The 93,897-nt window shown below is 64.3% G+C and carries 89 protein-coding genes and 1 pseudogene; 37 read left to right on the top strand and 53 right to left on the bottom strand.

Translation table 11 applies throughout. The features are described from left to right. Window positions 1-207: 207 nt before the first annotated feature. The 6 genes from JQ566_RS30645 to JQ566_RS30620 form a co-directional block, all read right to left on the bottom strand. On the bottom strand, window positions 208-1,434 hold the full coding sequence (locus JQ566_RS30645) for a Zn-dependent hydrolase (RefSeq protein WP_212379319.1): 1,227 nt from the start codon (window positions 1,432-1,434) through the stop codon (window positions 208-210). Next, the gene (locus JQ566_RS30640) at window positions 1,427-2,212 is read right to left on the bottom strand and encodes an ABC transporter ATP-binding protein (protein WP_212379317.1); all 786 of its coding nucleotides are present in this window, start codon (window positions 2,210-2,212) and stop codon (window positions 1,427-1,429) included. The genes JQ566_RS30645 and JQ566_RS30640 overlap by 8 nt, the downstream gene beginning before the upstream one ends. Further along, window positions 2,209-2,982: an ABC transporter permease gene (locus JQ566_RS30635; RefSeq protein ID WP_212379315.1), complete on the bottom strand. Its 774-nt coding sequence runs from the start codon at window positions 2,980-2,982 to the stop codon at window positions 2,209-2,211. Before JQ566_RS30635 ends, JQ566_RS30640 begins: the two co-directional genes overlap by 4 nt. Before the next feature lie 60 nt (window positions 2,983-3,042). Then, on the bottom strand, window positions 3,043-3,987 hold the full coding sequence (locus tag JQ566_RS30630; RefSeq protein ID WP_212379313.1) for an ABC transporter substrate-binding protein: 945 nt from the start codon (window positions 3,985-3,987) through the stop codon (window positions 3,043-3,045). Window positions 3,988-4,093: 106 nt separating this feature from the next. Next, window positions 4,094-4,822 carry a histidine utilization repressor gene (gene hutC, locus JQ566_RS30625; RefSeq protein ID WP_212379311.1) on the bottom strand — a complete coding sequence of 243 codons (729 nt, stop codon included), beginning with the start codon at window positions 4,820-4,822 and terminating at the stop codon, window positions 4,094-4,096. Continuing rightward, the gene (locus JQ566_RS30620) at window positions 4,819-6,177 is read right to left on the bottom strand and encodes a formimidoylglutamate deiminase (RefSeq protein WP_212379309.1); all 1,359 of its coding nucleotides are present in this window, start codon (window positions 6,175-6,177) and stop codon (window positions 4,819-4,821) included. The genes hutC and JQ566_RS30620 overlap by 4 nt, the downstream gene beginning before the upstream one ends. Window positions 6,178-6,262: 85 nt before the next feature. Between JQ566_RS30620 and hutI the strand changes: the two genes are divergently transcribed. Genes hutI through hutU form a run of 3 tightly spaced genes read left to right on the top strand, consistent with a single transcriptional unit; the run spans window position 6,263 to window position 10,717 of the window. Further along, entirely contained in the window at window positions 6,263-7,477 is a 1,215-nt protein-coding gene (gene hutI / locus JQ566_RS30615) for an imidazolonepropionase (RefSeq protein ID WP_212379307.1), read from the top strand. Then, window positions 7,477-9,033: a histidine ammonia-lyase gene (hutH, locus tag JQ566_RS30610; RefSeq protein WP_249139901.1), complete on the top strand. Its 1,557-nt coding sequence runs from the start codon at window positions 7,477-7,479 to the stop codon at window positions 9,031-9,033. The genes hutI and hutH overlap by 1 nt, the downstream gene beginning before the upstream one ends. A 13-nt stretch (window positions 9,034-9,046) precedes the next feature. After that, complete coding sequence (hutU, locus tag JQ566_RS30605) at window positions 9,047-10,717, top strand: urocanate hydratase (protein ID WP_212379303.1); 1,671 nt, start codon at window positions 9,047-9,049, stop codon at window positions 10,715-10,717. A 7-nt stretch (window positions 10,718-10,724) separates the two neighbouring features. Here the strand turns inward: hutU and JQ566_RS30600 are convergent, their stop codons facing one another. The 3 genes from JQ566_RS30600 to JQ566_RS30590 all read right to left on the bottom strand — a co-directional run bounded on the left by JQ566_RS30600 (window position 10,725) and on the right by JQ566_RS30590 (window position 14,620). Then, window positions 10,725-12,734, bottom strand: a complete 2,010-nt coding sequence (locus JQ566_RS30600) for a putative bifunctional diguanylate cyclase/phosphodiesterase (protein ID WP_212379301.1) — start codon at window positions 12,732-12,734, stop codon at window positions 10,725-10,727. Between the two features lie 404 nt (window positions 12,735-13,138). Continuing rightward, window positions 13,139-13,411, bottom strand: coding sequence for a TonB-dependent receptor plug domain-containing protein (locus JQ566_RS30595; protein WP_212379299.1), 273 nt, complete (start codon window positions 13,409-13,411; stop codon window positions 13,139-13,141). Window positions 13,412-13,474: 63 nt separating this feature from the next. Beyond that, a complete protein-coding gene (locus JQ566_RS30590; protein ID WP_212379298.1) occupies window positions 13,475-14,620 on the bottom strand; it encodes a hypothetical protein in 1,146 nt (381 codons plus the stop codon). A 226-nt stretch (window positions 14,621-14,846) separates the two neighbouring features. On the opposite strand from JQ566_RS30590, the gene JQ566_RS30585 reads away from it, so the two are divergent. Further along, on the top strand, window positions 14,847-15,656 hold the full coding sequence (locus JQ566_RS30585) for an ABC transporter substrate-binding protein (RefSeq protein ID WP_212379296.1): 810 nt from the start codon (window positions 14,847-14,849) through the stop codon (window positions 15,654-15,656). On the opposite strand, the gene JQ566_RS30580 is transcribed toward JQ566_RS30585, so the two are convergent. Beyond that, the gene (locus tag JQ566_RS30580) at window positions 15,630-16,328 is read right to left on the bottom strand and encodes an ABC transporter permease (protein WP_212379335.1); all 699 of its coding nucleotides are present in this window, start codon (window positions 16,326-16,328) and stop codon (window positions 15,630-15,632) included. The two genes, JQ566_RS30585 and JQ566_RS30580, sit on opposite strands and share 27 nt — an antisense overlap. A 479-nt stretch (window positions 16,329-16,807) precedes the next feature. Between JQ566_RS30580 and JQ566_RS30575 the strand changes: the two genes are divergently transcribed. The 4 genes from JQ566_RS30575 to JQ566_RS30560 all read left to right on the top strand — a co-directional run bounded on the left by JQ566_RS30575 (window position 16,808) and on the right by JQ566_RS30560 (window position 20,998). Continuing rightward, window positions 16,808-17,659 (top strand): 3-hydroxybutyryl-CoA dehydrogenase, encoded by an 852-nt coding sequence (locus tag JQ566_RS30575; RefSeq protein WP_212379294.1) that lies wholly within the window; start codon window positions 16,808-16,810, stop codon window positions 17,657-17,659. 137 nt (window positions 17,660-17,796) lie between these two features. After that, window positions 17,797-18,261 (top strand): group III truncated hemoglobin, encoded by a 465-nt coding sequence (locus tag JQ566_RS30570; protein ID WP_212379292.1) that lies wholly within the window; start codon window positions 17,797-17,799, stop codon window positions 18,259-18,261. Between the two features lie 239 nt (window positions 18,262-18,500). After that, window positions 18,501-19,154, top strand: a complete 654-nt coding sequence (locus JQ566_RS30565; RefSeq protein ID WP_212379290.1) for a QcrA and Rieske domain-containing protein — start codon at window positions 18,501-18,503, stop codon at window positions 19,152-19,154. A 116-nt stretch (window positions 19,155-19,270) separates the two neighbouring features. Beyond that, window positions 19,271-20,998, top strand: coding sequence for a methanol/ethanol family PQQ-dependent dehydrogenase (locus JQ566_RS30560; RefSeq protein WP_212379288.1), 1,728 nt, complete (start codon window positions 19,271-19,273; stop codon window positions 20,996-20,998). Window positions 20,999-21,315: 317 nt separating this feature from the next. On the opposite strand, the gene JQ566_RS30555 is transcribed toward JQ566_RS30560, so the two are convergent. The 6 genes from JQ566_RS30555 to xoxF5 form a co-directional block, all read right to left on the bottom strand. Next, window positions 21,316-23,628: a xanthine dehydrogenase family protein molybdopterin-binding subunit gene (locus JQ566_RS30555; RefSeq protein ID WP_212379286.1), complete on the bottom strand. Its 2,313-nt coding sequence runs from the start codon at window positions 23,626-23,628 to the stop codon at window positions 21,316-21,318. A gap of 1 nt (window position 23,629) precedes the next feature. After that, window positions 23,630-24,082, bottom strand: a complete 453-nt coding sequence (locus tag JQ566_RS30550; protein WP_028177985.1) for a (2Fe-2S)-binding protein — start codon at window positions 24,080-24,082, stop codon at window positions 23,630-23,632. Between the two features lie 659 nt (window positions 24,083-24,741). Continuing rightward, on the bottom strand, window positions 24,742-25,305 hold the full coding sequence (gene gfa / locus JQ566_RS30545; RefSeq protein WP_212379284.1) for an S-(hydroxymethyl)glutathione synthase: 564 nt from the start codon (window positions 25,303-25,305) through the stop codon (window positions 24,742-24,744). A gap of 32 nt (window positions 25,306-25,337) precedes the next feature. Further along, complete coding sequence (locus JQ566_RS30540) at window positions 25,338-26,447, bottom strand: S-(hydroxymethyl)glutathione dehydrogenase/class III alcohol dehydrogenase (protein WP_212379282.1); 1,110 nt, start codon at window positions 26,445-26,447, stop codon at window positions 25,338-25,340. Window positions 26,448-26,508: 61 nt separating this feature from the next. After that, the gene (locus JQ566_RS30535; RefSeq protein WP_212379333.1) at window positions 26,509-27,000 is read right to left on the bottom strand and encodes a c-type cytochrome, methanol metabolism-related; all 492 of its coding nucleotides are present in this window, start codon (window positions 26,998-27,000) and stop codon (window positions 26,509-26,511) included. Between the two features lie 110 nt (window positions 27,001-27,110). Continuing rightward, entirely contained in the window at window positions 27,111-28,916 is a 1,806-nt protein-coding gene (xoxF5, locus tag JQ566_RS30530; protein WP_212379280.1) for a lanthanide-dependent methanol dehydrogenase XoxF5, read from the bottom strand. Window positions 28,917-29,430: 514 nt separating this feature from the next. Here xoxF5 and JQ566_RS30525 point away from each other — a divergent pair. Next, window positions 29,431-30,399, top strand: a complete 969-nt coding sequence (locus JQ566_RS30525; protein WP_212379279.1) for a helix-turn-helix domain-containing protein — start codon at window positions 29,431-29,433, stop codon at window positions 30,397-30,399. 62 nt (window positions 30,400-30,461) lie between these two features. On the opposite strand, the gene JQ566_RS30520 is transcribed toward JQ566_RS30525, so the two are convergent. From JQ566_RS30520 to JQ566_RS30505, 4 genes are all read right to left on the bottom strand, one after another. After that, window positions 30,462-31,475, bottom strand: coding sequence for a Bug family tripartite tricarboxylate transporter substrate binding protein (locus tag JQ566_RS30520; RefSeq protein ID WP_212379277.1), 1,014 nt, complete (start codon window positions 31,473-31,475; stop codon window positions 30,462-30,464). Window positions 31,476-31,774: 299 nt separating this feature from the next. Further along, entirely contained in the window at window positions 31,775-32,704 is a 930-nt protein-coding gene (locus JQ566_RS30515; RefSeq protein WP_434057845.1) for a substrate-binding periplasmic protein, read from the bottom strand. Then, a complete protein-coding gene (locus JQ566_RS30510; RefSeq protein ID WP_212379275.1) occupies window positions 32,701-33,057 on the bottom strand; it encodes a c-type cytochrome in 357 nt (118 codons plus the stop codon). Before JQ566_RS30510 ends, JQ566_RS30515 begins: the two co-directional genes overlap by 4 nt. Before the next feature lie 10 nt (window positions 33,058-33,067). Further along, window positions 33,068-34,732 carry a methanol/ethanol family PQQ-dependent dehydrogenase gene (locus JQ566_RS30505; RefSeq protein WP_212379273.1) on the bottom strand — a complete coding sequence of 555 codons (1,665 nt, stop codon included), beginning with the start codon at window positions 34,730-34,732 and terminating at the stop codon, window positions 33,068-33,070. A 349-nt stretch (window positions 34,733-35,081) separates the two neighbouring features. Between JQ566_RS30505 and JQ566_RS30500 the strand changes: the two genes are divergently transcribed. The 5 genes from JQ566_RS30500 to JQ566_RS30480 all read left to right on the top strand — a co-directional run bounded on the left by JQ566_RS30500 (window position 35,082) and on the right by JQ566_RS30480 (window position 37,773). After that, a complete protein-coding gene (locus JQ566_RS30500) occupies window positions 35,082-35,480 on the top strand; it encodes a lanmodulin LanM (RefSeq protein ID WP_212379271.1) in 399 nt (132 codons plus the stop codon). 144 nt (window positions 35,481-35,624) lie between these two features. Then, window positions 35,625-35,963 carry a hypothetical protein gene (locus JQ566_RS30495; protein WP_249139896.1) on the top strand — a complete coding sequence of 113 codons (339 nt, stop codon included), beginning with the start codon at window positions 35,625-35,627 and terminating at the stop codon, window positions 35,961-35,963. A 218-nt stretch (window positions 35,964-36,181) separates the two neighbouring features. Then, window positions 36,182-36,262 carry a pyrroloquinoline quinone precursor peptide PqqA gene (pqqA, locus tag JQ566_RS30490; protein ID WP_008562446.1) on the top strand — a complete coding sequence of 27 codons (81 nt, stop codon included), beginning with the start codon at window positions 36,182-36,184 and terminating at the stop codon, window positions 36,260-36,262. Window positions 36,263-36,523: 261 nt separating this feature from the next. After that, window positions 36,524-37,393, top strand: coding sequence for a hypothetical protein (locus JQ566_RS30485; RefSeq protein ID WP_212379268.1), 870 nt, complete (start codon window positions 36,524-36,526; stop codon window positions 37,391-37,393). A gap of 170 nt (window positions 37,394-37,563) precedes the next feature. Then, complete coding sequence (locus JQ566_RS30480; protein ID WP_018642677.1) at window positions 37,564-37,773, top strand: hypothetical protein; 210 nt, start codon at window positions 37,564-37,566, stop codon at window positions 37,771-37,773. Between the two features lie 28 nt (window positions 37,774-37,801). Here JQ566_RS30480 and JQ566_RS30475 read toward each other — a convergent pair whose 3' ends face one another. From JQ566_RS30475 to JQ566_RS30455, 5 genes are all read right to left on the bottom strand, one after another. Next, the gene (locus JQ566_RS30475) at window positions 37,802-38,149 is read right to left on the bottom strand and encodes a hypothetical protein (RefSeq protein ID WP_212379266.1); all 348 of its coding nucleotides are present in this window, start codon (window positions 38,147-38,149) and stop codon (window positions 37,802-37,804) included. A 25-nt stretch (window positions 38,150-38,174) separates the two neighbouring features. Further along, on the bottom strand, window positions 38,175-38,984 hold the full coding sequence (locus JQ566_RS30470) for a pentapeptide repeat-containing protein (protein ID WP_212379329.1): 810 nt from the start codon (window positions 38,982-38,984) through the stop codon (window positions 38,175-38,177). Window positions 38,985-39,132: 148 nt separating this feature from the next. Next, a complete protein-coding gene (locus tag JQ566_RS30465; protein ID WP_212379264.1) occupies window positions 39,133-39,861 on the bottom strand; it encodes an ABC transporter ATP-binding protein in 729 nt (242 codons plus the stop codon). Beyond that, a complete protein-coding gene (locus JQ566_RS30460) occupies window positions 39,851-40,588 on the bottom strand; it encodes an ABC transporter permease (RefSeq protein WP_212379262.1) in 738 nt (245 codons plus the stop codon). Before JQ566_RS30460 ends, JQ566_RS30465 begins: the two co-directional genes overlap by 11 nt. 1 nt (window position 40,589) lies before the next feature. Further along, window positions 40,590-41,588 (bottom strand): ABC transporter substrate-binding protein, encoded by a 999-nt coding sequence (locus JQ566_RS30455; RefSeq protein WP_212379260.1) that lies wholly within the window; start codon window positions 41,586-41,588, stop codon window positions 40,590-40,592. Window positions 41,589-41,675: 87 nt separating this feature from the next. On the opposite strand from JQ566_RS30455, the gene JQ566_RS30450 reads away from it, so the two are divergent. Further along, window positions 41,676-42,035: a hypothetical protein gene (locus JQ566_RS30450; RefSeq protein WP_212379258.1), complete on the top strand. Its 360-nt coding sequence runs from the start codon at window positions 41,676-41,678 to the stop codon at window positions 42,033-42,035. A 130-nt stretch (window positions 42,036-42,165) separates the two neighbouring features. On the opposite strand, the gene JQ566_RS30445 is transcribed toward JQ566_RS30450, so the two are convergent. After that, window positions 42,166-42,984, bottom strand: coding sequence for a quinoprotein dehydrogenase-associated SoxYZ-like carrier (locus JQ566_RS30445; protein WP_212379256.1), 819 nt, complete (start codon window positions 42,982-42,984; stop codon window positions 42,166-42,168). Window positions 42,985-43,041: 57 nt separating this feature from the next. After that, window positions 43,042-43,965 carry a quinoprotein relay system zinc metallohydrolase 2 gene (locus tag JQ566_RS30440; RefSeq protein ID WP_212379254.1) on the bottom strand — a complete coding sequence of 308 codons (924 nt, stop codon included), beginning with the start codon at window positions 43,963-43,965 and terminating at the stop codon, window positions 43,042-43,044. Window positions 43,966-44,092: 127 nt separating this feature from the next. Here JQ566_RS30440 and JQ566_RS30435 point away from each other — a divergent pair, with 127 nt between their 5' ends. Together JQ566_RS30435 and JQ566_RS30430 are read left to right on the top strand one after the other, a co-directional pair. Further along, window positions 44,093-44,977, top strand: coding sequence for a substrate-binding domain-containing protein (locus JQ566_RS30435; protein ID WP_212379252.1), 885 nt, complete (start codon window positions 44,093-44,095; stop codon window positions 44,975-44,977). Then, complete coding sequence (locus tag JQ566_RS30430) at window positions 44,974-45,531, top strand: PQQ-dependent catabolism-associated CXXCW motif protein (RefSeq protein WP_212379251.1); 558 nt, start codon at window positions 44,974-44,976, stop codon at window positions 45,529-45,531. Before JQ566_RS30435 ends, JQ566_RS30430 begins: the two co-directional genes overlap by 4 nt. A gap of 55 nt (window positions 45,532-45,586) precedes the next feature. Here the strand turns inward: JQ566_RS30430 and JQ566_RS30425 are convergent, their stop codons facing one another. From JQ566_RS30425 to JQ566_RS30400, 6 genes are all read right to left on the bottom strand, one after another. Continuing rightward, the gene (locus tag JQ566_RS30425; RefSeq protein WP_212379249.1) at window positions 45,587-45,892 is read right to left on the bottom strand and encodes a copper-binding protein; all 306 of its coding nucleotides are present in this window, start codon (window positions 45,890-45,892) and stop codon (window positions 45,587-45,589) included. A 123-nt stretch (window positions 45,893-46,015) separates the two neighbouring features. Beyond that, window positions 46,016-46,624 carry a hypothetical protein gene (locus JQ566_RS30420; protein WP_212379247.1) on the bottom strand — a complete coding sequence of 203 codons (609 nt, stop codon included), beginning with the start codon at window positions 46,622-46,624 and terminating at the stop codon, window positions 46,016-46,018. After that, window positions 46,621-47,469, bottom strand: a complete 849-nt coding sequence (locus JQ566_RS30415; RefSeq protein ID WP_212379245.1) for an ABC transporter permease — start codon at window positions 47,467-47,469, stop codon at window positions 46,621-46,623. The genes JQ566_RS30420 and JQ566_RS30415 overlap by 4 nt, the downstream gene beginning before the upstream one ends. Then, the gene (locus JQ566_RS30410) at window positions 47,466-48,272 is read right to left on the bottom strand and encodes an ABC transporter ATP-binding protein (protein ID WP_212379243.1); all 807 of its coding nucleotides are present in this window, start codon (window positions 48,270-48,272) and stop codon (window positions 47,466-47,468) included. The genes JQ566_RS30415 and JQ566_RS30410 overlap by 4 nt, the downstream gene beginning before the upstream one ends. Then, the gene (locus tag JQ566_RS30405; RefSeq protein WP_212379327.1) at window positions 48,269-49,237 is read right to left on the bottom strand and encodes a YVTN family beta-propeller repeat protein; all 969 of its coding nucleotides are present in this window, start codon (window positions 49,235-49,237) and stop codon (window positions 48,269-48,271) included. The genes JQ566_RS30410 and JQ566_RS30405 overlap by 4 nt, the downstream gene beginning before the upstream one ends. An 8-nt stretch (window positions 49,238-49,245) precedes the next feature. Further along, on the bottom strand, window positions 49,246-50,427 hold the full coding sequence (locus JQ566_RS30400; protein WP_212379241.1) for an ABC transporter substrate-binding protein: 1,182 nt from the start codon (window positions 50,425-50,427) through the stop codon (window positions 49,246-49,248). Window positions 50,428-50,487: 60 nt separating this feature from the next. Between JQ566_RS30400 and JQ566_RS30395 the strand changes: the two genes are divergently transcribed. Continuing rightward, window positions 50,488-51,057 carry a DUF3280 domain-containing protein gene (locus JQ566_RS30395; RefSeq protein WP_212379239.1) on the top strand — a complete coding sequence of 190 codons (570 nt, stop codon included), beginning with the start codon at window positions 50,488-50,490 and terminating at the stop codon, window positions 51,055-51,057. Between the two features lie 34 nt (window positions 51,058-51,091). Here JQ566_RS30395 and fghA read toward each other — a convergent pair whose 3' ends face one another. Together fghA and JQ566_RS30385 are read right to left on the bottom strand one after the other, a co-directional pair. Further along, window positions 51,092-51,937 (bottom strand): S-formylglutathione hydrolase, encoded by an 846-nt coding sequence (gene fghA / locus JQ566_RS30390; protein WP_212379237.1) that lies wholly within the window; start codon window positions 51,935-51,937, stop codon window positions 51,092-51,094. Between the two features lie 73 nt (window positions 51,938-52,010). Next, the gene (locus JQ566_RS30385) at window positions 52,011-52,631 is read right to left on the bottom strand and encodes a response regulator (RefSeq protein ID WP_008562541.1); all 621 of its coding nucleotides are present in this window, start codon (window positions 52,629-52,631) and stop codon (window positions 52,011-52,013) included. 208 nt (window positions 52,632-52,839) lie between these two features. Here JQ566_RS30385 and JQ566_RS30380 point away from each other — a divergent pair, with 208 nt between their 5' ends. Continuing rightward, entirely contained in the window at window positions 52,840-54,198 is a 1,359-nt protein-coding gene (locus JQ566_RS30380; RefSeq protein ID WP_212379236.1) for a histidine kinase, read from the top strand. Window positions 54,199-54,361: 163 nt separating this feature from the next. Next, on the top strand, window positions 54,362-56,821 hold the full coding sequence (locus tag JQ566_RS30375) for a TonB-dependent receptor (RefSeq protein WP_212379234.1): 2,460 nt from the start codon (window positions 54,362-54,364) through the stop codon (window positions 56,819-56,821). 23 nt (window positions 56,822-56,844) lie between these two features. Here JQ566_RS30375 and JQ566_RS30370 read toward each other — a convergent pair whose 3' ends face one another. The 8 genes from JQ566_RS30370 to JQ566_RS30335 all read right to left on the bottom strand — a co-directional run bounded on the left by JQ566_RS30370 (window position 56,845) and on the right by JQ566_RS30335 (window position 65,623). Continuing rightward, window positions 56,845-58,620, bottom strand: coding sequence for a S8 family serine peptidase (locus JQ566_RS30370; RefSeq protein WP_212379232.1), 1,776 nt, complete (start codon window positions 58,618-58,620; stop codon window positions 56,845-56,847). A 24-nt stretch (window positions 58,621-58,644) separates the two neighbouring features. Then, window positions 58,645-59,100, bottom strand: a complete 456-nt coding sequence (locus JQ566_RS30365; RefSeq protein ID WP_212379230.1) for a hypothetical protein — start codon at window positions 59,098-59,100, stop codon at window positions 58,645-58,647. A gap of 80 nt (window positions 59,101-59,180) precedes the next feature. Further along, entirely contained in the window at window positions 59,181-59,933 is a 753-nt protein-coding gene (locus tag JQ566_RS30360) for a hypothetical protein (RefSeq protein WP_212379228.1), read from the bottom strand. Between the two features lie 542 nt (window positions 59,934-60,475). Beyond that, a complete protein-coding gene (locus JQ566_RS30355) occupies window positions 60,476-61,603 on the bottom strand; it encodes a zinc metalloprotease HtpX (protein ID WP_212379227.1) in 1,128 nt (375 codons plus the stop codon). A gap of 344 nt (window positions 61,604-61,947) precedes the next feature. Next, window positions 61,948-62,865: an MBL fold metallo-hydrolase gene (locus JQ566_RS30350; protein WP_212379325.1), complete on the bottom strand. Its 918-nt coding sequence runs from the start codon at window positions 62,863-62,865 to the stop codon at window positions 61,948-61,950. A gap of 83 nt (window positions 62,866-62,948) precedes the next feature. Then, the gene (locus JQ566_RS30345) at window positions 62,949-64,154 is read right to left on the bottom strand and encodes an NAD(P)/FAD-dependent oxidoreductase (protein ID WP_212379225.1); all 1,206 of its coding nucleotides are present in this window, start codon (window positions 64,152-64,154) and stop codon (window positions 62,949-62,951) included. 121 nt (window positions 64,155-64,275) lie between these two features. Further along, window positions 64,276-64,569, bottom strand: a complete 294-nt coding sequence (locus JQ566_RS30340; RefSeq protein WP_212379223.1) for a hypothetical protein — start codon at window positions 64,567-64,569, stop codon at window positions 64,276-64,278. A 94-nt stretch (window positions 64,570-64,663) separates the two neighbouring features. Continuing rightward, window positions 64,664-65,623, bottom strand: a complete 960-nt coding sequence (locus tag JQ566_RS30335) for a helix-turn-helix domain-containing protein (RefSeq protein WP_249139894.1) — start codon at window positions 65,621-65,623, stop codon at window positions 64,664-64,666. 292 nt (window positions 65,624-65,915) lie between these two features. On the opposite strand from JQ566_RS30335, the gene JQ566_RS30330 reads away from it, so the two are divergent. Together JQ566_RS30330 and JQ566_RS30325 are read left to right on the top strand one after the other, a co-directional pair. Beyond that, window positions 65,916-66,083 carry a hypothetical protein gene (locus JQ566_RS30330; RefSeq protein WP_212379221.1) on the top strand — a complete coding sequence of 56 codons (168 nt, stop codon included), beginning with the start codon at window positions 65,916-65,918 and terminating at the stop codon, window positions 66,081-66,083. A gap of 61 nt (window positions 66,084-66,144) precedes the next feature. Continuing rightward, on the top strand, window positions 66,145-66,552 hold the full coding sequence (locus tag JQ566_RS30325) for a hypothetical protein (protein ID WP_212379219.1): 408 nt from the start codon (window positions 66,145-66,147) through the stop codon (window positions 66,550-66,552). A 77-nt stretch (window positions 66,553-66,629) separates the two neighbouring features. Here JQ566_RS30325 and JQ566_RS30320 read toward each other — a convergent pair whose 3' ends face one another. After that, the gene (locus JQ566_RS30320) at window positions 66,630-67,574 is read right to left on the bottom strand and encodes an AraC family transcriptional regulator (RefSeq protein WP_212379217.1); all 945 of its coding nucleotides are present in this window, start codon (window positions 67,572-67,574) and stop codon (window positions 66,630-66,632) included. Between the two features lie 245 nt (window positions 67,575-67,819). On the opposite strand from JQ566_RS30320, the gene JQ566_RS30315 reads away from it, so the two are divergent. The 4 genes from JQ566_RS30315 (at window position 67,820) to JQ566_RS30300 (ending at window position 74,758) form a co-directional block, all read left to right on the top strand. Further along, entirely contained in the window at window positions 67,820-70,714 is a 2,895-nt protein-coding gene (locus tag JQ566_RS30315; protein ID WP_212379215.1) for an ATP-binding protein, read from the top strand. A gap of 109 nt (window positions 70,715-70,823) precedes the next feature. After that, on the top strand, window positions 70,824-71,585 hold the full coding sequence (locus tag JQ566_RS30310) for an SDR family NAD(P)-dependent oxidoreductase (protein WP_212379213.1): 762 nt from the start codon (window positions 70,824-70,826) through the stop codon (window positions 71,583-71,585). A 225-nt stretch (window positions 71,586-71,810) separates the two neighbouring features. Continuing rightward, the gene (locus JQ566_RS30305; protein ID WP_212379211.1) at window positions 71,811-73,274 is read left to right on the top strand and encodes a GH1 family beta-glucosidase; all 1,464 of its coding nucleotides are present in this window, start codon (window positions 71,811-71,813) and stop codon (window positions 73,272-73,274) included. 251 nt (window positions 73,275-73,525) lie between these two features. After that, window positions 73,526-74,758, top strand: coding sequence for an acetyl-CoA C-acetyltransferase (locus tag JQ566_RS30300; protein WP_212379208.1), 1,233 nt, complete (start codon window positions 73,526-73,528; stop codon window positions 74,756-74,758). Here JQ566_RS30300 and JQ566_RS30295 read toward each other — a convergent pair. From JQ566_RS30295 to JQ566_RS30285, 3 genes are all read right to left on the bottom strand, one after another. Then, entirely contained in the window at window positions 74,755-75,105 is a 351-nt protein-coding gene (locus tag JQ566_RS30295; RefSeq protein WP_212379205.1) for a 5-carboxymethyl-2-hydroxymuconate Delta-isomerase, read from the bottom strand. The genes JQ566_RS30300 and JQ566_RS30295 overlap by 4 nt on opposite strands. A gap of 108 nt (window positions 75,106-75,213) precedes the next feature. After that, window positions 75,214-75,996, bottom strand: coding sequence for an IclR family transcriptional regulator domain-containing protein (locus JQ566_RS30290; RefSeq protein ID WP_212379203.1), 783 nt, complete (start codon window positions 75,994-75,996; stop codon window positions 75,214-75,216). Between the two features lie 11 nt (window positions 75,997-76,007). Further along, a complete protein-coding gene (locus tag JQ566_RS30285) occupies window positions 76,008-77,231 on the bottom strand; it encodes an NAD(P)/FAD-dependent oxidoreductase (RefSeq protein ID WP_212379201.1) in 1,224 nt (407 codons plus the stop codon). Between the two features lie 245 nt (window positions 77,232-77,476). Between JQ566_RS30285 and JQ566_RS30280 the strand changes: the two genes are divergently transcribed. The 8 genes from JQ566_RS30280 to JQ566_RS30245 all read left to right on the top strand — a co-directional run bounded on the left by JQ566_RS30280 (window position 77,477) and on the right by JQ566_RS30245 (window position 85,733). Beyond that, entirely contained in the window at window positions 77,477-78,844 is a 1,368-nt protein-coding gene (locus tag JQ566_RS30280) for an aromatic ring-hydroxylating dioxygenase subunit alpha (RefSeq protein WP_212379199.1), read from the top strand. A 26-nt stretch (window positions 78,845-78,870) separates the two neighbouring features. Beyond that, entirely contained in the window at window positions 78,871-80,307 is a 1,437-nt protein-coding gene (locus JQ566_RS30275) for a glutamine synthetase family protein (RefSeq protein ID WP_212379197.1), read from the top strand. 108 nt (window positions 80,308-80,415) lie between these two features. Then, complete coding sequence (locus JQ566_RS30270) at window positions 80,416-81,585, top strand: ABC transporter substrate-binding protein (RefSeq protein WP_212379321.1); 1,170 nt, start codon at window positions 80,416-80,418, stop codon at window positions 81,583-81,585. 202 nt (window positions 81,586-81,787) lie between these two features. Beyond that, the gene (locus JQ566_RS30265) at window positions 81,788-82,657 is read left to right on the top strand and encodes a branched-chain amino acid ABC transporter permease (RefSeq protein WP_212379195.1); all 870 of its coding nucleotides are present in this window, start codon (window positions 81,788-81,790) and stop codon (window positions 82,655-82,657) included. Beyond that, on the top strand, window positions 82,654-83,655 hold the full coding sequence (locus JQ566_RS30260; protein ID WP_212379193.1) for a branched-chain amino acid ABC transporter permease: 1,002 nt from the start codon (window positions 82,654-82,656) through the stop codon (window positions 83,653-83,655). Before JQ566_RS30265 ends, JQ566_RS30260 begins: the two co-directional genes overlap by 4 nt. Next, window positions 83,652-84,416, top strand: coding sequence for an ABC transporter ATP-binding protein (locus JQ566_RS30255; protein WP_212379191.1), 765 nt, complete (start codon window positions 83,652-83,654; stop codon window positions 84,414-84,416). The genes JQ566_RS30260 and JQ566_RS30255 overlap by 4 nt, the downstream gene beginning before the upstream one ends. Then, window positions 84,397-85,110: an ABC transporter ATP-binding protein gene (locus JQ566_RS30250; protein ID WP_212379189.1), complete on the top strand. Its 714-nt coding sequence runs from the start codon at window positions 84,397-84,399 to the stop codon at window positions 85,108-85,110. Before JQ566_RS30255 ends, JQ566_RS30250 begins: the two co-directional genes overlap by 20 nt. Window positions 85,111-85,430: 320 nt before the next feature. Beyond that, on the top strand, window positions 85,431-85,733 hold the full coding sequence (locus JQ566_RS30245; protein ID WP_027574583.1) for an HU family DNA-binding protein: 303 nt from the start codon (window positions 85,431-85,433) through the stop codon (window positions 85,731-85,733). Between the two features lie 71 nt (window positions 85,734-85,804). Here JQ566_RS30245 and JQ566_RS30240 read toward each other — a convergent pair whose 3' ends face one another. From JQ566_RS30240 to JQ566_RS30220, 5 genes are all read right to left on the bottom strand, one after another. Beyond that, window positions 85,805-85,960 (bottom strand): hypothetical protein, encoded by a 156-nt coding sequence (locus JQ566_RS30240; protein WP_212379187.1) that lies wholly within the window; start codon window positions 85,958-85,960, stop codon window positions 85,805-85,807. Between the two features lie 5 nt (window positions 85,961-85,965). Beyond that, complete coding sequence (lon, locus tag JQ566_RS30235; RefSeq protein WP_212379185.1) at window positions 85,966-88,347, bottom strand: endopeptidase La; 2,382 nt, start codon at window positions 88,345-88,347, stop codon at window positions 85,966-85,968. An 8-nt stretch (window positions 88,348-88,355) separates the two neighbouring features. Continuing rightward, on the bottom strand, window positions 88,356-88,739 hold the full coding sequence (locus JQ566_RS30230; RefSeq protein ID WP_212379183.1) for an Hsp20/alpha crystallin family protein: 384 nt from the start codon (window positions 88,737-88,739) through the stop codon (window positions 88,356-88,358). Window positions 88,740-88,905: 166 nt separating this feature from the next. Then, window positions 88,906-89,472, bottom strand: a complete 567-nt coding sequence (locus tag JQ566_RS30225; protein WP_212379181.1) for a YciE/YciF ferroxidase family protein — start codon at window positions 89,470-89,472, stop codon at window positions 88,906-88,908. Between the two features lie 110 nt (window positions 89,473-89,582). Continuing rightward, the gene (locus JQ566_RS30220) at window positions 89,583-89,789 is read right to left on the bottom strand and encodes a hypothetical protein (protein ID WP_027574579.1); all 207 of its coding nucleotides are present in this window, start codon (window positions 89,787-89,789) and stop codon (window positions 89,583-89,585) included. 158 nt (window positions 89,790-89,947) lie between these two features. Here JQ566_RS30220 and JQ566_RS30215 point away from each other — a divergent pair, with 158 nt between their 5' ends. Beyond that, window positions 89,948-90,601: an L-fuculose-phosphate aldolase gene (locus JQ566_RS30215; RefSeq protein ID WP_212379179.1), complete on the top strand. Its 654-nt coding sequence runs from the start codon at window positions 89,948-89,950 to the stop codon at window positions 90,599-90,601. Between the two features lie 12 nt (window positions 90,602-90,613). Further along, window positions 90,614-92,401 carry a chloride channel protein gene (locus tag JQ566_RS30210; protein WP_212379177.1) on the top strand — a complete coding sequence of 596 codons (1,788 nt, stop codon included), beginning with the start codon at window positions 90,614-90,616 and terminating at the stop codon, window positions 92,399-92,401. 6 nt (window positions 92,402-92,407) lie between these two features. Here the strand turns inward: JQ566_RS30210 and JQ566_RS30205 are convergent, their stop codons facing one another. Then, window positions 92,408-92,659, bottom strand: coding sequence for a DUF2798 domain-containing protein (locus JQ566_RS30205; protein WP_212379175.1), 252 nt, complete (start codon window positions 92,657-92,659; stop codon window positions 92,408-92,410). A 294-nt stretch (window positions 92,660-92,953) separates the two neighbouring features. Between JQ566_RS30205 and JQ566_RS30200 the strand changes: the two are divergent. Next, window positions 92,954-93,369, top strand: a pseudogene (locus JQ566_RS30200) (hypothetical protein). The last annotated feature ends 528 nt before the right edge of the window (window positions 93,370-93,897 follow it).

Genomic DNA, 93,897 nt, shown 5'->3' with positions numbered 1-93,897 from the left:
TGCCCCTTGGAATCACGTGTGATTCCAACACTCAAGAATAAACTTAACGCCTATGCGGCCTTCCCTGCGCCCTCTTGATTTAGAGGGTGGCGAGATGAAGCAAAGCTCGGGCGAAATGCGCCGCGAGGATGTGAAGGTGTGTCTGCGATCCCACACTCGGTGTCATCGCCCGGTTTGACCGCCGCAGGTCGGCAGCCGCATCTCCCTCTAGCCGCCGAGGATCCGCCGACAGGCGTCGACGAACACCTCTGCGCCGGTGACGATATCGGCATCCGCCGTGTTCTCGGTCCAGTGATGGCTGATGCCGCCGATCGACGGCACGAACAGCATGCCCGCGGGCATGACGGTCGCGAGCATCTGCGCGTCGTGCCCGGCGCCGCTGGGCATGCGGATGGATCGACCGCCGGCGACGGCTTTGCTCGCGGATTCGATCGCATCCTGAAAGCCGGAATTCATCATGGCGGGCGCACCCGTGCGCAGCTTCGCAACGGTGACGCTGCAAGGACCGTTCGCACTGGCCTCGTCCGCCATGGTCCGCAGCAATTGCTGCAGCCGCGCGATCACAGCCGGATCGTCGTCGCGAATCTGGAACAGCATCTCCGCACCACCCGGAATGATGCTCGGCGCGCCCGGATCGAGCGTGATGCGACCGGTGGTCCAGACCGTGCGCGGGCCGCAGGCAGCCGGGAAACGCTCGTCGATCGCCACGCAGAATTTGGCCAGCGCGAGGCCCGCATCCTTGCGCGCTGCCATGCGCGTGGTGCCGGCGTGGTTCTGCTCGCCGACAAAGTTGATCTGGTACTGCCAGATGCCGACGATGGAGGTCACGACGCCGATCGCCAGGCGGCCGCTTTCGAGCGTGTCGCCCTGCTCGATATGCGCCTCCAGATAGCCGACGTGCCGCCCCGGCTCGGCGGTGACGCGCGGGCGCCCGGCGAGCCCCATGTCCGCGAGTGCATCGCGCATGGTGCGGCCGCTGGTGCGGTCACGCGCGGCGTCGATGTCGGCCCCGGTGACCTGTCCGACATAGGAGCGCGAGCCGAGGAAATGACCGAAATGTCCTTCCTCGTCGCACCAGGCGGCGACTTCGACCGCGCCTTTCACGGTGGGATCGGCATTGAGAACCCTCGCGGCTTCGAGCGCGTAGACGACGCCGAGCGGGCCATCGAGCCAGCCGGCGTAGTTCTGGCTTTCCAGATGCGAACCTGCCAGCAGCTTCGGACCAGGCTTCGTGCTCGTCCCGAAAACATTGCCGATGCCGTCGATCGCGGCGTTGAGGCCCGCCTCGGGCAGCTTATCAACCAGCCAATCCAGCGACTGCTTGTGCGGCTCGGAGAAGGTCGGCTTGTGCACGCCGGTCTTGTAGGCGCCGATGGCACGCAGTGCATTAAGGTCGGCGAGAACGCGATTTCCGTCGGCGCGCGTGTCAGGCATGTTCGGCAACCTTCAGCGCCTCGGTGCGGATCTCCTCGACCAGCCGTTCCTTGAGCTGGACGAATTCCGGCGTGGTCTTGATCTTGTAGGAGCGCGGATGCGGCAGGTCCACATTGATCTCGGCCTTGATGCGGCCGGGGCGTGCGCTCATCACGACGACGCGGCTGCCGAGGAAGATGGCTTCCTCGATGTCGTGGGTCACGAACAGCACCGTCTTCTGGTCGCGTTCCCAGATCCCCAGCAGCATCTCCTGCATCAGGGCGCGGGTCTGGTTGTCGAGCGCGCCGAAGGGCTCGTCGAGCAGCAGGATTTTTGGATCGTTGGCGAGCGCGCGCGCGATCGCGGTGCGCTGCTGCATGCCGCCGGAGAGCTGCTTCGGCCAGTGGTTCTCGAAACCGGACAATCCGACCTGGCGGATGAAGGCATCCGCGATCTTGTTTCGCTCCGTCTCGGACACGCCACGCTCGCGCAGGCCGAAGGCGATGTTCTCGCGCACGGTCAACCAGGGGAACAGCGTGTAGGACTGGAACACCATGCCGCGATCGGCGCCCGGGCCGGTCACCTCGCGTCCGTCGAGCGTGACACGCCCACTGGTCGGACGGTCGAGGCCCGCGACGATGCGCAGCAGCGTGGACTTGCCGCAGCCGGAGGGACCGAGGATCGTGACGAAGTCGTTGTTGCCAATAGTGAGGTCAGTCGGCTCCAGCGCCCTGGTCGGCGCGTTGCCGTGGCGCGCGGGGAAGGTGCGCGAGACCTGTTCGATCCTGAGAATGGTCATGCGAGCTTCCAGGGAAACAGCCAGGCATTGAACGCCTTGAACAGGAAGTCCGAGATCAGGCCGATCAATCCGATCACGATGATGCCGAAGATGATCTGGCCGGTGTTGAGCAGCGCCTGGCTGTCGGTGATCATATGACCGATGCCCGAGGACGAACCGATCAGCTCGGCGACGATGACGTAAGTCCAGGCCCAGCCCAGCACCAGCCGCAGGATTTCTGCGATCTCCGGCGCGGAGGAGGGCAGCAGCACCCGGCGGATGATGCCGCGGTCGCTGGCGCCGAGCGTGTAGGCGGCCTCGACCAGATCGCGCCGCGTGGCGCCGACGGTCACCGCGACCATCAGGATGACCTGGAACACCGAGCCGATGAAGATGACGAGCAGCTTCTGCATTTCGCCGATGCCGGCCCACAGGATCAGCAGCGGGATGAAGGCGGAGGCGGGCAAATAACGAGCGAAGGACACGAATGGTTCGAGGAACGCTTCGACCGGCTTGTAGGCGCCCATCAGCACGCCGAGCGGCACCGCAATGACTGCCGCGAGTGCAAAGCCGCCGACGACGCGCCAGATCGTCATGCCGATGTCGAACAGGAAGCCGTGCTTGGTGAGCAGCTCAAGACCCTCCTGCACCATGGTCAGCGGGTTGGCGAGGAAGGTCTTCGACACATGGCCGCCGAACGTCGCCCAGGACCAGAGGGCGACGAACAGTACGAAGAACGCAAGGCCGTAGGCCGCACGCTGCTTCGATGTCACGGGATCCAGAGGACGCATCAAACTGTATCCGAATATGTGCCGGCTCCGCCTCTGGCGGAACCGGCAGCTCGAAGAAATTTACTTGATGAAGCTCGCGTCGTAGAGGTCCTCGACCTTCGGCGCGGCCTTGATGATGCCGATCTCGAGCAGGAGCTCGGCGGCCTCCTTGTTGAAGGTCAGGAATTCGCCCGCGAAGAACTTCTGGTTCGCGGCCTTGTCCTGCCAGCGCAGATATTTCGCCGAGTTGCCGAACTGCTCGCCGGTCTGCTTCACGTCGGCGCCCATGATCTCGTAAGCCTTGGCCTGGTCCTTGGCGATCACGTCGAGCGCCTCGAAATAGCTGTCGGCGAGGGCCTTGGCGGCCTTGGGATTCTCCGTCAGGAACTTCGGCGTGCAGCCGAAAGTGTCCATGACCATCGGGTAGTCGAGCGTGGTGGCGATGATCTTGCCCTTGTCGGGCGCGGCTCGCACCGTCGACAAATAGGGCTCATAGGTCATCGCGGCATCGTTCTGGCCGGAGACGAAGGCCTGCGCGGCCGCAGCCGGCTCGAGGTTCACCACCGTCACGTCCTTCACGGTGAGGCCGTTCTTCTTCAGCATCCAGGCCAGCGCAAAGTAGGGCGAGGTGCCGGGCGCGGACGCGGCGACGGTCTTGCCCTTCAGGTCCTTGATCGCGGCGACGTCGTTGCGCACGGCCATGCCGTCGGCGCCGTAGCTCTTGTCGAGCTGGAAGATCTGCTTGGTGGCGACGCCATTCGCGTTCCAGGAAATCCAGGTCTCGACCGTGGTCGCCGCGCACTGGATGTCGCCGGACGCAATCGCGAGGTGGCGGTCCTTCTGCGGGATCTTCTTGATCGTGACGTCGAGCCCGTTCTTCTTGAAGATGCCCGCCTCCTTCGCCAGCGTCAGCGGCGCAAAGCCGGTCCATCCGGAGATGCCGACGCCGACCTTGACGTCGTCGGCGAGCACCGGAGTGGAGGCCGCGAGGGCAATGATTGTCGCAAATATTGTCGAATTACGCATGATTGTCGTCCTCTTGCCGATCGATGGATTGACGTCCTGTTGATCATTGTGGTCCCGCAATGGACCATTGCCCGAAGCGTTGCACGATTTGTGCCGACATACCCTCTCAGCCTCCCTTGAATCGGGCGACAAGGCGGTGAGAGACACCGGGATAGAGCAGGCGCACCGCGGTGATGGTGCGCGCGCTGCGCCAGGTGTAGCGGTCGATCACGAGGCAGGGCGCGCCGACGGCGATGTCGAGCGCTTCCGCCGTGCGATCGTCCGCAACGATGGCGCTGATCGTATGCTCGGCCTCTGTCCATGGGACATGGTGAAGCAGCCAGGAGCCGGGCGGCTCGCGCGAGAAATCCGCGGTCGCGGCGTCAGGCACGGACGAGAGATCGATCAGCCTGTCCTCGACCGCGAACGGGACCTTGTCGGCGCTATGCCGGCAGGTGATCGCGACCACCTTGCCGGCCTTCTTCACGCCGAGACGGTCGCGGTCGGCAGCGGTCGCCGCGCGCAGCTTGCGGCCGACCAACTCGTAGCCGTACGAGCGCCCGAGCGCGGTGATCTCGGCGCGGATGTCGGCGATCTTCAGCACCGCCGATTGATGCTGCGGCCGCCGCACGAACGAGCCGGCGCGCCGCCGCCGCTCGATCAAATCGGCCTGTGCCAGCTCCGACAGCGCCTTGTTCACGGTCATGCGCGAGCAGCCGTAGCGCTCGACAAGTTCGTGCTCGAACGGAATACGATGCCCGGGCGGCCACTCGCCGGTCAGGATGCGCTTCTCGATGTCGGCGCGGATGCGTTTGTAGAGCGTCGGCTGGTCGGCTGCGTCTGCGGTGAGGTTCATGCGACGAGCCTCCGCACCACTGTGTTGAAGCGTTCGCGTGCGGTCTGGCGCAGCCTGTGCCGCCCGCCTTCGACCACCTTGCTGCCGCCGGCCCAGACGCAATCGATCGCAGTGCCGCCGGCTGCAAAGATCCAGCCGTCGATGACCGCGTCGTGCGCACGCCCTGCTAGCGACGGATGTGCGGCGTCGAGCGTGACGATGTCGGCCCGCGCGCCGGGCGCGAGACCAACGGCTGTCTGCGCCAGCGCCCGGGTGCCGCCGGCGAGCGCATGGTCAAACAGCGTGCGTCCGGTCGAGCGACCCGCGCCGCCGGAGAGCACATTGCGCTGGCGGTGCTTGAGCCGCTGGCCGTATTCGAGCTGGCGCAATTCGTCGGCGGCGCCGACTAGCACGTTGGAATCGGTGCCGACGCCGAACAGGCCGCCGGCATCGAGGAACTCTCGCGCCGGAAAAATGCCGTCGCCGAGGCTCGCCTCCGTGATCGGGCAGAGGCCGGCGACCGCGCCAGTCCTTGCGAACGCCGCCACTTCCTCATTCGTCATGTGAGTCGCGTGAATGAGGCACCAGCGTTGATCGACGGGCGCATGCTCCAGCAGCCATTGTACCGGGCGCCGGCCAGACCACGCCACGCAATCCTCGACTTCCTTCACCTGCTCGGCGGCGTGAATGTGCACCGGTCCGCCGTCAGCAAGCGGAATGATCGCGCCAAGCTCGTCCGGAGTCACCGCGCGCAAACTATGCGGCGCGATGCCGATATTGGCGCCCGGCAAGTTCGCGATAACCTTGCGCGAGGCCGCCATCATTGCAGCGAATTGATCGACCGAGCAGATGAAGCGGCGCTGGCCGGCGTGCGGTGCCGCGCCTCCAAAAGAGCCATGCGCGTAAAAACTCGGCAGCAGCGTGAGCGCAATGCCGGAGGCTTCGGCGGCCTGCGCGATCTGCACGGCCATCTCGGCGATATCGGCATAGGGCGAACCGTCGCGGTCATGGTGGAGATAGTGGAATTCGCCGACGCGGGTAAAACCTTGCTCGAGCATCTCGACATAGAGCAGCGTCGCAACAGCCGCGACGTCGTCCGGCGTCATCGCCAGCGCAAAGCGATACATCGTCTCGCGCCAGGTCCAGAACGTGTCGGTGGAATCGCCGCGCAATTCGGCAAGGCCCGCCATGCCGCGCTGGAACGCGTGGCTGTGCAGGCTCGCAAGTCCCGGAAGCGCGATGGCGTGGCGCTCGTCGCCGGCCGTCGGTGCCACGCCCGGCGTCACCGCGGCGATCGCGCCGGCGGCGACGACCACCTGCACGTCATTGGCCCAGCCCGAAGGCAGGAGCGCGGAAGCAAAATGCAGTCGGGACATGATGACACGCCGGCTGGACAGAACCGCCTTACGATTATATGTCTAGACATATAAGTCAAGCATCCGACGCCGAATGGATACCCTCATGGCAGAGCGCTTCGACCGGATCTGGCACAATGCCCGCCTCGCGACGATGCGGCCCGACCGTCTCGATCTCGGAGAGATCGAGCATGGTGTCATCGCCGCGCGCGGCGGCCGCATCGCCTATGCGGGCGCGCAGGCGGATTTTCCTGTTGATGCGGACGCGGTCGATCGGATCGATTGCGAGGGGCGCTGGATCACGCCGGGCCTCGTCGATTGCCACACCCATCTCGTCTATGGCGGCAACCGCGCACATGAATTCGAGCTGCGCCTGAAGGGCGCAAGCTATGAGGAGATCGCGCGCGCCGGTGGCGGCATCGTGTCGACGGTGGCGGCAACGCGGAAGGCCAGCGAAGCCGAGCTCGTCGCCAGCGCGCTGCCGCGACTCGATGCGCTGATCGGCGAGGGCGCGACCACGGTCGAGATCAAGTCCGGCTATGGCCTCGATGTTGAAACCGAGATGCGCCAGCTCGCAGCCGCTCGCAGCCTCGGCCGCCAGCGGCCGGTCGCGATCCGCACATCCTTCCTCGGCGCGCATGCGCTGCCGGTGGAGGCTGATGGCGACAAGGATCGTTACATCGATCTCGTCTGCAGGGAGATGCTGCCCGCGGTCGTCAAGGCCGGTCTTGCCGATGCCGTCGACGCCTTCATGGAGGGGATCGCGTTCTCGGCTGAGCAGACCGCGCTTGTGTTCGAGGCCGCGAGAGGGTTTGGGCTGCCGGTGAAGCTGCATGCCGATCAGCTGTCGAATCTCGGCGGCGCCGCGCTTGCCGCCAAATACTCCGCACTGTCGGCCGATCATTTGGAGCACACCGACGAAGCCGGCGCTGCCGCCATGGCGAGAGCCGGTACGGTGGCGGTGCTGCTGCCCGGCGCGTTCTATTTCATCCGCGAGACGCAGAAGCCGCCGGTCGAGACGTTCCGCAAGCATGGCGTTGCCATGGCGCTGGCGACCGACTGCAATCCCGGCAGTTCGCCGCTGACCTCGCTCCTGCTCGTGATGAACATGGGGGCGACCCTGTTCCGGATGAACGTGGTCGAGTGCCTCGCCGGCGTCACCCGTGAAGGCGCGCGGGCGCTCGGCCTGCTGGATGAGACCGGCACACTGGAAGCCGGCAAATGGTGCGATCTCGCGATCTGGGACATCGAGCGGCCCGCCGAGCTCGTTTACCGCATCGGCTTCAATCCGCTGCACAAGCGGGTATGGAGGGGACAGTGATGGAGCAGGACACCTCGATCTTCGTCAGACCGGGGACGGTCAGTCTCGATGATCTCGCGTGCGCGCTCGATGGCGCGCCCGTCGTGCTCGATCCCTCGTTCTGGCCGCGCGTGGAAGCGGCGGCGGAGATCGTCGCAAGAGCTGCGCGCGCGGATGTCCCCGTCTACGGCATCAACACCGGCTTCGGGAAGCTGGCGTCGAAGCGCATCCCGCCGGACCAGACCGCGCTGCTCCAGCGCAACCTCATTGTCTCGCATTGCTGCGGCGTCGGCCCGGCAACGCCGGAGCCGATGGTGCGGCTGATGATGGCGCTGAAGGTCATCTCGCTCGGGCGTGGCGCCTCCGGCGTGCGCCGCGAGGTGATCGAGCAGCTGCAGGACATGCTGGCGCGGGATGTCTATCCGCTGGTGCCACAGCAGGGCTCCGTAGGCGCCTCCGGCGATCTTGCACCGCTTGCGCATATGACGGCCGTGATGATCGGCGAGGGGCAGGCGATCGTCGACGGGAAGATCGTATCGGGCGCCGAAGCCCTCAAGGCCGCCGGTCTCACGCCGCTGACCCTCGGGCCCAAGGAAGGCCTTGCGCTGATCAACGGCACGCAGTTCTCGACCGCCTACGCCATATCAGGCGTGCTGCGTGCATTTCGGCTCGCCCGTGCCGCGCTCGTGACCGGCGCATTGTCGGTGGATGCGGCGATGGCCTCGACGGCGCCGTTCCGTCCCGAAATCCAGGCGCTGCGTGGCCATGCCGGCCAGATCGCGGCAGCCGCGACGCTGACCGCTTTGCTCGACGGCAGCGACATTCGCCTCTCCCACCTCGAGGGCGACGAGAGGGTGCAGGATCCCTATTGCCTGCGCTGCCAGCCACAGGTTGCAGGTGCCGCGCTGGAGCTGATCACGCAGGCCGCGCGCACCCTGATCGTCGAGGCCAACGCCGTCACCGACAATCCGCTGGTGCTGGTCGAGACCGGCGAGATCGTCTCCGGCGGCAATTTCCACGCTGAGCCGGTCGCCTTCGCCGCCGATACAATCGCGCTGGCGCTGTCGGAAATCGGCGCGATCAGCGAGCGGCGCATCGCGACGTTGGTCGATCCCGCGCTGAATTTCGGCCTGCCGCCGTTCCTCACGCCCGATCCCGGCATCAACTCCGGCTTCATGATCGCCGAGGTGACGGCCGCCGCGCTTTATGCCGAGAACAAGCAGCGCGCGCTCGCCTGCTCGATCGATTCGACGCCGACCAGCGCCAATCAGGAAGACCATGTCTCGATGGCGGCACATGCCGCCCGGCGGCTGTCCGACATGGCCGACAATCTTGCGGCCATCCTCGGCATCGAGCTCCTGGTCTCCGCGCAAGGCATCACGCTGCGTGCGCCACATAAGACCAGCGCGCCGCTCGCTGCCGTCGTCGCAGCACTTCGCGAGCAGGTGCCCGCGCTCGGCGCCGATCGCTACATGGCCGGCGACCTCGCCAGGGCCGCTGTGTTGATCGAAGCCGATGCGTTGCCGACCGCGGCACTCGCTGTGCTTCCATCCGATCCGTTTCCCAGACTTGCTTGACGAGGTGTCCCGCATGAACCGCCGACTGGACAACGACCGCACCATCCGCGCGCCCCGCGGCAGCGACATCAGCGCCAAGAGCTGGCTGACGGAAGCGCCCTTGCGCATGCTGATGAACAATCTCGATCCTGACGTCGCGGAGCGCCCGAGCGAGCTCGTGGTCTATGGCGGCATCGGCCGTGCCGCACGCGACTGGGAGAGCTTCGACCGGATCGTTGCGGCGCTGCGCAAGCTGGAAGCCGACCAGACGCTGCTGGTCCAGTCCGGCAAGCCGGTCGGCGTCTTTCGTACGCATGCCGACGCCCCACGCGTGCTGATCGCGAACTCCAACATCGTGCCGCACTGGGCGACGCTCGACCATTTCAACGAGCTCGATCGCCAGGGCCTGATGATGTACGGCCAGATGACGGCGGGCTCCTGGATCTATATCGGCAGCCAGGGCATCGTGCAGGGCACCTACGAGACCTTCGTCGAGGTCGGCCGCCGTCATTACGGCGGCAGCCTCGCCGGCAAATGGATCCTCACGGCCGGCCTCGGCGGCATGGGCGGCGCACAGCCGCTGGCGGCGACCATGGCCGGCGCTTCGATGCTTGCGGTCGAATGCCAGCCGAGCCGCATCGAGATGCGCTTGCGGACCGGCTATCTCGACCGGCAAGCCGCAACGCTTGATGAAGCGCTCGCGATCATGGCGGACGCCGCGAAGACGAAGAAGGCGGTCTCGGTCGGCCTGCTCGGCAATGCCGCCGAGATTTTCCCGGAGCTGGTCCGCCGCGGCGTCAAGCCCGACATCGTCACCGACCAGACCAGCGCGCATGATCCGATCAACGGCTACTTGCCGAAGGGCTGGACGCTCGCTGAATGGGAAGCCAGGCGCGCATCCGATCCGAAGGCAGTGGAGCGCGCCTCGAAGATTTCGATGGTCGAGCATGTGCAGGCCATGCTGGATTTCCATGCGCAGGGCATACCGACGCTCGACTACGGCAACAACATCCGCCAGATGGCGCAGGACATGGGCCTGAAGAACGCGTTCGATTTCCCCGGCTTCGTGCCCGCCTATATACGCCCGCTGTTCTGCCGCGGTATCGGTCCGTTCCGATGGGCCGCGCTGTCGGGCGATCCCGAGGACATCTTCAAGACGGATGCTAAAGTGAAGGAGCTGATGCCTGACGACAAGCATCTGCACAATTGGCTCGACATGGCCAAGGCGCGCATCAAGTTCCAGGGCCTGCCGGCGCGGATCTGCTGGGTCGGCCTCGGCGATCGCCATCGTCTCGGCCTTGCCTTCAACGAGATGGTGGCGCGGGGCGAGCTGAAAGCACCGATCGTGATCGGCCGCGATCATCTCGACAGCGGCTCGGTGGCGAGCCCAAACCGCGAGACCGAGGCGATGAAGGATGGATCGGATGCGGTGTCCGACTGGCCGCTGCTCAATGCGCTGCTCAATTGCGCCAGCGGCGCGACCTGGGTGTCGCTGCATCATGGGGGCGGCGTCGGCATCGGCTATTCGCAGCACGCCGGCATGGTGATCGTCGCCGACGGCACGCCTGAGGCCGCGAAGCGGATCGAGCGCGTGCTGTGGAACGATCCCGCCAGCGGCGTCATGCGCCACGCCGATGCAGGCTACGACATCGCGATCGATTGCGCCCGCGACAAGGGGCTCGATCTGCCGAGCCTGCCGGAGTAGCCGAGGGTCAGGCCACGACCTTGGCCCCGCTGCCTTCGAGGCGCCGGCCTTCCTTCGCCAAATGGTCGCCAATCGCATCGGCCGGCATGGGCTTGGCGAAATAATAACCCTGGATGAAGTCGCACCCCAGGCGGCGCAGGCTGTCGAGCTGGGTGCGGGTCTCGACGCCCTCGACGACGCAGGCGATCTCCATGTCATCGCATAGGCCCGTGAGCGATTTGATGATCTTGTGGCTGACGGGATTCTCGTTGATGTCGGAGACGAAGCTGCGGTCGACCTTGATCTTGTCGAGCGGCAGGCGGTGCACGTGGCTCAGCGACGAATAGCCGGTGCCGAAATCGTCCAGCGAAATGCCGCAACCCATCGCCTTCAGCGTTGCGATCGATTGTTGTGCGCGCACGAAGTCGAAGGTGACGGCGGTCTCGGTGATCTCGAAGTCAATCCGGTGTGCCGGCAGCCCACTCTTCTCGATGATTGAGATCAGCGGCAAAATGCCCTCCGCCGCGCAGACGTCGTGCGCGGAGAGGTTGAACGAGAGGCGGATGTGATCGGGCCACGTCTTGGCGATGGCGAGTGCGCGCACCAGCAGCGCTTGGGTCAGCGGCCGGATCAGGCCGATGCGCTCGGCGGCCGGAATGAAATCGGCCGGAGAGACCAGGCCGAGGCGGGCGCTGCGCCAGCGCGCCAGAACCTCGAAGCCGGCGGTGTGCTCGCTCATGGCGTCGACGATCGGCTGGAACACCAAATCCATCTCGGTGCTGAAATCGGCAGTGCGCAGCAGATTCTCGATGACTCCGCGACTGCGGATCTCGGCCTCGAGCTCGCTCGAGAAGATCACGGTGCGGCCGCGCAGGTGACGCTTGGCGTGATAGAGCGAGTAGTCGGCGCACTCATAGAGCGCTTCCGACGTCGTCGCGGAGTCCGGAAACAATGCGAATCCGATCGAGCACGACAGTCCGGTATGGGCGGTGTCGAGCTGGTAAGGCAGCTTGACCTGGCCGCCGATGCGCTCGCCGAGCCGCATCAGATCCATCTCGTCGGGGTCGCCGCACACGACGAGGCCGAACTCGTCGCCGCCGAGCCGGGCAAACTCCACCCGCTGCGGGCCAAAGCCCTCGCAGACCTCGCGGATACGCCGGCCCGCCTCGATCAGGACGCGATCGCCGACCGAGTGGCCGTAATTGTCGTTGATCGGCTTGAAGCCGTCGAGATCGATGATGCCGACTGCGACGCGAACGTTTCTGCGTTCGGCATCGGTGAAGGCGCTCGAGAGCTCGGCGAAGAAGCGGCGGCGGTTCGGCAGCTCGGTGAGGGAATCGAGATTGGCGAGGCGGAAGTTCTCGTCCGAGAGCGCCTGCGTCGCCGCCTGTTGCGCCAGCAGCGACTTGCGGCTGGCGACGAGATCGGCGAAGTCGCGATAGTAGATGAACAGCACCGTCACCATCGCGCCGGAAACCAGGAGGTTGTTGACCGCGATCGCCTTCAGCGTCGGCTCGCCCGTGGCGAAGAAGAACAGCACATAGGGCAGGTCGACGATCAGCGTCACGATCAACGCGGCCGAGCGCAGGTGCATCAGCGAGAAGATGCAGCCGATCACGGTGACCGCCATGTAGAAGGCAACCTGGCTCTTGGCAAAGGGATCGCCGTAGGGATAGAGCGCGAAGGACCAGGCGGTGAAGCCGGCGCCGATCGGCAAGGTCAGCCAGTTGGTGGCGCGCAGGTTGCGCAGGATGTCGGCGTCGCTGCGCACCAGGTGACGCTGTCGCAGCCACCAATAGGTTCGCAAGCCTGCGAGCACGGTCAACACGCTTGGCACGATCATCGTCAGCCAGTCCGGCGCCACGTTCACGTAGGTGTAGGCGACGGCGATCGTGTTGCTGATGAGGATGAAGTAGAGCAGCGGGATCTGCTTGGAGAACGCGTCGAACTGCGCGCGCGTCAGATCTGGATTGTCGGCGGGAACGCGAAACAACTGCATTGCCGCGGCAAGACGAGACTTCAAATCGGCAATAGGCATTGAAATACGAGCCTCGGGTCCCCTGAAACGTAGGCGATCTTGCACGGCGCGGGTAAAGGGCGCGTTAGACCGGGTCTCGCGCGGAAGGCCAGCACGGGTTGCGCGCTACGTTGGGATCGTCCGGCCGCGTGCATTGGTGAGGTCCCGTTAAGGATATCCGGCGGTAGGGACGTGCGTCTCAGGCGCAAGTCGCCCGTAATGACCTCAGCTACGATCTGCTAACCATTGTGTCAGCCGGTGTGCTCGGTCCAACTCTCGCCGGCTGGGAGGTGAGGAGCGCCATCGATGCAGGCGCCGTACGGTTTCAAACGGCGCGGATGTCGTGTGGCCCGACCGCCGTGCAAGTTGCGTCGTGCACGACGTTGTGGGCAACTGCAGGGCCGGCCGAAAGCGGTGCGAGAGGCCTAGCGTCCGATCGTCACGCCGGCGGTCGAGCGCATGGCGTCCTGAAGGCTGGTTGCCTTCTTGTCGTCGAGGACCTGCCGCGTCAGCACGGTGGTCTGGCCGGGCGTATCGAGGATCGCCTCGCCGCGCGAGGAGGAGAGCCGATCGGCCTTGTAGGGTGCGGCCGGATCGGTGGCGGGCGCCGCCAGACGATGCGGCCGTTTGCCCGCGGCGAGCGCCGGCTGTGAGATTGCAAAGGCGATCACGACGAAGAGCAATGAGCTTGTGCGCATGTGCGATCTCCCAGGTCGGGACATCAGCCTAGCATATTGCGACAGTGGTCGCAGAAGAAAGGATCAGGCGAGAGCGGCCTGGCGCTCCCGCATCGGCTCGCGGACCCGCTCGATGGTCCGCGGCTCGGCGAGCCCTGTGAAACTGCGATGGCTCGCCTTTACGGGCCCCTCGACGATGACGCCCTCACAGACGATCTGCCCGCCGAGCATTTTGAATTCCAGCTTGTCGTAGCGCGGCATTGTCTCGCCGGGCGCCGGCGGCAGCAGCCCGACGCTTCCCTGGATGTTCAGCGCCGCCTCGCCGGTGCCGTGAAGCCGCGGATTCCACATCCTGATTCCGCTCTCCGCCCATCGCTGCCGGATCAGCGCGGCGCGATCTGCGGGTTCCGCGGCCCTTGCGCGAACTTTCGGTGCGCTGCGGATCTCTGGCGAAGGAGACGCGAGAGCCGAAGCCGGTTCGATCTCAGCGACGCCGCTCGATGAGTCGCTCGTCGCTGCAGCGATGGCTACGGCGAGCGGAACATCGTTCGCAGGGGCCGGCACGATCTCAACAACGGGCGCAGGGTCGCTGTCGGCGCTGGCTTCAGAGACATCAGTCGCGACGCTATCGGCCTCGGCGAGGAGAAGCTCGACTTCTTCGACGGCGATCGGTTCGACGACGGCGGAAACGTCGGGCGAGGAGGCTGCCTCGATGACGGCATCAGGGACATCAGTCGAGGCGGTCACGACGTCCGCTGACGAAGCCACAATCTCTTCTGCAACAACCGAATCGGTCTCTGCAGGAATCCCGGCGGGCGATGCATCATCGTCAACGATGGCGAGATCAGAGGCTGCAACTGGCTCACTCTCCGCACTGGCCGATGCAGACAACACCTCCTCGGCGACTGTTGCCGTCGCGGGTGTCTCGATTTCCGCCACCCTCTCCGGAGATGAGTCCTCGCTGATACAGATATCGTCGGACGGCTTCTCCGCGACGACAGGCACAGCCGCGTCGTTCTCCGCGACCGGAGCTGTGGCGGCGAGGTCAGCGTCGCCGCGCACCGGGCCGGTGCTGATCTCGGCGATTGGAGCTTGAGCCGTGGCCGCGACGTCTTCGACGATGGCGGGCGAAACCTCTGTGGCGATCGGCGCGACGCCAATGTTGCCGCCGTGCGGCAAGGGCCGAAGTCGGGTAAACGCCCAGTTCACCGCAGGGATGCGGCGCAGCAACGATATCAGTCTCGAAAGCACTGGGAGTTGTCCAAGAGGTACTCGGCGTGATTCTATCGCTGATTCGCCAGCAATGTGAAAACCTGCCCCGGCCGTCACACCCGTGTCAATGTAGGGAGGACCAATTGCAGAACATCCACGCGTCCAGCGCCGCTTGAAGGTCGGGGTTCCCGTCGTCGTCGTCAGCGGCTAATGAGGACCGTCATTGTCTGGTCGAGGACGGCGCATGAGGAAGCTTGCCACCATCGGAGCGGTTCTGCTCTGGTCCACCATCGCATTCGCACAGGATCGCACCATCACCGTGGCCTCGACCACATCGACGGAACAGTCGGGGCTGTTCGGCCATCTGCTGCCGCTGTTCTCGAAGGCCGAAGGCATCAGCGTGAAGGTCGTCGCCGTCGGCACCGGCCAGGCGCTGGACATCGGGCGGCGTGGGGATGCCGACGTCGTGTTTGTTCATGACAGGCCCGCCGAGGACAAGTTCATGTCCGAAGGACAGGGCGTGAAGCGCTTCGACGTCATGTACAACGACTTCGTCATCGTCGGGCCGAAAAGCGATCCGGCGCAGATATCAGGCAGCAAGGATGTGGTCGAGGCGCTGCGCAAGATCGCAGCGGCCAAGGCGCCGTTCATCTCGCGCGGCGACAAATCCGGCACGCATGCGGCCGAGCTGAGGCTATGGAAAGAGGCTGGCGTTGAGCTCAGTGCCGGCAAGGACAATTGGTACCGGGAGATCGGCCAGGGCATGGGCCCGGCGCTGAACATGGCCTCGTCGTCGAACGCCTACCTCCTGTCGGACCGCGGCACCTGGCTGTCGTTCAAGAACCGTGGCGAACTCGCGATCCTGACCGAGGGTGACAAGCGGCTCTTCAACCAGTACGGCGTCATGCTGGTGAATCCTGAGAAGCATCCGAACGTGAAGGCGAAGGATGGGCAGGCCTTCATCGCCTGGCTGGTCTCGTCGAAGGGGCAGGAAGCGATAGCCGGGTACAAGGTCGGCGGCGAGCAGCTATTTTTCCCCAACGCGTCCCACTAGCACGAAGGCGACGGTCGACACTGCGACACTGAGTGCGAGCAGGATCAGTCCGAGTCCAAGCGCCAGCGGCAGGTCGCCTTTGCTGGTTTCCAGCGCGATCGCTGTCGTCATCGTGCGGGTGAAGCCGCGAATGTTGCCGCCGACGATGATGATGGCACCGACTTCCGCAATGGCGCGCCCGAATGCCGCGAGAAAGGCCGTCAGCAACGAGGTCCGGCCGAGCGCGAACAGGAGGGCCATGCTGCGCAGGGCCGACAGCCCGTCGATCCGCGCCAGGTCGCCATACTCCGCCCACAGCAGGCTTGCCGGCCGGTGCACCAGCGCCACCACGATCGGCGTGGCCAGCAGCGTCTGCGCGATCACCATGGCGGCCGGGGTGAACAACAAGCCAGCAGCCCCGAGCGGGCCGGACCGCGACAGCAGAAGATAGAGGGCGAGCCCGACCACGACCGGCGGAAGGCCGAGCAGCGCATTGGTCAGAATGACGATGACCTGACGCCCCCGGAAACGGGTGATCGCAAGCAGGGCCCCGAACGGCGCGCCGATCAGGAGCGCGATGATGCTGGCGGTCAGGCTGACCCGTACCGACAATGCGACGATGCCCAGCAGCTCGGCGTCGGCTTCGCCGATCAGCGTGAAGGCGGCACCGATGGATCGTGCGAAATCGTTCATCCGGCCCGACGCTGTTGCGCCGGCTCGATGCCGGTGATCCTGATCACGTCCATCGCGAAATCCTTCGTCCCCAGCGGCCTGCCCCTGACAGCTTCGGCCCGGGTCGGCAGCAGGCCGGGTCCTCCACGCGCGTCCTCGGATGGCAATTGCACCGGTTCTGGCCGCTGCGGCCGCCACAATCAAGGGGTTGCAATTCAGGGTGCTCAGGATGAGCTTTTGTCGATATGAAGCGGGCGCCCAATGCCCGGCCTTCATCGCCCTGTCCAGGGGGCCGCAGGGCACAAGATCCGGCATTTGGGCCGGGAGAGCCCAAATCCCTGGCGCGGTGCGGTCGGGGACGGCTTTATTCCGCCCGTGGATGCACTAAGGAAGGGACAGGATCAGGTCGCACCCGCCCGGTGGCGGTGCTAGACCCTGATGCAGCAACAATGGGGCCGGGCTGCTACTGGCTCGCCCGCAGAGATGAAGGATGTGACGCAATGATCCAGACCGTTGGCATCATCGGGGCAGGGACCATGGGGAACGGCATCGCGCAGGTTTGCGCCGCGGCGGGACTCTCGGTCGTGATGGTCGACATTTCCGATGCGGCGGTGAACCGCGGCCTTTCGACCGTCGGCGGCAGCCTCGAGCGCCTAGTCAAGAAGGAGAAGATGTCGGCGGCCGACCGCGAGGCGGCGCTCAAGCGCATCACCGGCACCACCGACCGGTCGAAGCTGTCGGATTGCGACCTCGTCATCGAGGCCGCAACCGAGAACGAGGAGCTCAAGGTCAAGATCCTGAAGGATCTCTGCGCGACGTTGTCGCCGCGCACGCTGCTCGCGACCAACACCTCGTCGATCTCGATCACCAAGCTCGCAGCCGCAACCGACCGTCCCGACCGTTTCATCGGCATGCACTTCTTCAACCCGGTGCCGGTGATGGCGCTGCTGGAACTCATCCGCGGCCTGCAGACCTCGGACGACACCCATGCCAAGGCGCTGGATTTCGCCAAGCGTGTCGGCAAGGTGGCGATCACGGCCAAGAACAGCCCAGGCTTCGCCGTCAACCGCATCCTGTGTCCGATGATCAACGAGGCGATCTTCGCGCTGCAGGAGGGCATCGCGACGGCGGAAGAGATCGACGCCGGCATGAAGCTCGGCTGCAACCATCCGATCGGACCGCTCGCACTGGCCGATCTCGTCGGGCTCGACACCATGCTCTCGGTGATGGAGGTCTTTTACAAAGGCTTCAACGATCCTAAATATCGGCCAGCCCCGCTGCTGAAAGAAATGGTCGATGCCGGCCATCTCGGCCGCAAGACCGGGCAGGGCTTTTACACTTATAGCGCCTGATGAAGGCATTGGCGGCGGGCACTCTGCGTCCGCCGCCAGATTCCGCAATTTGCGCTGCGACAAAGACGCCGCGCGCGATCGCCCCGATAATGCCAAACGGGCGGCCTGCGGGAACAACGGAACGGATAACCAAGGACATGTCGGATCGACTGAAGGCCGAGCGGGAAGCTGCGGCTGCGCGGCGGAATCTGTTGACCCAGGATGCGATCGAGCGCACCGGGATCACCGAGGAGATGATCGGGGAGCTCGTTACCCGCTTCTACGGACGCGTGCGCGAGGATGCGCTGCTTGGCCCGGTCTTTGCAATCGTCCAGAACTGGGACGAGCATCTCACCAAGCTCCGGGATTTCTGGTCATCGGTCGTGCTGATGAGCGGCCGCTATCATGGCTCGCCGATGCGGGCGCACCTGCCGCTGAGCCTGGTTGGCGGCCATTTCGACCGCTGGCTCGATCTGTTCGAGCAGACCGCGCGCGAGGTCTGCCCGCCGCCGGCGGCGGCGCTGTTCATCGACAAGGCGCGTCGTATCGCCGACAGTTTTGAAATGGCGTCGGCAACCGTTGCGGGCCGCATCGCATCGCCGCGCCACGTGCTCAGGTCGTGAAATACAGAATGTGAGAAGGCGCAGCTCGCGTCGCGTGATGGCGCGTCGCACCAATTCCCACATCATCGGTCTGATCTGCAAAATCATCATGCCGTTCGCGCAATGCGATGTAGAATTCGCGAAAATGCGCTTGCCCGCTTTCATTCTCGTTCAATCAACGCGAGCAAAGCCATATTGATGCACTGCGGCGCCAATTCTTCGCCTTCTTTTCGGCAGAGTTCCAGCGCCTGCTAGCGGGCATGGCTTGCGCATCCTTCGACACCAATTCCCCATCCACCGAGAGTGCTACGGATCCCGAAGTCGATGCGGGCACCGAACAGACACGGCGATCCGTGCTGCTCGGTGCGCTTGCGACCTCCGCGTGTCTCGGCTGTTCCACCCAGGCGCGCGCAGGTGAGGACCCGCCCGGCTCGGACGAGCGGCCGCAGAAGGGCGATCTGCTCGTCTTCTCCGAAGGTGACCAGGAGGGAAAGCTTATCACTGCGGCCGATCTACGGGTCGGCGGGCCGCCGGTCCATGCCTGGCCGAAGGATCCCAACACATCGGTGGTGCGCAGTGCCTCGCGGCTCAACGAGATCCTGATCGTCAAGCTCGATGCCGCCGATCTCGACGAGAAGACCCGCGCGCGGGCCGTCGACGGCATCATCGCCTATTCCGCGATCTGCTCGCATGCGGGCTGCCCCGTCACCGCCTGGGTGAAGAGCGATGTCGGCGACAAGGAGGTGTTCAAGTGCATGTGCCACAACTCCGAATACGATCCCCGCGCAGGCGCGCAGGTCGTGTTCGGGCCGGCGCCGCGACGGCTTGCAGCGCTGCCGTTGGCGCTCGTTGACGGATCGCTCAGCGTCGCCGGCAATTTCATCGGAAAGGTAGGTGGCGCGCAGCCGGGATGATGGACGGTGCGGGCCATGCCCGCGTCACGAGAGGCCGCCTCCGCCGATGGGCGGACGACGGGACGAACGACAAGAATTCACAACAAGAATTCAAACGGATGAAAAGGGGAACGTCCATGACTAGGAAGCAACGGTACCTGTCCGGCTTCGTCGCCTTCACCTGCCTCGCCTCGACGGCCGCCGTGTCGGGTCCAATCGAGAATTATTCTCCGGTCACCGCGCAGCGGCTGGAAAATCCGGAGCCAAGCAATTGGATGCTCTACCGGCGCACCTATGACGGGCACGGCTATAGCCCGCTCGACCAGATCAACACCTCCAACGTGAAAAACCTCACGCCGGTCTGGACCTTCGCCACCGGCGTCGTCGAAGGCCACGAGGCGCCGCCGATCGTCAACAACGGCGTGATGTTCGTGGCGACCCCGATGGGGCAGGTGATCGCGTTGAACGCCAAGACCGGCGACGAATATTGGCGCTACAAGCGGCAGCTCCCCGATGATCTGTTCCAGCTGCATCCGACCAACCGCGGCGTCGGCCTCTGGGAGGACAAGCTCTACCTTGCCACCACCGACGACCATGTCGTGGCCCTCGACGCCAAGACCGGCAAGGTGGTGTGGGACACCAAGGTGCAGGACTACAGGAAGGGCCAATACATGACCCTGATGCCGCTGGTCGTCGACGGCAAGGTCATCGTCGGCGGCTCCGGCGGCGAATTCGGCGTGCGCGGCTATGTCGCCGCCTATGATGCCAAGGACGGCAAGGAGCTGTGGCGCACCTTCACCATTCCGGGCGAAGGCGAGCCCGGTCACGACACCTGGCAGGGCGACGACTGGAAGAATGGCGGCGGCTCGGCCTGGATGACCGGCAATTACGACAAGGAGACCAAGACGATCTATTGGGGTGTGGGCAACGCTGCGCCATGGCCCGGCGAGACCCACCCCGGCGACAATCTCTACACATCCTCGGTGCTCGCGCTCGATCCCAGCACCGGCAAGATCAAGACCTATCACCAGTATCACCAGAACGATTCCTGGGACTGGGACGAGGTCGACGCCCCGATGCTGATCGACCTGCAACGCGATGGCCGCAACATCAAGAGCCTGGTCCATCCGGGACGCGACGCGATCTTCTGGGTGCTCGAGCGCACGCCGACCAAGATCAACTACGTCGCAGGCTGGCCGTTCGTCTCCACCGACGTCTGGAAGGGCATCGAACCCGAGAGCGGCAAGCCGATCGTCGACCCCGCTCACAAGCCGGTCATCGGCAAGCGCGTGGAGTTCTGCCCCTCACTGTGGGGCGGCAAGGACTGGCCGTCGGCGGCCTACAGCCAGAAGACCGGCCTCGTCTACGTGCCCGCCAACGAGAATTTCTGCGGCGGATTCACTGGCGAGAAGGTCGCGCTGAAGCCTGGCGAGCTCTGGCTCGGCACCAAACCGGAGGACATCGGCCTCAAGGCGAAGCCGGGCGCGGATCATTTCGGCGAGCTTCAGGCCTGGGATCCCGCCACCGGCAAGAAGGTGTGGCAGCACAACTTCCCGAAATCGCAGCTGTTCGGTTCGGTGACCGCGACTGCGGGCGATCTCGTCTTCGTCGGCGGCACCAACGACCGCAACTTCCGCGCCTTCAACGCCAAGACCGGCGAGCTGCTGTGGGAGCAGAAGACCAACTCCGGCATCATGGGCATGCCGGTGTCCTACGAGATCGACGGTACGCAGTACATCGCGATCCAGTCGGGATGGGGCGTGGACGCGCAACGCATCCAGGATGCGCTGGCGACCAACAATATCGGCATCGAAGCCAACGTGCCGCAGGGCGGCGTCATCTGGGTGTTCGCGCTGAAGAAATAGCTCCGCGGGCGGATCGAAAGAAGCGGAGCAGCAAGGGGGGCGAATGCGGCGGACGGCAACGTCCGCCGCATTTTTGTTGTGTGCTGGGATTGCCGGCGCGCCGCGTAGTCGTCGTCATGCCCGGGCTTGTCCCGGGCATCCACGTTCTTCGTGCCGCGGCAAAGCCGTGGATGGCCGGGACAAGCCCGGCCATGACGGCGTGAGGTGCGAAAGGTCTACGTCCCCTCGCGCTCCACCTTGCCCTTCTCCTTCTGGTTCATCTCCCGAACCTTCGGATCCGGATGCAAACGGCGCGAGGCCGTCTCTGTTCCGTTCCCTCACGCCTCCAACTGCTTGCCGATCGGAAGCGAGCGGATGCGTTTTCCCGTCGCCGCGAAGATCGCATTGATCAGGGCCGGTGCGAACGGGGGAACGCCGGGCTCGCCGACACCGCTCGGCGGCGTGTCGGGTCCGGGCGGCACGATGTAGACGTTGGTCACGACAGGAGAATCGTCCATCCTCACGACCTGGAAGTCGTCAAAATTCTTCTGCTGCACCTTGCCGTCCTTGAAGGTGATCTCGCCGTATTTGGCGAGACTGAGCCCCATGATCGCAGCGCCCTCGATCTGCGAGGCGATGCGCTCGGGGTTGACATAGGTGCCGCAGTCGATCGCGGTGTCGACCCGCGGCACCGTCAGCTTGCCCTTGTCGTCGACGGCGACCTCGACGATGGTCGCGATGTAGCTGACGAAGCTGCGGTGCACGGCGATGCCGAGGCCGTGGCCCTTCGGCACCTTTCGTCCCCATTCGCCCTTCTCGGCGACCAGTTCGACCACCTTGCGCAGGCGCGCGGTATCGATCGGGTAGCTGTCCTGGGGCTCGCCGTAGTTCCAGAGGTCCTTCACATTGGGCTTGACGATGCGAGGCGAGCCGATCAGCTCGAGCAGCATGTCTTTCTGGTCGCGGCCGGTGGCTTGCGCGATCTCGCCGACCATCGACTGCACGGCGAAGGCACGCGGGATGTTCGAGACCGAGCGGAACCAGCCGATGCGGGTATGCGCGGCTGCTTCCGGATTCTCGCAGGAGATGTTGGCGATCTCGAAGGGCATATCGACGAGACCCATGCCGATCTCGAACGGCGCCTGATGCACCGTGCCGGCGGCAAAGGTCGAGGCGATGCTGGGAGCCACGCTGCGGTGGCGCCAGGCGATCACCTTGCCGCTCTTGTCGAGGCCGGCCTCGATCCGCTCGACCGAGACGGTGTGCAGGAAGCCGTTGTGGATGTCGTCCTCCCGCGTCCACTGCACCTTCACTGGCGCACCGAGCTCCTTCGACAGCAGCGCGGCTTCGAGCGCAAAATCGCATTTCGACTTGCGGCCGAACCCGCCGCCGAGCAGCGTCACGTTGACGGTGACGTTCGCTTCGGGAATGCCGAGCGTCTTGGCGACGTCCTCGCGCGTGCCGCCGGGGCTCTGCACCGGCGCCCAGATCTCCGCCTTGTCACCCTTGACGTCGGCCACCGCGACCGGCGGCTCCATGCTGACATGGGCCAGATGCGGGATGTAGTACTCGCCGACGATGACCTTGTCGGCCCCCTTCAGGGCGGCGTCCGCATCGCCCTCCTTGCGCAGCACGAGGCCGGGCTTGCGCGAAGCCTCCTCGAGCTCCTTGCGGTAGGCGACCGAGTCGTATTTGCCGTTGGGGCCGTCGTCCCAGGTGAGCTTCAGCGCATCCCGGCCCTTGATCGCAGCGCCGGTGTTGCGCGCGATCACGGCGACGCCGCCGAGTGGCTGGAATTTCGACGGCCACGGCCAGCCGCGCACCTGCATCACCTTCTCGACGCCAGGAATCTTCAGCGCCTCGTCCGGCTCGAACTTGACCAGCTTGCCGCCGGTCACCGGCGGACGCGCGATCACGGCGTATTTCATGCCTGATAGCCGCACGTCGGCGCCGTATTGCGCCTTTCCGGTGGTGATGTCGTGGAGATCGACGATGCCGACCTGGCCCTTGCCGAGATAGCGGAAGTCCTTGGGGTTCTTCAGCTTGAGGCCTTCGATGCTCGGCACCGATTCCTTGGCGGCGTCCGCTGCGAGCTCGCCGAAGCCGAGCTTGCGGCCGCTGGCGCTGTGAACCACCTCGTGGTTGACCGCCTTGACCTCGGTCGCCGGCACGCCCCAGCGCTTCGCTGCGGCCTGCTCCAGCATGGTGCGGGCGGAGGCGCCGATCTGGCGCATCGGGATCAAATAGTGTCGCGTGCTGCGCGAGCCGTCGGTGTCCTGGTTGCCGAACTTGACCTCGTCGCCATGGGCCTGCTGCACCTTGACCCTGGACCAGTCGGCTTCCATCTCCTCCGCCACGATCAGCGGCAGGCTGGTGCGCACGCCGGTGCCCATCTCCGAACGGTGCCCGATGATGGTGACGATGCCATCAGGCGCCACCGAAACGAACACGCGCGGATCGACCACGACGCCGTGCGGCATCTTGCCGGCACCGGTCTCATAGGCGAGCGCCTGGCGCGACATCACGGGGGCGGCGAGCACGAACCCGCCGGTGACGCCGAGCCCCTTCAGGATGCTTCGGCGCGAGACCTTCTCGACCCTGATATGCTTTTCGAAGCCGCGCAGCTTGCGGGGATTGTCGATGAAATTCATGTCACACCCCCGTCGACGCGAGATGGACGGCGTTCTCGATGCGCTGGTAGCAGCCGCAACGGCAGATGTTGCCGGACATCGCCTCGCGGATCTGGTCATGCGAGGGTTTCGGGTTGTCCATCAGGAGGGCTGCGGCCTGCATGATCTGGCCGGCCTGGCAGAAGCCGCATTGGGGCACGTTGACCTGGCGCCAGGCCTTCTGCACCGGATGATCGCCGTTCGGATGCAATCCCTCGATCGTGGTGACCTCGCGTCCGGCGACGTCGTTGACCGAGGTGATGCAGGCGCGCACGGCTTCCTTGTCGACGATGACGGTGCAGGCACCGCACAGGGCCTGGCCGCAGCCGTATTTGGTGCCGGTCAGCCCGGCCTCGTCACGCAGGAACCAGAGTAGCGGGAGATCCGGGTCGCCGTCCCAGCTCTGTTCCTGGCCGTTGATCTTCACCTTGATCATGATCGTCCCTCGCTCTTCATAAGCATGCCAAATTCAAGTCCGCCGCCGGTCGGCGACGGTCCTCGCATCGTCTCGCCACATCCCGCTGTCATCCCGCGCGGGCACATCCCGAAGGGGGCAGGAACGCCAATGGCGATGTCTGGATGTGCTCGATACCTCCCGTTTTGTTCTTAATTGATTGTATTTCGCGCGGCATCGTGACGGGGCGACCGTAGCAGAGATCGCCCCGGCCCGGCGTTCACAGCCGAGTGTTCTCACCGGGAAAAGATTGCATCGATGGTTTGTCAAAAGCAGGGCGTGTCTTCCCCTCGCGTGCTTGTGAAATACGCGCAACGAAAACGAAAAAAGCTTCGTCCGCCAGGAAGACTGCGCGGACGAAGCAGGATGCCTCAGTCGAGGGAGGGAGAACGCAAGCACCGCGAGCTTCGAGCAGGAAGCGGACGGTCCTGCGCAGTCATTCAGAGACCAGGACTGAGGAGCTGATGGCCCTCACATGCGCGTGGTGCAGAAGCGGCGGCATCGCCGCGGTGGTCCCGGAACGGGGGACCCGTGCGGCTCGCTGGCGGCGATAGGCGCCAGCGAGCCGAAGAAGGTCTGGCCAAGACTCTGACCAAGACTCTGGCCAAGACTCGGCGGCCCAGCCAGTTCAGGCGGCCCTCCTAGGCGGCTTTGGCTTTCGCCACGTGGGTCGCGATCGCGTCCATCAGCGCCGGCGACAGGCAGTCATACGGCTCGAGTCCGATCTCCTTCAGCCGCGCGCGGATGCCGGCCATCTGCTCCGGCTTCACGCCGGATTCGATCACCGAGGAGACGAAGGCGGCGAATTGCGGCGCCTGCGAACCCTGCTCCTGGAACAGTTCGGGATGGATGAAATCGAGGCCGTAGAACGGATGGTTCTTGTTCTCGATGCGGCCGTACATGTGCGTGCCGCAGGCCTTGCAGGCGTGGCGCTGGATCACCGCCGAGGGGTCGACGATCTGGAGCTTGTCGCCGTTCTCGAGCACCGTGACGTTCTGGCGCGGCACCACGGCGACGACGGAGAACGTCGCACCTTGCGGCTTCCAGCACTTGGTGCAGCCGCAGGCGTGATTGTGCGCGACGTCGCCCTTGATGCCGACCTTGACCGGGTGGTCCTTGCATTTGCAGACCAGGGTGCCGCCGGCAAAGCTGCCGCTGCCTTGTTTGATGCCGTTGTCGATCGAGGGATGGAGTGCAACAGTCATGGGTCGATCCTCCTTGGTGTGATGGCTGCGAGCTAGTAGACGACGACTGAACGGATGGATTTGCCCTCGTGCATGAGGTCAAAACCCTTGTTGATCTCCTCGAGCTTGAGCACGTGGGTGATCATCGGATCGATCTGGATCTTTCCGTTCATGTACCAGTCGACGATCTTCGGCACGTCGGTGCGCCCGCGCGCGCCGCCGAAGGCAGTGCCGCGCCAGTTGCGCCCGGTGACGAGCTGGAACGGGCGAGTGGCGATCTCCTTGCCGGCTTCGGCGACGCCGATGATGATCGAGGTGCCCCAGCCGCGATGGCAGGCTTCCAGCGCCTGGCGCATCACGGTGGTGTTGCCGGTGCAGTCGAAGGTGTAGTCGGCGCCGCCATCGGTGAGGCCGACCAGGTGCTGAACGATGTCGCCGGTGACCTTCTTCGGGTTGACGAAATGGGTCATACCGAACCGGCGGCCCCAATCTTCCTTGGAGTCGTTGACGTCGACGCCGATGATCTTGTCGGCGCCGGCCATCTTGGCGCCCTGGATGACATTGAGGCCAATGCCGCCGAGGCCGAACACGACCACGTTGGCGCCCGGCTCGACCTTGGCGGTGTTGACGACGGCACCGACGCCGGTGGTGACGCCGCAGCCGATGTAGCAGCTCTTGTCGAACGGCGCGTCCTCGCGAATTTTGGCCACCGCGATCTCGGGCAGCACGGTGAAGTTCGAGAAGGTCGAGCAGCCCATGTAGTGGTAGATCGGCTTGCCCTTGTAGGAGAAGCGGCTGGTGCCGTCAGGCATCACGCCCTTGCCCTGCGTCGCGCGGATCGCGGTGCAGAGATTGGTCTTCTGGCTGAGGCAGCTTTTGCACTGCCGGCATTCCGGCGTGTAAAGCGGGATGACGTGATCGCCCGGCTTCACCGAGGTCACGCCCGGGCCGATCTCGCGTATGATGCCCGCTCCCTCATGTCCCAGGATCGATGGGAAAATTCCCTCGCTGTCGAAGCCGTCGAGCGTGTAGGCGTCGGTATGGCAGATGCCCGTCGCCTTGATCTCGACCAGGACTTCGCCGGCCTTCGGGCCTTCCAGATCGACCTCGACGATCTCGAGCGGCTTCTTGGCTTCGAAAGCAACGGCGGCACGTGTCTTCATCGTAAAACTCCTCAGATTCTCGTAGGGCGCCAAGAGGCAGTCTCGGCAGTCCTCGTAGCGTTCATTTCTTGCCCATGCAGGCGTCTTCCGCCTTAGTGTAGGCCTCCGGTTTCTCCTCCTTCTTGGAGGGACGCTGCCGGCCCCATGCTTCGGTGGAGCGGGCGCGCAGATAGACGTACAGATCGTCCATATAGCAGGCGACGTTCGGGTTGTCGCCGAAGGCCGGCATGACGTTCTCCTGCGCAGTCGAGATGTTCTTGCGACCGGAGGCGATCACGCCGATAAAGTCGCCATAGCTCATCGACTTGACGGAATCCTTCAGCGCCGGTGCGTAGGTGGAGCCCATGCCGTCGGGGCCGTGGCACACATGACAGTCTGAGTGATAGCGGCGGTATCCGGAATAGGTGAACCAGTCCACGGTGCCGTCGGCCGAAATCTTGTAGGTGGGATTTCCCTCCTTATCGAGCCACTTCCCGTCGTCTTCCTTCTTCACGGCGGCCGGGTCGCCCGGACCGTCCGCGACCGCAACTCCTCCGGACGCAACGAAGATCATCACAGCAATGACAGAGCAGATTTTACGCAAGAGATTCTTCCTCGAAGGCATTCGGTGGAGACGAGCCGGCGCGTGGAGCTGATCCACGCGCCGGAGCGATGCTGATGGGCCTAGTTCGGCAGCGAGAACACGGTCAGCGTGCCGCCGAGTGCCGTGTAGTTGCTGAGGGCCGCGTAGCCACCGACGGCGCCGAGACCGGCGGTCGGATCGGTCAGACCTGCGGCCAGACCGATGCCGGCCCAGCCACCCACGCCGGAGAGCACGGCAACGTACTGCTTGCCGCCGTTCTCATAGGTCGTGACGTTGCCGATGATGCCGGAGGGAGTCTTGAACTTGTAGAGCTCCTTGCCGGACTTGGCATCGACCGCCTTCAGATAGCCTTCGAGCGTGCCGTAGAACACCACGCCGCCGGCGGTTGCGAGCGCACCCGACCAGACCGAGAACTGCTCCTTGTTCGACCAGACGATCTTGCCGGTCTTGCCGTCCCAGGCGATGAAGTTGCCCATGTGGCTTTCACCCTGCGGCGGATACATCGAGAGCGTCGCACCCACATAGGGCTGGCCCGCGGTGTAGCTCACCTTGAACGGTTCGTAGTCCATGCAGACGTGGTTGGTCGGAACGTAGAACAGCTGCGTGTCCGGCGAGTAGGCTGCCGGCTGCTCGTCCTTGGTGCCGAGCGCCGCCGGGCAGATGCCCTTCACGTTGACGTCCTCGCCCGCCTTGTCCGTCGAAGCTGCGTCGAGCACCTTCGGGCGGCCATAGGTCGGAGAGCTCTTGTTCATGTCGACGCCGGAGGTCCAGTTCACCTTCGGATCGTATTTCTCGGCGACCAGCAGTTCGCCGTTTTCACGGTCCATCGTGTAAGCGAGGCCGTTGCGGTCGAAATGGGTCAGGAGCTTGCGCGGCTGCCCGTTGATCTGCTGATCCGTGAGGATCATCTCGTTGACGCCGTCATAGTCCCACTCGTCGTGGGGCGTCATCTGGTAGACCCACTTGGCCATGCCGGAGTCCGCGTCGCGCGCGAAAATGGTCATGGACCATTTGTTGTCGCCGGGACGCTGCTTCGGATTCCAGGTCGAGGGGTTGCCCGATCCGTAGTACACCATGTTCAGAGCGGGATCGTAGGAGATCCAGCCCCAGGTGCAGCCGCCACCGATCTTCCACTGATCGCCCTGCCAGGTCTTCAAGCTGGAGTCGGCTCCGACCGGCTTGCCGAGCGACGTCGTCTTGGCCGGATCGAACTTGATCTGGTCATCCGGACCTTCGGAATAGGCGCGCCAGACCTGCTTGCCGCTCTTGAGGTCGTATGCGGTCATGTGGCACTGCACGCCGAACTCACCGCCGGAGATGCCGACCAGGACCTTGTCCTTGACGACCAGCGCGGCCGACGTGCCGGTCTCGCCCTTCGCGGGATTGCCGTTGGTCGCAGACCAGGCCACCTGGCCGGTCTTGGCGTCGAGCGCGACGAGGTTGGTGTCGGCCTGATGCAGGATGATCTTGCCGTCACCGTAGGACAGGCCGCGGTTGACCGTGTCGCAGCACATCACCGGAATGACGTTCGGATCCTGCTTCGGCTCGTACTTCCAGATGATCTTGTTCTCATTGGAAAGGTCAATAGCGTAGACCTTGTTCGGGAACGGCGTGTGGACGTACATGACGTTGCCGATGATCAGTGGGCCGCCTTCATGGCCGCGCAGCACGCCGGTCGAGAAGGTCCAGGCGACCTGGAGCTTGCCGACGTTCTGAGCGTTGATCTGGTTCAGCTTGGAATAGCGGGTGTTGGCATAGTCGCCCGCCGGCATCACCCAGTCCTTCGGGTTCTGCGACATCTTGATCAGCTCGTCATTGGCTGAAGCGCTGCCGACGGCGAGAGCCGCCGCGGAGCCGAGATAGGTCGCCAGTAGCACCTTGCGCATAGTTATTCCTCCGTTGGTCTCGTTTATTGTTTCCGAAGCATTGCTCAATCGCCGGGCTTCTCGTCCGGCGTCTGCTCGTGCAGGGCGGTCACGATTGGGACCAGAAACGATGCTGTGCTGTTTCCTCCTCCTGATGAGAGCCACGGGTCCACGTGCGGGAGCGGCCCGTTCTTATTGTTCCTGCCGCAATCCCTAACGCCTTCGCCATCGGGAAACTTGCCCAAGAGAGAAGCCGGTTTGCTCGACAGCGCACGGAGGCGAAGATTTTGATTTTGCAGTAGCGAATTCAGCGGCTTCGGCGCGCCTTTGAGACCGCCTTCTACGCTCAGGTTCCCCTTGACGGCGCTGCAACTAAGGCGGAGGATTAAGTTTCAAGAGTGGCAATGGAATGATGGCGCTCGTTGCAAGAGACCGCTCGAATTCGAGGTAAACGTCACGCAATCACGGCTGAGGGCTCCGGCAGCGCTGGTTGCGATTCGCGCCGAATCTCCGGATCAAACCAGTGGCTGGATTAATGTCCGACACCATTCACACGCTCTCGACGACTGGAATGACGCCGAAGCGGCAGATCCAGAGTTGGATCGACGGGCTGACGAGCCTGTGCGGGTATTTCGACGTCGATCCGCTGGAGGCGTCCTCGCTCGAAGGTCGCATCGACTACACCACGGTCTCGCGTCTGAAGCTCTGCCAGATCGAGGTCAGCCAGCATCGCATCGCGCACACGTTGGCGCGCGCCAAGGCCAATGCGCACCCGTATATCAAAATCCACTTCCAAACCTACGGCGTGTCCTATTTCGAGCAGGAAGGTCGCCACATCGAAATCAACCCCGGCGACATCATCGCCTATGACGTCTCCTGCCCGCATTCGATCATCAGCCCCGCCTTTACCCGTCACGACGTGGTGATCGTGCCGAAGGCGCTGCTGCGCGACCGCGGATTCCCGTCGCAGCGGATGCCCGCCTGCAAATTGACCGCGAAGACGGGTACCGGGCGGATCGCCCACGATTTCGTCCATGCCACCTTCGACGAGGCTGCAAAGCTGTCGGCGAACAGCGCGGTCGGTGTCGCCGATTCGCTGATCGACCTGTTGCTGCTGCCGCTGCGCGAAGCCGACACGATGTTCGACCGTGTCGGGCCTGAAGCGATGTATGTGCGCGCGCAGTTCTTCATCCGTGAGCACTTGCGCGATCCGGATTTGTGCATCGACCAGATCTCGACCGAGCTCGGCTGCTCCAAGCGCTATCTGCACATGCTGTTTTCGGAGCGCGGCACCACGGTGAGCGACTACATCTGGCAGGCGCGGTTGCAGAACTGCCGCCAGGAGCTCGAGGCCCACGCCGGCAAGACCATCACCGACGTCGCCTTCTCCTGGGGCTTCTCCAGCTCATCGCATTTCAGCCGGGTGTTCCGGAAATATTTCGGCGTGGTGCCGTCCTCGATCCACAAGGCACAGCAGGGCACGGCAAGCGCGGGCGAGCACTAGGCCTGGTTTTCAGAAGGAGGTTGGCGAGGCCCATCCTCCTGACACGGCCCGGCGTTCTGAGATCAGGCGGGCTCGAGGCCGAGCGACTTTGCGCTCTCGATCCAGATTGGCAGCTCGCGCTGGTACAGCGCATTGGTTTCCTTGAAGCCGATTGCAGGTTCGAGCACGAAGGTCGCGAGAACCTCCTTCACCTTCGGATCGCTGTTGGCGGCGACGCAGAGCTCGGCGATGCGATCGACCACCGGCTGTGGCGTCGCCTTCGGCACTGCCCAGCCGGTGAACCCGCTCACGGTGAAGAATTTTGACGTCGCGCCCTGCTCGGGAAGAGTCTTGATGGTCGGAATTGCATCGACCTTCTTCGAATGCACGGCGAAGACGGTGCCGCGGTCGCTTTGCAGGACCGACTGTGCGGCCGTGTAGCTGCCCATCGCGGCATCGAGCGTGCCTTCCAGCATTCCCGTCCACATCGGCGCCTCGCCGCGATAGTGCACCGGCTCGATGTTGAGGCCGTACTGCTTGTTGAGCTCGTTGATCGTCATGTGCGGCGACGAGCCCACGCTGTAGGTGCCGAAGTTCACCTTGCCGCTCTTGCGCGCGAAGGCGACGAAATCCTCCAGCGTCTTGATCCCGGTCTTCGGGTTCGCCACCAGCAACAGGCCGGCGCCCGGAATGACGCTGACGAGCGTCAGATCCTTGTCCATGTCGTAGCCGGGATTCTTCATCACCACCCGGTTCATGATGTAGGTGGTCGAGATCGAGCACAGGATGGTGTGGCCGTCGGGCTCGGCGCGGGCGACCTCCGCCGTGCCGATCGCGCCGGAGGCGCCGGGCTTGTTCTCGATGACGACGGTCTTGCCGACCTGCTTGGAGATGAATTCGCCGTAGGCGCGCGCGAGCAGGTCGGTCTGGCCGCCGGCGGGGTAGCTGCAAATCATGCGAATCTGCCGCGCCGGCCAAGTGCTTTGTGATGTCCCTTGCGATGTGCTTTGCGCCGATGCGTTGCGTACGACGAACGGCATCGCCAGTGCGGTGGTACCGGCGGCGATGAAGTGGCGGCGATCGAGTTTGGCGGACATGATTCTCTCCCGGATTTCTGCCGAACCTACTGCATCAGGCTGGCGCCGGCATGGTCGGCGGGCGAGACAGATTGGCGCATTCGGTCAGGCAGTGGGACATGGTGGGCGCGGCGTTCGTGCCCCGGACGCCATCAGCGCGTTTACGCGCGTCTGCGACGCGCTATGGCAGCGCTACTTCAGCGGTGCGCTGCAGAGCCGGGGTCCATACCTCAACCGCAAGCTATGCCGCATGGGTCCCGGCTCTGCGCCGCAACGCTAACAGGCGTTGCAGCGCGTCCGGGACACCAGAACCTTTCCATTCACCGCTGGATGATCTTCGTCCAGACATCGCCGAGAATCGCGGGCTCGCGCGGCGGCAGATAGGTGAGGCCGGCCTGCTTGCCGAATTCGGCGATCTTGCCCTCGGCGGCGAGCTCGGTCAGCGCCTTGTCGACCGCCCCGATCAGCGCGCCATCATTGGCGAGCCCGACATAGCCGCGATTGGCTCCGATCGGGTAGTGGTAGCCGGACGCCGTAATCGCCGTGTCGGGGTGCGCGGCGCGATGGGCATCGAAGCGGGCAAGATCGATCAGCGTCGCGTCATGGTCTCCGCGCTGGAGCGCACCCAGCAGATCGTCGCGGCCGGGGACGAGATGGGTGATGCTGTCGATCAGGCGTCCCTTGTCGAAGGTCATCAGGATGGCGTCGCCGAGAGACCCGCTCTCGATGACGAGACGAAGGCCGGCGAGATCGCCGATGTCGCTGATCCTGCGGCCACGGGCCTTCGGCCCCAGCACCACCGTCATCGGCGAATAGACGTAAGGCTGGCTCGGCGCGAGCACGCCCAGCGGGACGCGGCGCCGCCGATCGTCGCGTGTGGCCCCGGCGAAATCCGGCAAGCGCGCCGTCTTCATCCCGGGCGCGACGAGCGAATCCTGCGTCAGCGCGTAGCCGCCGACGAGCGAGCAGCGCCCGTCCGAGAGCAGCGCGTTGGCTTCGAGCTGCGGGCTCGAATCCTCGTCCAGCCTGCTCTCGAACCACTGGATCGCCAGCGGCCGTCCGAGCCGCTCGGCGATCGCCTGCGCCAGCAGCACGTCGAAGCCGGCATCCGGCTTGCCGCGGTGGTGCATCGAGAGCGGCGGCCGGTCCTCGTCGAGACAGATCTTCAGGGGATCGTCGGCCGCAACGGCGACCGACGTCATCGTGAAAAGAAAGGCCGCAACGTTCCAGGCAACGCGCCGGCCCCTCATGGCTTCCTCCGGCTGGAGATGAAGGCCCAGAGATCGCCGATCTGGTCGTCGTTGAGGATGTCGCCCCAGGGCGGCATCTTGTTGTTCTTGCCGTTCTTGACCGTCGTGACGAAGCGCGTCTTGTCGTCCGGGAAGACGCGCAGGTCCGGCGTGATGGTGCCGGAGTTCATCAGGTTGGGGCCGTGGCAGTGTGAGCATTTCTCGGCATAGGTCGACTTGCCGTGGTCGATCTGCGCCTGCAGTGGATTGCCGGTTGCGTCATCCGCGGCGCGAACGGTCGCCGCAAGCGCGACCGTCAGCACCGCGACGGTGGCGATCGTCGCCACCGTCCTGTGTGATACTTCTCTCAGCATTGTGCCGTGGCTATTGCTTGACCGCAAAGACCCACAGCGAGCCACCGGGCGGCACCTTGGCAAGCCGCTCGTCGCCGGAGAACAGCGAGTAGACGCCGCCATAGCCGCTCGTCACGGCGACGTATTGCACGCCGTCCTGCTGCCAGGTCACCGGCTGTCCCTCGATGCCGGACCCGGTCTGGAACTGCCAGAGCTTCTTGCCGGTGTCGGCGTCGAAGGCCTCGAACTCGCCGGTCAGCTGACCCGAGAACACCACGCCGCCTGCCGTCGACAGCACGCCCGAGAAGCGCGGAATGTCGCTCGGCGCCTCCCACTTCGACTTGCCGGTCATGGGATCGATGGCCTTGAGGTGACCGCGCGGGCCGTCGTCGAACTGCCAGGGATCGGTCAGGTCCATGCCGAGATACCATTCACCCTGCTTGAAGGTGACGGGCTCCGCCTTGTACTTGCCGCCGAAGTTGAGCGTGTTGGCATAGGCAAGGCCGGTCTGCGGATTGAACGACATCGGCTCCCAATTCTTGCCGCCGAGGATGGACGGATAGACCGTCACCTTCTTGCCCTCGCGCGCGTCCTTGGAGACGTCGGTCTCGATCGGACGTCCGGTCTTCATGTCGATACCTGTCGCCCAGTTGACCTTCACGTAGGGATTGGCCGCGAGCAGCTTCCCGTTGGTGCGGTCGAGCACGTAGAAGAAGCCGTTGCGGTTGGCATCCATCAGCACCTTGGTCGGCTTGCCCTCGACATTCATGTCGGCGAGCACCATCTCGGCCACGGCGTCATAGTCGAACGGATTGTTCGGCGAGAACTGGTAGTGCCACTTGATCTTGCCGGTCTTGGGATCCATCGCCAGCACGGAGCAGGTGTAGAGGTTGTCGCCGGGGCGCACCGCCGAATTGAACGGGCCGGGGTTGCCGATGCCCCAATACACCGTGTTCAGCTCGGGGTCATAAGAACCCGTGATCCAGGTCGAGCCGCCGCCGAGCTTCCAGGTATCGCCCTTCCAGGTGTCGCCGCCGGGCTCATCCGGCGAGGGGATCGAGTGGGTGCGCCAGAGGTGCTTGCCCGTCGCCGGATCCCAGCCGTCGATGAAGCCCCTTGTGCCGAATTCGGCACCGGAGATGCCGGTGATGACGACGCCGTCGGCGACCAGCGGGGCCACCGTCATCGAGTAGCCTTCCTTGATGTCGGCCGCCTTCTGCCGCCACAGCTCCTTGCCGTTCTTGGCGTCGAGCGCGATCACGTGGGCGTCGAGCGTGGTGCGGATCACCTTGCCGTCGTAGAGCGCGGCGCCGCGGTTGATGATGCCGCAGCAGACGATGCGCGGGGTCTCGGCGGGATACTCGACCTTGGTCTTCCAGATCTGCTTGCCGGTCTTGGCATCGACCGCCATGGTCGCGTTGTGCGAGGTCACGTAGATCACGCCCTGGTACACCAGCGGCTGCGATTCCTCGCTGCGATCGTCGTTAAAGGAGTAGTTCCAGACCGGGACGAGGTTCCTGACGGTGTCCTTGTTGATCTGGTTCAGCGTCGAGAAGCGCTGGAGATTGTAGCCCATTCCGTAATTGAGAACGTTCGACGTGTCGGTCGCCCCCTTGACCAGCTGCTCGGTGGTTTGTGCATTTGCACAGGTTGACGCAAGCATGACGAGGCCCGCGGCCATCGCAAAGCGTTTCATCCGTTCCTCCCAATATGCGCGCCTTTTGACGCTGCGACTGCAACACTCTGTCGGAAACCAAAACGCGTCAATACGAAAGTCGAACGTGCCGTGCCGATATCGTTGGACGCTGGTGCCGGTCACCTTACGGAAACCTTGCGCAAGCAACGCCAAGTTGTGCGGAGACGCTGAGAAAATTCCGCAGCACGAAGCACGAAGCAAGTCTCGGGTGCAGGTCGCCGGGCGCCCGGCCGGGTTCCGGGGCTGTGGCGCGCGCAAGTTGCAATTCCGGGCTTGAACCGAGGTCCGCTTGTGGAGTTATGTCGTCTCTGTCCCCCGCCGATCCGGGTTCTTCGTCAGGGAGGTCTTGATGATTTCGCGTCGTTCAATTGCCCTTGCCCTTGCGCTTACGATTGCATTGTCAGCCGGGCCGGCGTGGTCGGCGTCCGGCAATGCGGTCAAGTTGTTCGACACCGACAATGACGGCACGCTCGATCTTGCCGAGGTGAAGAAGGCGGCCGCCGCTTTGTTCGCAAAGCTCGATCCCGATCATGACGGCACGCTCGATGCGCGCGAATTGCGTGGACGGTTGACCGCGAAAGAACTCGCCGCCGCCGATCCTGACCGCGACGGGACCCTTACGCTCGACGAATATCTGTCCGTGGTCGAGCAGCGCTTCAACGCCGCGAATCCCGACAAGGACGGAACGCTGGATGCGAAGGAGCTGAACTCGCGTGCCGGCCGCGCGCTCGTGCGATTGTTGCGGTGAGCGCCGCAATCGGAACAGGCATGACGAGCGCAACGTTTGCGATCGTTCCGGCCTGACGCTCGGGAACATCGGGCTGCTCGACCTGTTTTCTCCGCATGTCCTGCCTGGCGCCGGGGCTGCGCGGCGGGAGAAGAGGAGATGCAGATGAACATGAAACGTTCCGTTCTTGCTGCCTGCGCGATCCTGACATTGAGCGCCGGCGTTGCCCTCGCCGGTCCGTGCAACACCGGCAGCGCCAGCACCGACAAGACCGACAAGGATGCTGGTTCTGGTCCGGTTACCGTGGGCTCCGCGCAATCGCACTCGTCCAGTTCAGCGAGCGATACCAGTCAGCATCCGCCGACCAGCACGATGAATCGTGCAAGCGGCGAAACGCCGACTTCGTCCGAGGATGCGCAGCGGCAAATGCAGAGTGAGCCGACGGCGGCTCAGCGCGCCGAAGGCGCCAAGCCGAATGCTGAAATGGCCGACAAGGGCTGCTGACGGCGCCGTTGTCGATTCGACGCGCGGTGCGTTGCACAAGGTCGTGTCTCGCTGGTCGTGTTTGACCAAGAGGGAACTGGCTTTGTCCGAGAGAGAAATGCAGCCGCGAAGAATCGACACAGACGCGCTCGGCAGTCGAATCGAGGCTTGAACTGCACCTGACGCAGCCCTAGGTTTTGCGCCGCGCGATGTCGCGCTCAATACCTTGGGAGACCCGAATGGCTTGGAAAGCTCCGAAGATCGTGGAAGTGCCGGTCGGCATGGAAATCAACATGTACGCCTGCGCTTCGCGCAAGTAGGACCGACGACCTGCCGCGGCTTCGATGGCGGACGCCGTCGCAGCCGTGGCAGTGTCGGATCTCGGCAATTCGGATCTCGGCAATGTCGGATATCGGCCTGGCCTCATTGTGCTCGGTGATTTGCGATTGACGCGAAGCCGCATGTGCAGGCTTCGATCCCACCCCATCAAAATCTCGACCATGCTCTGCGGCTCTGTGTTACGCTGATGCCCGGTCAGCGCTGCTGCCGCATCAGAGCGGCGCGCGCCTTTGGGGCACGGGATGGGCGGCAGAGCCTGTAAGTTCTGGGCGGTGATTGGGTGCGCGATCGCGCTGGTGCCGGCACGCACCAGCGCCGAGGAAGGCTTTGATACCGAGCATATCTTCGGCTTCATGATCGGCACCGATGTCGGCAATGTCGGCGAGCGCGAATTCCAGACCGAGACGACAGGACGCTTCGGCAAAGGCGGGGTGGCCTATCGCGCCCTCGAGCACGAGGTCGAGATCGAGGTGGTGCCGCTGCCGAATTTTCGTATCGAGGTCGGCGGCATCGCCAGCCTGCACGACATCACCGGCGTCCCTGATATCGACGACCGCCGCCAGTTCAACTTCCAGGGCGCCTCGCTCGACCTGCGCTATCGCCTGCTCGACCGCGAGCGCGCGCCGTTCGGCTTCACCATCGCTGCCGAACTGCACGGCGACCGCATCGACGAGACCAGCGGCGCGAAAGGGCGGATGTATGGCACCGAGTTCACGCTGGCCTTTGACCGCGAACTCATCCCGAACTTCGCCATCGGTGCCCTCAACCTGATCTATCAACCGGAATGGGCGCGCTTCGAGATTGGAGGGGTATCCGAGAAGAGCTCCACGATCGGTGCGGCGTTTGCCGGCTTGGTGCGCGTCCGGCCCAATGTGCTCCTCGGCGGCGAGATGCGCTATTTCCGGCAGTATGAAGGCATCGGTCTCGGTGAGTTCACAGGCCAGGCCCTGTTCGTCGGGCCGACGGCCTATTTCCAGCTCTCCGAGCGCTCCCGGCTGACCATGAGCTGGAGCATGCAGGCCTGGGGTCGGCCGGCTGGCTCAGGCGGCAATCTCGACCTCGTCAATTTCGAACGGCATCAGGCGCGACTGGTGTTCGGCGTTAACTTCTAGCTTGAGACTGTCTCCGCAACGGCAGTGCACTCTCTCCCACAAGGGGAGAAGGGGAAGAGAAGTGTAGATCGCCAGTTTCCCCATGCTCACGCCCGTTTGAAACTTCCCCCCTCGTTGGGACGTAGCCCTATGTGTTAATCTCTCATTGCCCCTTGCGAGAGGATCCCGACATGAACCCGATTGACCTGGTGGTGACTGTGTGTGCGGTGCTCTCGCCTGCGACCTGCGAGGAGCAGCATCTGGTGTTCAACTATTCCGGGTCGCCCCGCCAGTGCGTCATGGCCGCGCCGCCCTATATCGCGCAATGGGTCGGCGAGCATCCGAAGTGGCAGGCAGTGCGGTGGCGTTGCGAATATCCGCACCCGAACGACAAGGCGTAAGAATCCATTCCAAGAATCTATTTAAAGTCTACTTCGTGCATTCCTTCAGATCCTTGTCGGCAATCGAGAACACCGCATCCGCCTTGATCTCGATATCGCGGACGATGCACTGCCGCGCATTGGGATAGCTGACCTTGGCATCGTAGCGGCCCGGCTCGACGCCGGTGATGCGGAGCCGCTCGTCGTGGTCGACCTCCTTGTCCTTGTCATTCAAGCACTGGTTCGGACCCCAGTCGGACTTGCCGGCCGGCGCGAGCTGGAAGCCGGAGATCGTCTCCGTCGTCAGATTCCACAGCCGGATGCCCTTGCCCTTGGTCTGCGCGGCGGCTTCGCCGGCAAGCGTCAGCAACGCGATCAAAGCAAGAACCCCACGCATCAGCCAGTCCTCCCAAAGGGCGCCGTCATTCCCTGATCAGGCGCTCGCGGCTCTTTGCCTTGTCGAAATTCTTGGCGCGGTCAAGGCCGTTCGGTGCGATCAGCTTCGCCGAGACGAGATCGGCGCCGTCAAAATCGGTGTCGATGACGATGGCGCCGGTCAGATCGGCGCCGCCGAGTTGGGCATTTTTCAGTGATGCACCGCTCAGATCGGCGCCCCTGAGGACTGCGAATTCGAGGTCGACGCGCGACAAATCGGCGTTGCGCGCGTTCAGCCGTTCCAGATTGGCGGATCTCAGCACCGCGCGCATCAGCCCCATCGACTGGTTGCGCATGTCGGCGCCAAGATGCGCGTCCGCGATCGAGGCGCCGACCAGGCTTGCGCCGGTGAGGTCGGCAGCGATGCGCGCTCCCGACAGGTTCGCGCCGTCGAGACGCGCGCGGGCCATTTGCGAGGCGAACAGATTGGCGCCCTTCAGGCTTGCGCCGGTAAGATCCGCATCCAGCAGCCACGCTTGATCGAGGATCGCACCGTCAAGCCTGGCGTCTCGAAGTATTGTCTTGTTGAGCCGCGCGGCGCGGAGAACCGCGTTGGACAGGTCCAGCCCCGAGAGATCGAGACCCGACAGGCGCTTGCCGGTGAAATCGGCTGGCTGCGCGGCGCTAGCTTTGGCCAGCACGGCCTCGACCTCCGGCCTCGTCATTTCGGCCGAGACCATCGCGGGGGAGGTGAGGTCGACGCCACGCATCATGTCCTGCGCGCCGGCCGTCATCGCAACGAGTGCGAGGCTAAGCGCTGCAAGACCAAGTGTTGCGAAGGCGACCGTTCGCGTCATCATCAGCTCCGCCGCCGGCCTAAAGCATGATCCGGAAAAGTGCGAAGCGGTTTTCCGGAAGATCATGCGCAAACAACAACCTAAAGCGCGATGACGATTCATCCAAATCTCATCGCGCTTTAGTCTAGCACGTCCGCCAGGCGACCGGCTATGAGACATCTCGCTCAGTGCGGTCGCCTTGAGTTCGTTGGGCGAGGCCGGCCTTGATCGCCGCAATCTCGGCTTCGCCGCGTATGTCGCGCGGGATGCCGATAGGCACCTCGGCCACGATCCGCGCCGGCCGCGGCGACAGGAAGAACAGCCGGTCGCCCAGGCGCACTGCATCGTCCAGGCTGTGTGTCACCAAAAGCGTCATCACCGGCCGGCTCGCGACGAGCGTTGCAATCTCATCGCGCAGGCGTCCGGCGAGGGCGTCATCGAGCGATGCCAGCGGTTCGTCGAGCACCAGAATATCCGGCTCGACGGCAAAGGCGCGGGCGAGCGCCACGCGCCGGGCCAACCCGAGCGAGAGCTCACCGGGATAGTGGTCGCGATGCGCTTCCAGCTCCAGGATTTTGAACAGCTCGGCGAGCTTGGCATCAGCGACATCGGGCGCAGCCAGCCGCACATTCTGCTCGACCGAGCGCCACGGCAGCAGCCGCGGCTCCTGGAACACCATGCCGATCCGCGCCTCCGGCGGCCGCGCGATGCGGCCTGCAAAGTCGTGGTCCAATCCCAGGATGATGCGCAGCATCGTGCTCTTGCCGCAGCCGGACGGGCCGATCAGCACGCCGACCTCGCCGGATTGAAGCGCGAATTTGACCGGCGCCAGCACCTCGTGCGTCCCGCCCGCGGCACTCCTGAAGGTCTTGCCTGTGATCTCGACCTCAAGCCGCACGGGGCCGCCACCTGTTTGCGCGGGCTTCGAACGGCTGCACCAGCACGGTTTCGATGACGAGCACGACGGCGGCGAAGGTCAGCGAATAGGCCAGCAGCCGCGGCGTGTCGAACAGCTGGAAGGCGACGCCGATCTCGAAGCCGACGCCGTTCGGCCGTCCGAGCAGCTCGGCGACCAGCACGATCTTCCACACCAGCGACAGTCCGGAGCGCGCGGAGGCTGCGATATAGGGCGCCAGCTGCGGCAGCACGACGTGGCGGAACGCGCGCCAGCGCGGCATCGCGAACACGCTCGCCATCTCGTCGAGCGAACGGTCGAGCGCGCGCGTGCCCTCGCGCAAGGTCACGATGGCGGTCGGCAGCTTGTTGATGGCGATCGCGGCGATCGCGGCGGCTTCAGTGAGCCCGGCCCAGATATAGGCGAGCACGATCACGACCAGCGCCGGCAAATTGAGCAGCAGGATCAGCCAGGGATCGCCGAGCCGGTCGGCGAGCTTCACCCGGCCCATGAGGTAGCCGATCGCGCTGCCGAGCGACATCGCCAAGGTGAAGGCGAGCGCGACGCGAGCCAGCGTCGCCCCGAGATGCAGGAACAGCGCGCCGGAAGAGGCTTCCGCGATCATGACCTGAAGCACGGACGGCGGGGAGGGCAGCTTCGCGCCGCCGACGAGGAGCGCGGCAATCCACCAGATCGCGAGGAACAGGGCGAACGAGAGCAGACGCAGCACCTCAGTCTCCGGGGACTGCGTGATAGAAGGTGCCGGGATCGAGCTCGGCTGCGGGGCCGACGAGGTCGCGGCCGCCGATCTCGGCCAGCACGCGGTAGAGCACGCGTGCATCCTTCTCCTCGTCGTCGATGCTCCGGCGCGGAATGCCGTCGCGGTAGCGGTCGCGGTAGGTCTTGAGCACGGCCGGGTCGGTGGCGCCGGTGAGCGGCGCGACCTTGTCCCAGGCCGCGTCCGAAGTCGCCAGCAGCTCCTTGGCCTTGCGGGTCATCGCGATGAAGCGCGCCACGGCGTCGCGATGGCTCGCGGCCCAGTTCTCGTCGAAGACGTAGCCGACGGCGGAGACGGCACCCTTCGCACCCAGCTTCGGCAAAATGTCCTCGATCCCGGTGAGGCGTCTAAAGCCCTTGGCTTCGAGCTGGGCGCAGAAATTCCAGAAATTGAGGCTCGCATCCATCTCGCCGTCGAGCGCCTTGGCGGCGATCAGGGGCGGCGCGCCATAGACGATGGTTGCTTCCGATTTCAGGTCGATGCCGTCCTGTTTCATCCGCGCCTGCAGCAGCAGCCAGCTCTTGTCGATCGCCCCGCCGGCGACGGCGAGCTTGCGCCCCTTCAGGTCCGCGAGCGTCTTGATTGGCGAATTGGCCGGCACCATCACCCCGCCAAGTGCACTGGAATAGGGATAGAAGGTGAGCTTGGCGCCCAGCGCACGCTCGCGCGACACCCACAGCCAGTCCGACAGGATGACGTCGGCGCTGCCGGCGCGCATCGCGATCTTGCCGGCCTCGGTGCTCGCGAGCTCGGTGACCTCCAGCGACAGGCCGGCCTCCTTGTCGAGGCCGGCGCTGCGGATTGCGGCCAGCTCCCACGAGAATGTTCCGGTTTTCTGCACCGCAAGGCGGATCGCATCCGCGGCGCGGCCGGGTGCGACCACCGTCAGCGCCAGCGTCGTCGCGAGCGCCAATGTTCGGCCAAATGCCGTTATCACACCGAGTGCTCTCATCGCCTTGTGAGCCGTTTCCTCTGACGGAGTGCTTTTCAGGACAATACGCATAGCATAGCCTTGCTCGCAACCAGCGGGAGGACGCGCATGAATCTGGCCGGACGGCTACGACCGATTGTCGCCGCATTGGCGGTGCTGGCTGCGACCGCGTGCGTGGCGTGGGCCGAGGAGGCCAATGACTATCCGACCTCAGCGCGCGCGGAATATGTCTATGGGTGCATGAAGGCCAACGGAGAGACACGGGCTGCAATCGAGCAATGTTCCTGCTCGATCGACGTGGTGGCTTCGATCATGCCCTACGCGCGCTATGTTACCGCCGAGACCGCGCTCAGCATGTCTCAGGTCCGCGGCAATCTCGGTGTCCAGTTCCGTACCTCGGAGCAGGCGAACTCGGCGGTAAATGATTTGCGCCGCGCGCAGGCGGAAGCCGAGGTGAGGTGCTTCTAAATTGCGCCGCGGTGTCTCACCCTGCCCTGGAGGGGGAGGGTCGATCGCGCGTAGCGCGAGCGGGGTGGGGTGATCTCTCCACTCGGGCGCTGTTGGATGGGGAGAGACCGTCACCCCACCCCGTCTTGCCTCACGTCCCCGGCTTCTCCACGTCCCATTCATTCCGGAACACGTGCCCATCCGTGTCCTTCGCCTCGGCGCGGAAGCGCTTGGCCCCGTTGGAGACATAGGTGAAGCGCAGGTTGGGATCTTCCGAGATCGAGATGCCGCCTTCCATCGTCAGCACCGGACTGTCGTCCTGCGTCAGCTTGAGCTGGTTGATGAAGTAGGCGGGGATATAGAGCTGCGTGACCTGATCCATCTGCAGCCCGGAATTGTTGGGATGCCCGATCATGATCTGCGCCTCGCGCACGCGACTTGCCGGCGCCTCCTCGCGTGCGAACTGCCGGTAGCGCATCTGGCCGAGCCGATTCCTGGCTTCCTCGACATTCTTTGCTGCCGGCGCCGAGCAGCCGCCGGAGGCCTTCACATAGACTTTCGAGACATAGAGCTGGCCGTCGCTGAGCTCGGCCACCGCATGCACGTCGGTGTAATTGTTGACGCGCACGCGCGTCGAGATCTCCGTGACATTGGCGTCCGGCCCGAGCTCGAACTTCGCCGCCATCGGCGCGGGATTGCGGTCGATCACCAGCGTGATCGAGCGGATGCGCCTGCTGTCGCCGGGCGACAGCTTGCTGCGCAAGGTGACCGGCACGATCGCCGCATCCTCGGCCCGATACGGCATCTCGATGCCGATGACGGCACTGCCGTCGTTCATCGGACGGTTGCTGAAGATGTCCTGCACCAGGCCCGGCCAGGGATCGTAGGCCTCTTCAGCCTGCACCGGCGTCGCGAAAGCGAGGCCGAGCAGGAGGGCGGTGAGAGTGAGGCGGCGTGTGCATCCCGTCATGGGTCATGGTCCCCGGAGTCAGCGAAGCTGATCTCCTGCCACAGCCTAGCGCGCCCGCTACTCCCATTCAATTTCCGAGAATGCTGCGGTTGCGTTGCGGGCGTTGTAGTCGTCGAACAGCTGCCAATGCGGCCGTTCCGACGCGGCGGCCTTGTCTGCGGCGGCGCGGATCGGCTCGCCGCTCTTGTTCAGCGTGCGAACGTCCGACAGTAGCGTTGACAGGTAGCGCCGTTCATCGGTCAATGCGGCAGGCCAGTCGCTCACGGGGCCGTGACCGGGAACGACCCGCAGCGCCGGGATCGCCTCAAGCCCTTTCAATGTGTCGAGCCAGCCGCGGATGCTGCCGTCCATGACTGGAATGTGGCGGAGAAAGACGAGGTCGCCTGCGAACAGGGTTTTGGTGGTCTCGTCGAATACGGTCAGATCGTTGTCGCTGTGCCCGGCCGGCCACGCCCGCAAGGTCAGGCGGCGTGAGCCAAGGTCGAGCGTCAGTGTGTCCGTCACGAGCAGGGAGGGCGGCACGATCTTCACGGGATTGATCAGCTCGCCGCCCATGATGCGCCTGAAGTTGTCGAGATAGAATGGCCCGCGGCTCACCAGCGCCTGCGGCAGCTTGCCGTGGCCGACGAAGCTGGTTCCCTCGGCCACGAACGCGGCATTGCCGAAGACATGGTCGGGATGGCCGTGGGTGTTGATGACGTAGCGGATTGGCTTGGGCGTCCGGGCCCTCACAGCCGCCAGCAGCGCCTCGCCCTCGCGAAAGCTGCCGCCGGTGTCGATCACGGCCACGGCCTCATCGCCGACGATGAAGCCGACATTGGCGATGTCGCCCTCGTTCTCGCGGGTCATCAGGGCGATGGTCCCGGAGTGTACGAAGATTCCCGGCGCGACTTCGCTCACAGGCAATTCGGCCGCCCCGGCGCGTGCTAGCGTCGCGAGTCCCAGGGACAAGGCTGCGATCACGAGAGCGATGCGAGACACTTTTCCGCCTCAGTTCAAAGGGTTTGTCTCATTGCACTGCAACAAAGCAAAGCCAGCACAAAGTTGGCATACATGGCGCGTCATGCGTTGCATGGATAACATTCAACCAAAACGAGGAGGAAGCGCGATGATGCAGGCCGGACGACATCGTCGCTGGTTGTTTTCACTATGGGTCGCGGTCGCATCCTGTACGTTCGGCGATGTCGCCGCCGCGCAGATCAACGAGACCGGCGATCTCTCGTTCGAGCTGGTCGACCCGAAGGTGCTGCGCGTCTGCGCCGACCCGCGCAATCTGCCGTTCTCCAACGAGAAGGGCGAGGGGTTCGAGAACAAGCTCGCCGAATTCCTGGCGGACAAGCTGCAGAAGAAGCTCGACTACGTTTTTTTCCCGCAGGCCACCGGTTTCGTGCGGATGACGCTGGGTGCGCATCGCTGCGACGTCATCATGGGCTTCCCGCAAGGCGACGATCTCGTGCAGGGCACCAATCCCTATTACCGCACGACGTATGCGCTGGTCGCGAAGACCGGCAGCGGGCTCGAGGATGTCGACACGCTCGAGGATCCGAAGTTGAAGGGTAAGCATATCGGCATCGTCGCCGGCACGCCGCCGGCGACCAACATGGCGTTGGCCGGCCTGATGGGCGATGCCAAGCCCTATCCGCTGATGATCGACACGCGCTTCGACAATTCGGCACAGGCGATGATCGATGACCTCACCGCCGGAAAGATCGACGCCGGCGTGCTGTGGGGACCGATGGCCGGCCACTATGCGAAGAAGGCCGGCTCTTCGCTCCACGTCACGCCGCTGGTGAAAGAAACGACCGGGCCGAAGCTGGTCTATCGCATCGGCATGGGCGTGAGGCCCGCCGACCAGAACTGGAAGCGGCAGCTCAACAGGTTGATCCAGGAGAACCAGGGCGAGATCAACAAGATCCTGCTCGATTTCGGTGTGCCGCTGCTGGACGAGAGCAACCGGCCGCTCGGCGCGGAGACGGCCAAGAAGACGCCATGACACGGCCTCTTGCTGCTGTGATCGTCGCTGCCCTGCTCGTGGTACCGGCGTGGGCGCAGCAGCAGGAGCCGTTCGAGCCCGAGGGCTATCGCACCGACAATTATCGCGCGCCGGTGCCGGCGACGCTCACCGGCGCGCGCGTGCTCACGACCGAGCAGGCAGGGGCGATTTGGCGCGCGAACAGCGGTGCCTTCGTCGACGTGATGCCGCGTCCGCCGAAACCGAAGAACCTACCTGCAGGCACGGTGTGGCGCGACGCGCCGCGCAGGAACATTCCGGGCAGCATCTGGCTGCCGGACTCAGGCTACGGCATGCTGCCACCGGCGATGGACGATTATCTCCAGCGCGGCCTTGCGCAGGCATCGCGCGGCGACAAGGCCGCGCTGCTGGTGATCTATTGTGTGGCCGATTGCTGGATGTCCTGGAACGCCGCCAAACGTGCATTGGCGTACGGCTACTCCAATGTCGCCTGGTATCCGGACGGCACCGACGGTTGGGAGGGAGCAAAACTTCCGACCGAGGAAGCGCAGCCGGAGCCGCGCCCGGACCAGTAACGATTGGGCGTAGGTGCTCTGCCTGTCCCCGCAAGCGGGAGAGGCAAAGACAGTGCTACGGCTTCTGCTTCTGCAACTTCGTCAATGTGCCCGTGCCGTTGGTCTCGGTCGCAGAATAGCTCACCCTGTCGCCGGCATGGACGGCCTCCAGCATCGCGGCATCTTTCGCCTTGTACTCCTGGAGCGCGCCGGCGCTGCCTGCGCTGGCGCCGACCGTACCCTTCTGCGTCTGCTGGATCGAGATCGTGCCGTTGAGCCGATCGATCCGCGTGATCATCCCGGTCATATCGTCAGCAAGGGCGCTGGTTGCGAGCATGCTGAGGGCTGCAGCGCCCGCGAAGATGAATCTTTTTGTTCCCATCGAGGCCTCCCGACGTCTGGAGTTCACTTCGACAAGCCATCCTAGATCGATTTGGTTCCGGCAGATGGCGCTGCGAATGAGTTAACGATTCCCACGGCGATCGCGGGAACCCATCGCGCGCCGCTATTCCATTTCCTGCTGGATCACGCGCCCAAGCGCGAACAGGCGCTGGTCGATGGTGGTTGGAACCTCGCAGACGAATCGCACCACTTTGTGGCGGTCCTCGAAGATGCGGGTCTTCCAGATCAGCTCGTTGCTGAGCGCCTCGACCCTGGCTTCGTCGCGCGGAGTCGCGCCTTGCAGGGCGTGGAGCTGAAGCGTTTCCTCGCGAATCTTGTCGGCGGCCTCGCGCTGCTTCCGGCTGACGCGTTCGAGCCCGTTCATGACCTGCGAGCGTTGAGCATTGAGCGTGTCGAACAGACCGGCAAATAGCAGCTTCGCATTCGCCGTCTTGTCGGAACCGGAGGCGGCCAGAAACTCCTTCACCGATTTCTCGGCCTTATCGAGCGGCGTCTTGCGTGCCGACAATTTTGCGACCAGCGCGCTGATCCTGGCGTCGTCCTTCCACTTGTTCTGGACGTCGTCGAGCGGCGGACCAGCCCAGACGGCGGCCAGCGAGATCTCCGGCACCTTGGCCTGGGTGCAGGGCCAGTCCGGATAGCGTGGATCGGCCGCGCGCGCGGCCGTGCCGGACAGCGCGATTGCCATGGCAGCCAAATGCCAAACCTTCATCCTTCGCCTCCCGCAGGCCCGCGTCGCGCCAGCCCGCGCGAGGGATCATAGGCCAAAATCGCGCCGATCATGAACACGATTGTGCAGATCGCAACCACCGCCAGCGAGATCCAGTTGATCTGGCCATAGAGCGCGAAGCGGATCAGCTCGACCGCATGGGTGAACGGATTGGCCTCGCAGAGATAGTAGAGATAGGGGCTGCCCTCCTGCACCCGCCAGAGCGGGTAGAGCGCCGATGAGGCAAAGAACATCGGGAAGATCACGAAGTTCATGACGCCGGCGAAGTTTTCCAGCTGCTTGATGCCGGAGGAGATCAGCATGCCGAGCGAGCCCAGCATCAGCCCGGACAGGATCAGCGCCGGCAGCACGGTGAGATAGCCCGATGGCGGCGGGGTGATGTCCCAGAACCAGGCGATCAGGAGGAACGCATAGACCTGGAGCAGCGACACCGCGGTGCCCGCGAGCAGCTTGCAGAACAACAGGAACCCGCGCGGCAGCGGGCTCACCAGCAGCGTGCGCATATTGCCCATCTCGCGGTCATAGACCATCGAGAGCGAGGACTGCATGCCGTTGAAGAGCTGGATCATCGCCATCAAGCCGGGCGCGATATAGACCTCGTAGAGGATGTAGGTCTCATAAGGCGGGATGATGGAGATGCCGAGCACCTGGCGGAAGCCGGCGGCGAAGATGAACAGCCACACCAGCGGCCGTACCAGCGCCGAGACGAAGCGCTCGCGCTGATGCAGGAAGCGCAGGCCCTCGCGCCAGACGATGCCGGTGAGGCAGGTCAGGTACTCCTGGGCCGAGAAGCCGCGCGGCGCATCGCGCGTGGTGATGCTGCTCATGCGCCGCCTCCCGGCATGGTTTGCGCGCCGGTCAGACGCATGAAGGCGGTGTTGACGTCCTGCGCACCGGCCTCCGCGACGACGCGGGTCATCGGCCCCAACGCCAGCACCTTGCCCTGGTGCAGCACGACGAGATCGTCACCGGCCATGATCTCGTCGAACAGGTGCGTCGCCCAGAGCACCCCGATGCCTTGCTCGGTGACGAGCTGGCGGACGTGGCTGATGATGTCGGCGCGCGCCTTGACATCCAGCCCGACGGTCGGCTCGTCCAGCAGCAGCAGGCGCGGCCGGTGCAGCAGCGCGCGGGCGATCTCCAGCCGCCGCATCTGGCCGCCGGAGAGATCGCGCACCTTGCTGCCGGCGCGCTCAGTGAGCCCGATGCGGCCGAGCAGCTCCGCGCTGCGTGCGGCGGCCTCGCGGCGGCCGATGCCGTGCAGCGCGGCGTGATAGAGCAGGTTCTGCGTCAGCGACAGATCGAGATCGAGCGTGCGCGGCTGGAATACGACCCCGAGCAGCCGCAGCGCCTCGCCGGGGCTCTTGCTGACGTCATGGCCGAAGATGGAGACTCGGCCGGACTGGATACCGAACAGGCGCGTGATCAGCGAAAACAGCGTGCTCTTGCCGGCGCCGTTGAGGCCGAGCAACGCAGTGAAGCTCGCCGGCTGCACGCTGAAGGAGACGTCGGTCAGCGCCCGTCGCGCGCCGTAGGCATGGCTGACGCCGTCGATCGACAGCGCCGGCACCGCGGCCGCTTCCGGCCTCGGCGTTTCATGCGGTTCGGCGATCGGGGCAGGGGTGGTCATGGTGCGATCGTGACGCCCCAGGGCAGTTCGCCCACCTGAATGGTCTTGATCACCTTTTGCGCGGCGACGTCAATGACGGACACGTCGTTCGACACGCCATTGGTGGTGAGCAGGTACTTTTCGTCCGGCGTGAAGGCCATGTGCCAGACGCGCTGTCCGACCAGCAGGTATTTTGTCACCTTGCGGGTGGCGACGTCGACCACGGCGATGCGATTGGCGGGGCCGAGCGCGATGAAGGCGGTCTTGTCGTCCCTGGTCATGCCGATGCCGACCGGCTGGATCGCCTCTTTCCGCAGGCCCGGGATTTCGAACGTGACCTTGCCGATCACCTCGTGCTTCCTGGGATCGATGATCGAGACCGTGCCTCCGATCTCCGAGGACACCCATACCTCCGAAGAGTCGTGCTTGAACTCGGCAAAGCGCGGGCGTGCATCGACCAGCACGTTGGCGACGATCTGGCGCGACGAGGTGTCGATGAAATGCGCCATGTTGGTGGTCTCGGACGTGTTGATCAGCGTCTTGCCGTCCGGGCTGATGGTCATGCCCTCGGGCTCGACGCCGACCTGGATGTCGCCGAGGCGGGCGCGCTTCTCGAGGTCGATCACGGTCACCGTGTTGTCGTTCTCGTTGGCGACGTAGAGGATCTTGCCGGCGGCATCCTGTGCGAACAGCTCGGGGTCGGGGCCGGAGGGCAGGCTGTCCACCACGGTTTGCGTCTTGGCATCGATCACCTGGATCGTGTCGTCGTCGCCGACCGCGACCATCACGAACTTGCCGTCGCGGGTGAAATCGATGCCGCGCGGACGCTGGCCGACCCTGATGGTTTTCGTCACGGTCCAGCTGTCGGTATCGATCACCGAGACCGTGTTGCTTTTCTCGTTCGAGACATAGGCGATGAAGGCGTGCGCGGGTGCTGCCGCCAGCGTCAATACGGAGAAAAGCCCCACACGCCACATGCGCAACATCTGCGTCCTCATTTCAACTTGCATTTGCTCTCCGGACGATCGTAGCCGAGCGTGTCGAGCTCGGAGACCTGGTGCAGAAATCCCTCCTGCGGCGACACCGAAATCACCATGCGGCCGTCGACCAGCAGGATGGGCTGGCGCAGCTGGAGATTCCAGTCGCGCAAGGTCAGCCGCGTGCCCTTGAAGGCGGCGACCGAGAAATCCGGGCCCTCGATGAAGTCGGTGACCTTCCTGACGTCGCCGGAGTTGGTGCGCGAGGTGGCTTCCCCAATCATGCGAACCGCGGTCCAGGCCTGCATGTCGAGCGCGGTCATGCGCCGTGAATTCAGCTTGAAGAAGCGGTTCTGCATCTGGATCGCGCCCCACTGGTCCTGCGCCGCGTCCCAGCTGCGCGGCACGAGGCCGGCCGAGCCCGCGACCGGGCGCGGATCCCAGGTGCGATAAGGCAAATAGCCGCCGAATACCTCGCTCTCGTCGGCGACGACCAGCACGTCATAGGCGGGTGCCTGCTGCGTGAAGACAGGCATCTGGCGCTGGATCAGCGTCACGCCGCTGTCGGTACGGCGCGCGCCGCCCTTGTCCTCGAACGTGCGCTCCTGCACGATCTTGGCGCCGAACCGCGTAGCGGTGCGCCGGAGGGCATCGGCGAACAGCTTGTCCTCGTCGTGTGAGCCGACCACCAGAAGCCAGCGCGACCACTTCTTCCACACCAGGTATTGGCCGAGCGCATCGGCCAGCATCGCCCGCGTCGGCGCGGTGTGGATGACGTTGGCACGGCAATCGGCCTCGCGCAGCCGCTCGTCGATCGCTCCGGCGTTGAACAGCAGCGTGCCGCGCTCGCGCAGGGCGTCGGCGACCTTCAAGAGCGCATCGGCCGGCAGGTCGGCGATGATGAAGCCGTTCTTCTCGGCGAGCGCGGTTGCGGCCTGCGCCACGTCCTCGCCTTCCTTGATGCGGCGCTCCTCCAGCGAAAACCGCTGGCCCGTGAATTTTCCGGTGGTGTTGTTGTCCTCGATGGCGAGGCGGGCGCCGGCGACGCCGTCATTCTCCGCGGGCTGCTCGACCAGCGACAGCGTCGATCGGGTAGCAGCGACGCCGAGATAGCCGACGCCGATCAGGGCAGGCTCGGCCGCGAGCGCGCTCGTCGCGGCAAGACCAAAGCCGATCAGGCCGGCCAACCATCGGATCATGTTTCCTCCAGACGATCTCCCCGGCTTGACCGCCGGTGAAGAATTGTCTCTGCTTCAAGCATGACCAATTTGTCAGGGCATGCAACCCCGCATTTCGTCCTTGCGCGCGCGAGGCCGGGAATCACGCTCATGCGAGCATTGATATGTCTTGCGGCTTTGCTGGTGACGGGGTCGGGCGCGCTCGCCGATCCGCCCAAGCTCGCGGTGTTCGATTTCGAGCTGATCGACACCAGCCTGCCCGGCGAGTTCTACGGCTCCAAGCCGGAAGAGGCGCGGCTGGAGCGCATCAGCGAGCAGCTGCGCAAGGAATTGGCGGAGTCGGGCCGGTTCCAGGTGCTGGACATCGCGCCGGTCAGGGACGCCGCCCGTCACGCCAATTTGCAGGCCTGCGGCGGCTGTGATCTCAAGCTCGCCGGGCAGCTCGGCGCCGATTTGGAGATCACTGGGCTCGTGCAAAAGGTCTCGAACCTGATCATCAATCTCAACATCTATCTGCGCGACGTGAAGACCGGCAACATGATCGCCGCCGCCAGCGCCGACATGCGCGGCAACACGGATGAATCCTGGTCACGAACGATGAGATACCTCATCCGCAACCGTCTGCTGGCGCCGAACTACGGCAAGCCGTGATAGGGGCTCTTCACCCTTCCCTGGAGGGGGAGGATCACGCCGTCAACCTTGCCGCGTGCCAGTGCAGATGATCGCTCATGAAGGTCGAGATGAAATAATAGCTGTGGTCGTAGCCCGCCTGCCGCCGCATCGTCAGCGGGATGCCCGCCTTGGTGCAGGCGGCTTCGAGCAGCTCCGGCTTGAGCTGTTCCTTCAGGAAATTGTCGGCCTCGCCGACGTCGACCAGGAAGCCGGAGAATTTTGCGCCGTCCTCGATTAGCGCCACCGTGTCGTGGTTGCGCCAGGCATCCTTGTTCGGCCCGAGATAGCCGGTCAGCGCCTTGATGCCCCAGGGCACGAGCGAGGGCGCCACGATCGGTGCAAACGCACTGGCCGCGCGAAAACGGTGCGGATTGCGCAGCGCCACGGTCAGCGCACCGTGGCCGCCCATCGAGTGTCCCATCACCGATTGCCGCTTGGCATCGACCGGAAAATTCTCCGCCACGAGCTTGGGCAACTCGTCCGTGACATAGCTCCACATGCGATAGTTGCGCGCGAACGGCTCTTGCGTGGCATCGACATAGAAACCGGCGCCGAGACCAAAATCATAGGCGTTGTTGGCGTCGCCTGGCACGTCGGGCCCGCGCGGCGAGGTGTCGGGCGCGACGAAGATCAGGCCGAGCTCGGCGCAGGCCTTGCGGAATTCGCCCTTCTCGGTGACGTTGGCATGCGTGCAGGTGAGGCCGGAGAGGTACCAGACCACGGGCAGCCTGGCGCCGTCCGCATGCGGCGGAACATAGACCGAGAACACCATGTCGGTTCCGGTCGCCTGGCTCGCATGGCGATACACGCCCTGCACGCCGCCGTAGGATTTATTGGTCGAGACAGTCTGAATCGTCATGCCCAAAGCTCCAGTGGCTTCTAACCACATCAACATTGCAACGCTTGTGTGACCGAATTCGTGGCGGCGCGTGTCAGGCGACGCCGCTGTCGATCGCCAGCCGGACCAGCTCGACCGAGGTCTTCACACCGAGCTTCTGTCGCATGATCGAGGAGGTGTTGGCCACCGTCTTGTAAGACGACTGCACCAGCCAGGCGATCTCCGACAGGCTCTTGCCGGCGCTGAGCAGCCGCAGGATTTCCATCTCGCGAGCGTTCAGCTTCGACAGCGGGCTTTGCGCCAGCGCAGGTCCCGCAAAGGCGATGCTGCGCGCGATCGCGGTCGGAAGGTAAGTCCCGCCGCCTCCGACGGCGCGGATCGCCTCGACGAGGTCGTCGGGGTCGCCCGTCTTGGAGACGTAGCCCTTGGCGCCGCATTCGATCGCGCGCGCGGCGAAAGCCGGGTCGTCGTTCATGCTGAACATGATGATGCGGGCCTCGGGCGCGCGCTCGAGGATGCGGCGCGCGAGCTCGAAGCCGGAGACGGTCGGCAGGTTGATGTCGATGATGCAGAGGTCGGGGCGCTCAACGATGAAGACGCATTCGCCGTCTTCGGCGTCGGCGGCCTCCAAAATCTCGATCTCGCCCTCGTCGGCCAACACGGCACGGCAGCCGGAGGCGACGATGGGATGATCGTCGACGATCAGAATGCGCATAGGCGTTCCCCGCGACAGCCCGTTCCCCCTGATAGCACTTGCCTGTTCTGCGCCGCATGAGGCTGCCAGGCAAGACGCGTGTGTCTCATGTGGCCTCATGCAACCCGGCCGGGATTGCTGTACGCTTCCGATTAGATATCGGGCGCTTCGTCTCTGTCAACGTCATCGGACAGGCGCGGGCATCCTTCGCGAGGCACAGGCGATACCAATGTGGCAAAATTTATCCTTGCGCGGACGCATCAACCTCCTGTTGGCGCTGCTACTGGCGCTCGGGCTTGCCGTCAATATCGGCCGGCAGGTCGCGGAAGCCGGGCCGCGCGTGCAGGCCGAGGACCAGAGCGTGATCCGCCTTGCCCGAGAGTTCATCGAGATGATCGTGGCGGACCTGAACGAGGCGCCCGATCCGGACGCGCGGCTGAACCAGATCGCCCGCGATCTCAGCCGCCTGCGCCATGTCAGCATCACGCTTCGGGACGCCGGAGGCCATCCGCTGACGCCGCCCCGGCTTGACGCCGACGCCGACACGCGCGGCCCGCCGGCCTGGTTCGTCGGCCTGGTTCATCCCGAACAGACCGCGGTCAACGTGCCGGTCTCGATCCGCGGCAAGCCCGGCTCACTCGTAATCACCTCGCATCCCGACGACGAGATCGCCGAGATCTGGGACGGCATCGTGACCCAGCTCGAGGTCGGCTCGGTGATCGCGCTCGCGCTGTTTCTCTTGATGATGAATGTGGTCGGCCGGGCGCTGGCACCGCTCCAGTCGCTGGCGGAGGCAATGGGGAAGCTCGAAGGCGGATATTACGATGCCCGTGTTGTGCCGGGCGGCGCGCCGGAACTCGCCGCGATCTGTACCAAGCTCAACCACCTTGCCGCGACGCTCCATGAGGCGGTCGAGGACAAGCGGCGTCTTGCCGAGCGTGCGGTGTCGCTTCAGGACATCGAGCGCAAGGAGATCGCGCGCGAGCTCCATGACGAGTTCGGGCCTTATTTGTTCTCGCTGCGCGCGCATGCGAGCGCGCTGGCGAAGCAGGCGGACGGACGCGACCCGAATGCGGATGCCGTGCGAAAACATGGCAGCGCCATGCTGGAGCAGATCAATGCACTGCAGCAGTTCAATCGCCGCGTGCTGGAGCGCCTTCGGCCCGTGGGCCTTGCCGAGCTCGGCCTGCGCCAGGCGCTCGAATCCCTGTCGCGGCTGTGGCGGGAGTCGCATCCCGACGTCGCGATCGAGACCGTGATCTCGCCGGCGCTGGGCGCAACCGGCGAGACCGCCGATCTCACCATTTATCGTATCGTGCAGGAGGCGCTCACCAATGTCTTCCGCCACGCCGGCGCGACTTCGGTCAATGTCGTCATCGAGCCGGTGGAGCAGGCAGCGGGCGATGGCCGCGGCTGCGCCCGGGTGCGGGTCAGCGACAATGGCCGCGGCATGGAGCCGGGCCAGAAGCTCGGCTTCGGCCTCGTCGGGATGCGCGAGCGGATCCTGGCGCTGGGCGGCACGCTCAATGTTGTCTCCGGCGATGCCGGCTTGACCGTGGAGGCGCTGATTCCGACAGCGGCCGCCTGACCGCGCCCGAGGCGATCGGGAAAAATTCCCGATTTGGTCGGGAAAACGGGAGTCGATAGGACCCGACCTTTTGTGGCTGGCGCGCGAACGGCCCCCGATTACACTCCTCTCGACCAAACGGCGAAAATCAAAACGGCCGGTGGTGACGGATGGGAAGGCAGGGATGGGCAAGCGTCTTCGGTTCAAGCGTCGTTTGTTGATGGCCTCAGTTTCGACCGGGCTGGTTTTCGCGAGCCCCGCCGAGGCCGCGCAGGATGAAGAGACCAACGTTCAGAATCTGCCGCCGGTCGAGGTGGCCGCACCGCCGCCATCGGCGGCGAGGCGCATCGCGCCGGCGCGCCCGGTCGCGCGCGTGGGGGCGCCGTCGTCCGCCAGCCCCAGGACACGCATGTACGTCTATCCGACCTCGCCGGGCACGGGCAGGGGTCTCGACGTCGACAAGGTCCCGTCGGCGATCAATGCCGTCGATGCCAACCAGATCAGGCGCACGGGCTCGCTGAACGTCACCGACGCCCTGCGCGACAACATCGCCGGCGTCAATATCAGCGAGGTCACCGGCAATCCGTTCACACCTGATGTCGAGTTCCGCGGCTTTGTTGCCTCCCCCGTCACCGGCACGCCGCAGGGGCTTGCGGTGTATCAGAACGGCGTCCGCATCAACGAGGCATTCTCGGACGCCGTCAATTGGGACCTGATCCCCACTGCCGCGATCAGGTCGGTGACGCTGGTGACCAACAACCCGGCCTTCGGCCTCAACGCGCTGGGCGGCGCGATCAACGTGCAAATGAAGGACGGCTTCACCTATCAGGGCGCGGAGCTCGACGTGATGGGCGGCTCGTTCGGCCGCATCCAGGGCTCGGCGCAATGGGGCAAGCAGGTCGACAGGAATTACGCCGTCTACGGCGCGCTCGAAGGCCTGCACGACAACGGCTTCCGCAATTTCTCCCAATCGGACGTGCGGCGCTTCTACGGCGATGTCGGCTACAAGGCCGGCGACAGCGAATTCCACGCCAATATGGGCGTGGCCAAGAACGATTTCGGCGCCAGCGCCACCGTTCCGGCCGAGCTCCTCGACAAATATTGGGGCGCCACTTACACCACGCCGCAGACCACCTCCAATCGCGTCGGCTATCTCAATCTGACCGGCAAGGTCGACGCGACGCCGACCTGGACGCTCGAAGGCGCCGCCCATGTGCGCAGGTTCGAGCAGAAGATCGTCGACGGCAATCCGACGGACGTGCAGGAGTGCGTCGATCCGGCGCTGCTGTGTTTCGACGATGATACCACGCCTGCCAACGGCTTGAACGGCATGCAGCTTGCCAACCCGTTTGCTCCGGGAACGATCCTCGGCGAAATCGATCGGGGCTCGATACGTTCGACCAGCTTCGGCGTTTCGGGGCAGGCCACCAACACCGATCAGCTGTTCGGGCACGACAACCGCTTCGTCATGGGCGCCACCTACGACGCCAGTGTCACGCGTTACAACGCGACCGCCGAGATCGGCTCGATGGGAGAGAACTACGTCGTCAGCGGTAGCGGTGTTTTCCTGGGGGCGACTCCCACGGCAGATCCCGTTGCCGGCCCCGTCTCGTTGCGGACCGTCAATCAATATAACGGCCTCTACGCGATGGACACGTTCAACGTCACGGACGCCTTCGCCATCACCGGTGGCGGCCGCTTCAACGCGGCGCGGATCACGCTCGAAGACCAGCTCGGGACTGCGCTGAACGGCGATCACACCTATACCCGCTTCAATCCGATGATCGGCGGCACCTACAGGATCACGCCGGGATTGACCGCCTATGCCGGCTATTCCGAGGCCAACCGCGTGCCGACGCCGCTCGAGCTCGGCTGCGCCGATCCCGCCAGGCCCTGTCTCATCGCGGCCTTCCTGGTCGCGGATCCGCCGTTGAAGCAGGTCGTCTCCAAGACCGTGGAGGCCGGTTTTCGCGGCACCAAGGAGCTGAACATCGGCACGCTCGGCTGGAAGGTCGGCGGCTTCCGCGCCACCAACTATGACGACATCGTAGCGGTGCCCGTTGTCGGGCGGACCGGCTTTGGCTATTTCACCAATGTCGGCAGGACGCGGCGGCAGGGGCTGGAAGCGGAGGTCAACATCAAGTCCCCCACGCTACAGTTCCAGGCGAGCTACGCCTTCGTCGACGCACGCTACCTTGACCCGCTCGAGCTCGGCTCCGAGAGCCCGTTTGCCGATCCGGCGACCGACACCATCCAGGTCAGGCCCGGCAACCAGATCCCCGCGATCCCGCGCCACCGCGTCAAGGTCGGCGTCGATTACGCCGTGACCGACGTCTGGAAGGTCGGCGGCAACGCGCTGTTCGTCTCCAGCCAATATCTCGTCGGCGACGAGTCGAATCAGTTCGCGAAGCTGCCGTCCTATACGGTGTTCAATCTCCACACCTCCTACCAGGTGACGAAGAACATCCAGCTCTACGGCCGCGTCGACAACGTGTTCGACAAGCGCTACGCGACCTACGGCCAGTTCTTCGACCGCGAGGCCCTGCCGAACTTCACCAATGGCGGCGCCGAGTTCACCGACCCGCGCTCGCTCAGCCCGGCAAGGCCGCGCGCGTTCTATGCCGGCATGCGGGTGACGTTCTAGGACTGCGGGTCCCTCATCCTCCTCTAAGGTCCTTCCGCTAGACCTGCGAGCGCCATCGCTGCTCTGAGTTCATGCACCGTCGCTGTTCCCGCGCCGGCGGCCTGGAGCGCGAGAGGGGCCGGATTCAGCGGAAGCCGCGTCACGTTGGCCGGGCCGCGCGGCGGCTCGAACATCGTCGACTGGATTGCGCCGAATGGAATCCGATCGAGCTGCCGAATGGCGCGGCGCATCTCGCGCAATCCCGCATTCAGCGGCATGGCAAGGGGGCGCTGATCGGACCAGACGCCGAGCGCGCGGGCTGCATCCGGCAACCCGGCTCCGGTCTGCCATGGATGGCCGATGGGTTGCGCCGTATCCTTCAGAATTTGAAAGAGACGTTCGACCCGGTGGGCATCCTTGGCGATGAAGCTGCCCTTGAAGTCGCCGTGATCGGCGAGGATCAACGCCGCAAGCGCGGCAACGTGAGCCGCTGCGAGCGAGGTGCCGTCGCAGACGGCGTAGCCGTCCGGCGACTGGCAGGTCATGATCGCGACGCCGGGCGCGCACAGGTCGAGTTCGGACCCGCGGCAGGAAAACGGCGGTACGAACAACCCGCCCGCCGCCGCAGTCGCGGCTGCGGCCTGCGCCGCCTGCGGACTGTCGTCCGGGAAGCTTCCCATCCGTCCGACCGCGCCGACGGCCATGACATGCGGCGAACAGGCCGGAAACAATACGCCCTGTCCGGAGTTGCCGGCGGCGGCAATGATGCTGACGCCCTGCTGCTTGGCCATGGCCATGTGCTGCTCGACCAGTGCGGAGCCGCGCTCGCAACCGACCCCGACGCAGGCCACGTCGATGCCGTTTTGCAGGCAATCATCGAGCGCCGCGATCAGGTCGCTGCAACGGGCATCGAGGGGAAGCTTGTAAACATGCAGTTCGCTCTCCGGGGCGTAGCCGCGGATACCGTGATCTGCCCGCGCAGCCGCATTGATGATGCCTGCGCAAGGCGTGCCGTGGCCAGTGATATCCCTTGACCACGAGCGATCCTCGCCACTTCGGGCATCGATACCGTGCTTGATGCCTGCCAATTGCCTGTGGCTGGTCGCCACGCCGCTATCGATGAGCGCGATCTTGACGTCGGCTCCACGGCAGTGGTCGGGAATCTGATCGAAGCGCATCGCCTCGCCGCCCCAATCCAGTCGGCCAGGTAGCGGCAACGGTCTCAGGGTGAGGGTGTTCACCGCATTGGCCTCGATATTGGGCTGCTGTTGCCACAAGCCCCAATGGCCGGAGCACGCGCTGACGAAAATGGCGGCGATTGTTTCCGGCACTTCGTCCCGCAGCGTCAGATCGACGTTGCCATCACGGTCCGTCTGCCCTTGAGCTGACGCCTGCTCGCCGATGAGCCGCACATTTGCCTGTTCCACAGGCGCGCCTGTCTCGCTGACAATCCGGATCGTCACCTTCAAGTCCGGCCCGAGTGCGGTCATCGGCGCAGCCGCCGGGATGAAAGCAGCGCCCGGGCCGGCAAAGGACGCAGCTCGCAGATGGCTGTCCGGCTCGATGATCAAGCTGCCGGCCGTGGAGCGGCGCAACGCGGCCGCGGCTTCGTCAGGCATGCGCACGATCGCAATGGGCGGGCCACTGACGCCGCGCTGGTCATGGGTCCACAGGATGTTGCCGAACTGGCTCAGTTGTTCGGCCAGTGTCTGTGCGCTGATGCCGGGACCCGCCGGCGCGATCATGTATTGGGTGTTGCGCACGGGTTTGCTTCGATTGCCGATCGAGGTCGGTCGCGCATCATCTGGACTTGCTGCCATGGCGTCGCCTCCGTTGATTTGATTTCAGTGGATGGAAGATTGAGTGCGATCAATCGAAGCCTGTCGCGGCAATGGAACGCGGGGATCGGCTGCGCGGGCGGCTTCGATCGCGCGATAGGCGAAATAGATCAGGTTGAAGGCCTGCGCAAAATCCCGCTCGGTAAACTTGTTGGCCGCCTGGGTGACGATCGCGACGCAGTTTTCCAGGCCCGCATGCTGTGCCGCGTTGGCCTCGAGATAGGCGGAGAGCGAACGCAGCGTTTCTGCAATCATGTCTCCGATCATGTTTTCCGCAGCCTGATAATCGAGCACCGGGTTCGGCATCGGGAAGCTGCCGGGCGCGGTTCGGAACGGCTGCTCGAACCCGTGCGATTGCAGGCGCAAGAGCAGCGGCATCAAATTGCCAAGCAGGCCGACGAGCTGCTGAATGTCTGAGGAGTGGCGCTGTGACGATGCGGCGGAGGGATTGGAATCCGACATGAGGGTTCTCCTTCGGAGGAAGCATGCGCAACGGCGGGCGCGACCGCCGCTTTTGGCGGCGGTCGCGCCTTACCGCGCGGTCAGATCATCCGCTGCTGGCCATAGGCCTGAAGATTACCGATGACCTGGGGAATGACGCCGATCAGCTGGCGGGTGATGTCGGCGACATCCTGCTGCGTCAGTTGTCGCTGCTGGCCGAAGCCCGTCGCACCGCCGAATGCCGCCTGGAACTGCGGCGCGCCGAACTGCGTACCCCACATCTGCGCTGGCTGAGCCTGCGTGGGATAGCCGAGACCGAATTGACCGAGGCCTCCGAATTGACCCTGGCCGGGACCGCCGTGCATGGCCGAATGCTGCATTTGCGGCTGGCCCTGCAACATTCCCACGATCTGCGGCACCATGGGCAGGATCTGCCGCACGACCTCGCTCACGTCTTGCGGACTTAGCTGGCGCGGCGCCTGGCCGTAAGCCGCATAGCCCATTCCCGCGAATGGGTTTTGGGCTTGCGCGAGAATTTGGGGCAGCGCCGGTACCAATTGCCGCACGACCTCATTCACATCCTGCGGCGACAGCTGGCGCTGTTGTCCGCCCCACTGCTGACCCCAGCCCGTTTGCCCGCCCCAGCCGGGGCCATATCCAAACGCGCCGAAGGTCGGCTGACCGCCGAACTGTCCGTATTGCTGTCCATAGGCCGCCTGGCCCAATCCAAGGCCTCCTCCAAACTGTTGGCCGCCTTGCGAACCGAATGCTGCTGTTCCCCATTGTTGCGGACCGAACTGTCCGAATGGCGAACCATGCGCGAGGTTCTGTTGCAGGGTGTCATAATACGTCATCGCTTGGCCTCCTTGCGATGGTGGTGCCCTCAGCCCACAATCCTGCGAAGGCGGTTCGCGTGCGCGACCGCTTCGGCGGTAACAGCTTTTTCGGCGGTAACAGCTTTCCGTCACGCCGGTGCGACGGCGTTGGACCTTCGAGTTCGATGCTTGGAACGGAAGTCTCAAGTAACGTCGCCCCGTCGAGGGAACGCGTTGCGTCCCTCTAGGTGTCGGGTCGACGGCAAGATTGTTTTAGAGCGGCAAAATGATAGCCGTTGACAGATGTGGGAGCGGATTTTCCTCGCTGACCACGAGGCCAGCCGCTTGTCATTTACGTCCTACGTCCGCTCAAACGCTCGGCAATTACGTTGGTGTCTCCCCGGTACTGCAATGAGCAGAGATGCCGAAACGTACTCAGATCAAAATAGTTTCGCGAAAGCGCGGCGATATTTTGGCGACGATCCAGCTCCGCAAAAATTTCAAGCGCGCGGATTTTCGTCAGCACGCTTTGCCTGGTCAGCGAGCCTTCCGATGTGCATCGGTAAAAACTTCAGCGAATGCTAGTACGCGAGGTTGAGCAATGTGCCGACGCGCTCGGAGGTGGCGGGATGGCTGCGAAGCAAACGCGCCGGATCATGCGCGAATGCGGAGGTGCGGCTTGGTGCAGAGCCGGTGTGATGGCGCTCCAGCTTGTCGAGTGCGGCGATGAGCGCTCGCGAGTCGCCGGTCAGTTCGAGTGCCGTTGCGTCTGCATCCATTTCGCGCACGCGCGACAGAGCAAGTCCAAGGAGCTGGCCAAGAGTCGGTGCTGCGCTCAGCAGCATGGTCAATGGCCGGCTTGACGTCATGCCTCCGTGATGATGACTGGTTCGCAGCAGTGCGAGGCCAGCGAGTGAGGTCCAATCGATCGCGCGTCGCAACGCTGTCGCCCAGCCCATCGTCCGGGCGTCATTGTTGCGGATATGCGCGACTTCATGGGCCAATATCCCGGCGATCTCGTCGCGCGTCATGCCGCGCAGCAGGCCCTCGGTCAACACGATGGCACTTCGGTCAGGTCCGCCGAGCGCATAGGCATTCATGTCGCGTGGTGCCGGCAGGCAATAGAGATCCGGCAATCGCACCAGGCCGGCCCGGCTGCAAACCTTTGCCAGAATGGCGAACAGGTCCGGCACCTCGGCAGGGGCCAGCGGTCGCGCGCCGAACCAGCGGTACATGCTCTCGCGCGAGATGACCGTTTCGTCCGGGCGCGGCGTACTGCCCATGAGTGCCCGCTGCATGCCCTCGGCGCCTCCGACGATCCAGCCGCACACGGCGAGCAGCAATGTCATTGCAAGGATCGCCAATTGGGAGGATTGCTGGTTCGCGGCCTGATGGGCGTGCCGCCGATGCCGCAACCGCCACTGGTCTCTGGAATTCAGCTCGATACGGCATCGCAGGAACACACCTGCCTCGGCCGCTGGCCAATAGAACTCCAGGATGACGGTAGAGCCGGACCGGAAAACGCGCAGCATCTCTCGTGGCGCATGTCGCACCAGAACGAACGAAAGGCATGGCGCAAGACCGGCAACGATATCTTGGCCGTGCCAATCACCACGCAACGCCATCGGGCCTACACCAGCGTGAATCACCCCTGTTCCCTCGTGCGCGTTCAAAGCAAAAAAGCTACGGATCTCCTGGTGCCTTGTCATGCGAGTTTCATGCCTCGGACACAGAAAAGTCCCGGTATCCACACGGGGCGTCCGATCCGTGTCGGTGCAAGCGCGTGGATGAGACCTTAGGAACCCGGCTTTGTTCAAGCTAAACCATGGTTTGGTCGGATAACCCGTTAGCTGGGCTCCGGTCGGCGATGACAGTGTTGCAGTCAAGACAAGGTGGGAACCTGGCTTCTCAAATCGGCCGAGACTCGCCGTCTCTCTCCGCACGCGCATCTCCCGCGACAAGATTCGCGGGAGGAAGGTGATGCCGCGGACTGGGCACGCGCTCATTGACGCTATGAGCGCGCACCCTGGTTCGGACTCAATCTGGCGCCTGCTCAATAATCCCAGAACACCGGCACCCAACGGAAGGCGTCGCCATCGACCGCGACGCGGCCGACCGACGGGAACGGCAGGTGCGTGGCCACCAGCATCTCGCCGGTCTCGGCAAGCTCCCGCAGAAGGCGGATACGAACGCGCGCCGCCTCCTCGGGATCGTGTTCGAAACCGTTGTGCCAGTCGGGCTGGTCGAACCCGACGGCGAACACGGCGTCGCCGGCAAACGTCAGCGCCTCGCCGCCGGATGCGATGCGAACCACGCTGTGTCCGGGGGTGTGACCGCCGGTGCGACGTGCGACGACGCCCGGTGCAACCTCGTGCTCCTCGTCGAAGGGCCTGAGCCGACTGCCATACGCTTTCACGAACTGCTTGGCGGTCGCCCGCAGCGCATCGGGGAAGCCCTGCGGCATGTTGGTGTGGGAGAAATCAGGTGCTTCCCAGAATTTGACCTCCGCCGTCGCGACGTGAATCCGCAGGTCTGGGCGCAGCCGCTGCTTCACACCGTCGACGAGCAGCCCGCCGATGTGGTCCATGTGCATGTGGGTCAGCACCAGATCGGTGACGGACGCAAGGTCGATGCCAGCGGCCTCCAGTCGCTTGCTCAGCTGCCCGGCACGCGGCAGATGCAAATTCGGGTCGGACCCGAGGCCAGCGTCGATGAGGATGGTCTTGCCGCCGCTCTGCACCATGACCGCATTCAGTGCCCAGTCGAAAGCGTCCGGCGGCAGGAACATGTCACGCAGCCAGGCCGCCCGGTCGGCCGGGGCGGCGTTGTGCGCCAACATGGTGGTGGGCAGCGGTAGAACGCCGTCGCTGACCACCAGCACGTCGATCTCACCGATCTTCAGCGCGTAGCGCGACGGCACGAGCTCTTCGGGTTTCGATGCAACGGGATAGGAGGCGTTGTGCTGGTTCATGTTGATCTCCTGTTTCATGCTGCTGGCTGATCTTGTTGATCGGGCCGCGCAGCCAGGGAGCGCGGCCGTCATGGCTTCGTGCGTCAGAGGCTGGTCACGCGTTCCGGATCGGCCGATGCGAGCGCGGCGGCACGTTCGGCCTTCGGCGGATAGATCCAGACGGTGTTGATCTCTTGCTTCGTCTTCTTGGCGACGTCCCCGACCATCTCGACCTTGCGATCCCAGCCGCGCGTGAACAGTGCGCCGGCTTCGCCGAGATCGAGACAGGTGACGTAGGCCTTCTGGTGGTACGGCCTGGTCGGTACGCCGAGCAGCTCGGCGGCGGCATTGTTGCCTGCAAAGGCGCCCATCCGCGTGGCGTGCTGGCACGACATCAGCGCGTAATTGCCCTCGTCGTCGCAGGCGGCACGGGCCGCATCGCCGGTTGCGAAGACGCCATCGACGCCTGGCACCCGCAAACAGGGGTCGACCAGCAACCGGCCGAAATTGTCGCGCTCGGCGGGAATTTGCGCCGTCAGAGGGGCCGCACGAATACCCGCCGCCCAGATCACGGTCTCGGTTTCGATGTGCTCACCGTCGGACAAGGTGACGCCAGCCTGGTCGAGCGAGGCGACCCCGGCACCGAGGCGGGTCTCCACGCCGAGCTTGCGGAGGGCGCTCTCGATGACCGGCCGCGGACCTGCGCCCATGTCGGGTGCGATCGCGCTGTTGCGCTCGACGATGATGACGCGAGTCTTGACATCCGGGCCGAGGATTGCGCGGAGCCGCGCCGGCATTTCGGTTGCGGCCTCGATGCCGGTGAAGCCGCCGCCGGCGACGACGACCGTGTCGCGTCCGTTCACGGCCGGCCGCTTGGCGAGGCCATGCAGGTGCTTGTCGAGCGCAATCGCATCGTCGAGCGAGTCCACGCTGAAGCCGTGCTCGGCAAGACCCGGAATGTTCGGGCGGAACAGCCGGCTCCCGGTGGCGACCACGAGGCGATCGTAAGAGAGCATCTTCTTGGTGCCTTTCGCCGCTGCGATCCTCACCATGCGGGATTGGGTTTCGACCGTCTCGACGCTGCCCTGAACATAGGTGACGTCGATCGCCTCGAGCACATCGAGCAGCGGCGCCGTCAAGGTCTCGGGACTTTGTTCGTACAGCCGCGGGCGGACGACCAGCGTCGGCTCGGGCGCGACCAGCGCGATCTCGAGTTCGTTGGGCGGGACGCCCTGGATCTCGCGCAGGCGGGCAGCGGAAAGAGCGGCATACATGCCGGCGAAGCCGGCGCCGATGATGACTAGTCGCATTGATGGTCTCCTCTGTTGATCTTCCTGGACGCGGGGCGCGTTGCCGCCGCCGCTACCGGATTGCGGCAAGCCCTGTTGCGGTCAGCAACGATGCGAAGGGTTGAAGCGAACTTGCTGGCGCTTAATGGAGGGGGCAGCCGGGCGGCTGCGGGCTCTGCGGCCAGCCCTGACGAAAGACGATGGAGGGCGCGGGCTTGCGGCCCCAGTCCTGGTAGGGAAGTCCGGAGCTGTCCCCGGTCACGACGGAAATCACCGGGTGAGCGCGTTGTACGGATTGCAGCGGAATGTCCGCCTCTTCACCTGCAGCTGAAGTGAAGCGGACGGTCAGCGTAAGTCCGTACACGACTGCGGTCGCGAGACCCTTGCGTGACGAGATGGTTGCCAGCCGGCGGGTGAAATCTTTCGCGATCATCATCTCTCTCCGTCGTGGGATTGGACATGGTGATGGTCTAACCGATCGGGCGTGCCGCTGCCCCAGCGCGATTGCTGTCGCTATAGAGCGATTGCTGCTAACGCATGCGCCTGCGCCACTCGCTCGGCGTCTCGCCGGTCAGCTTCCTGAAGGCCGCGGCGAACGCCGTCTGCGAGGAATAGCCGAGCGCCGCAGCGATCGAGACGACCGGCTCGTCGCTCTCCCGCAGCTTGTTCATGGCCTGCTCGAGCCGGTGTTGGCGCAGCCAGGCATGCGGCGAGAGTCCGGTGCTCTCCTTGAAGGCGCGACAGAAGTGAAAGCGCGAGAGGCCGGCATCGGATGCCAGCGCATCGAGGGAGACGTCCGCATCGCTGTCCGAGCGCAGGCGTTCGATCGCGCGGAGCAGGACCTTCGACGACAGCCCGCCCATGGTCGGATGGAACGTGGCCGGCGAACCTGTGTGCGCAGCCAGGACACGCGTGGCAAGAAGATCCGTCACCTGATGTCGGAACAGCGCATCCAGGACCCCGTTGCCTTCGAGCGCATCCGCTGCACTCAACAGCAGCCTGGACGTAATGGGGTCAGGTTGCGCCGTCCGCTCCAGCAGGTCGGTCGCCGCTGCGATTCCGGCTTCGCCGGCAACGCGCTTCAGTGTCGCGTTCGGAAGGTAGAGTTGAACGACATCGACGGGCTTCGGAATGTCCCATCGGGAGCTCGATCCTTCCGGAATGATGATCACGACCCCGGGGCGAAATGTGCCGATCGAGACCGATTTTCCCGACCGGCGCTCCATGCGCTGGATCACGCCGTTATACGCCATGATCACGTGGTGGCTCATGGGCTCGACGACGTCATGCAATGGATCGTGGTTCCAGTGCGCGATCCCGGCGCCGGCGGAGTCCAGGGCCATGCGGGTCGGTTCGGTCCTGAGCACCCGCGCCATCTCCGCGTCGGCGGCGCGCCGCTCGGACATCGCGCTGTCGGCGGGTTGTGCGCCGGGGGCGGGCGGCTGGCCCTTGGACGAGGGATTGCGCATGAGTGCGGTGCTCCCGGTCATTGCGTGCCTCCTTCTGATCGCTTGCTGTCTCAGATCAGGGGTCCGTGTTTGTACGGGTCGGCGCGCGTTCTATGCGGTGCAGAGGCTTCGGGTCTTGCCTGAAACGGTTTCGTTTTGCCCGATCCTGCTCCAGCCAAACGTGCGCTTTCACAAACGCACGATGAGCGACGATGGGCGAAGCTTGACGCGCGCATGGCCCTCTTAACCCGTCAGAAACCATAGCAAATGATCTGAAAAATTTAACGAAACTGATCGGTCCCTCTCCGCGTCGATGTGTCGGAGGGCTCGTCTGATGACAGAACGCCAGTTGAGAGAGCAGGAGTTCCTGATCGCGCGTTACCGGCATTTGGAGCGCGAAGTGACCGACCCGCTTGCCGCGTATCTGCTTCACAGCATCATCGAGGAGCTCGAGGCCGAGCTGCGCAAGGAAAGACCGGATTGGCACGGGCCCGGTCATTAACCGTTTGTTGGCGCTAATGATGCCAATTGTCGGCGTGGGAATACCAGGGGAGGCTGCTCCCATGCTGAAGGACGGCACCTACGCGGCGTGGTACAAGACGCCGCTCGATCAGGGCACCGGGATCGTCCATGTCGCAGACGGCCAGATCTGGGGCCGTGATAGCCTGATGACGTATCACGGCTCCTGCAAGATCGACGGCGACCGCTTCACCGCGACCGTATCGACGAAGCGTCACACCGATGGGCGTGCAACCGTCTTCGGCGTTGAAGATGAGCTCACGCTGACCATCGAAGGATACTGCCCCGGCAAGATCGCGACCTACACCGCGACGGCACAACAAGTGCCGGGAATGATCCTCCATGGCACGCTCATTCTGACCGAGCAGCAGCCGCCGGCACGTGAACGAGCCGGGCAGGTGCCAGCGTTCAATCCCGGCAAGCTGCCGAAATTGCCGAAGCGCTCGCGCTGAACGCGATAGCGCCGCGCCGCATTGCGCTCCTCGCCTCCAGCCTGTCGCTTGCCGTGCGCGGGATTTGATCACGGTCGTTAAAGGTCCACCCGTTGCGAGGACTGCTTCGTTTCGCGGCGCCAACGGGCAGGAGTCTCGCCCACCATTCGCTTGAAGACCGTCGAGAAATGCGCCTGCGTGCAAAAGCCGGCAGCGAGCGCGACTTCGACCAGCGGCATCTCGCTGCTCGATAGCAATGATTTGGCGCGTTCAATGCGGTGATGGAGCACATACTCCCACGGCCGGTACCCGGTGGCGACACGAAACTGGGCCGCAAAATGCATGCGTGACAGTCCGGCGGCCGAGGCGAGATCGATCAGATTGATGTGACGCTCGAAGTGCGCCTTCACATAATCTTCGACCCGCCGAAGCCGCCACTTCGCCAAGGCGCCGACACTGCTGCGCGGAACCTCGACGCGAGCGAGATGCATGGCCAGGGCTTGTCCAACACAACGGACGAATCCTTCTTCGGCCGCGTCGCCTCGATCGATAAGAATCCGGGCCAGTTGCGCGGCAAACGGATCATACAGCAGGACAACCTCATCTTCGCTCGCCGAAGGGCGTGCCGGAGATCGCCAGGCTCGAAATTCAACCGAGCGAACGCGAAGGTGCAGGAAATCGCACGGCGCGTGGAGCTGTGCGCTGAGGTGAGACGAGGGCGCCTGCACATAGGCTGTCCCCGCCCGCATAGTCCCGTCGAAGACGGACTGGCGCTCTCTTGCCAGCTTGAGGCGTGTCGGCTTTAGCGCCACGCCTATGAAGTATTGATCGGCAGGGGTCACCGATTCCTCGGAGCGAGCCGTGCTTCGTAGATCCAACCGGCGCGAGATCGAAATGTGTTCATTCGTCCGGCGGACGAGTCTCGCCGGGTCTTGCCACTTCTGCTGTTGAACGGCACCGACATCGCCACGCTCGCGGCTCTGTGCACCCAGGTCTGCTTCGACGCCAATCGAAGCGCGTACGTTACGCGTGCCTGTATCCATAGTGCGTCCCTCCTGGGCCTTTCATCTCGAATGAACTGAGGCACGAGGGTAACTTCACGCGTTTTCGGAGGCGCGTTATCGAATGTTGGAATTTGCAAAGATTCACGTGTGACTGGCTGTCGCAGATCGGATGTTCTGCCGCCACTTCAATGGTTTAGTTCGTGTGCGCCGTTATTGCTTGCGGCTGATGGACCGGCAATCCTGTCAGGAGACCAGTTACTCTGGTCTATAGGGTTTCGTGTTCATTGAGCCTTGAAGACAGGCCGATCATGCTTGGAAATACGCCGTCCGAAAGTTCCGATCGGGAAGTTCTTTTTGGGCCCTTTCGGCTCAACCCCGAACGACGCCAGCTTCTGAAAGATGGGAACGAAGTTCGGATCGGATCGCGCGGCCTTGATCTATTGATCGCGCTGACCGATCGGGCGGGCGAAGTCGTCGGTAAGCGCGATTTGCTGGCGCTCGTATGGCCTGACGTTGTTATCGACGAGGCGGGATTGAGGGTGCATATGGCTTCCCTTCGCCGGGCTTTGGGCGATGGCCAGGACGGGGCTCGTTATATCGTCAACGTTTCGGGGCGCGGATACAGTTTTGTTGCTCCGGTCACGCGCGCACGCGCTGGGGAGCCTGCGCCACGTGTTCACGTCCAGGCCCCGCGGCCCGAACGTCAATTTCCGTCGATTCCCACACTGCTCGTTGGGCGCGACGAGGCTGTCGACAAACTCGCGACGCTGCTTCTGAAGCGACGGTTCGTCAGCGTCGTCGGCGCTGGCGGCATTGGCAAGACGACTGTGGCAGCTGCGGTGGTCCGCCGGCTGCAAAGCGAGTTCAATGAAGATTGCGTCGCTTTCGTCGACTTGGGCACCGTTTCGGAGCCCGGCCTTGTTGCCGGAGCGGTCATCTCGTCGGTTGGCTGCACGCTCGGAGGGAGTGATCCAGTTGCTGAACTTCTCGGCTTCGTTGCTGATAAGCGTATCCTGATTGTGCTGGACGGCTGTGAGCACCTCCTTGATGCGTCCTCGGGTTTGGCCGGCGAGCTGTTTCAGCGTGCGCCGGACGTTCACCTGCTGGTCACGTCGAGAGAACCGTTGCGTGTCCATGACGAGACCGTGTACTCGCTGAATCCGCTTGCTTATTCTGTCGACGACATTCCAAGCGCTGCCGATGCGGTCGCTACCCCGGCGGTGCAGCTGTTCCTCCATAGAGCGTCATTCAGTGGCTTTGACGGTGCACTCAGTGATGCCGATGCACCTGTCGTTACCGAAATATGTCGCCGCACCGACGGTATTGCGCTGGCGATCGAGCTGGTTGCCAGCCGGGTGGGAACCTACGGCCTTCGCGGCGTCGCGAGCCTGCTGGCCAGCAACATGGAACTGTCATTGGCTGGCAAGCGCAACGCGGCTCCGCGGCACCGCACGCTCCAGGCCATGCTCGACTGGAGCTTCAAGCTCCTAACCGAAGACGAGCAACACCTTCTTTCGCGCCTCTCCATCTTTGTCGGCTCGTTTACAGGTGAGGCTGCCTGCTCCGTTGCGGGAAACGAGATGCATGACAGCGCCGAGATCGCAGCGACGCTCACGAGGCTCGTGGACAAGTCTCTGGTCTGGGTTCATCCCGTCGGTGACACGGTGTTCTATCGTCTGCCCGATACGACGCGCACATACGCGGCGGCCAAGCTCGAGGAGATCGGGGAGTCCGAACTGGTTGCCCGGCGTCACGCGCTCTATTTTGCAGCCTTGTTCAAAATGCTGGCGCTCGAACATGGAGCCTATGCTGACATAGGTCGCTACGCATCCCACATCGGAAACGTCCGAAAAGCACTTGAGTGGAGCTTTTCGAGGGCGGATTGCACAACGGGAATCGAGCTCGCGGCCGATGCCGCCCCGTTGTTTCTCGGCCTCTGGTTGCTGGTTGAGTGCCGGCATTGGTCAGAACTGGCATTGAGCTCGATCGTACGTTTCGGCGAGCTGGCGCATCGAGAAGCGCGCCTGCAGGAAGCGTACGCAGTGTCATCCATGCATACGCTGGGCAACACGCCGGAAGTGCGGAAAGCCATCCGGCGTGGGCTGGAGCTCTACGAGGCAGGTGAACAAGCATTGCCGCAGCTGCGACTTCTGGCGGGCCTCAACCTCTTTCTGACGAGGCTCGGCGACTTCGAAGGAGCATTGGCCGCCGCAACGAGATGCAAAGCCGTCACGGAGCGAAACGGCTCATTGAGCGATCGTGTCATCTCCGAATGGATGCTCGCGGCGGCTTGTCACCTCGCTGGCAATCAGGCCGCCGCCGTGGAGTATTGCAGGCGTGGGTTCGAGCTTGAAATGGCGATTGGCCGGCTCGAGATCAATCTGTTTGGATATGATCATCATTTCCGTGCCGAAATCGCGTTGGCGCGCTCCCTTTGGCTGCTCGGCTCGCCGAGGCAGGCCTGCGGTCTGGCTCTCGAGGCCATGGATGAAGCAGCCCGGCTGCCTCCGCTGGGCAACTATTACATGGCGGTGGTCCACGCCATCCCGGTGCTCTTGTGGAGCGAGAACACGAGGGACAGCGCCGAACACATCGAGCGGGCAATCGCCCGGGCTGAGAAGCATTCCGTTCGGGGACTTGGAGCTGCCGCCCAGGCACTGAAAGGGGAGTGGCTCTTGATGACGGGGAAACCCGCGGCCGGAGTGGAGATGCTACGCCAGGCACAAAGGCGCCTCCAGCGCGAACAGCTTCATATGGTCATACCGGCGGCGGCGCGCGCTCTGGCCGACGGACTTGCTCGAAGCGGACGATACGAAGAGGCACGTACGACCATTCAATCTGCGATTTCTTCCGCAGAACGCATGCGGCAGACTTTCTGGATGCCGGATTTGTTGCGCACGAAGGCAGAAATTATCCTGACGACCTCAAGGCCAGATCACGCGGCAGCGGAGTTGGCGCTTCGGCAGTCGATGGATCATGCAAGAACCCTCGGAGCGTGTGGGTGGCAATTGAAGGCCGCGGTTTTGCTGGCGCGGCTGCTGGAGGATCGAGGCCAAGACGCCGAGGCGCGTGCGCTGATCCGGCCGATCTTCGATGCGCATCCAGAAAAGTCGGGATCGGCGGCTCTCGCCGATGCACAGCGCATTCTGAATGCGAAGGACGAGCCCGGCCAGTCCTGACGGGCGGGCCGGGAGCAACACTTTTCAATTTCCAGCAATTCTTAACGGGCTTGATCGCATCCCTTGCTGCCATCGTTCGGTTCATCGCAGACCGAGGCAGGAGAGCGCGATGGAAAAGCAGAGAAGAATTGCGTTTGTAACCGGCGGCAGCCGCGGACTGGGGCGAAACACGGTGCTCAGTCTCGCAGAGCGGGGGGTGGATTCGATTTTCACCTACCGTTCGGCGGTTGCTCAGGCCGACGCGGTCGCGCGTGCTGCCGAGGAGATTGGGCGCAAAGCCATTCCCATGCAGCTCGATGTCGGCCGAACGGATACGTTCGACGACTTCGTCTCGCGATTTGGAGAGGCGCTGGCGGGACTGGAAGCGGACCGCTTCCACTACCTTGTCAACAATGCGGGCGTTTCCCACCACAACAGTCTTGAGAAGACGACCGAAGCAGAACTGGACACGCTGTACCGGGTGAACTTCAAAGGTGTCTTCTTCCTGACCCAGAAGTTGCTTCCGCTGATGGTTGACGGCGGCCGGATCGTCAACCTGTCGAGTGGCCTCACCCGGATCATTGTGCCTGGCAGTGGGCCCTATGGTGCCTTGAAGGCCGCTATCGAGGTGCTCACGCGCTACCAGGCAAAGGAGTTGGGGCCACGTGGAATAACGGCGAACGCGGTAGCTCCGGGAGCTGTTCAGACCGATTTCAGCGGCGGCATGGTTCGCGACAATCCGGAGCTCAACAGACAGGTTGCCGATATGACCGCCCTTGGGCGTGCGGGCGTTCCAGAAGACGTCGGCCCGATGATCGCCGCGCTGCTGTCCGACGATAACCGCTGGGTCAACGCGCAGCGCATCGAGGTATCGGGCGGCATGGCGATCTAGTCACGATTCTGTGCATCGCGAGCGATCTGGACGATCGCCCTAGGCTTGCCCGAATGTGTCGATCCATGATCGGAGGGGCGACGTCGGTCGCTCTCCAACAGGTGGAGGAGGCAAGGGCCGTCGCGACTGGCAATTTTGCATCTCCAGGCCCCGGGGCAGCCGCTTTTCAAACGACCTGCGACCCGCCATTGTGCCGCCGCTACAATCGTTCCGGAGGCAGCATCAATGTCGGACAAGGTCTCGCGTCGCCAGCTTGCGAAGATTGCGGGGCTGTCCGCAGCCGGACTCACCGGCGCGCTCGACGCCGCCGAGGCCAAGCCGGTCCGGCCGCCGCGCAATGGAAACGGCTTTCCGGCGGGCTTTGTCTGGGGCACGGCGACCTCGTCCTATCAGGTCGAGGGCGCGGTCAACGAGGACGGGCGAGGGGCCTCGATCTGGGACAGGTTCGTGCGCATCCCCGGCAAGATCGAGGACGGCACCACCGGCGACCGCGCCAATGAGCACTATCACCGCTACAAGGAGGACATCGCGCTCATCAAGGAGCTCGGCTGCAAGGCCTATCGGTTTTCGGTGGCCTGGCCGCGGCTGTTTCCGGATGGCGACGGCAAGCCCAACCCGAAGGGGCTCGACTTCTATAACCGGCTCGTCGACGAGCTCCTGAAGAACGGCATCGAGCCGTGGCTGACGCTCTATCATTGGGACCTGCCGCAATCGCTCGAGGACCGTCTTGGCGGCTGGCGCTCGACCGAGACCTGCAAGATGTTCGGCGACTATGCGGCCTATGTCGCCGAGCGCCTCACCGACCGCGTCAGGAACGTGTTCACGCTGAACGAGAGCGGCCGCTTCGTCTATTTCGGTTACGGCATCGGCATCGACGCGCCGGGCCTGACGCTGCCGCAAGCCGAGGTCAACCAGATCAGGCACAATAGCGCGCTGGCGCACGGGCTCGCGGTGCAGGCGGTGCGCGCACATGGCCGCCGCGGCACCAGGGTGGGGCCGGCCGAGAACATCGATGCCTGCGCGCCTGCGATCGACACGCCGGAAAACGTTCGCGCCGCGGAGATCGCGCTGCGCGAGATGAACGCCGGCTATCTCAACGTCATCATGACGGGCCGCTACACCGACGCCTTCCTGAAATACGCCGGTCCCAACGCGCCGAAATTCACCGATGCGGAGCTCAAGATCATCTCCTCGCCGGTCGACTTTCTCGGTCTCAACATCTACGCGCCAAACAATTACGTCTTGGCCTCCGACCAGGGCGCGGGCTTCATGCCGCTGCCGATCCCGAAATCGTTCCCGCACATGAATTCGGACTGGCTGCGGGTCGGGCCCGAGACGATCTACTGGGTGCCGAAGCTGGCGGCAAAGATCTGGAAGACGGATGCGATCTATATCAGCGAGAACGGAGCATCCGGCGACGACGTGGTGAGGCCCGACGGCAAGATCTACGACACCGACCGCATCATGTATTTGCGCAACTATCTCGCCCAGCTCCAGCGTGCCACCAATGAAGGCGTGCCGGTGCGCGGCTATTTTCTCTGGAGCCTGATGGACAATTTCGAGTGGGTGTATGGCCTCAACAAGCGTTTCGGGCTGTACCACGTCAATTTCGACACCCAGGTCCGCACGCCCAAGCTCAGCGCCAGCTTCTACCGCAACGTGATCGCGAACAACGCGGCGGGGGCGTAGCGGGCCTTCGCCTCTCCCCGCAAGCGGGGAGAGGCCGGAGTTTGCGACAGCAAATTCCGGATGAGGGGGACTCTCCGCGAGTCCGTCTGTCACCGTCCCTGCCGAAGCTCCCCTCACCCGGATTTTCCGCTGCGCGTAAAATCCGGCCTCTCCCCGCAAGCGGGTAGAGGCGAAGAGGGCGTCTCACATTGACTCCATTCTCCCCCTTATTCAAAACCGTCCTCAACACTCATAACAAGAGGACGACGCCAATGGCTGACGCGCTGATCATCGATGCCTGCCGGACCCCGCGGGGCATCGGCAAGGCCGGCAAGGGAGCCCTCTCGGGCATTCATCCGCAGCAGCTCGGCGCAGCCGTGTTGCGCGCGCTCGCTGATCGCACCGGCATCGACACCGCCGACGTCGACGACATCGTCTGGGGCTGCAGCGCGCAGGTCGCAACGCAGAACGGCGATCTCGGCCGCATGTCGGCGCTCGATGCCGGCTACGACGTGCGCGTCAGCGCGGTGACGCTCGACCGCTTCTGCGGCAGCGGCATCACCAGCGTCAACATGGCGGCATCCTCGATCATGGCGGGCGCTGAGGATCTCGTCATCGCCGGCGGCTGCGAGATGATGTCGATGGAGGGACGCCGCGGCTCAGGCCCGATGATGATGGACAACGGCAATCTGCGCCTGCGCGCAAGGCATCCGCAGTCGCATCAGGGCGTCTGCGCCGATGCGATCGCGACCATGGAAGGCATTACGCGAAGGGACGTCGACGCGCTCGGGCTGGAGAGCCAGAAGCGCGCAGGCTTTGCGATCGCGAACGGCCACTTCAAGAAGAGCCTCGTGCCCGTCCACCGCGAGGACGGCAGCCTCGCGCTCGACCACGAGGAATATCCGCGGCCGCAGACCACGATGGAAGGCCTCGGCAGCCTGAAGCCGGCGTTTCCGGCGATCGCCGACTACGCGCTCGACGACAAGGGCACGACCTATCGCGGCCTGATCCTGCAAAAATACCCTGATCTGAAGATCGACTTCGTGCATCACGCCGGCAACTCCTCCGGCGTCGTCGACGGCGCCGCCGCGATCCTTCTGGCCTCGCCGGCTTACGCCAAGGCGCATGGCCTTAAAGCCCGCGCCCGCGTGGTCGCGATGGCCAATATGGGGGATTCGCCGACCTTGATGCTGAACGCGCCGGTGCCGGCGACGCGCAAGGTGCTGGCCAAGGCTGGCCTCACCATCGACGACATCGACCTGTTCGAGATCAACGAGGCCTTTGCGGTGGTGGCGGAAAAATATATCCGCGACCTCAAGCTCGACCGGGCCAAGGTCAACGTCAACGGCGGCTCGATCGCGCTCGGCCACCCCATCGGCGCGACCGGCTCGATCCTGATCGGCACCGTGCTCGACGAGCTCGAACGGCGCGACCTCAAGCGCGGGCTCGTCACGATGTGCGCGGCCGGGGGTATGGCACCGGCCATCATCATCGAGCGCGTCTAGCCAGTCAGCAGTCGTTTCTTGTAGCTCTCGGGATCCATGTCGACGATGTCGACGCTCAGGCTTTCGGTATGGGGCAGCAGATCGCTCATGGTTGCCCGAAGCGCGGTGCTGAGCCGGAGCTTTTGTTCGCTGGTTCGGCCGGCAAGCAGGTGCACGCTGACGTGACAGAAGCCGAGCCGGCGTCCAGCCACGAGATAGTCCACATAAGGAATTGCGCGGATCTTGATGTCCTCCGCCTTCATCACGCCGGTGCCGGCGGCGCAGTGGTGCAGCGCAAGCATCAAGGTCTGGGCATCGAAGCTATCCTGATGGCCGTCATGCGAATATTCAATGACCAGGTGAGGCATAAGATCTCCACGAACTAGAGCGTTTTCGAGCGAAGTGGATACCGGTTCGCGTCAAGGAAACGCGTCAAAACAAGAAGCTTCGGTTCTGATTCGATCAGAACCGAAGCTTTAGAGCAGAAGCGGCTTCACGGCTGCGGCGGCGTCCCGCAGCAGCGGCAGGAAGCGGTCGATCATCTCTCCCGTCGAGACGCGGTCGACGTGAGCGCCGATGTTGATGGCCGCAACGATGGTGCCGTCATAGCGGCGGACGGGCACCGAGATCGATCGAAAACCGGGCTCGGCCTCGCGATCGACCAGCGAGTAGCCTTTCTCCCGGTCGATGATGATGGCCGCCTTCACCGCCTCCTTGTCGGTCAAGGTGAACGGCGTCAACGCCGTCAGCGTCATGTCCGCGATCGTCTTGTCCAATTCCTCGTTCGAATATCTCCCGAGCATGGCCCGCCCGACCGAAGAACAATAGGCAGGCAGCCTGTAGCCGAGATCTATGCCGGACGAGAAGACGCGCGCAGGGCTGGCCCTTGCCACGAAGACGACCTCGTGGCCCAGCAACACCGCCAGCGAGGAGATCTCCTGAGCGGCATTGGAGAGCTGATCGAGCACCGGCTGGAGAATCGTGACGATCTGGTTCGACGTCATGTACGACCCGGCCAGCGAGAGCACCTTCGGGGTCAGTGTGAACATCTTGCCGTCGCTCGACACGTAACCGCGACGCTCCAGCGTGAACAGGATCCGGCGCGCCGTGGCCCGCGGAAGATCGGTCGCCTTTGCGACGTCGCTCAGCGTCATGGCGCGCGTGTCGGCGCCGAACTGCTCGATGACGCGGAGGCCGCGGTCGAGGCTTTCGATGAAGTCGGTGTTGCTGAGTTCGTCGTCGCGCTTGATCTTCGGCATGCGTCTTCGCCTTACCTGGCTGGTTCCAGCGTCTTCAGATCGAAGGACAGATCGGCGGCCTGCTCCGGAGTGGGCGACAGGCCGGCCGTGATGAGGCGACGTGCGATCATCTGGTCGCCGGGACGGTTGATGCTGTCGACCGCGGCCAGCTTGCCTGCGCGATAATGGAACACCGAAAACTTGCTTTCACGCGCATCTCCGCGGATGACGGCCTGGTCGGTCGGCGCCGAGAGCCCGACGATTTGCAGCTTGCTGTCGTATTGGTCCGACCAGAAGCGCGGTACGGCATCATAGGCTTCCGGTTTGCCGGCAATGATCGAGCCTGCGGCCCGGCCTTGATCCGTGGCATTCTGTACGGCCTCGAGCCGGACCCGGCGACCGGCAAAGGAATTGTGGTGATTGCTGACGTCCCCAGCCGCATAGATGTTCTGCGCGTCGGTGCGGCCATGCGCATCGACATCGATGCCGTTGCTGCAGGCGATCCCCGACTGCACGGCAAGATCATCATTGGCAATGCCGCCGATGCCGACCACGATCAGATCCGCAGGCACACGCAGGCCGCTGCCACACACGACCTCATGGATGGCTCCGGATCCCGCGATGGCGACAACGCTGTCGTTGAAGCGGATATCGACCCCGTGCGAACGATGGAGTTGCAGCAGGAACTGCGAGATCGGTGCGGAAACCGCCCGCTCCAGAAGCCGTGATTGCGCTTCGATCAGAGTCGCTTTCTTGCCCTTCTTCGCAACCGTTGACGCCACTTCCAGGCCGATGAAGCCGCCGCCGATGATGACCACCTCGCTCGCGGCCTGCAGCCGCGGCTTCAAGGCCATCGCATCGTCCAGCGTGCGCAGATAGACGACACCATCGCGGTCGTGTCCCGGAATAGTGAGACGCCGGGCGCGAGAGCCGGTGGCAATCACCAGCTGGTCAAACGGCAGGCGATCGCCGGAGTCGAGGTCGACCCGCCTGGCCAGGCGATCGAGCGCAATCGCGCGAGGCCCGAGCAGGAGTTCGATCCCTTGCGCCTTGAAGTAGTCTTGCCCGCGCAAGAACAATCCGCCCTGGGCGAAATCCTCCGACAGGAAGGCTTTCGACAGCGGCGGTCGTTGGTAGGGGAGGTGGACCTCGTCGGCGACGATGCGGATCGGCGCTTGGTAGCCCTTCTCCCGTGCGCTGATCCCGGCCTGCACGCCCGCATATGACGCGCCCAGGATGACGAGACCTTGTTGCATGACTTTCCCCAACTGTTCGCGCGTATGTCGAACATATGTTCAATTTAGGCAAGACCCTTCCTGTGCTCGGGGATGCCGCTCAATTCTTGGGCGCAGGCTGCTACAACAATCCGCTTGATTAGAACTAGACCAGCATTAAAATACATTCGTACATATGTTCAATAGACGAACAAAAGGCAGCGCTTCCTTGGCCCCGATCGGGTCAGTGAGGTGATCGCGCCACGGTTCAAGGAGGACCTCGCCCGATGATGAGCCAAGAGCAGAATGACCTGATTACCCGCGTCGGCCCGAATGCGCCCGCCGGCAAGCTGATGCGTCATTACTGGCAGCCGGCCGCCCTGGTCGTCGAACTCGAGGGCGAGCGTCCGGTGCGCCCGGTCCGGCTGCTGGGCGAAGACTTCGTCCTCTTCCGCGATGAACAGGGGCGCTATGGCCTGATCGATCGGGATTGTCCCCACCGCGGTGCAGATCTCGCGTTTGGTCGCCTGGAGGGTGGCGGGCTGCGCTGTGCCTTTCACGGCTGGCTGTTCGATGTGGAGGGCAACTGCCTGGAAACCCCGGCCGAACCCAAGACCTCCAAACTTTGCGCGGGCATCAAGCAGCGCGCCTATCCGGTGGTGGAGAAGGGCGGCATCCTGTGGGCCTATCTCGGCAAAGGCGAACCGCCGGCTTTTCCGGAGATCGATTGCTTCGCGGCGCCGAGCCAGTATACCTTTGCCTTCAAGGGCCTGTTCGAGTGCAACTGGTTGCAGGCGCTCGAGGTCGGGATCGATCCTGCGCATGCCTCGTTCCTGCATCGCTTCTTCGAGGACGAAGACGTGAAGGCGTCCTACGGCAAGCAATTCCGGGGCGCGTCGGCCGGCACCGAGGTGCCGATGACCAAGATCCTGCGCGAATACGATCGTCCGATCATCAATGTCGAGAATACCGAGTATGGCCTGCGGCTGATTGCGCTGCGCGAGCTCGACGAGGAGCGCACCCATGTGCGTGTCACGAACCAGCTCTTTCCGCACGGCTTCGTCATTCCCATGAGCACCGAGATGACGATCACGCAGTGGCATGTCCCGGTCGATGACGAGAATTGTTACTGGTACGCGATCTTCACCAGCTACGCGGCGCCGGTCGACAAGAAGAAGATGACCGAGCAGCGGCTCGAACTCTACGAGCTGCCGGACTACGTCTCGCGCAAGAACAAGCGCAACGATTACGGCTTCGATCCGCACGAGCAGAAGCATGCCACCTATACCGGCATGGGTGCGGACATCAACGTCCACGACCAGTGGGCGGTGGAGTCGATGGGCAAGATCCAGGATCGCACCCGCGAGCATCTTGGACAGTCGGACAAGGCCATCATCGCCTATCGCAAATTGCTGCGGCAGGAGATCGAGAAGGTCGCCGGTGGCCAGAAGCCGATGCTGTTCCTTGACGCCGACAACGCGCGCAGCATCCAGGGGCCTGGCACCATGGACGGGATCGGGCCCAGCAAGGGTTGGGAAACCTACTGGATGGAAGTCGATGTCGCCCGCCGCCGCGGTGCGCCATGGATGGCTCCCGTCCCCGCAGATCAGGCCGAACCCGGATCGAACGTCGTTCGCCTGCCGGCGGCAGGCTAGCCCATAAGCATCCGCGGGAGATCAAGTTGAATTTCGTCGAGCGATACGGACTGTGGTCCGCGGAACAGATGGAAGCGGCGAAGCGGCTGCGTGCCGTCGTGGAAGAGCAACAGCTCGAGGTGATCCGGTTGTCGTTTCCGGATCAGCACGGGATCTTGCGCGGCAAGACATTGATCGCGAGCGAAGCCGTGCGCAGCCTGGAAAACGGTTGCTCGATCACCACGACGATGTTCGCGAAGGACACGTCGCACAAGACGGTGTTCCCGGTGTTCACGGCCGGCGGTGGCTTTGGCATTCCGGAAATGCAGGGCGCGGCCGACGTTCTCATGGTGCCCGATCCGACCACCTTTCGCGTGCTGCCGTGGTCGCCGAAAACCGGCTGGCTGCTCTGCGACGTCCATTTCGGTGATGGACGCCCGGTGCCGTTCGCCACGCGAAATCTGTTCAAGAAGGTGCTCGGGGATCTCGGTGGCCGTGGCTACGATTTCGTCGCGGGGCTCGAGGTCGAGTTTCATATTTTCCGCGTCGAGAACCAACACATGAAGCCGGAGGACGCCGGGCAGCCCGGCACTCCGCCGGAGGTCAGCCTGCTGTCGCACGGCTACAACTATCTCACCGAGCAGCGCTACGACCAGATGGAGCCGGTGCTCGAAATCATCCGGCGCGACGTGCTGGCGCTGGGCCTGCCGTTGCGCTCCGTTGAGGTCGAATACGGCCCGAGCCAATGCGAATTCACCTTCCAGCCCACCGCGGGCCTGACCCCCGCCGACAGCATGGTGCTGTTCCGCAGCGCCGTGAAGCAGATCGCGCATCGTCACGGCTATCATGCCACGTTCATGTGCCGGCCCAAGATTCCGAACGTGGTCTCGTCGGGCTGGCATCTGCATCAGTCTCTGGTGTCGCGCGCGACGGGTACGAACGCGTTCATGTCCAACGACGAGACTCAGCTCCTGTCGGCCTTCGGCCGCGGCTACCTCGCCGGACTGCTCGCGCATGCGCGCGCCGCAACTGTGTTCACCACGCCGACGATCAACGGCTACAAGCGCTATCGCTCCTATTCGCTCGCGCCCGATCGCGCGATCTGGGGGCGGGACAATCGGGGCGTGATGCTCCGCGTGCTCGGTGGTCCCAATGATCCGGCAACACGCATCGAGAATCGTGTCGGCGAACCGGCAGCGAATCCCTACCTCTACATGTCATCGCAGATCCTGTCGGGTCTCGATGGAGTCGACCGCAAGCTCGATCCTGGGCCGAGCGCGGACACGCCTTACGAGACCAATGCCGATCTGTTGCCGAAATCGCTGCGCGAGGCGACTTTCGCGTTGAAGGAAGATCCGTTCTTCCGCGACAAGATGGGCGCAACCATGGTCGATTACTACACCCACATCAAGAATGCCGAGATCGACCGCTTCCAGGCCGAAGTCTCCGATTGGGAGCAGCGGGAATATTTCGAGATGTTCTGATGCGCGATGCTGCGCCTTTCGCGCCGTCGCCACTACGGGTCCGCCACCTCCGGGAGATAAATGTGCCGCAACGCTTTGGTCAGTCGTAAGGAAAGACAGATGACGAAAATGAGCCGTTCGATACTTTCACTCGCCATGATGGCCGCTATGGCGGGGCCGGCATCGGCCGACGTGATCAAGGTCGGTGTGATTGGCACCTTCTCGGGGCCTTACGCGCTGTTCGGCAAGAACTTCAAGATGGGCATCGACACCTGGGTCGCGCAAAACGGCAACAAGGTCGGCGGCCACACCGTCGAGTTCGTCTACAAGGACGAGGAGGGCCCGAACCCCGCAAAGTCGAAGGCGCTGGCTCAGGAACTGATCGTCAAGGACAAGGTGCAGTATCTCGCCGGGATCTATTTTACGCCGAATGCAATGGCTGTCGCGCCGCTGCTCGAGGAATCGAAGACGCCGCTGATCGTCATGAACGCGGCCACGTCGTCCATCGTCGAGAAGAGCCCCTATATCGTTCGGACCTCGTTCACGATGTGGCAGAACACGGTTCCGGCGGCGAAGACCGCCATCAAGAACGGAGCCAAGAAAGTCGCCATCGCCGTCAGCGACTACGGGCCCGGCATCGATGCCGAGGCGGCCTTCAAGAAGACCTTCGAGGCCGAGGGTGGTGCGGTGGTCGAGGCGATCCGCATCCCGCTCAACACGACCGACTTCAGTCCGATCATGCAGAAGATCCAGGCCGCCGGTGCGGACACCATCTTCTGTTTCCTGCCGTCGGGACCGCCGACCATCGGCTTCTTCAAGGCCTATGTCGACAACGGCCTCAAGGCGGCCGGCGTCAAGCTGATGTCGACCGGCGACATCGTGACCGAAATCGACCTGCCGAGCATCGGAGACAGCAGCCTCGGCGTGCTCTCGACCTACCATTACGCGGTGTCGCATCAATCGCCTGAAAACAAGTCGTTCCTCGAGGCGATGGCGAAAGTGGGCGCCGGGCCGGACGAGGTCGCCATGACCGGCATCGCCGCCTATGACGGCGCGCGGGTCATCTACAAGATGATCGAGGCAACCAATGGTCAGCGCGACCCCGCCAAGGCCGTGGACTCGGTCAAGGGCATGAATTGGGTGAGCCCGCGCGGGACGGTGTCGATCGATCCCGAAACCCGGCACATTCGTCAGAACGTCTATCTGCGCGTGGTCGAGAAGGTCGATGGCAAGCTGGTGAACAAGGAGACCGGCGCCGTCTTCTCCGACCAGCCCGATTGGGCCCTGAGCAAGCGCTAGAAGCGCGGACCGGCCGCCGGGCGCGTGCTGCGAAAGCCGCAGGCGCCTCGCCGCCGGGAAAGCTAACGAAACCCGGCATCGCCCGCAAGTTCCGGATCCTTCGTCGATCTCTCAACGATGCGCCGTGCGCGCTCGCCTGGAGGCGCCGAGGCCTGACGGGCGACGATGTCGAAGAGCGCAGCGCTTTCGGTTAGGAACGGACATGGGCTTGGTATTGAGTATCCTGACGGACGCACTGGCCTATGGGATGGTGCTGTTCATCATCTCCATCGGCCTCTCGATCATGATGGGGCTGATGCGCGTCGTGAATCTCGCTCACGGCGCCTTCGCCATGATCGGCGGCTATCTCGCCTCCTATGCAATGCGCAACCTCGGCGTCGATTACGGAGTTGCCATCCTGATCGCCGTGTTGGGCGCCATCGCCGCCTCGGTCCCGTTCGAACTGCTGCTGTATCGGCGCATCTATCGCAATGCCGATCCCTTGATCCAGGTGCTGATGACCATCGGCATCACGTTCTTCATCATCGGCATCGTCAATTTCGTCTTTGGACCCACGGTCAAGTCGATTCCGCTGCCCGCGGCGCTGAACGGACCGGCCGATCTCGGATTCCGCATGATCCCGACACATCGGCTGTTCGTGATCGCCTGCGGCGTGGTGACCGCGCTCGGCCTGTGGTGGCTGGTGGAGAAGACCGAGTTCGGCATCAGGTTACGGGCCGCGGTCGATAACAGCGGCATGGCAGATGCCCTCGGCATCCGCACCGAGATCGTCTACGGGGCGACCTTCGCGCTGGCGATCGGGCTCGGTGCATTCGGCGGCGTCGTCGGCGCAGAGATCCTGCCGATCGAGCCGTTCTACGCGTTGCGATACATGGTGACGTTCCTCGTCGTCGTGTCGGTCGGCGGGGCCGGCTCCATTCTCGGAGCATTGTCGGCCTCGATGCTGCTCGGGCTTGCCGATACCACCGGCAAGTATCTTGCACCTGAATTCGGCGAATTCTTCTTCTATCTCGCGGTGATCGTGACGGTCGTGCTGTTTCCCCACGGCCTGCTCGGAAAGGCGCACGCATGACCGAACTGGTCCTCCCGCACCACGCGGCCGGGCGCAGGATCCCTTTGATCGGCGAAGCGGCAATCGCACTGGCGTTCGCTGCGGCCGGCGCACTCGGCTATTTCCTGTTTCCCGACGACCTCGCTTTTCTGACACGGCTGATCGGGATTGCCTTTCTTGTCCTGTCGCTCGATCTGGTCACCGGCTATTGCGGCATCGCCACGCTCGGCCATGCGGCGCTGTTCGGCGGCGCCGCCTATGCGGTCGGCGCCGCCTGCATTCGCGGCATCAGCGATCCCTTCGCGCTGCTCGCGATCGGTCTTTGTTCCGGCGCCGTCCTCGGGCTCGTCTCCGGAGCCTTGATCTCCCGGTTTCGCGGGTTGCCGCAGCTTGTGCTGTCCATCGCCATTGGCCAGCTCGTCGCGGGTCTCGCCAACAAACTGCAGTGGCTTACCGGCGGCAGCGACGGTCTGTCGGGCCTCGAGCCCGGAAAGGTGTTCGGCGTCTTTGGTTTTGACATGTACAGCCGCACCGCGTTCCTGCTCTCGTTCACCGTGCTCGCAATCACGTTTCTGTTGCTGCGGCGCGTCGTCAATTCGCCGTTTGGGCTGATGTGCCGCGGCATCAAGGACGACAGTCTGCGGGCCAGGATGATGGGGGCCTCGATCTACCCGCGCTTCGTGATCATGTACGGGATCGCCGGCGCAGTTGCCGGGCTCGGCGGTGCGCTCACCGCCATGAGTACCGGTGTCGTCGGCCTCGACAGCGTCAGCTTCGAACGTTCGGCGGAAGTGCTGGTGATGCTCGTTCTCGGAGGCGCCGGGCATCTCTGGGGCGCGCTGATCGGTTCCGTCATCTTCATGCTGTTCGAGCACATCGTTGCTGCGGCCAATCCGTTTCACTGGATGACGCTGGTGGGCCTGCTGCTGATCCTCATCGTCGTATTCGCGCCGCGTGGCCTGATCGGCCCCTTGACCGCCTTGTGCGCCAGGCTGTTCAGCAGGGAAAAGAAGACATGAGCGACCTGCTCGAAGCGCGCCATATCTCGTTCTCGTTCGGCGGGTTGCAAGTCACCCGGGACGTCAGTTTCAAGCTCGCGGCGGGGGACCGCGTGGCACTCATCGGGCCGAATGGCGCCGGCAAGACCACGCTGGTGAATCTGATCACCGGCGACATCGCCCCCAGTGAAGGCCGCTTCTTCATGTCCGGTGAGGACATCACGGCGTGCAGCATCCCCCAGCGTGTGCGCCGGGGGCTGGTGCGCAGCTTCCAGACCACGCGGCTGTTCGCCAATCTGACGGTCGCCGACAACGTTGCCCTGGCCATCATGCAACGCCGTGGCCTGACCCGCCGGCTGTTGTCTCGCGCGACCGACCTGCCCGAGGTCAAGGCGGAGTGGAGCGAGATCCTCGGTCACCTCGGCCTTCTCGGCCTCGCCTCTCGCAAGATCGTCGAGCTCGCCTATGGCCAGCAGCGGCTGATGGAGCTTGCAATCGGACTTGCCCTGCGGCCCAAGGTGCTGCTGCTCGACGAGCCCGCCGCAGGCGTTCCCCATGACGAGACGCCCCGCATCCTGGAGGCCATCAACCGCCTGCCTCCCGACATCGCCGTGCTGATGATCGAGCACGACATGGACCTCGTCTTCAAATTCGCCCGGCGCGTGATGGTGCTGGCGGCCGGCAGATTGATCTTCGAAGGATCCGCTGCGCAGGTGACCGCCGATCACGAGGTACGCCGTGCCTATCTCGGGAGCTATGCCGATGCGCGCCGCACCGCTTGATATCCGCAACCTCAGCGCCGGTTACGGTCCGACCCGCATCATCGAACAGGTCTCGTTCGAGATAGGTGCGGGTGAGCGCCTGGCGGTGCTCGGCCGCAACGGCATGGGCAAGACGACGCTGCTCGCGACCTTGATGGGACTGACAACGCGACATGCGGGCGAGATTCGCCTGAACGGAGAGGACATTGCGGGCTGCCGAACCTCGGCGCGCGCGGGGAGGGGCCTCGGCTACGTGCCGCAGACCCGCGACATCTTCGCTTCGCTCACCGTCGAGGAGAACCTTCGCGCCGGGCTCAAGGGCCAGCCCCAGTCGATGCTGGAGGAGGCCTACGAGATCTTCCCGCGCCTGCGTGAGCGTCGCGGCAATTTCGGTCGGCAATTGTCCGGTGGCGAGCAGCAGATGCTGTCGATGGCGCGTACGTTGCTCGGCAAGCCGTCGATCCTGCTGCTCGATGAGCCGCTCGAGGGACTGGCGCCGGTCATCTGCGATGAGTTGATGGAGCTGCTCGCCAGGCTGGTGGCGAAAGGCGAAATGACGATCGTCCTGGTCGAGCAGCAGGTCGAGCGGGCTTTGGAATTCGCCAGCAAGGTCATCGTGCTGGAGCGCGGGCGGATCAGCTGGTCTGGAAACCCGCGAACCCTGATGCAGGATCAGGCGCTGGTCGACAGGTTGATCGGCGTCGGAATTCACTGAATCTCGCGGTTCGTGCAACACCGCGACAGGCACGTGTCGACCTCAACGGCGGATGGAATCGCGACCGGCCTTCGGCAACGGGGCCGGTCGTCGCTTGTCGAAAGCTGCGAATCAGCTTTAGCAAGATGGCGTGCGGGCCTTTGAAACAAGGCAAAAACGGCTGCCCGAGGCTTCTCCCGCTCCGGAAGTCGCTAAAAAGCAGGGTTTTTTGCCACAGGGGGCCAGAAAAGCCCGTAAAATCGCGACAAAACTGTGCAGAAGGCTATAGGCCTTCAACGGTTGGTCTAATATGCAACCGGCAACGAATCAGAGGAGACACGATGCCAACCCAGATGTCCAAATCGCAGTTGATCGAAAAGATTGCGACCGCCACCGAGCTTTCCAAGCGTGACGTCAAGAACGTCATGGAGACGCTGACCGACGTCGGCCACAAGGAGCTCAAGAAGAACGGCCTGTTCCTGGTGCCGGGCTTCGCCAAGTTCGTGGTCATCAAGAAGCCCGCGACCAAGGCGCGCAAGGGCACCAACCCGTTCACGGGCGAAGAGATGATGTTCAAGGCCAAGCCGGCCCGGAAGATCGTCCGCGCCCGCCCGGTCAAGGCCGCCAAGGACGCCGTGTCCTAATAACGCAAAGGCCCCCTCGCAGGAGGGGGCCTTTTGTTTGGGGCAGCCGCGAGGGCTCGAGACGGAGGGGCTCAACCCTTGCGGCGCTTCACCCGGACCGGGACCGGCTGCAGCCGCGGCCCGGGCGCCGCGAGCGCATCGCGAACCCGGTCGATCGCGCGATCGAGCAACTGCCGCAGCCGCTGCGTCTTCCGCGATCTCTTCGCTTCGTCCAGCAGTTTCTTCATCGCATCTACTCCGCCGCTTCGACCTTGGTCTCAGTTGGCTCAAGCGCCGCGGCGATCGCCTCGTCGACGCGCTCCAGCCAGATGAATTCGAGGTCGTCCCGCGCGCTCTTCGGGATGTCGTCATAGTCCCGCTTGTTGCGCGCCGGCAGCATCACCCGCTTCAAGCCCGCAGCAGCCGCAGCCACCACCTTCTCCTTGATGCCGCCTACGGGGAGCACCAGGCCGCGCAGCGAGATTTCGCCGGTCATCGCGGTGTCGCTGCGCACCGTGCGATTGGTGAGCAGGGAGGTCAGCGCCGTGAACATCGCAACGCCCGCGCTCGGTCCGTCCTTCGGGGTTGCGCCCGCGGGGACGTGAACGTGGATGTCGCTCCTCTCGAACAGTTGGGGATCGATGCCGAGCTGGGAGGCTCGGCTCTTCACCAGCGTCAGCGCAGCCTGCACGCTCTCGCGCATGACGTCGCCGAGCTGGCCGGTCAGGATCAGCCCGCCCTTGCCGGGCACCCGCGAGGCTTCGATGAACAGGATGTCGCCGCCGACCGGCGTCCAGGCAAGGCCGGTGGCCACGCCGGGAACGCTGGTGCGCTGCGCGATCTCGCCTTCGAAGCGCGGCTGGCCGAGCACTGTGGCGATGTCCTTCGGCGTCACCACGACCTTCGTGGCCGTGCCTTCGGCGACCTGCACCGCGGCATGCCGGAACACCTTGCCGATCTCGCGCTCGAGGTTACGCACGCCGGCCTCGCGGGTGTAGCCCTTGACGATCAGCTTCAGCGCCTCCGGCTCGATCTCGGCCTGCTCGGCCGAGAGGCCATTGGCCTGCAGCTGCCGCCGCACCAGATAGCGCCGCGCGATCTCCAGCTTCTCGTCCTCGGTGTAGCCGGCGAGGCTGATCAGCTCCATGCGGTCGAGCAGCGGACCGGGGATCTGGTCCAGCATGTTGGCGGTCGCGATGAACACCACGCGCGACAGGTCGAAGGGCACGCCCAGGTAATTGTCCCGGAACGTCCCGTTCTGCTCGGGGTCGAGCACCTCCAGCATGGCGGCGGAAGGATCGCCCTGCACGCCGCGGCCCATCTTGTCGATCTCGTCCAGCATCATGACGCAGTTCCGGCTACCAGCCTTCTTGATGCCCTGGATGATGTTGCCGGGCAGCGCGCCGATATAGGTGCGGCGGTGGCCGCGGATCTCGGCCTCGTCATGCACGCCGCCCAGGCTGACGCGCACGAAGGGGCGGTCCATCGCGCGCGCGATCGACTGGCCGAGCGAAGTCTTGCCGACGCCGGGCGGACCGACGAAGCACAGGATCGGGGCCTTGCCCTGCGGAGCCAGCTTGCGCACCGCCAGATATTCGATGATCCGGCTCTTGATCTTCTCCAGGCCAAAATGGTCGGCATCCAGGATCGCTCGCGCCTCCTTGATGTCGATCGGCTTCTCCTCGGGCAGCGCCCAGGGCAGCTCGATCAGCCAGTCGAGATAGGTGCGGACCATGCCGGCTTCGCCGGCGGCCTCCGGCATGCGCTCGTAACGGCGCAGCTCCTTCTTGGCGTGCGCGTCCGCCTCGGGCGGCATGTTGGCCTTGGCGATGGCAGCCGTCAGCTCGGCGACCTCGGCCGCCTTGCCGTCGCCTTCGCCGAGCTGGCGCTGGATGGTCGCCATCTGCTCGCGCAGGATCGCCTCGCGCTGCCGCTCGTCGAAGCTGGCGCGGGTCTGCTGGCCGATTTCGTTGGAGATGCGCAGCACCTCCAGCCGCTCGGCCAGGTGCTTCGACACCTTCTCGACGCGAAGGGCGAGGTCGATGGTCTCCAGCACCTCCTGCTTGTCCTGCGGCTTGATGTCCATGAACGAGGTCGCGAGGTCCGCCAGCGCGCCGGGCGCGGTGGTGCCCTGGAACATCGCCGCCAGCTCGGGCGGCGCCTGCGGCAGCAGCTCGATCGCCTCGATGGCCTGACGCTGCAGGTTCAGCGCGCGCGCCTCGATCTCGGGCGAGGTCGTGGTCGGCTCGGGGATCTGCTGGAAGCGCGCGGCCGGGAACGGCGTCCCCGGCAGGAAGTCGAGGATGCGTGCGCGCTGCACGCCCTGGCAGACGATATGGTGGGTGCCGTCGGGCGCGGTGATGTAGCGCACGATGTTGGCGATGGTTGCGACCCGATAGAGGTCGTCCGGCCCGGGGTCATTGGTCTCGGGGCTGCGTTGCAGGACGATGCCGATCGGCCGCTGTTCGCGCAGCGCCTGCTGCGCGGCGGCGATGGACTTCGCCCGGCCGATCGTGATCGGCGCGATGGCGCCGGGAAACAGTACCATCTCGCGCACGGGGACGATGATCAGCGCGTCGTCGGGAATCTTCACGTCGTTATTGGTCTGTTCGTTGTTCATCTGTTCGGTGGCCATGATCGACCTCAGGATTTGGCGAGGCGCAGTGCGACGCAGCCGTTCATCACGAAGCGGCTGATGGCGTAGCGGCCAAGGGGCAGAGCGATGCGCCGCTCGAAGCGGCCCTGCGGCAGCTCGAGCCGATGGATGCGGGCGTTGCGAAGCTCCGGCGGGAGGGTGCGCTGACCGGAGATGACGAGGGCGCCGTCATGGATGACGGTCTCGACATTGTCCGGATTGACGCCGGGAAGCGCCACCAGGATCAGGAGCTCACGCTCGGTCTCGAGCACGTCGATCGGCGGCTCCCAGCAGGCTTCCTGGCGACCGAACTGCTGGCGCAGCCGATCGGCGCGGGTCAGCGAGTCCAGGGCTTCGGACAGCATCCAGTCGAGGGGATTTTTGGGTTGCATGATGCGGGCTCGGGGGTGGGAAAGCCTGCATATGGGGCCGGTTCCAGGGAAATCCAGTGCGGAAATCCAGTGCGGTGGCGCCGATGTGCCATGCGCCGTCGTGCGATCAAGACAAGCGAACGCCGCGGCATGGACCGCGACGTTCCGTCATTGCCTGCGTCGCGGGTCAGGCCGCAGCGCGGTACTCTTCTTCCGCTCTGAGATTGATCACGGAGGTGGCGAGCTCGGTCAGGGTGCGATCGGTCGTCTCTTCCTCGTCCAGCGTCTCCTGGAGCAGTCTTGCTGCGTCCTGCATGCCGAGCTCCTCGGCCCAGGTGCGTAGCGTGCCGTAGCGGGAGATCTCGTAATGCTCGACCGCCTGGGCGGCCGCGAGCAGTCCGGCATCGAGCGCCGGCGCTCCCTTGAACGCCTTCATGATCTCGGCGCCCTCGTCGGCAATGCCGTTGATGCCCTCGCAGGGCCTGCCGCGTGCAGGCTTGCCCAGCATCTTGAAGATCTGGTCCAGCCGCTTGACCTGGCCCTGGGTCTCGCGCAGATGCTTGTTGAAGGCGGCTGCCAGCTCCTTCGATTGCGCTGCCTTCGCCATTTTGGGCAAGGTCTTGATGATCTTGTTCTCGGCGAAATAGATGTCCTTCAGCGTGTCCAGGAACAGGTCGCTGAGCATCTTCGGCGCCTGACGCGGCCGGCGCGCCGCGGTCTTCTTGGTTGTGCGTTTCTTCGCTCGTTTGGCCATACGTCCTCCTCATGAGGCGACACGGGAAGGCCTCGCCTTCCTCAATCCTCGGGCGATCAAAGCCGTTGCAGAACGAAAGTTCCAAACTGCAACCGGCGTTCGCGGCTCGCTCAGGTCGGACGCTTGTAGGGGTCTTCCTGGCGCTGTCGCTCTTCCGTCGCGCGGTCGAGGCGTGCCCGCTCGCTGCGGCGCAGGTGGCCGGCCTTCATCACCCCGTAAACGAGGACCCCGCCGAGCACGAACGCGCCGATGAACCAGAGCCAAAGCAGGTTGGCCGAGAGGTGGCCGAGGAGCATTCCGATTCCACTGTCGCTCATTGTCGCCTCCAGTGATTTCCAAAGCGGCTTTGCTGGGCTAAGTCTGCCCGGCAGCCATCGTTCCAGCGTCCGAGGGCGCGATCCGGTCGCTTTCGCTTGCGCTGCCGCATCGCTTTGACGTACTTCGGGTCTAACAAGCCCATCGTCAGGAAATCGGGATGTCGATGACTGCGGACGAACTCGACAAGAGGCAAGCCATCATCGATGCCTGCCGCCGCATGAACGCGCTCGGCATCAACCAGGGCACGTCAGGCAATATCAGCGTCCGGCATGTGGACGGGCTCCTGGTCACGCCGACCAGCGTGCCCTATGAGACCATGACGGCGGACCAGATCGTCTTCATGGCCATGGACGGCGCACACGCGCCCGACCAGAAGCCGTCGAGCGAGTGGCGCTTTCATCGCGACATCTTGAAATCGCGCCCCGACGTCAACGCGGTCGTGCATGCCCATCCGACCTATTGCACCATCCTGGCGATCATGGGCATGGAGATCCCGCCGGTGCACTACATGATCGCGGCCGCCGGTGGCGACAGCATCCGCTGCGCGCCCTACGCCACCTTCGGAACGGCGGAATTGTCCGAGCACGCGGTGCGGGCGCTTGAGGGCCGGCTTGCCTGTCTGCTCGACCATCACGGCATGATCGCGATCGGCAAGACGCTGGACAAGGCGATGTGGCTCGCCGTCGAGGTCGAGACGCTGGCGCGGCAATATCACGGCTGCCTCCAGATCGGACAACCGCCGCTGCTCTCCAGCGAGGAGATCGAGCGGGTCCGCCAGCGCATGGCCGGCTACGGCCTGTCGGAAGGGTGAGGCGGATAGAAGGTGTTCGTGCGGATCAGGCATCTCGTCGAGCGCAAGGGGACGAACCGTATCATGGTTCGGCTGCGCGCCCTGCTGCGCAGCAACGAGTTCTATTTGATTCCGCTCGCGCTCGTGATCGGCACCCTTTCGGGCGCGGTCGTGACGCTGATGGCCCAGATCGCCCAGATCGCGCATGTGGTGATCTACGGAATTCCCATCGATGTCCACCTATCGGCTCATGCGAGCGTCAGTCCGTGGGCGGCACTGATCGCGCCTGCACTCGGTGGGCTCTCGCTCGGCATCATGGAATGGTCGCGGCGGCGCATGAAGATCTCCAACGCGGTCGACCCGATCGAGGCGAACGCGCTGCGCGGCGGCAATCTCTCGATGCGGGACAGCGTCGTGGTGTCGAGCCAGACCCTGATTTCCAACGGCTGCGGCGCCTCGGTCGGCCTCGAGGCCGGCTATACCCAGATCGGCTCGGGCATCGCCTCGCTGCTCGGCAAGTTCTTCAATCTTCGCCGCAACGATCTGCGCCTGATGGTCGGCTGCGGTGCGGCCGCCGCGATCGCGGCGGCGTTCGGCGCGCCGATCACCGGCGCCTTCTATGCCTGCGAGCTGATCGTCGGTGTCTATGCCGTCGGCAGCGCCGCGCCGATCCTGGCGGCCTCGCTCGCGGGCGCCCTGACGGCGCAATGGCTCGGCGGCGCGCCATACTCTCTGGAGATACCCAAGGTCAGCGCCGTCGGCGTCGAGCAATATCTGGCGCTGATCGGGCTCGCCCTCGTCACCAGCGGCGTCGGCATCGCCGTGATGCGCTCCTCGCCGATGTTCGAGCGCCTGTTCGCCTGGTTGCCGGTCTGGCTCCGCCCGGTATTCGGCGGTCTCATCGTCGGCGGATTTGCCATCATCACGCCGCAGGTGCTGGCGGCCGGCCATGGCGCCATGGTGCTCGATCTCTTCCACGACATGACGATCGGGCTGATCGCGTTGGTCATCGCCCTGAAAGTGACGGCCTGCCTGATCTCGCTCGCCTCGGGTTTCCGCGGCGGCCTGTTCTTCGCCTCGCTGTTCGTCGGCAGCCTGATCGGGAAGTTCTTCGCCGAGCTCTTGGAACTGATCAGTCCGAACTTCGTGATCGATCCGCTGGTGGCGATGTTGACGGGCATGGCGACGCTCGGCGTCGCCATCGTCGGCGGCCCCCTGACGATGTCGTTCCTCGTGCTCGAGATGACCCGCAATGTCGACGTCACGGCCGTGGTGTTGGCCGGCTGCATCGTCACCTCGATCTGCGTCCGCTTCATGTTCGGTCACTCCTTCTCGACCTGGCGCCTGCATCTGCGTGGCGAGACCATCCGCAGCGCCAACGACGTCGGCTGGCTGCGCAATCTCACCGTCGAGCGCCTGATGCGCTCCGACGTCGGCAAGGTGCCGTCGACCACGACGATCGCCGCCGCGCGCCGCGAATTCGCGCTGGGCTCGCGGCCGGGAGTCGTCATCGTCAACAATGCGGACGAATATGTCGGCCTCGTCCTGCTGCCCGACCTGTTCTCCAGCGATCTCGACACCATCGCCGACGACATCCAGGTGATCGAGCTCGCCCGCCTGATCGACATCGTGCTGATCCCGGAAATGAACGTGAAGTCGGCGATGGCGGTGTTCGACGAGGCCGAAGCGGAGATGCTGGCGGTGGTCGATTCCACCGACAGCCGCAAGGTGGTCGGCTTCCTCACCGAGAACTTCGCCCGCCGCCGCTATGTCGAGGAGATCGACAAGGCGACGAGGGGCGTGCTTGGGGCGTTGTCGTAAGCGCGGCTACCGCCCCGGTGGGGCTGCAACGAGGCAGGCCACGATCCGCCGGACCAGTGGCAGGACCACGAGCAGCGTCGGGAAGGCGACGAGCCATGACAGCCCCCAGGCACCGGGCCAAGTGGCCAGGAACGCCGGCGTTGCGCCGAGGCTTCGCAGCGTCGAAATGACCGACACCACGGCCGTCATGAGGACGGACAGCACGAATGGCATCACGATCGGCGCATAGCGCGCCGGCAGTTTGCGAACCGCAATCATCTGATTTCTTTCGAGGAAAAGGACGCGTCGATCACGTTGAACCCTGGAAAATGGCATCGATCCCGACGGCGTCGGTTGATGCGTTGGTTCACGTGAAACGCTTACGGCGACCGAAAAACGGCGCGGCTGTTCATTATCCGCTCAGGTTGGTTGGTTCAAGCTGGATCTGATCGTTCGGTTTACAATCGTTCAAAGCGTGGCAGATCGCCGCGATCAAGAAACCATCTCAATGGTTTGCGCGTTACAGACTGTTTGCTTACGTATGTGTTTGGGCGAAAACAGAGGAAGATCGAGATGAGTGATGCACCGATGATTTCCGCGGCCGGCCGCAGCACGGTCCTGGCCGCATTCGCAAGCGTGGCGCTGCTCGCAGCCTCGGTGTCGCCCTCCGCCGCGGCATCCCCGGGTTCGGCCCCGGCGGTGTCCGCAAAGGCTGCCGCGGCAGGTCAGGCTTCCGCCGACGTCACCGATTTCAGCGCGGCCCGACGTCGCCACTACTATCGACGCGGGCCGAGCTCGCCTTCATGGGCGCCGCGGCGGGTATCATCGGCGGCGTGATCGCCGAGCAGCGGCGCCGCGACTACTACGAGAACCGCTATTATTACGGTCCGCGTCCTTACTACGGCGGCCCGGGTTACTACGGCGGTCCCGGCTATTACGGCGGCAGTCCCTATTACTACGATCCTGGCTACCGTTACGGGCCATATTGAACGGTCGTTTTCGACGCTGGCCGGATTGGCTTGTGCGAAAAGGGCGGTGCCTTGCGCCGCCCTTTTTTTTATGCGTCGGTTCGCCCGTAGCCCGGATGGAGCGAAGCGCAATCCGGGGCTGCTCGCCCGGCATCTCGCGCTGTCCCGGATTACGCTGCGCTCCATCCGGGCTACAGGTCTCGCCCTGTGTCGCCCTCTGTCAATCCCATCGCATAAAGATATTCCGCTTTACCGAAATTCTGATTTATCGTATTTGTAACCCATCCCGGCTCATTCTTGAGGGGCGATCGTGTGATCGTCATGTTCGCGAGCTGGGCTTGCGGTGGACGCGGCAGCGTCGTGCACGAGAAGTCAAGGGCAGGGCGGATTGCTCTCCGTGAGCCCGAAACTGCGTGCGGACGAACGGCGCTGTCAGGTTCGTCTCGCCTGTAAGTTTCCGGCTCCGTCGACGGGGCTGGGAAAACTGCGGCGAAATGGCGGGCCGTGCGTACGGCAAAACCGTGTGGTCCTGGCCGTCGTTGCTACGGT

This window comes from Bradyrhizobium sp. SZCCT0231 (genome assembly GCF_018130245.1).
Classification (GTDB): Bacteria; Pseudomonadota; Alphaproteobacteria; order Rhizobiales; family Xanthobacteraceae; genus Bradyrhizobium; species Bradyrhizobium japonicum_F.
Note: the sequence above shows the minus strand (reverse complement) of the source record. Positions and strands in the feature narration are given on the sequence as shown.

What these genes read in the sequence shown, in the direction of transcription:
- JQ566_RS30215 (WP_212379179.1), top strand. Translation starts at nt 89,948, where the DNA reads ATGTCGATGACTGCGGACGAACTCGACAAGAGGCAAGCCATCATCGAT.
- JQ566_RS30270 (WP_212379321.1), top strand. Translation starts at nt 80,416, where the DNA reads ATGAGCCGTTCGATACTTTCACTCGCCATGATGGCCGCTATGGCGGGG.
- JQ566_RS30535 (WP_212379333.1), bottom strand. Translation starts at nt 27,000, where the DNA reads ATGATCTTCGTTGCGTCCGGAGGAGTTGCGGTCGCGGACGGTCCGGGC.
- JQ566_RS30360 (WP_212379228.1), bottom strand. Translation starts at nt 59,933, where the DNA reads ATGACGTATTATGACACCCTGCAACAGAACCTCGCGCATGGTTCGCCA.
- JQ566_RS30330 (WP_212379221.1), top strand. Translation starts at nt 65,916, where the DNA reads ATGACAGAACGCCAGTTGAGAGAGCAGGAGTTCCTGATCGCGCGTTAC.
- JQ566_RS30640 (WP_212379317.1), bottom strand. Translation starts at nt 2,212, where the DNA reads ATGACCATTCTCAGGATCGAACAGGTCTCGCGCACCTTCCCCGCGCGC.
- JQ566_RS30290 (WP_212379203.1), bottom strand. Translation starts at nt 75,996, where the DNA reads ATGCCGAAGATCAAGCGCGACGACGAACTCAGCAACACCGACTTCATC.
- JQ566_RS30580 (WP_212379335.1), bottom strand. Translation starts at nt 16,328, where the DNA reads ATGAACGATTTCGCACGATCCATCGGTGCCGCCTTCACGCTGATCGGC.
- JQ566_RS30220 (WP_027574579.1), bottom strand. Translation starts at nt 89,789, where the DNA reads ATGAGCGACAGTGGAATCGGAATGCTCCTCGGCCACCTCTCGGCCAAC.
- JQ566_RS30550 (WP_028177985.1), bottom strand. Translation starts at nt 24,082, where the DNA reads ATGATCAAGGTGAAGATCAACGGCCAGGAACAGAGCTGGGACGGCGAC.
- JQ566_RS30585 (WP_212379296.1), top strand. Translation starts at nt 14,847, where the DNA reads ATGAGGAAGCTTGCCACCATCGGAGCGGTTCTGCTCTGGTCCACCATC.
- JQ566_RS30295 (WP_212379205.1), bottom strand. Translation starts at nt 75,105, where the DNA reads ATGCCTCACCTGGTCATTGAATATTCGCATGACGGCCATCAGGATAGC.
- JQ566_RS30285 (WP_212379201.1), bottom strand. Translation starts at nt 77,231, where the DNA reads ATGCAACAAGGTCTCGTCATCCTGGGCGCGTCATATGCGGGCGTGCAG.
- JQ566_RS30600 (WP_212379301.1), bottom strand. Translation starts at nt 12,734, where the DNA reads ATGCCTATTGCCGATTTGAAGTCTCGTCTTGCCGCGGCAATGCAGTTG.
- hutC (WP_212379311.1), bottom strand. Translation starts at nt 4,822, where the DNA reads ATGAACCTCACCGCAGACGCAGCCGACCAGCCGACGCTCTACAAACGC.
- JQ566_RS30305 (WP_212379211.1), top strand. Translation starts at nt 71,811, where the DNA reads ATGTCGGACAAGGTCTCGCGTCGCCAGCTTGCGAAGATTGCGGGGCTG.
- JQ566_RS30645 (WP_212379319.1), bottom strand. Translation starts at nt 1,434, where the DNA reads ATGCCTGACACGCGCGCCGACGGAAATCGCGTTCTCGCCGACCTTAAT.
- JQ566_RS30340 (WP_212379223.1), bottom strand. Translation starts at nt 64,569, where the DNA reads ATGATGATCGCGAAAGATTTCACCCGCCGGCTGGCAACCATCTCGTCA.
- JQ566_RS30345 (WP_212379225.1), bottom strand. Translation starts at nt 64,154, where the DNA reads ATGCGACTAGTCATCATCGGCGCCGGCTTCGCCGGCATGTATGCCGCT.
- JQ566_RS30380 (WP_212379236.1), top strand. Translation starts at nt 52,840, where the DNA reads ATGTGGCAAAATTTATCCTTGCGCGGACGCATCAACCTCCTGTTGGCG.
- lon (WP_212379185.1), bottom strand. Translation starts at nt 88,347, where the DNA reads ATGGCCACCGAACAGATGAACAACGAACAGACCAATAACGACGTGAAG.
- JQ566_RS30595 (WP_212379299.1), bottom strand. Translation starts at nt 13,411, where the DNA reads ATGCGCACAAGCTCATTGCTCTTCGTCGTGATCGCCTTTGCAATCTCA.
- JQ566_RS30265 (WP_212379195.1), top strand. Translation starts at nt 81,788, where the DNA reads ATGGGCTTGGTATTGAGTATCCTGACGGACGCACTGGCCTATGGGATG.
- JQ566_RS30415 (WP_212379245.1), bottom strand. Translation starts at nt 47,469, where the DNA reads ATGAGCAGCATCACCACGCGCGATGCGCCGCGCGGCTTCTCGGCCCAG.
- JQ566_RS30570 (WP_212379292.1), top strand. Translation starts at nt 17,797, where the DNA reads ATGTCGGATCGACTGAAGGCCGAGCGGGAAGCTGCGGCTGCGCGGCGG.
- JQ566_RS30395 (WP_212379239.1), top strand. Translation starts at nt 50,488, where the DNA reads ATGACCAATTTGTCAGGGCATGCAACCCCGCATTTCGTCCTTGCGCGC.
- JQ566_RS30410 (WP_212379243.1), bottom strand. Translation starts at nt 48,272, where the DNA reads ATGACCACCCCTGCCCCGATCGCCGAACCGCATGAAACGCCGAGGCCG.
- JQ566_RS30475 (WP_212379266.1), bottom strand. Translation starts at nt 38,149, where the DNA reads ATGCGTGGGGTTCTTGCTTTGATCGCGTTGCTGACGCTTGCCGGCGAA.
- JQ566_RS30450 (WP_212379258.1), top strand. Translation starts at nt 41,676, where the DNA reads ATGAATCTGGCCGGACGGCTACGACCGATTGTCGCCGCATTGGCGGTG.
- JQ566_RS30425 (WP_212379249.1), bottom strand. Translation starts at nt 45,892, where the DNA reads ATGGGAACAAAAAGATTCATCTTCGCGGGCGCTGCAGCCCTCAGCATG.
- JQ566_RS30500 (WP_212379271.1), top strand. Translation starts at nt 35,082, where the DNA reads ATGATTTCGCGTCGTTCAATTGCCCTTGCCCTTGCGCTTACGATTGCA.
- JQ566_RS30375 (WP_212379234.1), top strand. Translation starts at nt 54,362, where the DNA reads ATGGGCAAGCGTCTTCGGTTCAAGCGTCGTTTGTTGATGGCCTCAGTT.
- JQ566_RS30355 (WP_212379227.1), bottom strand. Translation starts at nt 61,603, where the DNA reads ATGACAAGGCACCAGGAGATCCGTAGCTTTTTTGCTTTGAACGCGCAC.
- JQ566_RS30350 (WP_212379325.1), bottom strand. Translation starts at nt 62,865, where the DNA reads ATGAACCAGCACAACGCCTCCTATCCCGTTGCATCGAAACCCGAAGAG.
- JQ566_RS30560 (WP_212379288.1), top strand. Translation starts at nt 19,271, where the DNA reads ATGACTAGGAAGCAACGGTACCTGTCCGGCTTCGTCGCCTTCACCTGC.
- gfa (WP_212379284.1), bottom strand. Translation starts at nt 25,305, where the DNA reads ATGACTGTTGCACTCCATCCCTCGATCGACAACGGCATCAAACAAGGC.
- JQ566_RS30280 (WP_212379199.1), top strand. Translation starts at nt 77,477, where the DNA reads ATGATGAGCCAAGAGCAGAATGACCTGATTACCCGCGTCGGCCCGAAT.
- JQ566_RS30300 (WP_212379208.1), top strand. Translation starts at nt 73,526, where the DNA reads ATGGCTGACGCGCTGATCATCGATGCCTGCCGGACCCCGCGGGGCATC.
- JQ566_RS30635 (WP_212379315.1), bottom strand. Translation starts at nt 2,982, where the DNA reads ATGCGTCCTCTGGATCCCGTGACATCGAAGCAGCGTGCGGCCTACGGC.
- JQ566_RS30400 (WP_212379241.1), bottom strand. Translation starts at nt 50,427, where the DNA reads ATGATCCGATGGTTGGCCGGCCTGATCGGCTTTGGTCTTGCCGCGACG.
- JQ566_RS30370 (WP_212379232.1), bottom strand. Translation starts at nt 58,620, where the DNA reads ATGGCAGCAAGTCCAGATGATGCGCGACCGACCTCGATCGGCAATCGA.
- hutU (WP_212379303.1), top strand. Translation starts at nt 9,047, where the DNA reads ATGAACCGCCGACTGGACAACGACCGCACCATCCGCGCGCCCCGCGGC.
- JQ566_RS30385 (WP_008562541.1), bottom strand. Translation starts at nt 52,631, where the DNA reads ATGCGCATTCTGATCGTCGACGATCATCCCATCGTCGCCTCCGGCTGC.
- JQ566_RS30445 (WP_212379256.1), bottom strand. Translation starts at nt 42,984, where the DNA reads ATGACGGGATGCACACGCCGCCTCACTCTCACCGCCCTCCTGCTCGGC.
- JQ566_RS30240 (WP_212379187.1), bottom strand. Translation starts at nt 85,960, where the DNA reads ATGAAGAAACTGCTGGACGAAGCGAAGAGATCGCGGAAGACGCAGCGG.
- hutI (WP_212379307.1), top strand. Translation starts at nt 6,263, where the DNA reads ATGGCAGAGCGCTTCGACCGGATCTGGCACAATGCCCGCCTCGCGACG.
- JQ566_RS30230 (WP_212379183.1), bottom strand. Translation starts at nt 88,739, where the DNA reads ATGCAACCCAAAAATCCCCTCGACTGGATGCTGTCCGAAGCCCTGGAC.
- JQ566_RS30325 (WP_212379219.1), top strand. Translation starts at nt 66,145, where the DNA reads ATGCTGAAGGACGGCACCTACGCGGCGTGGTACAAGACGCCGCTCGAT.
- JQ566_RS30365 (WP_212379230.1), bottom strand. Translation starts at nt 59,100, where the DNA reads ATGTCGGATTCCAATCCCTCCGCCGCATCGTCACAGCGCCACTCCTCA.
- JQ566_RS30505 (WP_212379273.1), bottom strand. Translation starts at nt 34,732, where the DNA reads ATGAAACGCTTTGCGATGGCCGCGGGCCTCGTCATGCTTGCGTCAACC.
- JQ566_RS30495 (WP_249139896.1), top strand. Translation starts at nt 35,625, where the DNA reads ATGAACATGAAACGTTCCGTTCTTGCTGCCTGCGCGATCCTGACATTG.
- JQ566_RS30320 (WP_212379217.1), bottom strand. Translation starts at nt 67,574, where the DNA reads ATGGATACAGGCACGCGTAACGTACGCGCTTCGATTGGCGTCGAAGCA.
- xoxF5 (WP_212379280.1), bottom strand. Translation starts at nt 28,916, where the DNA reads ATGCGCAAGGTGCTACTGGCGACCTATCTCGGCTCCGCGGCGGCTCTC.
- JQ566_RS30225 (WP_212379181.1), bottom strand. Translation starts at nt 89,472, where the DNA reads ATGGCCAAACGAGCGAAGAAACGCACAACCAAGAAGACCGCGGCGCGC.
- JQ566_RS30435 (WP_212379252.1), top strand. Translation starts at nt 44,093, where the DNA reads ATGATGCAGGCCGGACGACATCGTCGCTGGTTGTTTTCACTATGGGTC.
- JQ566_RS30575 (WP_212379294.1), top strand. Translation starts at nt 16,808, where the DNA reads ATGATCCAGACCGTTGGCATCATCGGGGCAGGGACCATGGGGAACGGC.
- JQ566_RS30630 (WP_212379313.1), bottom strand. Translation starts at nt 3,987, where the DNA reads ATGCGTAATTCGACAATATTTGCGACAATCATTGCCCTCGCGGCCTCC.
- pqqA (WP_008562446.1), top strand. Translation starts at nt 36,182, where the DNA reads ATGGCTTGGAAAGCTCCGAAGATCGTGGAAGTGCCGGTCGGCATGGAA.
- fghA (WP_212379237.1), bottom strand. Translation starts at nt 51,937, where the DNA reads ATGACGATTCAGACTGTCTCGACCAATAAATCCTACGGCGGCGTGCAG.
- JQ566_RS30470 (WP_212379329.1), bottom strand. Translation starts at nt 38,984, where the DNA reads ATGACGCGAACGGTCGCCTTCGCAACACTTGGTCTTGCAGCGCTTAGC.
- JQ566_RS30420 (WP_212379247.1), bottom strand. Translation starts at nt 46,624, where the DNA reads ATGAAGGTTTGGCATTTGGCTGCCATGGCAATCGCGCTGTCCGGCACG.
- JQ566_RS30510 (WP_212379275.1), bottom strand. Translation starts at nt 33,057, where the DNA reads ATGCTGAGAGAAGTATCACACAGGACGGTGGCGACGATCGCCACCGTC.
- JQ566_RS30245 (WP_027574583.1), top strand. Translation starts at nt 85,431, where the DNA reads ATGCCAACCCAGATGTCCAAATCGCAGTTGATCGAAAAGATTGCGACC.
- JQ566_RS30255 (WP_212379191.1), top strand. Translation starts at nt 83,652, where the DNA reads ATGAGCGACCTGCTCGAAGCGCGCCATATCTCGTTCTCGTTCGGCGGG.
- JQ566_RS30515 (WP_434057845.1), bottom strand. Translation starts at nt 32,704, where the DNA reads ATGAGGGGCCGGCGCGTTGCCTGGAACGTTGCGGCCTTTCTTTTCACG.
- JQ566_RS30405 (WP_212379327.1), bottom strand. Translation starts at nt 49,237, where the DNA reads ATGTTGCGCATGTGGCGTGTGGGGCTTTTCTCCGTATTGACGCTGGCG.
- JQ566_RS30205 (WP_212379175.1), bottom strand. Translation starts at nt 92,659, where the DNA reads ATGATTGCGGTTCGCAAACTGCCGGCGCGCTATGCGCCGATCGTGATG.
- JQ566_RS30485 (WP_212379268.1), top strand. Translation starts at nt 36,524, where the DNA reads ATGGGCGGCAGAGCCTGTAAGTTCTGGGCGGTGATTGGGTGCGCGATC.
- JQ566_RS30520 (WP_212379277.1), bottom strand. Translation starts at nt 31,475, where the DNA reads ATGTCCGCCAAACTCGATCGCCGCCACTTCATCGCCGCCGGTACCACC.
- JQ566_RS30310 (WP_212379213.1), top strand. Translation starts at nt 70,824, where the DNA reads ATGGAAAAGCAGAGAAGAATTGCGTTTGTAACCGGCGGCAGCCGCGGA.
- JQ566_RS30525 (WP_212379279.1), top strand. Translation starts at nt 29,431, where the DNA reads ATGTCCGACACCATTCACACGCTCTCGACGACTGGAATGACGCCGAAG.
- JQ566_RS30260 (WP_212379193.1), top strand. Translation starts at nt 82,654, where the DNA reads ATGACCGAACTGGTCCTCCCGCACCACGCGGCCGGGCGCAGGATCCCT.
- hutH (WP_249139901.1), top strand. Translation starts at nt 7,477, where the DNA reads ATGGAGCAGGACACCTCGATCTTCGTCAGACCGGGGACGGTCAGTCTC.
- JQ566_RS30455 (WP_212379260.1), bottom strand. Translation starts at nt 41,588, where the DNA reads ATGAGAGCACTCGGTGTGATAACGGCATTTGGCCGAACATTGGCGCTC.
- JQ566_RS30430 (WP_212379251.1), top strand. Translation starts at nt 44,974, where the DNA reads ATGACACGGCCTCTTGCTGCTGTGATCGTCGCTGCCCTGCTCGTGGTA.
- JQ566_RS30555 (WP_212379286.1), bottom strand. Translation starts at nt 23,628, where the DNA reads ATGAATTTCATCGACAATCCCCGCAAGCTGCGCGGCTTCGAAAAGCAT.
- JQ566_RS30620 (WP_212379309.1), bottom strand. Translation starts at nt 6,177, where the DNA reads ATGTCCCGACTGCATTTTGCTTCCGCGCTCCTGCCTTCGGGCTGGGCC.
- JQ566_RS30565 (WP_212379290.1), top strand. Translation starts at nt 18,501, where the DNA reads ATGGCTTGCGCATCCTTCGACACCAATTCCCCATCCACCGAGAGTGCT.
- JQ566_RS30480 (WP_018642677.1), top strand. Translation starts at nt 37,564, where the DNA reads ATGAACCCGATTGACCTGGTGGTGACTGTGTGTGCGGTGCTCTCGCCT.
- JQ566_RS30540 (WP_212379282.1), bottom strand. Translation starts at nt 26,447, where the DNA reads ATGAAGACACGTGCCGCCGTTGCTTTCGAAGCCAAGAAGCCGCTCGAG.
- JQ566_RS30250 (WP_212379189.1), top strand. Translation starts at nt 84,397, where the DNA reads ATGCGCGCCGCACCGCTTGATATCCGCAACCTCAGCGCCGGTTACGGT.
- JQ566_RS30335 (WP_249139894.1), bottom strand. Translation starts at nt 65,623, where the DNA reads ATGACCGGGAGCACCGCACTCATGCGCAATCCCTCGTCCAAGGGCCAG.